Source organism: Roseateles violae (assembly GCF_030410485.1).
Taxonomy (GTDB): Bacteria; Pseudomonadota; Gammaproteobacteria; order Burkholderiales; family Burkholderiaceae_C; genus Roseateles_D; species Roseateles_D violae.
In genome coordinates this window covers 277071-388642 of record NZ_JAUHHC010000003.1, presented here as the reverse complement: position 1 = coordinate 388642, position 111572 = coordinate 277071, and the positions used below count along the sequence as shown (strand labels likewise).

General features: G+C 66.4%; 110 protein-coding genes (2 of these 110 cut by a window edge). 78 read left to right on the top strand and 32 right to left on the bottom strand.

The features are described from left to right. Positions 1-919: the 3' portion of a zinc-dependent metalloprotease gene (locus QWJ38_RS12170; protein WP_290359353.1), read on the top strand. It extends 1808 nt beyond the left edge of the window; 919 of the gene's 2727 nt are visible here — the last part of the coding sequence; its start codon lies off the left edge, out of view; its stop codon occupies positions 917-919. A gap of 305 nt (positions 920-1224) precedes the next feature. Next, positions 1225-2025: a PEP-CTERM sorting domain-containing protein gene (locus QWJ38_RS12165; protein WP_290359352.1), complete on the top strand. Its 801-nt coding sequence runs from the start codon at positions 1225-1227 to the stop codon at positions 2023-2025. Between the two features lie 26 nt (positions 2026-2051). Here the strand turns inward: QWJ38_RS12165 and mpl are convergent, their stop codons facing one another. Genes mpl through thiD form a run of 4 tightly spaced genes read right to left on the bottom strand, consistent with a single transcriptional unit; the run spans position 2052 to position 6359 of the window. After that, entirely contained in the window at positions 2052-3413 is a 1362-nt protein-coding gene (mpl, locus tag QWJ38_RS12160) for a UDP-N-acetylmuramate:L-alanyl-gamma-D-glutamyl-meso-diaminopimelate ligase (RefSeq protein ID WP_290359351.1), read from the bottom strand. A gap of 5 nt (positions 3414-3418) precedes the next feature. Next, on the bottom strand, positions 3419-4066 hold the full coding sequence (locus QWJ38_RS12155; RefSeq protein WP_290359350.1) for an HAD family hydrolase: 648 nt from the start codon (positions 4064-4066) through the stop codon (positions 3419-3421). 4 nt (positions 4067-4070) lie between these two features. Continuing rightward, positions 4071-5357: a glutamate-1-semialdehyde 2,1-aminomutase gene (gene hemL / locus QWJ38_RS12150; RefSeq protein ID WP_290359349.1), complete on the bottom strand. Its 1287-nt coding sequence runs from the start codon at positions 5355-5357 to the stop codon at positions 4071-4073. 36 nt (positions 5358-5393) lie between these two features. Continuing rightward, positions 5394-6359 carry a bifunctional hydroxymethylpyrimidine kinase/phosphomethylpyrimidine kinase gene (thiD, locus tag QWJ38_RS12145; protein WP_290359348.1) on the bottom strand — a complete coding sequence of 322 codons (966 nt, stop codon included), beginning with the start codon at positions 6357-6359 and terminating at the stop codon, positions 5394-5396. Between the two features lie 216 nt (positions 6360-6575). On the opposite strand from thiD, the gene QWJ38_RS12140 reads away from it, so the two are divergent. The 7 genes from QWJ38_RS12140 (at position 6576) to QWJ38_RS12110 (ending at position 17628) form a co-directional block, all read left to right on the top strand. Then, on the top strand, positions 6576-6728 hold the full coding sequence (locus QWJ38_RS12140) for a rubredoxin (protein ID WP_290359792.1): 153 nt from the start codon (positions 6576-6578) through the stop codon (positions 6726-6728). Between the two features lie 70 nt (positions 6729-6798). Further along, positions 6799-7203 carry a response regulator gene (locus tag QWJ38_RS12135; protein WP_290359347.1) on the top strand — a complete coding sequence of 135 codons (405 nt, stop codon included), beginning with the start codon at positions 6799-6801 and terminating at the stop codon, positions 7201-7203. A gap of 15 nt (positions 7204-7218) precedes the next feature. Continuing rightward, complete coding sequence (locus tag QWJ38_RS12130) at positions 7219-7584, top strand: response regulator (protein ID WP_290359346.1); 366 nt, start codon at positions 7219-7221, stop codon at positions 7582-7584. A 6-nt stretch (positions 7585-7590) separates the two neighbouring features. Further along, on the top strand, positions 7591-8124 hold the full coding sequence (locus tag QWJ38_RS12125; RefSeq protein WP_290359345.1) for a chemotaxis protein CheW: 534 nt from the start codon (positions 7591-7593) through the stop codon (positions 8122-8124). A gap of 69 nt (positions 8125-8193) precedes the next feature. Continuing rightward, entirely contained in the window at positions 8194-10500 is a 2307-nt protein-coding gene (locus QWJ38_RS12120; RefSeq protein WP_290359344.1) for a methyl-accepting chemotaxis protein, read from the top strand. A gap of 14 nt (positions 10501-10514) precedes the next feature. Then, positions 10515-16448, top strand: a complete 5934-nt coding sequence (locus QWJ38_RS12115) for a hybrid sensor histidine kinase/response regulator (protein ID WP_290359343.1) — start codon at positions 10515-10517, stop codon at positions 16446-16448. Between the two features lie 133 nt (positions 16449-16581). Then, positions 16582-17628: a GGDEF domain-containing protein gene (locus QWJ38_RS12110; RefSeq protein WP_290359342.1), complete on the top strand. Its 1047-nt coding sequence runs from the start codon at positions 16582-16584 to the stop codon at positions 17626-17628. Here the strand turns inward: QWJ38_RS12110 and QWJ38_RS12105 are convergent. Then, a complete protein-coding gene (locus QWJ38_RS12105) occupies positions 17606-19060 on the bottom strand; it encodes a cryptochrome/photolyase family protein (protein ID WP_290359341.1) in 1455 nt (484 codons plus the stop codon). The genes QWJ38_RS12110 and QWJ38_RS12105 overlap by 23 nt on opposite strands. Before the next feature lie 33 nt (positions 19061-19093). Here QWJ38_RS12105 and QWJ38_RS12100 point away from each other — a divergent pair, with 33 nt between their 5' ends. The 7 genes from QWJ38_RS12100 (at position 19094) to QWJ38_RS12070 (ending at position 24545) form a co-directional block, all read left to right on the top strand. Continuing rightward, entirely contained in the window at positions 19094-19672 is a 579-nt protein-coding gene (locus QWJ38_RS12100; protein ID WP_290359340.1) for a YqgE/AlgH family protein, read from the top strand. Continuing rightward, on the top strand, positions 19669-20046 hold the full coding sequence (gene ruvX / locus QWJ38_RS12095; protein ID WP_290359339.1) for a Holliday junction resolvase RuvX: 378 nt from the start codon (positions 19669-19671) through the stop codon (positions 20044-20046). Before QWJ38_RS12100 ends, ruvX begins: the two co-directional genes overlap by 4 nt. After that, complete coding sequence (gene pyrR / locus QWJ38_RS12090) at positions 20043-20555, top strand: bifunctional pyr operon transcriptional regulator/uracil phosphoribosyltransferase PyrR (RefSeq protein ID WP_290359338.1); 513 nt, start codon at positions 20043-20045, stop codon at positions 20553-20555. The genes ruvX and pyrR overlap by 4 nt, the downstream gene beginning before the upstream one ends. Positions 20556-20633: 78 nt before the next feature. Next, the gene (locus QWJ38_RS12085; RefSeq protein WP_290359337.1) at positions 20634-21596 is read left to right on the top strand and encodes an aspartate carbamoyltransferase catalytic subunit; all 963 of its coding nucleotides are present in this window, start codon (positions 20634-20636) and stop codon (positions 21594-21596) included. After that, positions 21593-22903 carry a dihydroorotase gene (locus QWJ38_RS12080; protein WP_290359336.1) on the top strand — a complete coding sequence of 437 codons (1311 nt, stop codon included), beginning with the start codon at positions 21593-21595 and terminating at the stop codon, positions 22901-22903. Before QWJ38_RS12085 ends, QWJ38_RS12080 begins: the two co-directional genes overlap by 4 nt. 5 nt (positions 22904-22908) lie before the next feature. Next, on the top strand, positions 22909-23649 hold the full coding sequence (locus tag QWJ38_RS12075) for a lysophospholipid acyltransferase family protein (RefSeq protein WP_290359335.1): 741 nt from the start codon (positions 22909-22911) through the stop codon (positions 23647-23649). Then, the gene (locus QWJ38_RS12070; RefSeq protein ID WP_290359334.1) at positions 23649-24545 is read left to right on the top strand and encodes a ribose-phosphate diphosphokinase; all 897 of its coding nucleotides are present in this window, start codon (positions 23649-23651) and stop codon (positions 24543-24545) included. The genes QWJ38_RS12075 and QWJ38_RS12070 overlap by 1 nt, the downstream gene beginning before the upstream one ends. On the opposite strand, the gene otnI is transcribed toward QWJ38_RS12070, so the two are convergent. Further along, positions 24495-25292, bottom strand: coding sequence for a 2-oxo-tetronate isomerase (gene otnI, locus QWJ38_RS12065; protein WP_290359333.1), 798 nt, complete (start codon positions 25290-25292; stop codon positions 24495-24497). The genes QWJ38_RS12070 and otnI overlap by 51 nt on opposite strands. A 13-nt stretch (positions 25293-25305) precedes the next feature. Further along, positions 25306-26052 (bottom strand): 2,3-diphosphoglycerate-dependent phosphoglycerate mutase, encoded by a 747-nt coding sequence (gpmA, locus tag QWJ38_RS12060; protein WP_290359332.1) that lies wholly within the window; start codon positions 26050-26052, stop codon positions 25306-25308. Between the two features lie 98 nt (positions 26053-26150). On the opposite strand from gpmA, the gene QWJ38_RS12055 reads away from it, so the two are divergent. The 5 genes from QWJ38_RS12055 to QWJ38_RS12035 all read left to right on the top strand — a co-directional run bounded on the left by QWJ38_RS12055 (position 26151) and on the right by QWJ38_RS12035 (position 29518). After that, positions 26151-26561 (top strand): rhodanese-like domain-containing protein, encoded by a 411-nt coding sequence (locus tag QWJ38_RS12055; RefSeq protein ID WP_290359331.1) that lies wholly within the window; start codon positions 26151-26153, stop codon positions 26559-26561. A 36-nt stretch (positions 26562-26597) separates the two neighbouring features. Continuing rightward, positions 26598-26858 carry a glutaredoxin 3 gene (grxC, locus tag QWJ38_RS12050; protein WP_290359330.1) on the top strand — a complete coding sequence of 87 codons (261 nt, stop codon included), beginning with the start codon at positions 26598-26600 and terminating at the stop codon, positions 26856-26858. A gap of 119 nt (positions 26859-26977) precedes the next feature. After that, a complete protein-coding gene (gene secB / locus QWJ38_RS12045) occupies positions 26978-27442 on the top strand; it encodes a protein-export chaperone SecB (RefSeq protein ID WP_290359329.1) in 465 nt (154 codons plus the stop codon). A 76-nt stretch (positions 27443-27518) separates the two neighbouring features. Next, complete coding sequence (locus QWJ38_RS12040; protein ID WP_290359328.1) at positions 27519-28553, top strand: NAD(P)H-dependent glycerol-3-phosphate dehydrogenase; 1035 nt, start codon at positions 27519-27521, stop codon at positions 28551-28553. Positions 28554-28555: 2 nt separating this feature from the next. Beyond that, positions 28556-29518 carry a Bug family tripartite tricarboxylate transporter substrate binding protein gene (locus QWJ38_RS12035; RefSeq protein ID WP_290359327.1) on the top strand — a complete coding sequence of 321 codons (963 nt, stop codon included), beginning with the start codon at positions 28556-28558 and terminating at the stop codon, positions 29516-29518. On the opposite strand, the gene QWJ38_RS12030 is transcribed toward QWJ38_RS12035, so the two are convergent. Both QWJ38_RS12030 and QWJ38_RS12025 read right to left on the bottom strand, forming a co-directional pair. Then, a complete protein-coding gene (locus tag QWJ38_RS12030) occupies positions 29519-29989 on the bottom strand; it encodes a tRNA (cytidine(34)-2'-O)-methyltransferase (RefSeq protein ID WP_290359326.1) in 471 nt (156 codons plus the stop codon). A gap of 24 nt (positions 29990-30013) precedes the next feature. Then, entirely contained in the window at positions 30014-30766 is a 753-nt protein-coding gene (locus QWJ38_RS12025; RefSeq protein WP_290359325.1) for a ComF family protein, read from the bottom strand. Between the two features lie 24 nt (positions 30767-30790). Here QWJ38_RS12025 and QWJ38_RS12020 point away from each other — a divergent pair, with 24 nt between their 5' ends. From QWJ38_RS12020 to QWJ38_RS11990, 7 genes are all read left to right on the top strand, one after another. Continuing rightward, the gene (locus QWJ38_RS12020; protein WP_290359324.1) at positions 30791-31735 is read left to right on the top strand and encodes a methyltransferase domain-containing protein; all 945 of its coding nucleotides are present in this window, start codon (positions 30791-30793) and stop codon (positions 31733-31735) included. A gap of 261 nt (positions 31736-31996) precedes the next feature. Next, positions 31997-33178 carry a cytochrome c oxidase subunit II gene (coxB, locus tag QWJ38_RS12015; protein WP_434063981.1) on the top strand — a complete coding sequence of 394 codons (1182 nt, stop codon included), beginning with the start codon at positions 31997-31999 and terminating at the stop codon, positions 33176-33178. 35 nt (positions 33179-33213) lie between these two features. Further along, a complete protein-coding gene (ctaD, locus tag QWJ38_RS12010) occupies positions 33214-34839 on the top strand; it encodes a cytochrome c oxidase subunit I (RefSeq protein ID WP_290359322.1) in 1626 nt (541 codons plus the stop codon). A 39-nt stretch (positions 34840-34878) separates the two neighbouring features. After that, positions 34879-34992, top strand: a complete 114-nt coding sequence (locus QWJ38_RS12005; RefSeq protein WP_290359321.1) for a cytochrome oxidase small assembly protein — start codon at positions 34879-34881, stop codon at positions 34990-34992. 23 nt (positions 34993-35015) lie between these two features. Further along, the gene (locus QWJ38_RS12000; RefSeq protein ID WP_290359320.1) at positions 35016-35627 is read left to right on the top strand and encodes a cytochrome c oxidase assembly protein; all 612 of its coding nucleotides are present in this window, start codon (positions 35016-35018) and stop codon (positions 35625-35627) included. A 47-nt stretch (positions 35628-35674) separates the two neighbouring features. Then, entirely contained in the window at positions 35675-35872 is a 198-nt protein-coding gene (locus tag QWJ38_RS11995; RefSeq protein WP_290359791.1) for a DUF2970 domain-containing protein, read from the top strand. A 40-nt stretch (positions 35873-35912) separates the two neighbouring features. Further along, complete coding sequence (locus QWJ38_RS11990) at positions 35913-36809, top strand: cytochrome c oxidase subunit 3 (protein ID WP_290359319.1); 897 nt, start codon at positions 35913-35915, stop codon at positions 36807-36809. A 177-nt stretch (positions 36810-36986) separates the two neighbouring features. Here QWJ38_RS11990 and QWJ38_RS11985 read toward each other — a convergent pair whose 3' ends face one another. Beyond that, positions 36987-37199, bottom strand: coding sequence for a DUF2909 domain-containing protein (locus QWJ38_RS11985; RefSeq protein ID WP_290359318.1), 213 nt, complete (start codon positions 37197-37199; stop codon positions 36987-36989). A gap of 27 nt (positions 37200-37226) precedes the next feature. Here QWJ38_RS11985 and QWJ38_RS11980 point away from each other — a divergent pair, with 27 nt between their 5' ends. Genes QWJ38_RS11980 through QWJ38_RS11960 form a run of 5 tightly spaced genes read left to right on the top strand, consistent with a single transcriptional unit; the run spans position 37227 to position 41312 of the window. Continuing rightward, a complete protein-coding gene (locus QWJ38_RS11980; RefSeq protein WP_434063974.1) occupies positions 37227-37958 on the top strand; it encodes an SURF1 family protein in 732 nt (243 codons plus the stop codon). Next, on the top strand, positions 37912-38619 hold the full coding sequence (locus tag QWJ38_RS11975; RefSeq protein WP_290359316.1) for an SCO family protein: 708 nt from the start codon (positions 37912-37914) through the stop codon (positions 38617-38619). The genes QWJ38_RS11980 and QWJ38_RS11975 overlap by 47 nt, the downstream gene beginning before the upstream one ends. A gap of 12 nt (positions 38620-38631) precedes the next feature. Next, the gene (locus QWJ38_RS11970) at positions 38632-39762 is read left to right on the top strand and encodes a COX15/CtaA family protein (RefSeq protein WP_290359315.1); all 1131 of its coding nucleotides are present in this window, start codon (positions 38632-38634) and stop codon (positions 39760-39762) included. Positions 39763-39801: 39 nt separating this feature from the next. Then, on the top strand, positions 39802-40710 hold the full coding sequence (gene cyoE / locus QWJ38_RS11965; RefSeq protein ID WP_290359314.1) for a heme o synthase: 909 nt from the start codon (positions 39802-39804) through the stop codon (positions 40708-40710). Next, on the top strand, positions 40710-41312 hold the full coding sequence (locus QWJ38_RS11960; RefSeq protein ID WP_290359313.1) for an SCO family protein: 603 nt from the start codon (positions 40710-40712) through the stop codon (positions 41310-41312). Before cyoE ends, QWJ38_RS11960 begins: the two co-directional genes overlap by 1 nt. Before the next feature lie 74 nt (positions 41313-41386). Here the strand turns inward: QWJ38_RS11960 and rpoH are convergent, their stop codons facing one another. The 3 genes from rpoH to ychF all read right to left on the bottom strand — a co-directional run bounded on the left by rpoH (position 41387) and on the right by ychF (position 46769). Next, positions 41387-42307 carry an RNA polymerase sigma factor RpoH gene (gene rpoH, locus QWJ38_RS11955; protein ID WP_434063973.1) on the bottom strand — a complete coding sequence of 307 codons (921 nt, stop codon included), beginning with the start codon at positions 42305-42307 and terminating at the stop codon, positions 41387-41389. Between the two features lie 163 nt (positions 42308-42470). Continuing rightward, entirely contained in the window at positions 42471-45632 is a 3162-nt protein-coding gene (locus QWJ38_RS11950; RefSeq protein WP_290359311.1) for a CHASE domain-containing protein, read from the bottom strand. A 45-nt stretch (positions 45633-45677) separates the two neighbouring features. Continuing rightward, complete coding sequence (gene ychF / locus QWJ38_RS11945) at positions 45678-46769, bottom strand: redox-regulated ATPase YchF (RefSeq protein ID WP_290359310.1); 1092 nt, start codon at positions 46767-46769, stop codon at positions 45678-45680. Positions 46770-46857: 88 nt separating this feature from the next. On the opposite strand from ychF, the gene QWJ38_RS11940 reads away from it, so the two are divergent. The 7 genes from QWJ38_RS11940 to QWJ38_RS11910 all read left to right on the top strand — a co-directional run bounded on the left by QWJ38_RS11940 (position 46858) and on the right by QWJ38_RS11910 (position 53450). After that, positions 46858-47970 (top strand): FAD-dependent monooxygenase, encoded by a 1113-nt coding sequence (locus QWJ38_RS11940; RefSeq protein ID WP_290359309.1) that lies wholly within the window; start codon positions 46858-46860, stop codon positions 47968-47970. A 28-nt stretch (positions 47971-47998) separates the two neighbouring features. Further along, positions 47999-48715 carry a DsbC family protein gene (locus QWJ38_RS11935; RefSeq protein WP_290359308.1) on the top strand — a complete coding sequence of 239 codons (717 nt, stop codon included), beginning with the start codon at positions 47999-48001 and terminating at the stop codon, positions 48713-48715. A 30-nt stretch (positions 48716-48745) separates the two neighbouring features. After that, positions 48746-49204: a DUF3429 domain-containing protein gene (locus tag QWJ38_RS11930; protein WP_290359307.1), complete on the top strand. Its 459-nt coding sequence runs from the start codon at positions 48746-48748 to the stop codon at positions 49202-49204. A 10-nt stretch (positions 49205-49214) separates the two neighbouring features. After that, positions 49215-50975, top strand: coding sequence for a M61 family metallopeptidase (locus tag QWJ38_RS11925; protein WP_290359306.1), 1761 nt, complete (start codon positions 49215-49217; stop codon positions 50973-50975). Then, entirely contained in the window at positions 50960-52102 is a 1143-nt protein-coding gene (locus QWJ38_RS11920) for a DUF3108 domain-containing protein (protein WP_290359305.1), read from the top strand. The genes QWJ38_RS11925 and QWJ38_RS11920 overlap by 16 nt, the downstream gene beginning before the upstream one ends. Then, positions 52099-52887 (top strand): enoyl-CoA hydratase, encoded by a 789-nt coding sequence (locus QWJ38_RS11915; RefSeq protein ID WP_290359304.1) that lies wholly within the window; start codon positions 52099-52101, stop codon positions 52885-52887. The genes QWJ38_RS11920 and QWJ38_RS11915 overlap by 4 nt, the downstream gene beginning before the upstream one ends. A 164-nt stretch (positions 52888-53051) precedes the next feature. Further along, positions 53052-53450, top strand: coding sequence for a DUF4148 domain-containing protein (locus QWJ38_RS11910; RefSeq protein ID WP_290359303.1), 399 nt, complete (start codon positions 53052-53054; stop codon positions 53448-53450). 65 nt (positions 53451-53515) lie between these two features. On the opposite strand, the gene lysS is transcribed toward QWJ38_RS11910, so the two are convergent. Continuing rightward, positions 53516-55033, bottom strand: coding sequence for a lysine--tRNA ligase (gene lysS / locus QWJ38_RS11905; protein WP_290359302.1), 1518 nt, complete (start codon positions 55031-55033; stop codon positions 53516-53518). A gap of 166 nt (positions 55034-55199) precedes the next feature. On the opposite strand from lysS, the gene QWJ38_RS11900 reads away from it, so the two are divergent. From QWJ38_RS11900 to QWJ38_RS11790, 23 genes are all read left to right on the top strand, one after another. Further along, on the top strand, positions 55200-56258 hold the full coding sequence (locus tag QWJ38_RS11900; protein WP_290359301.1) for a Gfo/Idh/MocA family protein: 1059 nt from the start codon (positions 55200-55202) through the stop codon (positions 56256-56258). A gap of 5 nt (positions 56259-56263) precedes the next feature. Continuing rightward, positions 56264-56848 carry an N-acetyltransferase gene (locus QWJ38_RS11895; RefSeq protein ID WP_290359300.1) on the top strand — a complete coding sequence of 195 codons (585 nt, stop codon included), beginning with the start codon at positions 56264-56266 and terminating at the stop codon, positions 56846-56848. Between the two features lie 11 nt (positions 56849-56859). Then, positions 56860-57948, top strand: coding sequence for a DegT/DnrJ/EryC1/StrS family aminotransferase (locus tag QWJ38_RS11890; protein WP_290359790.1), 1089 nt, complete (start codon positions 56860-56862; stop codon positions 57946-57948). A 4-nt stretch (positions 57949-57952) separates the two neighbouring features. Then, positions 57953-59182 carry a lipopolysaccharide biosynthesis protein gene (locus QWJ38_RS11885; protein ID WP_290359299.1) on the top strand — a complete coding sequence of 410 codons (1230 nt, stop codon included), beginning with the start codon at positions 57953-57955 and terminating at the stop codon, positions 59180-59182. Next, entirely contained in the window at positions 59166-59723 is a 558-nt protein-coding gene (locus QWJ38_RS11880) for an acyltransferase (protein ID WP_290359298.1), read from the top strand. Before QWJ38_RS11885 ends, QWJ38_RS11880 begins: the two co-directional genes overlap by 17 nt. Next, on the top strand, positions 59720-60775 hold the full coding sequence (locus QWJ38_RS11875) for a glycosyltransferase (RefSeq protein ID WP_290359297.1): 1056 nt from the start codon (positions 59720-59722) through the stop codon (positions 60773-60775). Before QWJ38_RS11880 ends, QWJ38_RS11875 begins: the two co-directional genes overlap by 4 nt. Beyond that, positions 60776-61990: a glycosyltransferase family 4 protein gene (locus QWJ38_RS11870; protein WP_290359296.1), complete on the top strand. Its 1215-nt coding sequence runs from the start codon at positions 60776-60778 to the stop codon at positions 61988-61990. 12 nt (positions 61991-62002) lie between these two features. After that, positions 62003-62707: a class I SAM-dependent methyltransferase gene (locus QWJ38_RS11865; RefSeq protein ID WP_290359295.1), complete on the top strand. Its 705-nt coding sequence runs from the start codon at positions 62003-62005 to the stop codon at positions 62705-62707. Further along, positions 62704-63876, top strand: a complete 1173-nt coding sequence (locus QWJ38_RS11860) for a DegT/DnrJ/EryC1/StrS family aminotransferase (protein ID WP_290359294.1) — start codon at positions 62704-62706, stop codon at positions 63874-63876. The genes QWJ38_RS11865 and QWJ38_RS11860 overlap by 4 nt, the downstream gene beginning before the upstream one ends. A gap of 10 nt (positions 63877-63886) precedes the next feature. Beyond that, complete coding sequence (locus tag QWJ38_RS11855) at positions 63887-64492, top strand: sugar transferase (RefSeq protein ID WP_290359293.1); 606 nt, start codon at positions 63887-63889, stop codon at positions 64490-64492. Positions 64493-64506: 14 nt separating this feature from the next. Next, positions 64507-66384, top strand: coding sequence for a polysaccharide biosynthesis protein (locus QWJ38_RS11850; RefSeq protein WP_290359292.1), 1878 nt, complete (start codon positions 64507-64509; stop codon positions 66382-66384). Positions 66385-66756: 372 nt separating this feature from the next. Continuing rightward, positions 66757-68160 (top strand): hypothetical protein, encoded by a 1404-nt coding sequence (locus QWJ38_RS11845; protein WP_290359291.1) that lies wholly within the window; start codon positions 66757-66759, stop codon positions 68158-68160. A 155-nt stretch (positions 68161-68315) separates the two neighbouring features. Then, positions 68316-68786: a type II secretion system major pseudopilin GspG gene (gene gspG, locus QWJ38_RS11840; protein WP_290359290.1), complete on the top strand. Its 471-nt coding sequence runs from the start codon at positions 68316-68318 to the stop codon at positions 68784-68786. A 1-nt stretch (position 68787) separates the two neighbouring features. Next, positions 68788-69192, top strand: coding sequence for a prepilin-type N-terminal cleavage/methylation domain-containing protein (locus tag QWJ38_RS11835; protein WP_290359289.1), 405 nt, complete (start codon positions 68788-68790; stop codon positions 69190-69192). Positions 69193-69223: 31 nt separating this feature from the next. Next, entirely contained in the window at positions 69224-69673 is a 450-nt protein-coding gene (locus QWJ38_RS11830) for a PulJ/GspJ family protein (RefSeq protein ID WP_290359288.1), read from the top strand. Then, the gene (locus QWJ38_RS11825; protein WP_290359287.1) at positions 69663-70310 is read left to right on the top strand and encodes a prepilin-type N-terminal cleavage/methylation domain-containing protein; all 648 of its coding nucleotides are present in this window, start codon (positions 69663-69665) and stop codon (positions 70308-70310) included. The genes QWJ38_RS11830 and QWJ38_RS11825 overlap by 11 nt, the downstream gene beginning before the upstream one ends. Before the next feature lie 56 nt (positions 70311-70366). Beyond that, the gene (locus QWJ38_RS11820; RefSeq protein ID WP_290359286.1) at positions 70367-71353 is read left to right on the top strand and encodes a type II secretion system minor pseudopilin; all 987 of its coding nucleotides are present in this window, start codon (positions 70367-70369) and stop codon (positions 71351-71353) included. Beyond that, entirely contained in the window at positions 71343-72452 is a 1110-nt protein-coding gene (locus tag QWJ38_RS11815; RefSeq protein WP_290359285.1) for a hypothetical protein, read from the top strand. The genes QWJ38_RS11820 and QWJ38_RS11815 overlap by 11 nt, the downstream gene beginning before the upstream one ends. Next, positions 72449-73069, top strand: coding sequence for a hypothetical protein (locus QWJ38_RS11810; RefSeq protein WP_290359284.1), 621 nt, complete (start codon positions 72449-72451; stop codon positions 73067-73069). The genes QWJ38_RS11815 and QWJ38_RS11810 overlap by 4 nt, the downstream gene beginning before the upstream one ends. Continuing rightward, positions 73066-73512 (top strand): hypothetical protein, encoded by a 447-nt coding sequence (locus QWJ38_RS11805; RefSeq protein WP_290359283.1) that lies wholly within the window; start codon positions 73066-73068, stop codon positions 73510-73512. Before QWJ38_RS11810 ends, QWJ38_RS11805 begins: the two co-directional genes overlap by 4 nt. Next, on the top strand, positions 73505-75700 hold the full coding sequence (locus QWJ38_RS11800) for a secretin GspD/PilQ domain-containing protein (protein ID WP_290359282.1): 2196 nt from the start codon (positions 73505-73507) through the stop codon (positions 75698-75700). The genes QWJ38_RS11805 and QWJ38_RS11800 overlap by 8 nt, the downstream gene beginning before the upstream one ends. A 16-nt stretch (positions 75701-75716) precedes the next feature. After that, positions 75717-77408, top strand: coding sequence for a GspE/PulE family protein (locus QWJ38_RS11795; protein WP_290359281.1), 1692 nt, complete (start codon positions 75717-75719; stop codon positions 77406-77408). Beyond that, entirely contained in the window at positions 77405-78622 is a 1218-nt protein-coding gene (locus tag QWJ38_RS11790; RefSeq protein WP_290359280.1) for a type II secretion system F family protein, read from the top strand. Before QWJ38_RS11795 ends, QWJ38_RS11790 begins: the two co-directional genes overlap by 4 nt. A gap of 1 nt (position 78623) precedes the next feature. Here the strand turns inward: QWJ38_RS11790 and QWJ38_RS11785 are convergent, their stop codons facing one another. From QWJ38_RS11785 to QWJ38_RS11775, 3 genes are read right to left on the bottom strand one after another with little or no spacing between them, the layout of a single operon-like run. Continuing rightward, entirely contained in the window at positions 78624-80138 is a 1515-nt protein-coding gene (locus QWJ38_RS11785) for a sulfatase-like hydrolase/transferase (RefSeq protein WP_290359279.1), read from the bottom strand. 4 nt (positions 80139-80142) lie between these two features. Then, positions 80143-81513 carry a class I SAM-dependent methyltransferase gene (locus QWJ38_RS11780; protein ID WP_290359278.1) on the bottom strand — a complete coding sequence of 457 codons (1371 nt, stop codon included), beginning with the start codon at positions 81511-81513 and terminating at the stop codon, positions 80143-80145. Then, on the bottom strand, positions 81513-81716 hold the full coding sequence (locus tag QWJ38_RS11775; protein ID WP_290359277.1) for a hypothetical protein: 204 nt from the start codon (positions 81714-81716) through the stop codon (positions 81513-81515). Before QWJ38_RS11775 ends, QWJ38_RS11780 begins: the two co-directional genes overlap by 1 nt. 78 nt (positions 81717-81794) lie before the next feature. Here QWJ38_RS11775 and QWJ38_RS11770 point away from each other — a divergent pair, with 78 nt between their 5' ends. From QWJ38_RS11770 to wecB, 5 genes are all read left to right on the top strand, one after another. Beyond that, a complete protein-coding gene (locus QWJ38_RS11770; RefSeq protein ID WP_341850497.1) occupies positions 81795-83354 on the top strand; it encodes a flippase in 1560 nt (519 codons plus the stop codon). Beyond that, positions 83351-84274 carry a glycosyltransferase family 2 protein gene (locus QWJ38_RS11765; protein WP_290359275.1) on the top strand — a complete coding sequence of 308 codons (924 nt, stop codon included), beginning with the start codon at positions 83351-83353 and terminating at the stop codon, positions 84272-84274. Before QWJ38_RS11770 ends, QWJ38_RS11765 begins: the two co-directional genes overlap by 4 nt. Before the next feature lie 62 nt (positions 84275-84336). Continuing rightward, the gene (locus QWJ38_RS11760; protein ID WP_290359274.1) at positions 84337-85206 is read left to right on the top strand and encodes a dTDP-4-dehydrorhamnose reductase family protein; all 870 of its coding nucleotides are present in this window, start codon (positions 84337-84339) and stop codon (positions 85204-85206) included. A 30-nt stretch (positions 85207-85236) separates the two neighbouring features. Then, on the top strand, positions 85237-86247 hold the full coding sequence (locus QWJ38_RS11755; RefSeq protein ID WP_290359273.1) for a polysaccharide biosynthesis protein: 1011 nt from the start codon (positions 85237-85239) through the stop codon (positions 86245-86247). Next, complete coding sequence (gene wecB / locus QWJ38_RS11750; protein WP_434063972.1) at positions 86240-87376, top strand: non-hydrolyzing UDP-N-acetylglucosamine 2-epimerase; 1137 nt, start codon at positions 86240-86242, stop codon at positions 87374-87376. Before QWJ38_RS11755 ends, wecB begins: the two co-directional genes overlap by 8 nt. 1 nt (position 87377) lies before the next feature. On the opposite strand, the gene QWJ38_RS11745 is transcribed toward wecB, so the two are convergent. The 13 genes from QWJ38_RS11745 to QWJ38_RS11685 all read right to left on the bottom strand — a co-directional run bounded on the left by QWJ38_RS11745 (position 87378) and on the right by QWJ38_RS11685 (position 101877). Continuing rightward, positions 87378-88370, bottom strand: coding sequence for a WaaS/CpsH family glycosyltransferase (locus QWJ38_RS11745; RefSeq protein WP_290359271.1), 993 nt, complete (start codon positions 88368-88370; stop codon positions 87378-87380). Then, positions 88371-88925: a serine O-acetyltransferase gene (locus QWJ38_RS11740; protein WP_290359270.1), complete on the bottom strand. Its 555-nt coding sequence runs from the start codon at positions 88923-88925 to the stop codon at positions 88371-88373. A 35-nt stretch (positions 88926-88960) separates the two neighbouring features. Further along, a complete protein-coding gene (locus QWJ38_RS11735; RefSeq protein ID WP_290359269.1) occupies positions 88961-89986 on the bottom strand; it encodes a glycosyltransferase family 4 protein in 1026 nt (341 codons plus the stop codon). A gap of 59 nt (positions 89987-90045) precedes the next feature. Beyond that, positions 90046-91317, bottom strand: a complete 1272-nt coding sequence (locus QWJ38_RS11730; protein WP_290359268.1) for a hypothetical protein — start codon at positions 91315-91317, stop codon at positions 90046-90048. Positions 91318-91325: 8 nt separating this feature from the next. After that, positions 91326-92237 (bottom strand): glycosyltransferase family 2 protein, encoded by a 912-nt coding sequence (locus QWJ38_RS11725; protein WP_290359267.1) that lies wholly within the window; start codon positions 92235-92237, stop codon positions 91326-91328. Positions 92238-92256: 19 nt separating this feature from the next. Further along, on the bottom strand, positions 92257-92853 hold the full coding sequence (locus QWJ38_RS11720) for an acyltransferase (RefSeq protein WP_290359266.1): 597 nt from the start codon (positions 92851-92853) through the stop codon (positions 92257-92259). A 45-nt stretch (positions 92854-92898) separates the two neighbouring features. Continuing rightward, positions 92899-94029 carry an NAD-dependent epimerase/dehydratase family protein gene (locus QWJ38_RS11715; RefSeq protein WP_290359265.1) on the bottom strand — a complete coding sequence of 377 codons (1131 nt, stop codon included), beginning with the start codon at positions 94027-94029 and terminating at the stop codon, positions 92899-92901. 149 nt (positions 94030-94178) lie between these two features. After that, positions 94179-95105, bottom strand: a complete 927-nt coding sequence (locus QWJ38_RS11710; protein WP_290359264.1) for a glycosyltransferase family 2 protein — start codon at positions 95103-95105, stop codon at positions 94179-94181. 16 nt (positions 95106-95121) lie between these two features. Continuing rightward, on the bottom strand, positions 95122-96636 hold the full coding sequence (locus tag QWJ38_RS11705; RefSeq protein WP_290359263.1) for an oligosaccharide flippase family protein: 1515 nt from the start codon (positions 96634-96636) through the stop codon (positions 95122-95124). Between the two features lie 3 nt (positions 96637-96639). Beyond that, positions 96640-97314 (bottom strand): acetyltransferase, encoded by a 675-nt coding sequence (locus tag QWJ38_RS11700; RefSeq protein WP_290359262.1) that lies wholly within the window; start codon positions 97312-97314, stop codon positions 96640-96642. A gap of 2 nt (positions 97315-97316) precedes the next feature. Further along, positions 97317-98429: a DegT/DnrJ/EryC1/StrS family aminotransferase gene (locus QWJ38_RS11695; RefSeq protein WP_290359261.1), complete on the bottom strand. Its 1113-nt coding sequence runs from the start codon at positions 98427-98429 to the stop codon at positions 97317-97319. Positions 98430-98624: 195 nt separating this feature from the next. Further along, positions 98625-99812 carry a Wzz/FepE/Etk N-terminal domain-containing protein gene (locus tag QWJ38_RS11690; protein ID WP_290359260.1) on the bottom strand — a complete coding sequence of 396 codons (1188 nt, stop codon included), beginning with the start codon at positions 99810-99812 and terminating at the stop codon, positions 98625-98627. 22 nt (positions 99813-99834) lie between these two features. Continuing rightward, positions 99835-101877 carry an SLBB domain-containing protein gene (locus QWJ38_RS11685; protein ID WP_290359259.1) on the bottom strand — a complete coding sequence of 681 codons (2043 nt, stop codon included), beginning with the start codon at positions 101875-101877 and terminating at the stop codon, positions 99835-99837. 110 nt (positions 101878-101987) lie between these two features. On the opposite strand from QWJ38_RS11685, the gene QWJ38_RS11680 reads away from it, so the two are divergent. Together QWJ38_RS11680 and QWJ38_RS11675 are read left to right on the top strand one after the other, a co-directional pair. Next, a complete protein-coding gene (locus QWJ38_RS11680; RefSeq protein WP_290359258.1) occupies positions 101988-103136 on the top strand; it encodes an MraY family glycosyltransferase in 1149 nt (382 codons plus the stop codon). 27 nt (positions 103137-103163) lie between these two features. Beyond that, the gene (locus tag QWJ38_RS11675) at positions 103164-104642 is read left to right on the top strand and encodes a DEAD/DEAH box helicase (protein WP_290359257.1); all 1479 of its coding nucleotides are present in this window, start codon (positions 103164-103166) and stop codon (positions 104640-104642) included. Between the two features lie 13 nt (positions 104643-104655). Here QWJ38_RS11675 and QWJ38_RS11670 read toward each other — a convergent pair whose 3' ends face one another. Together QWJ38_RS11670 and QWJ38_RS11665 are read right to left on the bottom strand one after the other, a co-directional pair. Then, a complete protein-coding gene (locus QWJ38_RS11670) occupies positions 104656-105426 on the bottom strand; it encodes an SAM-dependent methyltransferase (protein WP_290359256.1) in 771 nt (256 codons plus the stop codon). Further along, positions 105423-106037 carry a Maf family nucleotide pyrophosphatase gene (locus QWJ38_RS11665; RefSeq protein WP_290359255.1) on the bottom strand — a complete coding sequence of 205 codons (615 nt, stop codon included), beginning with the start codon at positions 106035-106037 and terminating at the stop codon, positions 105423-105425. Before QWJ38_RS11665 ends, QWJ38_RS11670 begins: the two co-directional genes overlap by 4 nt. Before the next feature lie 43 nt (positions 106038-106080). Here QWJ38_RS11665 and QWJ38_RS11660 point away from each other — a divergent pair, with 43 nt between their 5' ends. The 8 genes from QWJ38_RS11660 to fabF all read left to right on the top strand — a co-directional run. Further along, positions 106081-106656 carry a YceD family protein gene (locus QWJ38_RS11660; protein ID WP_290359254.1) on the top strand — a complete coding sequence of 192 codons (576 nt, stop codon included), beginning with the start codon at positions 106081-106083 and terminating at the stop codon, positions 106654-106656. Positions 106657-106896: 240 nt separating this feature from the next. Further along, the gene (gene rpmF / locus QWJ38_RS11655) at positions 106897-107079 is read left to right on the top strand and encodes a 50S ribosomal protein L32 (RefSeq protein WP_137943039.1); all 183 of its coding nucleotides are present in this window, start codon (positions 106897-106899) and stop codon (positions 107077-107079) included. 202 nt (positions 107080-107281) lie between these two features. Further along, positions 107282-108406 carry a phosphate acyltransferase PlsX gene (gene plsX, locus QWJ38_RS11650; protein ID WP_290359253.1) on the top strand — a complete coding sequence of 375 codons (1125 nt, stop codon included), beginning with the start codon at positions 107282-107284 and terminating at the stop codon, positions 108404-108406. Continuing rightward, complete coding sequence (locus QWJ38_RS11645) at positions 108403-109392, top strand: beta-ketoacyl-ACP synthase III (protein WP_290359252.1); 990 nt, start codon at positions 108403-108405, stop codon at positions 109390-109392. The genes plsX and QWJ38_RS11645 overlap by 4 nt, the downstream gene beginning before the upstream one ends. A 21-nt stretch (positions 109393-109413) precedes the next feature. Continuing rightward, a complete protein-coding gene (gene fabD / locus QWJ38_RS11640) occupies positions 109414-110355 on the top strand; it encodes an ACP S-malonyltransferase (RefSeq protein WP_290359251.1) in 942 nt (313 codons plus the stop codon). A gap of 7 nt (positions 110356-110362) precedes the next feature. Beyond that, positions 110363-111103 carry a 3-oxoacyl-ACP reductase FabG gene (fabG, locus tag QWJ38_RS11635; RefSeq protein ID WP_290359250.1) on the top strand — a complete coding sequence of 247 codons (741 nt, stop codon included), beginning with the start codon at positions 110363-110365 and terminating at the stop codon, positions 111101-111103. Between the two features lie 147 nt (positions 111104-111250). Further along, positions 111251-111490 carry an acyl carrier protein gene (gene acpP, locus QWJ38_RS11630; protein WP_077036781.1) on the top strand — a complete coding sequence of 80 codons (240 nt, stop codon included), beginning with the start codon at positions 111251-111253 and terminating at the stop codon, positions 111488-111490. 42 nt (positions 111491-111532) lie between these two features. After that, a protein-coding gene (gene fabF / locus QWJ38_RS11625) for a beta-ketoacyl-ACP synthase II (RefSeq protein ID WP_290359249.1) crosses the window boundary here: on the top strand, positions 111533-111572 show its 5' portion. Its footprint extends 1205 nt past the window's final position; 40 of the gene's 1245 nt are visible here — the first part of the coding sequence; it begins with the start codon at positions 111533-111535; the stop codon falls past the right edge of the window.

Genomic DNA, 111572 nt, shown 5'->3' with positions numbered 1-111572 from the left:
CGCCGCGCGCAGCACCGAGCCGGCCCTGGCCTATGCGGACGACCTCGATGCCGGCGGCTTCGGTCCCTATGACGGCATGGACCCGATGGCCAACCGCTTCGACCTGGGCGACGACCCGCTGGCCTATTTCAAGCGCCGGCTGAAGCTGTCGCAGGAGCTGTGGGCACGCGCGCAGGAGCGCAAGCCGCAGGCCGGCGACGACCCGCTGCGCGCGCGCCGCTCCATCGTCTACGGCTTCAACCAGCTCTACCGCTCGGGGTCCGATCTGGTCGGCAAGTACATCGGCGGCATGTACGCAGTGCGCGATCTGCCGGGCACGACCGGCCGCGCCAGCTTCACGCCGGTCGAGCCGGCCAAGCAGCGCGAGGCCCTGCAGTTCCTCGCCACCGGCCTGTTCAGCGTCGACAGCTTCAAGTTCAAGCCGGAGTTCCTGTCCAGCCTGGGCGTGGACTACAACGAGAACGACCGCGGCGTGCCGCTGAGCATCCCGGCCGCCGTCGCGCGCGTGCAGCTGGTCGCGCTCGACCGCTTGCTGAGCCCGGCCACGGCCAGCCGCCTGCTCGATCTGCCGGCCTATGTGCCGGAGAACAAGCGCAAGGGCCTGATCTCGCTCAGCGAGGTCTACGGCACCTTGAACACGGCGATCTGGTCCGAGCTGAAGAGCGGCAGCGAGATCGACCGCCTGCGCCGCAATCTGCAGCGCGAGCATCTGCGCCGCCTGCAGAACGTGCTGACCAAGAGCCCGGCCAATCTGCCGCCCGACGCGCTGAGCCTGGCCCGCTACCACGCGACCCAGCTGCAGGGCGATCTGCGCGCCGCCGTTGCCAAGGGCGGCCAGTCGGTCGAGACCCGCGCGCACCTGGCCGAAAGCCTGGGCCTCCTGAACGAGGCGCTGCGCGCGACCATGCAGCGCAGCTGAGCGCGTGATCCGCGTTCCGCCCGAGAAGGCCGGTGCCGCTGCACCGGCCTTTTTTCCTTTCGGCGGGCCTCGACAAATTGCGCCTCCGTCGATGTTCATCGCAGGGTGGTGGGCCGTTTCAGGCGCCGACGGCGTCCTATCGATTGGGGAGAGCCGCCCTTGCGCGCCGGGGGTGTTCTGTTCTACTGCCAAGTCCGGAAGGCCATGAGCAGCGCAGGCGTTTCATGACTTCTTGAATGAAGCACTGCTGCCGGCTGGCCGCTTCCGACGCACGCCCCGATCGATCAAGGTGACGGAGTAAAGCCATGAATGCAGCTGCGCGGATTCTCTCGGTCTCTTTATGGGCCAGCCTGGCGGCCCTGCCGGCCTCGGCGGCGACGATCTCGCTGACCGGCGGCTTCACCAACTTCTACACCCCCTTTGCCTACGGGACCAACGAGGGCGTGGTGAACTACCTCAACGGCCAGCAGCTATGCCCGGTCCTCGACTGCCGGCTCAACGGCGAGGCCTACAGGGACTTCGCGACGCCGGTGACCAGCATCAGTTACAAGATGGTCGTCGACGGCCAGACCTGGACCGAGAACCTCGTCAGCTTTGCGCCGGCGCAAAACCAGACCGTCAACGGCTTCGGCCCGAGCAACAAATTCCTGTTCGGCCGGCTGACCTATGCGAACGGCATCTGGTCCGATCCGATGGTGAGGCTGAGCTTCAATCTGACGGCGAGTTCGCCGGACGCCATGCTCCTCGGCTATGACTTCGAGGTCTCCGATGTGCTGGTCGTGCAGGCGACGCCGAACCAGGCGAGCAACACGCCCGAGCAGAACGCCGACTTCATCTACATCGACGGCAATCGCGGCCTCGGCAGTCTGCGCGCCTACGAACTCTCGGACAGCCCGACGCACAGCAATGTCGTTTCGGTCGACATCTACGGCTATCTGGATTCGCTGCACTTCGGCGAATTCCGCAATGTCAGCGGCGCCGGTTTCCTCGATCCGGGCATCGGGCTCGACCCGAGCCCGGTGCCCGAGCCGGCCAGTGCGCTGCTGGTGCTCGGCGGCATGGGCGCGCTGACGATCGCCGGGCGCCGACGTGCCCGCTCGCGCTAGGACGGCGGCCGCGCCGGCGCGCCGGGTCAGCCGCGCGCGGCCAGCGCATGCAGCAGCTTGTCGTGGATGCCGCCGAAGCCACCATTGCTCATGCAAAGCAGCTGGTCGCCCGGGCGGGCCTGCTTGACGATGGACTCGACCAGTGCGTCGACATCGGCGCCGACGATGGCCTGGGCGCCCATCGGCGCCAGCGCCTCCTTGGCGTCCCAGGAGAGGCCGTGCTGGTTGCAGAAGGCGAGGTCGGCCTCCTCCAGCGCCCAGGGCAGCTGGGCCTTCATCGTGCCCAGCTTCATCGTGTTCGAGCGCGGCTCGAAGATGGCCAGGATGCGCTCGGACGGGGCGATGCGGCGGCGCAGGCCGTCGACGGTCGTGCGGATCGCCGTCGGGTGGTGGGCGAAGTCGTCGTAGACCTTGATGCCGTTCACCTCGCCGCGCAGCTCCATGCGGCGGCGCACGTTCTTGAACTCGGCCAGGGCGGCCGCCGCCTGCTCGGGCGAGACGCCGACATGCTCGGCCGCGGCGATCGCGGCCAGCGCGTTCAGCTGGTTGTGCTCGCCGATCAGGCCCCATTCGACCCGCGCGACCTTGAGGCTGCCGCGCAGCACGTCGAAGGCCTGCGGCTCGCCGCGCGCGCGCAGCGCGCCCGGCTCTTCCTTGCGCGCGCCGAAGCGCTGCAGCTCGCTCCAGCAGCCGCGCGCCAGCACGCGCTGCAGCGCCTCCTCGCGCGCATTGACGACGACCCGGCCGCTGGCCGGAATCGTGCGCACGAGGTGGTGGAACTGGGTCTCGATCGCGGCCAGGTCGGCAAAGATGTCGGCGTGGTCGAACTCGAGGTTGTTCAGGATCGCCGTGCGCGGCCGGTAGTGGACGAACTTGCTGCGCTTGTCGAAGAAGGCGGTGTCGTACTCGTCGGCTTCGATGACGAAGGTCTTGCCCTGGCCCAAGCGTGCGGACACGCCGAAGTTCTGCGGCACGCCGCCGACCAGGAAGCCCGGCTGCAGGCCCGCGTGCTCGAGGATCCAGGCCAGCATCGAAGTGGTGCCGGTCTTGCCATGCGTGCCGGCGACGGCCAGCACATGGCGGCCCTGCAGCACATGGTCGGACAGCCATTGCGGCCCGCTGGTATAGGGCGCTCCGGCGTCGAGGATGGCCTCCATCAGCGCATTGCCGCGCGAGACGACGTTGCCGACGACGAAGAGCTCGGGCTTCAGCGCCAGCTGCTCGGCGCCATAGCCCTCGATCAAGTCGATGCCCAGCTGCTGCAGCTGGTCGCTCATCGGCGGGTAGACCTTGTCGTCGCAGCCGGTGACCTGGTGGCCGGCCTCGCGGGCCAGGGCCGCCAGGCCGCCCATGAAGGTGCCGCAGATGCCGAGGATGTGGATGTGCATGGAATTCAGAACCAGGAAGGTAGATGGGGCAGCGCATGCTCGAGCGACTCGAGCACGACGCAGCGCGAGGCGATGTCGGCCTCCGGGCGCTTCAGGTCCGGCACCAGCACCACGCCCATGCCCGCCGTCAGCGCGCCCTGGGCGCCGTAGCTGGAATCCTCGAACACCAGGGCCTTAGCAGGATGAATGCCAAGGCTGGCCGCGGCCAGCTCGAACAGGTCCGGATGCGGTTTGCCGCGCGCGACCTGGTCGCCGCCGTGGATGGGGCCGAAGAAATCGTGGATGCCGACCGCGCGCAGCCGCCGCAGCACCTCGGTATGGCGGGTCGAGGAGGCGACGGTGCAGCGCAGGCCGCGCGCCTGCAGCGCCCGCAGCAGGGCGAGCGCGCCGGGCATCAGCGCGAAGGGCGCCAACGAGGCATCGACCGCCTCGTACATCGCCTCGGCGTCCGCACGCGAGCCGAAATGCTCGCTCAGCAGGGCCAGGCAGTCGGCGCGGTTGCGGCCGACGGTCAGCAGGTAGTCGGCCTCTGTCAGCGGCCGGCCGGCCTCGGCCGACAGACGCAGCCAGGCGTCGCGGATCGGCCGCTCGGAATCGAGCAGCAGGCCGTCCATGTCGAACACCACCGCCTCGAAGCGGCGCCCGGCGAACATGGTTTCAGCGCAAGGCGCCGCGGGCGGCGTCCAGCGTGGCCGCGATATCGGCCTCGCTGTGGGCGGCGCTGACGAAGCCGGCCTCGTACAGCGCCGGCGCCAGGTAGACGCCGGCGTCCAGCATGCCGTGGAAGAAACGGTTGAAGCGCTCCTTGTCGGTCGTCATCACCGCGGCGTAGTTCTGCGGCAGCGCGTCCATCAGGAAGAAGCCGAACATGCCGCCTTCGCTGTCGACGGAGAAGGGCACGCCCATTTCCTTGGCCACGCCGGCCAGGCCCTCGACCAGCCGGCGGGTCTTGGCCGTCAGCGCCTCGAAGAAGCCGGGCTTCTGGATCTCGCGCAAGGTCGCCAGGCCGCAGGCGGTGGCGACCGGGTTGCCGGAGAGCGTGCCGGCCTGGTAGACGCCGCCCAGCGGCGCCAGGTGCTTCATGATCTCGCGACTGGCGCCGAAGGCGGCCAGCGGCATGCCGCCGCCGATCACCTTGCCGAAGACCGAGATATCGGGCTTGAAGCCGGGGATCAGCTTCTGGTAGAGGCCCTGGGCAGAAGCCAGGCCGACGCGAAAGCCCGTCATCACCTCGTCCAGCACCAGCAGGGCGCCGTGCGCGGTGCACAGCTCGCGCAGCCGCGTCATGAACGGCACGCTGGCGCGCACGAAGTTCATATTGCCGGCGATCGGCTCGATGATCACGCAGGCCAGTTCCTTGCCGTGCAGCGCGAAGGCCTCTTCCAGCTGGGCGACATTGTTGTACTCCAGCACGATCGTGTGCTGGGCGACCTCGGCCGGCACGCCGGCGCTGGTCGGGTGGCCGAAGGTGGCCAGGCCCGAGCCGGCCTTGACCAGCAGCGCATCGGTATGGCCGTGGTAGCAGCCCTCGAACTTGATGAACTTGCTGCGTGCGGTGGCGCCGCGCGCCAGACGGATCGCGCTCATCGTCGCCTCGGTGCCCGAACTGACCAGGCGCACCTGCTCCATGCTGGGCACCAGCTTCAGGATCTCCTCGGCCAGCTCGATCTCGCGCTCGGTCGGCGCGCCGAAGGACAGGCCCTCGCGCGCGGCGGCGGTCACCGCCTCGATCACGGCTGGGTGGCCATGGCCGAGGATCATCGGGCCCCAGGAGCCGATGTAGTCGATATAGCGCCGGCCCTCGGCGTCATGGATATAGGCGCCTTCGCCCCGCTGGATGAAGCGCGGCGTGCCGCCGACGGCGCGGAAGGCGCGCACCGGCGAGTTGACGCCGCCGGGGATCACCGCTTGGGCGCGTTCGAACAGGGCTTGGTTGTCGGACATGGGACTGCTGCGAAAAAAAGGAACGAAGGGGCGGGCTCAGTGCATGCGCCGCGGCGGGCGCGCGGGCGGGGCCTCGGGGGTCTCGTCGAGGGCCGGGGCCTCCTCGGCCTCGGCGGCGCCGTCCTCGGCCTCGCCTTCCTCGCCGGCCGGCAGCGCCCAGAAGAAGCGGTCCGGCAGCACATTGCCCATGCCAGGGCGGAAACCCGCGTCCAGCGCCTGGTCGAGGAAGGACAGCGCCTCGCCGACGGCCGAGTGGATCTCGGCGCCGACCGACAAGAGCGCGGCCAGCGCCGCCGACAGGGTGTCGCCGGCGCCGATGAAGGAGACGTCGAAGCGCTCGAACTTCTCGCCGGTGATCGGGCCCTGCGAGGTCGCCAGCACATTGTCGACAAACTGGTTGGGCAGGCTGATGCCGGTCACCAGCACATGCTGGGCGCCGGCCTGCGCGGCGGCGACGGCCAACTCGCGCGGCGAGGCCGGGCGGTCGGCGTCCCAGTCGGGCAAGAGGAAGTCGGTCAGGGTCTTGTGGTTGCCGACCAGCACATGGGTCTGCGGCAGCACCAGCTCGCGGAAGGCATCCAGATAGCTCTGCTGCTGCTCCTCGTCGAGCCAGGAGACGCTGGGCATATAGGCGACCAGCGGGATGTCCGGGTAATCGGATAGCACCTCGGCGACGGCGCTGACGCCCTCCGCGCTGCCCAGGAAGCCGACCTTCCAGGCCGTGACCGACACGTCCTCGAGGATGTGGCGCGCCTGCTCGACGATGGTGTCGGCGTCCAGCGCATGCTGCTCGAAGACCTCGGCCGTGTCGCGCAGCACGATGGCGCTGACCACGGGCAGGCAATGCGCGCCCATGGCGGCGATGGTCGCGACGTCGCCGGCCAGGCCGCCGGCGCCGCTGGCTTCGCTGGCATTGAAGCTCATCACGCAGGCCGGTGGTGGCGAGTCCTGTTCGTCCAAGGCCGGATCCGGCTGGGCGGGGATGGGGTCGGTTTTGCTCATATCGGTGCGGCGCTGGGGTCAGGATCTGCTCGGGCTGGCCGCGGGCGGCGGGCCATCACATCGAGTAACAAGGGCCGTGGCGAAAGCGTGAACTAAGGCCCATCTGCCTGTTGTGTTCTTGCGTATTCCCTCGTGCCGGTGCCTCAATAGGGGTGGCTACAATCTTTGCATTGTAGTTATCAATGAACGAACACCGTGACCGACGCTGCTACCTGGATGTGCCTGATCTGTGGCTGGATCTATGACGAAGCCGCCGGAGATCCGGAGCATGGCATTGCCCCAGGAACGCGCTGGGCCGACGTCGACATGAACTGGACCTGTCCGGAATGCGGCGCCCGCAAGGAAGACTTCGAGATGGTTCGCATCTGAGGTCGGCGGCGCCGATTTCCTACCCGTCGCAGGGCGCAGGCCCGCTACCCAGCCCTGAGGAGACAAAGGCTTGGACGTGCAAGTTCCCGAAGGCTTCGCTGCCGGCGCCACCAAGGTGCTGGTCATCGATGACAGCAACACCATACGCCGCAGCGCGGAGATCTTCCTGAAGCAGGGCGGGCACGAGGTCGTGCTCGCCGAGGACGGCTTCGACGCGCTCGCCAAGCTCTCGGACTACCAGCCCGATCTGGTGTTCTGCGACATCCTGATGCCGCGCCTGGACGGCTATCAGACCTGCGCCATCATCAAGCGCAATCCTCAATTCGCCGGCGTGCCGGTGATCATGTTGTCCTCCAAGGATGGCCTGTTCGACAAGGCCCGCGGCCGCATGGTCGGCTCGCAGGACTATCTCACCAAGCCGTTCACCAAGGATCAGTTGCTGCAGGCGGTGCAACAGCACCGTCGCGTGGGCTGATCAGCGCGAGTCCCCATGACCATACAAAAAATCCTGCTGGTAGACGATTCCAAGACCGAGCTGCATCACCTGAGCGAGATGCTGCTCAAGCGCGGCTACCAGGTCCGCACGGCCGAGAACGGCGAGGAGGCGCTGAAGCGCCTGGCCGAGGAGAAGCCCGACCTGATCCTGATGGACGTCGTGATGCCCGGCCAGAACGGCTTCCAGCTGACCCGCGCAATCACCCGCGACGAGCGCTACGCCGGCGTGCCGGTGATCATGTGCACCAGCAAGAATCAGGAGACCGACAAGGTCTGGGCCCAACGCCAGGGGGCGCGCGACTATGTCGTCAAGCCGGTCAAGGCCGAGGAGTTGCTGGCCAAGATCAAAGCGCTTGGCTGACCCTCGATGAGCAACAAGCAAGCGCTGCGCGAACTCCAGCAACGCCTTGCGCAGCGCATGCAGGCTGCGCGCGAGCAGACCCAGGTGGCCAGCTGGCTGGCCGTCGAATGCGCCGGGCTGGGCCTGCTGTTCCCGCTCAAGCAGGCGGCCGAGATCTTCACGCCGGTGCCGCTGCAGCCGGTGCCCTATGGCCAGCCCTGGTTGGCCGGCGTGGCCAATCTGCGCGGCGGCCTGTTCACCGTGGTCGACCTGGCCGTCTTCCTGGGCCTGCGCGAGGCCGGTGGCGGCCGCGCCGACCAGGCCGGCACGCGCCTGGTCTCGCTGGCGCCCGAGCTCAATATCAACTGCGCGCTGCAGGTCGACCGCCTGATCGGCCTGCGCGGCGACGAGCAGCTGACGCTGGAGCCGGCCGAGCCGCCGGCCGGCTCGCGCCCGCGATTCGCAGGCGCACGCATGCGCGACGCCGAGGACCGATCCTGGCAACAGCTGGATTTAGATGCGCTTTCAAAACACGAACAGTTCCTGCGCATCGTGATCTGATGCAGGGTTCCCAGTTTTAGACCGAGCCGATCGCAATCGGTGCACGCACCGCGACTTCACGAGGGTGAGATGAGCTTCCTGGACAAATTCAAGAACCTGGGCAAGACCGAGGCCGACGAACTCGATGCATCCACCCTGCTGACCCCGGGCGGCGCCTTGCTGGCCCAGCCGGGTGCCGATGCGGCGCGGCATGCCGAGGCGTCCAGCGCCTCGATCATCTCTGAGGCGCTGCCCAGCGGCGGCAGCGGCCAGGACTTCGCCGAGACCACGGCGGCCCAGTTCGCGCCGTCGACGGTGGCGGCCGACAGCCAGCTGACTCCGCCGCTCGAGGTCGCTGCCAAGCCGGCCGGCCCGGGCCGCCGCCAGCTGCTGTTCACCCTGCTGGTCGCGGCCGGCCTGATCGGCACCGCCGGCACCGTCAGCCTGAGTCTGATCAGCGGCAACCGCAGCGCCGCCCAGGTGCGCGCCACCGGTCAGGCGCTGATGCAGTCGCAGCGCATGGCCAAGTCGGTCTCGGCCGCCCTGGTCGGCAGCCCGAGCGCCTTCGCCGAACTGCGCGAGTCGGTCGGCACCCTGACCGGCGTGGTCGACAATCTGCGCACCGGCGAGGGCCCGCTGGCCGCCGCGCCGGCCGCGGTGCAGCCCAGCCTCGATGCGGTGCTGCCGCTGGTGCAGCGCGCCGAGAAGAACGGCAAGCTGGTGCAGACGCAGGAGAAGGTGCTGACCCAGGTCGGCCAGGCGCTGCGCGCCATCAACCGCCAGTCCTCCGACCTGTTGGAAAGCGCCGAGGCGGTGGCCGCGCAATCGCTGCAGCTCAATGGCTCGGCCGCCGAGATCTCGGCCGTCGGCCAGCTGGTGATGCTGACCCAGCGTATCGGCAAGAGCGCCAACGAATTCCTGACCCAGGACGGCGTCAGCCCCGAGGCGGTGTTCCTGCTCGGCAAGGACCTGAACTCCTTCAAGCTGATCACCGACGCGCTGCTGAACGGCAGCCCGCAGCTGCGCCTGGCCGGCGCCAAGGACGCGCAGCTGCGCGAGCGCCTGAGCCATCTGCTGACCCAGTACGAGCAGACCCGCACGCAGGCCTCGGCCATCCTGTCGAATCTGCAGGGCCTGGTGTCGGCGCGCGAGGCGCAGACCAGCATCCTGGCCGACAGCGAACCGCTGCGCAAAGGCCTGGAGCAGATCGCGGCCGAGCTGGAAGGCGCCGGCGGCGCCAGCCTGCTGCTGATCCTGCTGATGCTGGCCTCGCTGGCCGCGCTGGTGATCGGCGCGCTGGGCTTCCTGCGCCTGTATGTGTCCGACCAGGCGCATCGTGCCCAGATGGCCGAGGCGCAGAAGCGCGAGGCCGAGGCGCAGGAGCAGGAGGCCAAGCGCGTCAACGACGCCAACCAGGCGGCGATTCTGCGCTTGATGAACGAGCTGCAGTCGGTCGCCGAGGGCGATCTGACGCAGCAGGCGACGGTGACCGAGGACATCACCGGCGCGATCGCCGACTCGGTCAACTACACGGTTGAGGAGCTGCGCAATCTGGTCTCGCAGGTGCAGACCACGGCCTCGCGGGTGACCGAGACGACCGGCCAGGTCGACCAGACCTCCACCGACCTGCTGGCCGCCTCCAAGGAGCAGCTGCACGAGATCCGCGCCACCGGCGAGGCGGTGCTGCAGATGGCCGGCCGCATCAACGAGGTGTCGGGCCAGGCGCAGCAGACGGCCGAGGTCGCGCGCCAGTCGCGTCAGGCCGCCGAGCAGGGCCTGCAGGCGATGCAGAACAATATCGCCGGCATGAACTCGATCCGCGAGCACATCCAGGAAACGTCCAAGCGCATCAAGCGCCTGGGCGAAAGCTCGCAGGAGATCGGCGAGATCACCGAGCTGATCTCGGACATTACCGAACAGACGAACGTGCTGGCGCTGAACGCGGCGATCCAGGCGGCCTCCGCCGGCGAGGCCGGTCGCGGCTTCTCGGTGGTGGCGGAAGAGGTGCAGCGCCTGGCCGAACGCTCGGGCGACGCGACGCGGCGAATCGCCGCCCTGGTCAAGACGATTCAGACCGACACCCATGACGCGGTGGCCGCGATGGAGCGCTCGACCTTGGGCGTGGTGCAGGGCACCAAGCTGTCCGATGCGGCCGGCTCGGCGCTGGAAGAGATCGACAGCGTGTCGCGTCGCCTGGACCAGCTGATCGCGCAGATTTCCAGCCAGGCGCTCAGCGAGGCGGCCTCGGCCAACGAGGTGGCCTCCAACATCCAGCACATCTTCGCCGTGACCGAGCAGACCTCGGAGGGCACGCGTTCGACCGCGCAGATGGTGCACGAGCTCTCGCGCTCGGCCGATGCGCTGAAGGCCTCGGTGGCCCGCTTCAAGGTTTCCTGAGCGAGGACGGCGAAATGGATTTCGCGCGAGATTCCGAGTTCCCGCCCGACCTCAGTCCGCTGGCCTGGGTGCAGGAGGAACTGCGCCGCTCGCTGGAGTCGGTGCACAAGACGCTGCGCCGCCTGCTGCGTGATGGCGACAACCGCATGTCGACGGTGCTGGGCGCCGAGCCGCACGCCAGCCAGCCGCTGCAGGCCGCCGTGGCCCAGCTGCACCAGGTTGCCGGCGTGCTGTCCCTGGTCGGCCTGCCGGCCGGCTCCAAGCTGCTGCGCGCGGCCGAGGCGGCGGTCGAGAACCTGGCCCGTCATCCGGCCAATGTCGACCTGAATGCGGTCGAGACCATCGAGCGCGCCAACTTCGCGCTGCTCTCGCATATCGCGCGCCTGCTGGCCGGCAACAAGGGCTCGACCCTGGCGCTGTTCCCGGCCTATCGCGCGCTGCAGACGCTCAACGGCGCCGAGCGCGTCCATCCGGCCGATCTGTGGCAGTACGACTGGAGCTGGCGCCAGCTGCCCGCCGACGGCGGCGCGCAGGCGCTGGCCGCCGAGGCGGTGCGCGCGCCCTTCGAGGCCGCGCTGCTCAAGCAGATGCGCGAACCGGGCGCCGCGCACGCGCATGCGCTCAGCGATCTGTGTGCCTCGCTGGCCGCGGGCCTGGGCGCGCAGCCGCGCTCGCGCACGCTGTGGCAGCTGGCCGCCGCGCTGTTCGAGGCGCAGGCGCAGGGCCTGCTGGCGGTGGACAGCTATGTCAAGCGCCTGGGCTCGCGCCTGCTGGCGCAGCTGCGCGCGATCGGCCAGGGCGATGCCGGCCTGGCCAGCGGCAGCAATGGCGAGCGCCTGGCGCAGGACCTGCTGTTCTTCTGCGCGCAAAGCCACAGCTCGGCCGCCGCGCCGCGCCTGCGCGCGGTGCGCGCCAGCTATGGCCTGGGCGAGGAGCTGGCCGGCGACTACGAGGACGAGAGCCTCGGTCGCATCGACCCGAACTGGGTCTCGCAGGCGCGCCGCCGCGTCGGCGTGGCCAAGGAATCCTGGTCCAGCGCCGCCGAGGGTGATACGCACCGGCTGGCCGGCCTGGATGAGCAGTTCGCCGCCTTGTCCGAATCGATCGGCCGTCTCTTCCCCAGCGGCGAGGTGCTGGGCCAGACTCTGCAGCGCGCCGTCGTCGCGACCCTGCGCTCCGGCAATCCGCCGCCGCCGCCGCTGGCGATGGAGGTGGCGACCAGCATTCTCTACGTCGAGGCCGCGCTGGATGATGCCGCCTTCGACCAGCCCGAGCAGGCCGAGCGCGTCAAGCGCATGGCGCGCCGCGTCAATGCGGTCGCCCATGGCGAGGCGCCCGAGCCGCTGGAAGCGTGGATGGAGGACCTGTACCGCCGCGTGTCCGACCGCCAGACCCTGGGCAGCGTCGTGCACGAGCTGCGCGCCAGTCTGTCCGAGGTCGAGCGCCAGGCCGACGGCTATTTCCGCGATCCCTCGCAGCGCCAGCTCTTGATCCCGGTGCCGGCGCAGCTGAAGGCGATGCGCGGCGTGCTGACCGTGCTGGGCCTGTCGCAGGCGGCGCAGGCCTGCCTGCGCATGCGCGACGAGGTCGACGAGCTGGCCAATACCGAGGTCGACCCGCAGCGGGCCGGCCCGCGCGAGATCTTCGAGCGCCTGGCCAACAACCTGGGCGCGCTGGGCTTCCTGATCGACATGCTGAGCGTGCAGCCGGCCCTGGCCAAGCGCATGTTCCGCTTCGACGAGGCCACGGGCCGCCTGAGCCCGGTGATGGGCCGGCGCGCCGACGCGACGCCGTCGCCGCTGCCGCCGCTGGCGGTCGAGCCCGAGGCGGCGCCGCTGCCGCAAGCGGTGGTCGAACTGGCACTGCCGCCGCAGCCGGAGCCCCAGTTGCCGGCGGCGCCGACGTTGCCGCTGATGCCGGTGGTCGAGGTGATCGCCGCGCCGGCGCCCGAACCGGCGCCCGAACCGGCGCCAATGGTGCTGACGACGATCCCCAGCGTTTCCGCCGATCCGGAGATGCAGGAGATCTTCCTCGAGGAAGCCACCGAGGTGCTGGGCACCGCGCGCCGCGCGCTGGCCGCGCTGCAGCAGGACGGCAGCGACCGCGAGCAGATCACCGTGCTGCGCCGCGCCTTCCATACCCTGAAGGGCAGCTCGCGCATGGTCGGCTTCGACGCCTTCGGCGAGGGCGCCTGGGCCTGCGAGCAGCTCTTCAATGCGCGTCTGGCCGAGTCGCCGCCGCAGGCCGATGCGGCGCTGCTGCGTTTCACCGGCGAGGCGCTGGACTATCTGGGCCACTGGTGCGAGCAGATCGCCGGCCGCGAGAGCGGTCAGTTCCTGCCCGATCCGCTGCGCCGCAGCGCCGACGCGCTGCGCCTGGCGGGCGAGACCCTGGCGCTGGACTGGCCGACCGCCGCGCCGCCCAGCGAGCCGCCGCAGGAAGCGGTGGCCGCTCCGCTGCTGGAACCGGCGGCCGAGATCGAGATTCCGGTGGCGGAAGCAATGCCCGTCGAGGCCGCGCTCGAGTTGCCTGGCGTCGAGGTGGTCGAGCTTCCCGAAGCGCTCGAACTGGACCTGGCCGAAGCGCCGGCGGTGCTGGAACTGCCGGTGGAGCCGCCGGCGGAGGCGGAGCCGCTGCTGGATCTGTCCGGCTTCGTCGATGCCTCGTCCGCAACGCCCACCACGCCGGCGGCCTTCGAGCTGCCCGAGTTCGAGCTGAGGCTGGACTTCGGCGACGAGCCGGCGCCCGCGCCGGACCCGGTGGCCGAGGCCCCGGTCGTGACCGCGGTCGATCTGCCGCTGGACCTCGACGTCGAACTGCCGCTGGAGCTGCCCGAGGCGGTCGAACCGGTGGAGGCACCGCCGGTCGAGCGCCATGCGCCGGTGCTGGAGCTGGTGCCGCCGCCGGCCGCCGAGCCGGAAGCGATCGACGAAGAGGCGGTCGCCGATGTCGATGCGATCGACGAGGACGGCATCAAGGTCATCGGTCCGCTGCGCATCAGCATCACGCTGTTCAATATCTTCCTCAACGAGGCCGACGAGCATTCGCGCCGGCTGGCCACCTCGCTGGCCGAATGGGCGCTGGAGCTGAACGGCCCGGTGCCGGCCAATTGCGAGGCCCTGGCCCATGCGCTGGCCGGCAGCGCGGCAACGGTCGGCTTCGACGATCTGTCGGCGCTGGCGCGTGCGCTCGAGCATGCGCTGGCCCGCGCCCAGCGCGCCAGCCGCTATGCCGAGGCGGACGCGCAGACCTTTGTCCGCGCCGCCGACGGCATCCGCCATCTGCTGCACCAGTTCGCGGCCGGCTTCCTGAAGTCGCCCGAGCCCGAGCTGCTGGAGCGGCTGCAGGCCTATGAACCCGAGGTCGACAGCAGCGTGCTGGGCGGCTTCAGCGTGCCGGCGGCCCTGCCGCTGGTGGACGAGCTGCCGCTGCCGGACGAGGAGCCGATGCCCTCGGCCGATGCGGACGAGGTCGAGCCGGGCCTGCCCGACCAGATCGACACGATGCTCTACCCGATCTTCGAGGAAGAGGCGCGCGATCTGCTGCAGCAGCTGCATGGCGAATTGCGCGAATGGCTGGCGCAGCCGCAGGCCAGCGGCCATGGCCGCGCGGCGGCCTGCATGCGCGCGCTGCACACCTTCAAGGGCGGCGCGCGCCTGAGCGGCGCGATGCGCCTGGGCGAGCAGGCCCACGATATGGAGTCGGCGATCGAGCATGCGCTCGAAGGCGGTCCGGCGCAGGTCGCCGATCTGCTGCAGCTGCAGGAACTCGGCGACGCGCTGGAGACCAGCTTCGAGCAGCTCAGCGCGCGCTTGCGCGCCGAGCCGCAAGCCGAGCCCGAAGTCCCAGCCGAAGCCGAGCCGCTGATCCAGGTCGAGACCAAGCCGCGGCCGGACGAGATCATCGAAGCGACGCCGCAGGCGCAGCCGCTGGCTGCCCTCGAAACGCCCGCCGAAACGCCTGCCGAGACGCCTGCCGAGCCGGTCGCCGAAGCCGTGGCGCCGGCGGCCCCCGGCGTGCAGATCGACTGGTCGCGCTTCAGCGAGAGCGCCTCGGACGAGGCGGCCGCCGAGGCCGGCGTGGGCGGCCTGCAGGCGCTGGTGCGCGTGCGCGGCAGCCTGCTGGAACGGATGGCGGCCCAGGCCGGCGAGGTCAGCATCCGCCGCGCGCGGCTGGAGTCCGAGCTGGCGCAGATGAAGGGCGCGCTGCTCGACCTCGACGACAACCTGGACCGCCTGCGCGGCCAGCTGCGCGAGCTCGAACTGCAGGCCGAGGCGCAGATGGGCGTGCAGCAGGAGCGCGCGCAGCAGGCGGCCGGCGAATTCGATCCGTTGGAGTTCGACCGCTACACCCGCTTCCAGGAGCTGACCCGCATGCTGGCCGAGTCGGTCAACGACGTGGCCACCGTGCAGCGCAGCCTGCAGCGCAATGTGCAGCTGGGCGAAGACGAACTGGCCGCGCAGTCGCGGCTGACGCGCGAGCTGCAGGACGATCTGCTGCGCACCCGCATGGTCGAGTTCGACAGCCTGGGTGAGCGCATGCACCGCGTCGTGCGCCAGGCGGCGCGCGATGCCGGCCGGCAGGCCCGGCTGGAGATCGTCGGCGGCTCGACCGAGCTGGACCGCAGCGTGCTGGAGCGCATGTCCGGCGCCTTCGAGCACCTGCTGCGCAACAGCGTCAGCCACGGCATCGAGACGCCCGAGCAGCGCCAGGCCGCCGGCAAGGACGCCAGCGGCACCGTGCGCGTGCATGCGCGCCAGGAAGGCAACGAGGTGCTGCTGGACTTCGGCGACGATGGCGCCGGCCTGAACCTGCAGCGCATCCGCGAGCGCGGCGAGCAGCTGGGCCTGATCCGGGCCGGCGAGACGCCCGACGAGGCGGCGCTGGTGCAGCTGATCTTCGCGCCGGGCTTCTCGACGGCCAGCCAGGTCACCGAGCTCTCGGGCCGCGGCGTCGGCATGGACGTCGTGCGCGCCGAGGTCAACACCCTGGGCGGCTCGATCGAGATCGCCTCGACGCCGGGGCAGGGGGCGCGCTTTGCGCTGCGCCTGCCGCTGACCACGGCGCTGACCCAGATCGTGCTGCTGCGCAGCGGCGAGCAGGTCGTCGCCGTGCCGGCCAGCCTGATGGACTCGGTGCAGCGGGTGCCCAACGAGCAGATCGACGCCGCCTATGCGGCCGGCAGCATCGCGCTGCCCACCGTCAACCAGGGGCAGGCGCAGCCCTTCTACTGGCTCGGCGGTCTGCTGGGCCAGCAGGGCCGCGGCCATCTGCATGGCAAGAGCGCCTCGCTGGTGCTGGTGCGCAGCGCGCAGCAGCGCCTGGCCCTGCATGTGGACGAGGTGCTGGGCAACCAGGAAGTGGTGGTCAAGAACCTCGGCCCGCAGCTGAACAAGGTGCCGGGTCTTGCCGGCATCAGCCTGCTGGCCTCGGGCGAGGTCGCGCTGATCTACAACCCGGTGGCGCTGGCCAGCTGGTATGGCGTGGCGGCGCAGCAGCGCGTCGCGCAGCCGCTGGCTGCCGCGCCGGTGCAGACGGCGCAGGCCGAGGAGGCGCTGGCGCCGCTGGTGCTCGTCGTCGACGACTCGCTGACGGTGCGCCGCGTCACCCAGCGCCTGCTGGAGCGCGAGGGCTATCGCGTGCAGTTGGCCAAGGACGGCATGGATGCGATGGAGAAGCTGGCCGGCGAGGAGCTGCCCGCCGTCGTGCTGTCCGACATCGAGATGCCGCGCATGGACGGCTTCGACCTGGTCCGCAATATGCGCGCCGATGCGCGGCTGGCGGCGCTGCCGGTGATCATGATCACCTCGCGCATCGCGCAGAAGCACCGCGACTATGCGGCGCAGCTGGGCGTCGACCATTACCTCGGCAAGCCTTACGACGAGGAACAACTGATCGAGCTGATCGGCCGCTTCACTTCCAGCGGCGCCGAGACGGCGGCGGCTTGAAGCGGGCTCGGGCAAACCCGGGGGTGAAGGCGCCCGGTTTTGCCCGGCGCCGCGGCTACACTGCGGCGCGCGCGATCCGACCTGAGAGCCCGGAGTCCGGCGCGAGCCGCCTCACTTCCGCAATGCCGCCGCCATGTCCGAAGTCGTAGACCATCTCGCCGAATTGACCGGTTTCCGGGACCGGGACGTCATGGACGTCACCCTGGTCTCGGCGCTGCGCGATCTGCTCGAGCCGCTGTCGGTGGCGATCTACCGCTGCATCGAACTGGGCGAGGAGGGCTGCGCGCAATCGCGCTGGTTGACGCGCGCCCGCCTGGTGGCCGGCGAGGCGGTCGCGACCGCCGACCCGCTGTGGGCCGACCCGAGCCGCCTACCCCCTTGTAGCGACAAGCCGCAGCGCCTGGAATGCATGAAGAGCCGCGGCGTGCTGCAGCTGCAGCAGGCCGACGGCAGCTGGCTGACGATCTTCCCGCTGGCCACCGAGCGCGAGGTCGTCGGCGTGCTCGAGATCGTCTCGGAGCAGCGGCTGAAGAGCGGCGCCGAGCGCATGGTCTGCAGCGTGCTGCGCATCTATCACAACTTCCAGGGCCTGCTCGACTACAGCGAGCGCGACACGCTGACCGGCCTGCTGAACCGCAAGACCTTCGACGAGAGCTTTCTGAAGGCGCTCGGCGAACTGCCCGGCTCTGCCGCCTGCATCGAGGCCGGCGACCGCCGCCATGCCGGCGGTGCGCGCTACTTCCTCGGCGTCATCGACATCGACCACTTCAAGTCGGTCAACGACCGCTTCGGCCATCTGATCGGGGACGAGGTGCTGCTGCTGCTCTCCAGGCTGATGCGCAGCAGCTTCCGCTTCCACGATCTGCTCTACCGCTTCGGTGGCGAGGAGTTCGTCGTGCTGATGCGCTGCGCCGACGAGGCCGACGCGGCCCATGCCTTCGAGCGCCTGCGCCACAACACCGAGCATTACGCCTTCCCGCAGGTCGGCCATATCAGCGTCAGCGTCGGCTTCACCGAGGTGCGGCCCGGCGATTCCCCGGCCGCCGCCTTCGAGCGCGCCGACCGCGCCGTCTACCACGCCAAGGATGCGGGCCGCAACCAGGTGCAGAGCCACGCGGCCCTGGTGGCCGCCGGCGCCATGCGCGAGCAGACCCAGCTCAGCGCGGTCGAGCTGTTTTGACCACCGCGTAGCGCTCCAAGGTGCGGCGCCGCGCCGCCTCATGGTCGACGAGGGGCGGCGGATAGTCGCGGCCCAGCACCAGGCCCAGCGCCTGCAGCTCCTCCGGGCGGGCCCGCCAGGGCGCATGGACCAGCTTGGCCGGCAGCTTGCTCAGCTGCGGCAGATAGCGCTTGATGAACAGGCCCTCGGCGTCGAACTTCTCGCTCTGCGTGACCGGGTTGAAGATGCGGAACCAGGGCTGGGCATCGCAGCCGCTCGATGAGGCCCATTGCCAGCCGCCGTTGTTGGCGGCCAGGTCGAAGTCCAGCAGCTGCTCGGCGAAATGACGCTCGCCCCAGCGCCAGTCCAGGCCCAGGTCCTTGCACAGGAAGCTGGCCGTCACCATGCGCAGGCGGTTGTGCATATAGCCGCTGGCCAGCAGCTGGCGCATCGCCGCGTCGACCAGCGGATAGCCGGTGCGGCCCTCGCGCCAGGCAGCGAACAGCGCCTCGGCGCCGGGTCCGCGCTCCCATTCGATCGCGTCGTAGGCGGGCCGGAAGGCCGCGCTCATCGCCTGCGGATGGTGGTGCATCAGCTGCTGGTAGAACTCGCGCCAGATCAGCTCGCCGAGCCAGACCTCGGCGCCGCGCAGGCCGCCCAGCATCCGCTCATGCGCCAGCCGCGCCAGGCGCCGGATCGAGATCGTGCCGAAGCGCAGATGCACGCTCAGATAGCTGGGGCCCTTCAGCGCCGGATAGTCGCGCGCCCGGTCGTAGCGGTCCATGCGCTCGAGGAAGTCGTCCAGCAACTGCTCGGCGCCGCTGCTGCCGACCCCCAGCTGCGCGGGCAGGGCGACCGGCTCGAAGCCGATCTCGGCCGGCGCGGGGATGCGGCCGGCCAGCGGGCTGGCGGCCAGCGCCTGCGGCTGCAGCGGATGCGGGCGCAGGTCGGCCGGCGTCAGCCGGCGCAGCCAGGCGTTCTTGTAGGGCGTGAACACCGTGTAGGGGCTGCCGCTGGCGCTGAGCACCTCGCTGCGCTCGAACACGACATGGTCCTTGAAGCTCAGCAACTGCCGGCCCTGGGCCGCCAGTGCGTCCCTGACGGTGGCGTCGCGGGCCAGCGCCGCCGGTTCGTCATCATGGTTCGTCAGCACCGCCTGCACGTCCAGCTGCGCCGCCAGCGCGGCGATCTCGGCTTGGGCCTGGCCATGGCGCACGATCAGGCCGGCGCCGGGGCGCAGCGCGGCCAGCTGCCGGTGCAGCTCCTCCAGCGAGCGCAGGATGAAGACAACGCGGCGGTCGGCACGCGGCAGCGGATCGAGGATGTCGCGATCAAGCAGAAAGACGCAGAACACCTGTTGGGCCGCGCTCAGCGCGCGGGACAGCGCCGCCTGGTCGTCGACGCGCAGATCGCGCCGGAACCAGACCAGGGCGCGCTCGAAAGGCTTTTCCATCCCCGCAGTGTCTCCCATGAATAAAATGAGCGCATGGCCAAGGACCGCATCGATCTCACCAACCAGTTCCTGATAGCGATGCCCGGCATGGCCGACGAGGCCTTTGCGGGCAGCGTCATCTATATGTGCGAGCACAACGACAAGGGCGCGCTGGGCCTGGTCATCAACAAGCCGATCTCGCTGACCCTGGGCAATCTGTTCGAAAAGGTCGAGCTGAGCCTGCCGCACGACGAACTGGCCGCGACGCCGGTGTTCTATGGCGGGCCGGTGCAGACCGAGCGCGGCTTCGTGCTGCACGAGCCGCTGGACGCCGAGGGCGGCCATTACAGCGCCACCCTGGCCGTGCCCGGCGGCCTGGAGATGACGACCAGCCGCGACGTGCTGGAGGCGCTCTCCAATGGCGCCGGCCCGAAGAAGCTGCTGGTGACCCTGGGCTACAGCGGCTGGGCCGCCGGCCAGCTGGAAGAGGAAATCGGCCGCAACGGCTGGCTGACCGTCGATGCGACGCCGGAGATCATCTTCGACACGCCGATCGAGGACCGCTACGAACGCGCGCTGGCGCTGCTGGGCGTCGATCCGCGCATGCTGAGCATGGATGCCGGGCACGCATGACCCTGCTGGCCTTCGACTACGGAATCAAACGGGTTGGCGTGGCCGCCGGCAGTCGTTTCACCGGCGCGGCGCAGGCGCTCAGAAGCATCACCGTCGACGGCGAGGCGCGCTTTGCCGCGATCGAGAAGCTGATCAGGGAATGGCAGCCGGAGGCGCTGGTGATCGGCGTGCCCTTCCATCCGGACGGCGCCGAGCATGAGATCACCCTGCGCGCGCGCAAGTTCGGCCGGCAGTTGAAGGGGCGTTTTCGCCTGCCCATCCACGAGGTCGACGAGCGCTACACCAGCGTCGCGGCCGAGGCGGCCGGTGCCTGCGATGTCGATTCGGCGGCCGCCGCCCTGATCCTCGAACAATTCTTCAGAGAAACCTCATGAGTACCTTGCTTCTCGATGCGGAGGCGCTGTATGCCGACCTGCGCCGCGGCGTGCAGCGCCTGCTGCAGCCCCATGCCGCCGATGCCTGCGCCCTGGTCGGCGTCTGGTCCGGCGGCGCCTGGCTGGCCGAGCGCCTGGCCGCCGATCTGCAGCTGGCCGCCGGCGTGATCTCCAGCTCGCTGCACCGCGACGATTTCGGCTCCAAGGGCATGAGCGCCAGCGCCGACCATACGAAGCTGCCCTTCGAGGTCAACGGCCGCCACATCCTCTTGATCGACGATGTGCTCTACACCGGCCGCACGACGCGGGCGGTGATCAACGAGCTGTTCGACTTCGGCCGCCCGGCCAGCGTGCAGCTGGCGGTGCTGGTCGACCGCGGCGGTCGCGAGCTGCCGATCGAGCCGGCCTTCTCGGCCGCCCGCGTGACCCTGGCGGCCGAGCAGAAGCTGCGCCTGGCACGCGACGAGGCGGGCCGTTTCAGCTTCGACGTCAAAGGAGACAAGGAGTGATGCCCCCCCGTTCACTTCGTTCACTGCCCCCCGCGGGGGCGCAGGCCTCCCTTGGGGCGGCCCGGCGGGAGTCCTGACATGCTGAGCAAACGCAATCCCCAGCTGAACAAGCATGGCGAGCTGATCCACCTGCTGTCGATCGAGGGCCTGCCGCAGGCGGTGATCCATCAGATCCTGGACACCGCCGGCACCTTTCTGTCGGTCAACGACCGCGAGGTCAAGAAGGTGCCGCTGCTGCGCGGCAAGTCGGTCTTCAATCTGTTCTTCGAGAACAGCACGCGCACCCGCACGACCTTCGAGATCGCCGCCAAGCGCCTGTCGGCCGATGTGATCAACCTCGACATCGCGCGCAGCTCGACGGCCAAGGGCGAGACCCTGCTGGACACGGTGGCCAATCTGTCGGCCATGCATGCGGACATGTTCGTCGTGCGCCACAGCGAATCGGGCGCGCCCTATCTGATCGCCCAGCATTGCGCGCCCCATGTGCATGTGGTCAACGCCGGCGACGGCCGCCATGCGCATCCGACGCAGGGCCTGCTGGACATGTACACGATCCGGCACTTCAAGAAGGATTTCCGCAATCTGACGGTGGCCATCGTCGGCGACATCGTGCACAGCCGCGTCGCCCGCTCGGACATCCATGCGCTGAACATCCTGGGCGTGCCCGAGATCCGCGCGGTCGGTCCCAAGACCCTGGTGCCGGGCGATTTGCGCGAGATGGGCGTGCGGGTCTGCCACGACATGGCCGAGGGCATCCGCGACGCCGACGTGATCATCATGCTGCGCCTGCAGAACGAGCGCATGAGCGGTGCGATGCTGCCCAGCGCCGGCGAGTTCTTCAAGAACTTCGGCCTGACGCCGGAGAAGCTGGCGCTGGCCAAGCCGGATGCGATCGTCATGCACCCGGGCCCGATCAACCGCGGCGTAGAGATCGCCTCCGACGTGGCAGACGGCAAGCAGAGCGTGATCCTGCCCCAGGTCACCTTCGGCATCGCCGTGCGCATGGCGGTGATGAGCATCCTCGCAGGAAACGAAGCATGAAGATCTTGATCAAGGGCGGCCGGCTGATCGACCCGGCCTCGGGCCTGGACAAGCTGGGCGATCTGGCGATCGCCGGCGGCCTCATCGTCGCGCTGGGCCAGGTGCCGGCCGATTTCGAGCCGGCGCGCACCATCGATGCCACGGGCCTGGTCGTCGCGCCGGGCCTCGTGGACCTGGCCGCGCGCCTGCGCGAGCCGGGCCACGAGCACGAAGGCATGCTGGAAAGCGAGCTGAACGCGGCCGCGGCCGGCGGCGTCACCAGCCTCGTCTGCCCGCCCGACACCGACCCGGCGCTGGACGAACCGGGCCTGGTCGAGATGCTGAAGTTCCGCGCCCGCAAGCTGAGCCTGTGCCGGCTCTTTCCGCTGGGCGCGCTGACCAAGAACCTGGGCGGCGAATCGCTGACCGAGATGGCCGAGCTGACCGAGGCCGGCTGTGTCGGCTTCTCGCAGGCCGAGGCGCCGGTGCGCGACACCCTGGTGCTGGCGCGCGCGCTGCAGTACGCGGCGACCTATGACTACACGGTCTGGCTGCGCCCGCAGGACGCTTGGCTGTCCGGCGGCGTCGCCGCCAGCGGCGCGGTCGCCACCCGCCTGGGCCTGTCCGGCGTGCCGGTGATGGCCGAGACGGTGGCCCTGCATACCATCTTCGAGCTGATGCGCTCGACCGGCGCGCGCGTGCACCTGTGCCGCATCTCCAGCGCGGCGGGCGTCGAGCTGATCCGCGCGGCGAAGAAAGAAGGGCTGAAGCTGACGGCCGATGTGTCGATCAACTCGCTGCATCTGACCGATGTCGACATCGGCTACTTCAACCCGGCGATGCGGGTGACGCCGCCGCTGCGCCAGCAGCGCGACAGGGATGCCTTGCGCGCTGCGCTTGCCGACGGCACGATCGACGCCCTGGTCAGCGACCATATGCCGGTCGCCGCCGACGAGAAGAACGTGCCCTTCGCCGAGGCGACGCCCGGCGCCACCGGCCTGGAGCTGCTCCTGAGCCTGGCGCTGCGCTGGGCCGAGGACCAGCAGCTGCCGCTGGCGCGCGCGCTGGCCGTGATCACCGCCGAGCCGGTTAAGGTGCTGGGCCATGCGCTCGGTTCGCTGTCGGCCAGCGCCGGCCGCCTGGTCGAGGGCGGCGTCGCCGATGTCTGCGTGTTCGATCCCAAGTCCAGCTGGGCGGTCGCGCCGGAGCGCCTGTGCAGCCAGGGCAAGCACACGCCCTTCGCCTTCGAGATCAGCGGCTTCGAGCTGCCGGCGCGCGTGCGTCACACGCTGGTGGCCGGACATCTGGCCCATTCCAGCGCGGACTGAAGCGCATGCGCCGCAGCCTGATCGCCATCGGGCGGCTCCTGCGCCTGAGCGTGCATGTGCTGCATGGCCTGGCCCTGGTCAAGCTGCGCTTCGGCGCGCTCGACGGGCCTGGCCGCCAGGGCCATATCCGCTGGTGGTCGGCGCGTACCTTGAGCATCCTGGGCATCGAGCTGCAGAGCGAGGGAAGGGTGGAGGCCGGCCCCAAGCTGCTGGTCGCCAACCATGTGTCCTGGCTGGACATCGCCGTCGTCCACGCGGTGATGCCGGAGGCGCGCTTCGTCTCCAAGGCGGCGATCAAGGACTGGCCCCTGCTCGGCTCCCTGGTCGACGGCGCCGGTACCTTGTACCTGGAGCGCAGCAGCAAGCGCGATGCGCTGAAGGTCGTGCACCAGGCGGCCGAGGCCTTGCGCGCCGGCGACACGGTCGCCTTCTTTCCCGAGGGCACGACCGGGCCGGGCCCGCAGCTGCTGCCTTTCCATGGCAATCTGCTGCAGGCGGCGATCGCTTCCGGCGTGCCGGTGCAGCCGCTGATGCTGCGCTGGCATGAGCCCGGCGCGCGCTTCAGTCCGGCCGCGCGATTCATCGGCGAGACGACCCTGGTGCAAAGCCTGTGGCAGATCGTCTGCGCGCGCGGCCTGGCCGTTCAACTGCAACTGCTGCCGGTGCAGGCCACGCAGGACGCCGAGCGCCGCGCGCTGGCCGAGTCGCTGCGCAGCCGCCTGGCGACCGCCCTGGAGACCGCCTGATGCGCCTGCTGCTGGCCTTCGACGACGAACTGGCGCTGGCGCAGCAGCTGGCCGCCGAACTGGGCTGCCCGCTGCACACGATACAGCGCCATACCTTCCCCGATGGGGAGATGCGTCTGGTGCTGCCCAAGCCGCTGCCCGAGCACGTGGTGCTCTTGCGCGGCCTTCAGCAGCCCAACGACAAGCTGGTCGAACTGATGATCGCCGCACCGACCGCGCGCGAGCTCGGCGCCAAGCGCCTGCTGCTGGTCACGCCCTATCTGGCCTATATGCGCCAGGACATGGAGTTCACGCCGGGCGAGGCGGTCAGCCAGCGCCATATCGCGCGGCTGCTGAGCCAGCACTTCGATGCGCTGATCACCGTCGACCCGCATCTTCACCGCATCGCCAGCCTCGACGAGGTGATGCCGGCGGGGCAGGGCCGGGCCTTGTCGGCGGCGCCGCTGCTGGGGCGCTGGATCGCGCAGCAGCGGCCCGGTGCCTTGCTGATCGGGCCGGACGAAGAGTCGGCCCAGTGGGTGGCCGAGGCGGCCGCGGCGGCGGGCCTCGCGCATGCGGTCGGCCGCAAGCTGCGCCAGGGCGATCACCAGGTGCAGCTGGCCCTGCCCGAGGTGGAGGTGGCCGGCCGTCCGGTCGTGCTGCTTGACGATATGGCCTCGACCGGCCGCACCCTGGTCGGCGCGGCCGAGCAGCTGCTGGTGCGCGGCGCGGCCAGTATCGATGTGGCCGTCACCCATGCGCTGTTCAATGGCGATGCGCTGCTGGCGCTGCGCGCGGCCGGCGTCGGCGCGATCTGGAGCGCCAACACCGTGCCCCATGCCAGCAATGCGGTTTCGATCGCGCCGCTACTGGCGCGCGCCGTCGATGAAGCGCTGCAGCCAGGCCAGGCCGGCTGAGGTGCCGGCCCGCGGCCGGTACTCGCAGCCGACATGGCCGGCATAGCCCAGCCGGTCCAGCAGATCGAGCAGGTAGTCGACGCGCAGCTCGCCCTCGTCGGGCTCCTGCCGATCGGGCACGCCGGCCAGCTGCACATGCTCGAGCACGCCGGCGGCGATCGCGCGGCGCAGCTTGGTGGCCACATCGCCCTCGACGATCTGGCAGTGGTACCAGTCCATCTGCAGGCCGACGTTGGGCGCGGCCAGCGCGGCGAGCAGCTCCAGCGCCTGGTCCTGCCGGTTGAGGAAATAGCCGGGCATGTCGCGCGCGTTGATGGGCTCGATGCACAGCCGCAAGTCCATCCGCGCCGCGGCCTCGGCGGCCCAGCGCAGGTTGTCCAGCCAGAGGGGCTTCAGCACGCTGCGCGAGGACTCGCGCGCGACGATGCCCGACATGATGTGCACGCGCGGGCAGGCGATCGCCCGCGCATAGGCCAGCGCCTGCTCGACGCTGGCGCGGAATTCGGCCTCGCGGCCGGGCAGGCAGGCCAGGCCGCGCTCGCCGGCCGCAAAATCGCCCGGCGGCGCATTGATCAGCACCGCCTGCAGGCCATGGCGCTGCAACAGCGCGGCGACTTCGGCCGCCGGATGCTCGTAGGGAAAGAGGATCTCGACGGCCTCGAAGCCGTCGCGCGCCGCCGCCTCGAAACGGTCCGCGAAGGCATGCTCCATATAGAGCAGGCTGAGGTTCGCGGCGAATCGAGGCATGGCGCGCTCTCGTCTAGGCCTTCTTGCCCTGATTGGCCACCGCGGCAGCGGCCTTCGCGGCCGCCTCGGCGTCGCCGAGGTAGTAGCTCTTGATCGGCTTCAAGTCGGCGTCGAGCTCGTAGACCAGCGGGATGCCGTTCGGGATGTTGAGGCCGACGATCTCGTCGTCGCCGATGCCGTCGAGGTACTTGACCAGGGCGCGGATGCTGTTGCCGTGGGCGGCGATGACGACGCGCTTGCCGAGCTTGATCGCCGGCGCGACCGAGTCGTTCCAGAAGGGCAGCACGCGCGCCACCGTGTCCTTCAGGCATTCGGTCAGCGGGATGTCGGCCGGATTCATCTTGGCGTAGCGGATGTCGCCGCGCTCGCTGCGGGGATCGTTCGATTCCAGCGGCGGCGGCGGCGTGTCGTAGCTGCGGCGCCAGACCAGCACCTGCTCGTCGCCATACTGCTTGGCCGTCTCGGCCTTGTTCAGGCCCTGCAGCGCGCCGTAGTGGCGCTCGTTCAGGCGCCAGCTGTGCACGACCGGCAGCCAGGTGCGGTCCATCTGGTCCAGGCAGTGCCACAGCGTCCAGACGGCGCGCTTGAGCACCGAGGTGTAGGCGACATCGAAGTCCAGGCCGGCTTCCTTGATCAGGCGGCCGGCCTGCTTGGCCTGCTCGACGCCGGTGGCGGTCAGGTCGACATCGGTCCAGCCGGTGAAACGGTTTTCGAGATTCCAGGTCGATTCGCCGTGGCGAATGAGGACGAGCTTGTACATGAAGGAGCTTGTTTGGAGGCCGCACGACGCAGGCCCGACGGATTCTATCGGGCAGGCCTTTCTATAATCCGCCGTTTCATCCCACCGACGGACCCGCCTTGAAATTCCTGCTCGACAACTGGATCCTGATCCTCGCCGCCATCACCTCCGGTGGTTTCCTGCTGTGGCCGAGCCTAGCCCGCGGCGGCCGCGGCGCGGCGCTGACGACGGCCGAGGCGGTGCGCCTGGTCAATCGCGAGAAGGCCCTGTTCATCGATGTCAGCGAGCCGGCCGAGTTCGCCGCCGGCCATGTTGCCGGCGCGCGCAACATCCCGCTAGCATCGCTGGAGGGCCACAAGTCGCTGCCCTCGAACAAGACCCTGCCTCTGGTGCTGGTGTGCGCCAGCGGCGCACGCGCGGCGCGGGCCGCTGGCATATTGCGCAAGCAGGGCTATGAAAAGGCCCAGCCGCTGGCCGGTGGCCTGGCCGCCTGGCGCGAAGCCAATCTGCCGGTCGAGAAGAGCGCCTGAGGCCGGCGCGCCGTTTGAACAAAGAGTGAGTTGTCGATGCGAAGCGTGAAGATGTACACCACCCTGGTCTGCCCCTACTGCATCCGGGCCAAGAGCCTGCTGAAGCAGCGCGGCGTCGAGCAGATCGATGAGGTGCGCGTCGACCTGAACCCCGGGGAACGTGACGCGATGATCGCGCTGACCGGGCGCCGCACGGTGCCGCAGATCTTCATCGGCGACACCCATGTCGGCGGCTGCGACGAGCTGATCGCGCTCGACCAGCGCGGCGGCCTGCAGCCCCTGCTCCAGGGCGCATGATCCGGGCCTTGCGAATTCAAGAGGGGATAGACCCCAGCAGGCCCGCCAAGGCCTGTGCGTCATAATCGGCGCGCCGCCCGCAGCCTGGTCTGACGGGCTTCACTATTTGAAAGCACCCCATGTCCGACGAGACCAACACCCCCGTGTTCCAGATCCAGCGCATGTACCTGAAGGACCTGTCGCTGGAGCAGCCGAACGCGCCGCAGATCCTGCTGGAGCAGACCCAGCCGCAGGTCGACATCAATCTGGCCCTGGCCGCCGAGCCGATCGCCGAGGGCATGTTCGAGGTCAACGTGACCGCCACCGTGACGACCAAGGTCGGCGAGAAGACCCTGTTCCTGATCGAGGCCAAGCAGGCCGGCATCTTCGAGATCCGCAATGTGCCGCAGGAGCAGCTGGAGGGCATCCTCGGCATCGTCTGCCCGCAGATGGTCTACCCCTACCTGCGCGCCGTGGTCTCCGACGTCTGCACCCGCGCCGGCTTCCCGCCGGTGCTGCTGAGCGAAGTCAATTTCCAGGCCATGTTCGAGGCGCGCCAGGCGCAGATCGACGCGGCCGCCGCCGGCAGCGCGACGGTCAACTGATCGCGACCGGCCTTCGAGCCATGACGCGCCCCGAAGCAGCGGATCTGCGGCGGGGCGCGTTCTTCATTGAGCGAGCATGAAGATCAGCATATTGGGCGCCGGCGCCTGGGGCACGGCGCTGGCGGTGCAGGCCGCGCAATCGGCCGCCGGCCATCGCGTGCTGCTGTGGGCGCGCGACGCGCAGGCCGCGGCGACGATGGCCGCGACGCGGCGCAACACCCATTACCTGCCCGAGGCCGAGCTGCCCGCCGCGCTGGCGCTAACCAGTGATCTGGCCGCCGCGGTCGCGCATGGCGACGATGCCGGCCAGGGCCTGATCATCGTCGCCACGCCGATGGCGGCGCTGCGCGCGCTGCTGGCCCAGCTGCCCGACGGCGCGCGTGTGCTGTGGCTTTGCAAGGGCTTCGAGGCCGGCAGCGGTCTCTTGGGCCACGAGATCGCGCGCGAGGTGCAGCCGCGGCTGCGCGTGGGCATTCTGTCGGGCCCCAGCTTCGCGCAGGAGGTCGCGGCCGGCCAGCCGACGGCCCTGGTCGCCGCCAGCGAGGATGAGGCGCTGGCCCAGGCCGCCGTCCAGGCCTTCCACGGCGAGCGGCTGCGCGTCTACACCTCGGCCGATCCGGTCGGCGTCGAGGTCGGCGGCGCGGTCAAGAACGTGCTGGCGATCGCCGTCGGCACGGCCGACGGCCTGCGCCTGCGCGCCGAGGCTGCCGGTGATGTCGCCAATGCGCCGGGCCTGAATGCGCGTGCCGCGCTGATCACCCGCGGCCTGGCCGAGATGCTGCGCCTGGGCCTGAGCCTGGGGGCGCGGGCCGAGACCTTCATGGGCCTGTCGGGCATCGGCGATCTGGTGCTGACCGCCACCGGCGATCTGTCGCGCAACCGCCGTGTCGGCCTGCTGCTGGCCGAAGGCAAGCCGCTGGCGCAGATCCTGGCCGAGCTCGGCCATGTGGCCGAGGGCGTCTACAGCGCGCCGACCGTGCTGGCGCGGGCGCGCGAGCGCGGCGTCGACATGCCGATCACCGAGGCCGTCGTCGCGGTGCTGGACGGCCGCCTGAGCGCGGTCGCGGCGATCGATCGGCTGATGGGGCGCCAGGCGCGGGCGGAGCATTGAGGATGCGGCGCCGCGAACTGCTGCTTGCCGGCGCGGCGCTGCCCTTGCCGGCGCTGGCCCAGGCCTGGCCCTCGCGGCCGATCAAGCTGGTCGTGCCCTTCCCGGGCGGCAGCTCGCCGGACCTGATCGCGCGCGCCGTCGCCGAACCCTTGGCGCAGCGTCTGGGTCAGGCCATCGTCATCGACAACCGGCCCGGCGCCGGCGGCAATATCGGCACCGGCGTCGTCGCCAATTCGGCGCCCGACGGCTACACGCTGCTGTTCACGATCCAGGGCCCGCTGGTGACGGCACCGCTCCTCAACAAGCAGCTGCCCTACGACCCGGCCAAGGAGCTGCAGCCGATCAGCCTGGTCGCCAGTTCGCCGAACGTGCTGGTCGTCGACCCGCGGCTGGGCGTGAAGACGCTGGCCGATTTCGTGCGACTGGCCAAGTCCAGCGGCGGCGCGCTGAACTACGGCAGCGTCGGCAACGGCAGCGCCGCGCATCTGGCGATGGAGCTGTTCAAGACCCGCGCCGGCGTCGCGCTGACCCATGTGCCTTACCAGGGCTTCCCGCAGGTCGTCAACGCGATCCTGGCCGGCCAGGTGCAGGCCGGCTTCATGGTGCCCGGCATCGCGATCGGCCAGATCAAGGCCGGCAAGCTGCTGGCCCTGGGCGTGACCAGTCTGGGCCGTAGCGCCGCCCTGCCCGAACTGCCGACCCTGGCCGAGCAGGGCTTTGCCGGCTTCGAGGCGATCTCCTGGCAGGCGGTGCTGGCGCCGATGGGGACGCCGCCGGCCATCGTCGAGCGACTGTCCGCCGAGCTGGTGCGAATCATCCGCAGCGACGAGGTGCGCAGCAAGATGCTGGCCCAGTACTTCAGCGCCTCGGCGACCTCGCCCGAGGGCCTGGCCCAGCTGATGGGCAGCGAGCGACGCCGCTGGGCGGCCGTGATCAAAGCCGCCGGCGTGAGCGCCGACTATTGATCAGCCGCCGCCGGCGTAGCCGTTCTGCCGCCAGGCATCGAAGACCGCGACGGCGACGCTGTTGCTGAGATTCAGGCTGCGCTGGCCCGGCCGCATCGGCAGGCGCACGCGCTGGCCCTCCGGGAAGCGCTCGCGCAGCTCGGGCGCCAGGCCGGCGGTCTCGGAGCCGAAGACCAGGTAGTCGCCCGGCCGCCAGGCCATCTCGCCCAGCGGCCGGCTGCCGCGCGTGGTGAAGGCGAACAGGCGTGCCGGATCGGGCCGCGCGCTGGCGAGAAAGGCCTCCCAGTTCGCATGCCGCTGCAGCGGCGCGTACTCGTGATAGTCGAGGCCCGCGCGCTGCAGCAGCTTGTCTTCCATCGAGAAGCCCAGCGGTTCGATCAGGTGCAGGGTGCAGCCGGTGTTGGCGGCCAGGCGGATGATGTTGCCGGTGTTGGGCGGGATCTCCGGCTGGACCAGGACGATGTGGAACATGAAGAAGGGGAAAGGGCAGGGGCGCTAGTTTTCGGTTTCCGGCGTGCGCGCGACGACCCAGGCCTGCACGTCGGCGACCCCGGCCTGGCGCAGCACGCGGGCCAGTTCGAACAGGGTCGCGCCGCTGGTCATCACATCGTCGAGCAGCACGACGCGGCGGCCGTGCAGGCGCGCGGCGTGGCTCGGGTCGACCGCGAAGGCACCCTTGACATTGGCCGCGCGCACCGCGTACGGCAGCTGCGCCTGCTGCGAGGTCTCGCGCACGCGCAGCAGCATATCCGCTTCGCAGCGCAGCTTGTGCCGCCGCGCCAGGCTGCGTGCCAGCTCCCAGCTCTGGTTGTAGCCGCGCTCGCGCTGGCGCTTCAGGGCCAGCGGCACCGGCAGCAGCCAGTCCGGCTTGAGCGCCTCGGCGACCAGCAGCGCCTGGCGCAGGCGGTCGAGCAGGGTCTCGCGCAACTCGATCGCCTGGTGGAATTTGTAGTGCTGCAAGAGCCCGTCCCAGGGGAAGGCGTAATCCAGCGCGGCAATCGTGCGCGACAAGGGCGGCGGCTCGCGCAGGCAGCGGCCGCATTTGGGATGGCGGTGGCCGATGCGCTCCAGCGGCAGCCGCGCGGCGCAGGTCCAGCAACGCGGCACCGGCCGCGCATAGCGCATCAGGCAGTCGCTGCACACATGCTGCTCCGACCAGCTGCGGCAGACCGCGCATTGGCCGGGACAGCGCATCAGCACCCGTTCGACGAAGGCGGGTTTGGAACTGCTCAGGGGACGCGCCGACATGCGCGTCAATATACTGCCGCCCTCATGTCCGATCCGGCCGCCATCCCCCCTAAGTCTTCCGACGCCCCGGCCGCTGCGCCGCCGCGTCCGCAGCAGCTCGATCCGCGCGCGCTGCGCCAGCAGGCCAGCCGCCTGGCGCGCAGCGAAACGCCGCCCTGGCTGCATGCCGAGGTCGCGCAGCGCATGGCCGAGCGTCTGGCCATCATCAAGCAGCAGCCGCGCCGGGTGCTGCAATGGTCGGCCTTTCTCGGCGCCGGCGGCGCCGCGCTGGCCAGCGCCTATCCGCAGGCCGAGCAGCTCTGCGTCGAGCCGCTGCCGGCGCTGCTGGCACGCAGCCAGGCGACCCACAAGCGCAGCTGGCTGCGCACCTTGCAGGGGCGCTCGCGCACGCGCGTGCTGGCCGCCGGCGAGGCGCTGGAGGCGCCGGTCGAGCTGGTCTGGGCCAATATGGCGTTGCATGGCTGCGTCGATCCGCCGGCGGTGCTGGCCGAGTGGCAGGCGGCGCTGGCGGTCGATGGTTTCCTGATGTTCTCCTGCCTCGGGCCGGACAGCTTTGTCGAGCTGCGACCGCTGTACGCCCAGCTGGGCTGGGGGCGGCCCGCGCCCGACTGGTGGGATATGCACGATATCGGCGACCTGCTGGTGGCGGCAGGCTTCGCCGATCCGGTGATGGACCAGGAGCGCATCAGCCTGAGCTGGGGCGAGCCCGAGGCGCTGCTGCGCGATCTGCGTGCGCTGGGCGGCAATCTCGCGCCGCAGCGCTTTGCCGGGTTGCGCGGGCGCACCTGGCGGGCGGCGCTCTTGCAGGCGCTGGAGCGGCTGCGCGGTTCCGATGGCCGCCTGCGCCTGAGCCTGGAGATCGTCTACGGCCATGCCTTCAAGCCGGCGCCGAAGCCGCGCCTGCAGGCCGAGACCCAGGTTTCGCTCGATCAGATGCGCGAGATGGTCCGCCGGCCGCACAAGCGCTGAGCGCCGCGCGGCACCCGGCGACGCTCAAAGACGACATTGAACCGGCGAGTCGCCGAGCCTGGGCTAAAATCCGCCGCCGATCAGAATTCCCGCCTCATACGGAGCGGGAAGGGCCTCTCGGACGAGGCGTGCGCCGGCTCGGATGACCGGGTGCGACGGGGGCGATGGGCGAGATGCGATGAATGCTGCGGCAGCGGACCGGGTTCGCTGCCGCATTGTTCGTGGGTTGAATTTGAAACAGAAGTGACGACCATGATGATGATGAACGCACGAGTGCATCAAGCCGGACGCCGGCTGGGGCAGGCGGCGCTGGCAGCCGCTGCCACGCTGTCGGCCCAGGCCGCGCTGGCGGTGAACGACCTGCCCGGAGGACCGGCGGTCAACCAGATCAATCTGCACCCGCCGGTCACGCAGATCGCCGCGAGCCAGATGTGGTTGCACAACTTCATGCTGGTCATCTGCCTGGTCATCTTCTTCGCCGTGTTCGGCGTGATGTTCTATTCGATCTTCAAGCACCGCAAGAGCAAGGGCGCCGTGTCGGCGACCTTCCACGAAAGCGTGGCGGTCGAGATCGCCTGGACCGTCGTGCCCTTCGTGATCGTGATCCTGATGGCCCTGCCGGCCACCAAGGTCGTCGTCGCGATGAAGGACACCACCAACGCCGACCTCACCATCAAGGCCACCGGCTACCAGTGGAAGTGGGGTTACGACTACCTGAAGGGCGAGGGCGAGGGCATCGGCTTCCTGGCCACGCTGGACGCCGCGCAGCGCGAGATGTCCGATTCGGGCAAGCCGGACCTGAACACCGACAACTACCTGCTGAAGGTCGACAACCCGCTGGTCGTGCCGGTCAACAAGAAGGTGCGCATCATCACCACCGCCAACGACGTGATCCACGCCTGGATGGTGCCGGCCTTCGGCGTCAAGCAGGATGCGATCCCCGGCTTCGTGCGCGACACCTGGTTCAAGGCCGAGAAGGTCGGCGACTACTACGGCCAGTGCGCCGAGTTGTGCGGCAAGGAACACGCCTACATGCCCATCCATGTGAAGGTGGTGTCCGCCGAGGACTACAGCAAGTGGGTGGACGGCAAGAAGAAGGAAATGGCCGCCAAGGCCGACGATCCGAGCAAGGTCTGGGAACTCAGCCCGCTGATGGCCCGCGGCGAGAAGGTCTATGCCGCCAACTGCGCGGTCTGCCACAAGCCCGACGGCAAGGGCGCCGGCCCGATCAAGGCGCTGGACGGCTCGCCCATCGTGCAGTCCGACGACAAGAGCAAGCAGATCCACATCGTGCTGAACGGCGCCAACAACGGCGCGATGCCCTCGTGGAAGGCGCTGGGCGATACCGATATCGCCGCCGTCATCACCTACACGAAGAACAGCTGGTCCAACAAGACCGGCCAGCTGGTGCAGCCCGCCGAAATCCAGGCCGAGCGCAAGTAATCGAACGTCAAGAATCGTCGGAATAAGGAATCAACATGAGTGCAGTGCTTGACCATCACGGTCATGACGTTCATGACCACCACGATGACCACCACGCCCCGACCGGCTGGCGGCGCTGGGTGTTCGCCACCAACCACAAGGACATCGGGACGCTGTACCTGCTGTTCTCGTTCACGATGCTGATGATCGGCGGCATCCTCGCGCTGCTGATCCGCGCCGAGCTGTTCCAGCCCGGCCTGCAGTTCGTCAATCCGGAACTGTTCAACCAGTTCACGACGATGCACGGCCTGATCATGGTGTTCGGCGCCATCATGCCGGCCTTCGTCGGCTTCGCGAACTGGATGCTGCCGCTGCAGATCGGCGCCTCCGACATGGCCTTCGCGCGGATGAACAACTTCAGCTTCTGGCTGATGATCCCGGCCGCCATCATGCTGGTCGCCAGCTTCTTCATGCCAGGCGGCGCCCCCGCCGCCGGCTGGACGCTGTACGCGCCGCTGACCCTGCAGATGGGTCCGTCGATGGATGCCGGCATCTTCGCGATGCACATCCTCGGCGCCTCGTCCATCATGGGTTCGATCAACATCATCGTCACCATCCTGAACATGCGCGCGCCGGGCATGACCCTGATGAAGATGCCGATGTTCGCCTGGACCTGGCTGATCACCGCCTACCTGCTGATCGCCGTGATGCCGGTGCTCGCCGGCGCCATCACGATGACGCTGACCGACCGTCACTTCGGCACCAGCTTCTTCAGCCCGGCCGGCGGCGGCGACCCGGTGATGTACCAGCACATCTTCTGGTTCTTCGGCCACCCCGAGGTCTACATCATGATCTTGCCGGCCTTCGGCATCGTCAGCCAGATCGTGCCGGCCTTCGCCCGCAAGCGGCTGTTCGGCTACGCCTCGATGGTCTACGCGACCGCCTCGATCGCGATCCTGTCCTTCATCGTCTGGGCCCACCATATGTTCGCCACCGGCATGCCGGTGACGGGCCAGCTGTTCTTCATGTACGCGACCATGCTGATCGCGGTGCCCACCGGCGTGAAGATCTTCAACTGGCTGGCCACGATGTGGCGCGGTTCGATGACCTTCGAGGTCCCGATGCTGTGGGCCGTCGGCTTCATCTTCGTGTTCACGATGGGCGGCTTCACCGGCCTGATCTGCGCGATGGCCCCGGTCGACATCCAGATCCAGGACACCTACTACGTCGTCGCCCACTTCCACTACGTGCTGGTGGCCGGCTCGCTGTACGCGCTGTTCGCCGGCGTCTACTACTGGGGTCCGAAGTGGAGCGGCGTGATGTTCTCGGAGACGCGTGGCAAGATCCACTTCTGGGGCTCGCTGATTTTCTTCAACGTCACCTTCTTCCCGATGCACTTCCTGGGTCTGGCCGGCATGCCGCGTCGCTATGCCGACTACCCGCTGCAGTTCGCCGACTTCAACATGATCGCGTCGATCGGCGCCTTCGGTTTCGGCCTGATGCAGGTCTACTTCTTCCTCTTCGTCGTCGTCCCGATGATGCGCGGCAAGGGCGAGAAGGCCCCGCAGAAGCCCTGGGAAGCGGCCGAAGGCCTGGAGTGGGAAGTGCCGTCGCCGGCGCCCTTCCACACCTTTGAAAACCCGCCGAAGCTGGATCGCACCGCGACCAAGATCGTCGGCTGATCGAGCGATCGATCGCGAAGCAGTAGCAGGAGAGACGAGATGTTGACGCCCGAACAACGCAAGAGCAACCGGCGCCTGGCGCTGGCCCTGGTCAGCGTCGCCCTCGTCTTTTTCCTGGGCTTCGTCACCAAGATCGCGCTCTACGGTTTCTGAGCGAACGCCGCCGCCCGCCCACCATGAAGATCCGCGCCACGCTGGCCTCCGCTCTGCGCAGGGACAACCTGCTGCTGACGGGCAAGCTGTGCGTCGTCGTCGTGCTGATGGCGGGCTTCGGCTATGCGCTGGTGCCGCTGTACAACGCCGTCTGCACCGCGCTGGGTATCAATGTGCTGTCGCTGTCCGAGCGCCAGCATGCGCTGCGCGCCGACGACGTCAAGAACACCCAGGTCGACACCAGCCGCAGCATCGAGATCGAGTTCGACGCCAATGCGCGCGGCCCCTGGGAGTTCAAGCCGGCGGTCAGCCATATGACGGTGCACCCGGGCCAGCTGGCGACGGTGATGTACGAGTTCCGCAATGTGCAGGACCGTCGGATGTCGGCCCAGGCGATCCCGAGCTACGCGCCGAAGCAGGCCACCGCGCATTTCAACAAGCTGGAATGCTTCTGCTTCAACGAGTACACGCTGGCGCCGGGCGAGGCCAAGCAATGGCCGGTGGTGTTCGTGATCGATCCCAAGCTGCCCAAGGACGTCAAGACGATCACCCTGTCCTATACCTTCTTCGAGGTGGCGGGCAAGGGCGGCAAGCAGGCCGCCGTCGTCGGCGCGAAGCCGGGAGACAAGTCGTGAGCGAGTTCAGGCCCGGCCAGGATCTGAAGGACGCGGCCCAGCGGCCGATGTCCTTCGTGCAGACGGTCAAGGCGATCGCCTGGGCCTTCTTCGGCGTGCGCCGCGGCGCCGGATATGAAGAGGATGTGGCCAAGCTGAACCCGGTGCATGTGATCATCGCCGGGGTGATCGCGGCCGTTTTATTTGTGCTGGTTCTGGTGCTGCTGGTCCAATGGGTGATCGGCAGCGGCGTGGCCGGCAGCTGAGAGTCAGGCAGAACTGTTTTTAGGTTCGAGGAGAAGAGAAATGTCGGCATCGACAGCAACGCAAGCAGCGGGCGGAAAAGCCCCTTACTACTTTGTGCCAGGGCCATCGCGGCATCCGGTGATGGCCGCCATCGGCCTGTTCTTCGTGATCCTCGGCGCCGGCCAGTGGATCAACGGCCATCAGTGGGGCATGTACTCGCTGATCTTCGGCCTGCTGTGGTGGGCCTTCGTGCTGAAGCAGTGGTTCGGCGACGCGATCCGTGAGAGCGAAGGCGGCCAGTACAGCGAGCGCATCGACATCTCCTACCGCTGGAGCATGGGCTGGTTCATCTTCTCCGAGGTGATGTTCTTCGGCGCCTTCTTCGGCGCGCTGTACTGGGCCCGCCTGCACGCGGTGCCGAATCTCGGCAGCCTCGAGAACGCGATCCTGTGGCCGGACTTCAAGGCCCTGTGGCCCAGCGTCGCCGCTGGCATGACCGCCTCGCCGGCCAATATCGTCGAGCCCTTCGCGACCATGGGCCCGTGGCCGCTGCCGACGATCAATACCGCGCTGCTGCTGACCTCGGGCGTGACGCTGACGATCGCCCACCACGCCATCCTCGACGGCAAGCGCGGCAAGACGATCGCCTTCATGTGGATCACCGTGATCCTGGGCATCATCTTCCTGGTCTGCCAGGGCATCGAGTACCACCATGCCTATACCGAGCTGAACCTCAAGCTCAGCTCGGGCATCTTCGGCTCGACCTTCTTCATGCTGACCGGCTTCCACGGCTTCCACGTCTTCGTGGGCATGCTGATGCTGCTGTTCATCACCCTGCGTCTGCACAAGGGCCATTTCACCAAGGACCGCCACTTCGGCTTCGAAGGCGCCGCCTGGTACTGGCACTTCGTCGACGTCGTCTGGCTGGGCCTGTACGTCGTCGTCTACTGGATGTAAGGATGCTGCCCCTCGCCCGCGGGTACGCGGGCGGTCCCCCGAGGGGACGCCGATCATTGCCGGGCTTGCCCGCCAATGACATCGGCTCAAGTCGCCCTTGGGGCGGCCCGGCGGGCGACTTGAGGGACAAAGCAAAAGCGCCGCATCGAGCGGCGCTTTTGCTTTCCTCGAACTCAATTAACGTTGCGGGACGCTGAAGCCGGTCGGCTGGACCCAGCCCATGTAATAGCTCAAGAGGATGAACAGGAACAGCGCCACCGACACGCCGATGCGCACCGTCAGCGCGCGCGCCATATTGCGCGGGCCGCGCTTGTTCCTAAGCATGAAGAAGCCGGCGGCGGCCAGTGCCGCGAGGATGACGAAGATGGCGATCAGGATGACGATTCTCATGGACGGCGATTATCCGCCGCGCCCCGCATGAGCGGCGTGACGTGCAGGCGCGGCCTCATCGTGCTGCTGGCCGCCTTGCTGGCCGTCGCGCTGACGGCGCGGCTCGGTATCTGGCAGCTCGACCGTGCCGCACAGAAACGGGCCTTGCAGGCGGCCATCGACGCGCGCGGCGCGCAGGCACCGCTGGCCGCGACCGAACTCGATGCGGCGGCCGAGGCTTCGCAGCTGCACCGCCGCGTGCGGCTGCGCGGCCATTGGCTGGCCGAGCGGACCGTCTTTCTCGACAACCGGCCGATGGACGGGCGTTTCGGCTTCTACATCGTCACCCCGCTGCGCCTCGAGGGCCGTGCGGAAGCGATCCTGGTGCAGCGCGGCTGGCTGCCGCGCAATGCGCAGGACCGCAGTCGGCTTCCCGCGCTGGCGACGCCGGCCGGCACGGTCGAGATCGAGGGCCGCCTGATCGCCGCGCCCTCCCGGCTTTACGAGTTCGAAGCGTCGGCCTCGGGTCCGATCCGGCAAAATCTCGGCGCCGCCGCCTATGCGCAGGAGACGGGGCAGCCGCTGCTGCCGCTGACGGTGCTGCAGACCGGGCCGGCCGGCGGCGAGGATGGTCAGTTGCTGCGCGACTGGCAGCCGCCCGATCTGGGCCTGCAGAAGCACTACGGCTACGCATTTCAATGGTTCGCGCTGAGCGCGCTATTTCTGGGTCTTTATGTCTGGTTCCAACTCATCCGCCCGCGACGCCGCGCCGCCGCTTGAAAGCCCGGTGGCGCTGACCGTGCACAGCCTGCCCGATCCGGCGCTGTCGGCGCAGAAGCGCCGCGGCCGCTGGGGCATGCTGATGGTCATCATCGTCTGCGCCGCGCCGGTCATTGCCTCCTACTTCAGCTTCTATGTGCTGCGCCTGTCGGGCAATGCCTATGGCGAGCTGATCATGCCCACCGTCGACATGCCGGCGCAGCTGAGCCTGACGGACCTGGCCGGCCAGCCGGTGGCCGCCGAGTCGCTGAAGGGCCAGTGGCTCTTGACCGTCGTGCAGGAGGCCGGCTGCGACGCCGGCTGCGAGAAGCAGCTCTATGCGCAGCGCCAGCTGCGCGAGATGCTGGGCAAGGAACGCGACAAGCTCGACAAGCTGTGGCTGATCCCCAGCGACGGCCCCGATGCGCCGCCGCTGCGGCCCGAGCTGCAGCAGGCGGTCAGCCAGGGCGTGCCGGTGACGGTGCTGCGCGCGCCGCGCGCGCAGATCGAGGCCTGGCTGAAGCCGGGCGCCGGCCACGCGCTGGCCGAGCACTTCTATCTGATCGATCCGATGGGCCGCTGGATGCTGCGCTCGCCGGCCGCTCCGGACCCCAGCAAGGTCAAGAAGGACCTGGATCGCCTGCTGAAGGCCAACGCCGGCTGGGACCGGCCGGGCCGCTGAGGCGCAGAGACGATGACCGTCGCGGCCTACGATCTTTCGCCCGTCTGGCAGTTGCTCGGCTTCGGCGCGCTGCTCGGCGCCGGGCCGTTGCTATGGCTGCGCCTGCGCTCCCGGGCGGCCACAAAGCAGGGCCGGCTGCGCGCCTTGACCCTGCTGACCCTGTTCCTGACCTTCGACCTGATCTTGTTCGGCGCCTTCACGCGCCTGAGCGACTCGGGCCTGGGCTGCCCCGACTGGCCGGGCTGCTATGCGCAGTCCAACCCGCTGGCGGCGCATGCGCATATCGAGGCGGCGCAGCAGGCGATGCCGACCGGCCCGGTCACCCATGGCAAGGCCTGGGTCGAGATGGTGCATCGCTATCTGGCCAGCGGCGTCGGCTTCCTGATCCTGGTGCTATGCGTGATGAGCTGGAGAAATGCGGCCCCTCGCTCGCGAGTACGCGAGCGGCCCCCCGAGGGGGCGGGCGCGGCGCCGGCCGTCTCGCCCTGGTGGGCGACCGTCACCCTGGTCTGGGTCTGCCTGCAGGGCGCCTTCGGCGCCTTGACGGTGACGATGAAGCTGTTCCCGGCCATCGTCACCCTGCATCTGCTCTGCGGCCTGGGCCTCTTGGTGCTGCTCGCCTGGCAGGCGCAGGGCTATGAGCCGCGGCCGCTGGGCCTGAGCGCCGGCCTGCGGGCGGGGGCCTGGGGCCTGTTCGCGCTGACGATCGCGCAGATCGCCCTGGGTGGCTGGGTCAGCACCAATTACGCGGTGCTGGCCTGCGATGCCTTCCCGCAGTGCCACGCGGGCCAATGGTGGCCCGAGATGGACTTCGAGCATGGCTTCACCATCTGGCGCGCGCTGGGTGTCGGCGCCGACGGCGGCTGGCTGCCCTTTGCCGCGCTGACGGCCATCCATATGACGCACCGCGTCGGCGCCGCCATCGTCTTCGGCGCGCTGGCGCTGCTGAGCTGGCGGCTCTGGCGCGCCGGCCCCGAGGCGCGCGTCTGGGCCGTGCGCCTGCTGCTGGTGGCCGGCTGGCAGCTGGCCAGCGGCCTGTCGAACATCGTGCTGGACTGGCCCATCGTTGCCGCGCTGGCCCATACCGGCGGCGCCGCCATGCTGCTGACCGTCCTGAGCTTTCTGCTGGCGCGTGCGCGATAGGCCCGCGCCGGCACCTGAATACCGATACCCTTCGTTCCTATGGCTTCCACCTCCACCGCCACCCATGCGCCCATGTCCTCGCGCTGGCAGCAGTTCTACCAGCTGACCAAGCCGCGGGTCGTGCAGCTGATCGTGTTCTGCGCCGTCATCGGCATGGCGCTGGCGATTCCCGGCCTGCCCAGCGGCGCGCAATGGGGCGTGATCGTCGCCGCCACCGCCGGCATCTGGCTGGTGGCCGGCGCGGCCGCTGCCTTCAACTGCCTGGTCGAGGAAAAGATCGACGCCAAGATGAAGCGCACCGCCTGGCGCGCCACCGCCAAGGGGCAGCTCAGCCATGCGCAGACGCTCTCCTTCTCGGTCGCGCTGTGCGCGGTCGGCTCGGCCATCCTGTGGTTCTACGTGAACCCGCTGACCATGTGGCTGACCTTCGCCACCTTCGTCGGCTATGCGGTGATCTACACGGTGATCCTGAAGCCGCTGACGCCGCAGAACATCGTCATCGGCGGGGCGTCCGGCGCGATGCCGCCGGTGCTGGGCTGGGCAGCCCTGCGTGGCGAGGTCGGCCCCGAGGCGATGCTCTTGTGCCTGATCATCTTCCTGTGGACGCCGCCGCATTTCTGGGCGCTGGCCCTGTACCGCACCGAGGACTACCGCAAGGCCGGCCTGCCCATGCTGCCGGTGACCCATGGCGCCGACTACACCAAACTGCAGATCGTCCTCTACACCTGGATCCTGCTGGCGGCGACGCTGCTGCCCTTCCTGACCGGCATGAGCGGCTGGTTCTACCTGATCGCCGCCGTCGTGCTGGGCCTGGCCTTCTGCGCCCATGCGATCAAGCTCTGGCGCCATTACAGCGACGAGTTCGCGCGCAAGACCTTCTGGTTCTCGATCTGGTATCTGTCGCTCTTGTTCGCCGCTCTGCTGATTGACCATTACCTGCCGGCCTGATGATGAAAAAACGCCTTTTCCTTCTCGCCCTCGCGGCCAGCCTCGGTCTTGGCCTCAGCGCCTGCGACAAGCTCGGCGCCTCGCGACCGGCCTTCAAGGGCGTGGACCTGACCGGCGCCGACTATGCGCGCACGCTGAACCTGACGGACCAGGACGGCCGCGCGCGCAGCCTGGCCGACTTCAAGGGCAAGGTCCTCGTCGTGTTCTTCGGCTACACCCAATGCCCGGACGTCTGCCCGACGACCATGGCCGAGCTGGCCGAGGTCAAGCGCTCGCTGGGCGCCGAGGGCGAGCAGGTGCAGGGCGTCTTCGTCACCATCGATCCCGAGCGCGACACGCCGGCGCTGCTGAAGGCCTATCTGGGCAGCTTCGACAAGAGCTTCGTCGCCCTGCGCGGCAGCGAGGAGCAGACCAAGGCGGCGGCCAAGGAGTTCAAGGTCTTCTACGCCAAGGTGCCCGGCAAGACCGAGGGGACCTACACGATGGACCATACGGCCGCCAGCTTCATCTTCGACAAGCAGGGCCGCGTGCGTGTCTTCAGCCGCTACGGCTCGGGCGCCCAGGCGCTGGCCGACGACGTCAAGCTGCTGCTGGCCGAATAGCGCTCGGGCCTTGGCCTTCCGGCCATGAAAAACGGCCCCGCGGGGCCGTTTGTCTTTTGAGGCGAAGCGATCGATCAGTCCGCCGTCAGGGCCTTCTTCATCTTCTTCATCGCCGCGACCTCGATCTGGCGGATGCGCTCGGCCGACACGCCGTATTCGGCCGCCAGTTCGTGCAAGGTCATGCCGCCCGAGCTGTCGTCGTTGACCTTCAGCCAGCGCTCCTCGACGATGCGGCGGCTGCGCGGGTCCAGCGCTTCCAGCGCGCGCTGGATGCCGTCGCCGGCCAGCGCGTCGCGCGCCTGCGATTCGAGCACGCGGGTCGGCTCCTGGGTCTCGTCGGCCAGATAGGCGATCGGCGTGTAGCTGTCGCCGTCGTCATCGGTCTGCGGCTCCAGCGCGACGTCACCGCCCGAGAGGCGCGTCTCCATCTCGAGCACCTCCTCGCGCTTGACGTTCAAGGTCGTCGCCACATGATCCAGCTGCGCCTCGGTCAGGCTGGCGCGGTGCGTCATGTCGTCGCTTGCCGCCTCCTTCATGCTGTGCTTCATCGAGCGCAGATTGAAGAACAGCTTGCGCTGGGCCTTGGTCGTCGCGACCTTGACCATGCGCCAGTTGCGCAGGATGTACTCGTGGATCTCGGCCTTGATCCAGTGCATCGCATAGCTGACCAGGCGCACGCCCTGGTCTGGGTCGAAGCGCTTGACGGCCTTCATCAGGCCGACATTGCCTTCCTGGATCAGGTCGCCCTGGGGCAGGCCGTAGCCGAGGTACTGGCGCGAGATCGACACGACCAGGCGCAGGTGCGAGAGCACCAGCTTTCCGGCCGATTCCAGATCGCCGCTGTCGCGCAGCTTGCGGGCCGAGGCGTTCTCTTCCTCGGCGCTGAGCAGCGGCAGGCGATTGACGGCCGAGATGTAGGCGTCCAGATTCCCCAAGGACGGCACCAGCGACCAGGGGTCGCGTACCGTCAAAGAAGCAGAGGTCGACATCGTCATCACTTTCTTTCGCAGAACCGAACCCTTGCGGGTTCCATGGAGATGAATATTAGCACTCCCTGGACAAGAGTGCTAAGCGCCGAGGGCTATTTGACGAAGCAAGGCTGTGTAATGCTTTAGAGAGAAGCGCTTGCTAACTTTATTGGGCCGGGCCGGCTGCTGCTCAGGCTCCTTGCGCTTCCAGCAGCCGGTCCAGCAGGCGCAGCAGCTCGCGCATATCGACCGGCTTGGTCAGATAGTGCTGCACGCCGGCGGCCCGGCAGGCCTGCACCTGGTCCGGCAGCGCATTGGCCGAGACCACGACGACCGGCAGCGCCGCCTCGGACAGCACCGCGCGCAGCCGCTTCAGCACCGCCAGCCCGTCCAGATCGGGCAGCTGCATGTCCAGCAGCAGCAGGTCCGGCGGCTCGGCCAGGACCGCCTGCAGGCCGGCCAGGCCGCTGGTGTGAACTTCCAGTTCGATCTGCGGCCGCTGCTCGAGGATGCCACGCATGACCTCGGCATTCATCGCGTTGTCCTCGATGTAGACGACGCGGCGCCGGCCGGCAAAGGCCGGCGCGCTGTCGGCGGCGGCGACCGGCTGCGGTGCGGCGGCGGCCTCGGCCGCCGGCAGGCGCAGGACGAAACTGGAGCCGCGGCCCGCCACGCTGCTGGCGCGCAGCTCGCCGCCCATCAGCTCGGCCAGGCGCTTGCTGATCACCAGGCCGATGCCGGTGCCGGCCGTCTCGCTGTGCTCGCGGCCGAGCCGGTTGAAGGGCTGGAAGAGCGCGCCGAGTTGCTCGGCATCGAGGCCGAGGCCGGTGTCGCTGACGCTGATCTCCACGCAGTTGGGCGCGTCGGCCGGGCGGTGGCTCTCGACCGTGATGCTGCCGCCCTCGACGTTGTACTTGACCGCATTGCTGAGCAGATTGGTCAGCACCTGCTTGACCCGGGTCGCGTCGCCATGGGCAAAGCGGGCCTGCCCGCCCAGCGCGCGGGTCAGCGTCAGCCGGCGCGCGCGCGCATCGCCCTCGATCAGCGCGGCCGCCTCGTCCAGCAGCGCGGCCAGGTTCAGCCGGGTCGGCTCCAGGCGCAGCGCGCCGGATTCGATGCGCGACAGGTCCAGGGTGTCGTTGATCATCTCCAGCAGATGCCAGCCGGCCTGCTGGATCTGCGCGGTGCGGCTGCGCTGACGCGGGCTGAGCCGTTCGCCGGCGTCCATCTCGAGCAGCTGGGTGAAGCCCAGCATCGCGTTCAGCGGCGTGCGCAGCTCATGGCTCATGCGCGACAGGAACTCGTTCTTGGCCCGGTTGGCCGCCTCGGCCTGCTCGGCCGCCTGCGCCAGCTGCTGCATCTTCAGCTGGTCGGCGATGTCCTCGACGACGCCGACCAGCCGGTGCGGCCGGCCGTCGCTGCCGCGCAGCAGCGAGACGACCGCGCGCACCTGCAGCTCACGGCCATCGGGCGTGCGGTAGCGCTTGTGGCGGTGGTAGACGCCGATGCGGCCGCGCATCAGCAGCATCGCCAGCCGCGTGTCCTCGGCTTGGTCGTCCGGATGCGTGATGTCGAAGGTGCGCATCTGCTGCAAGGTCTCGGCCGGCAGGCCGATCAGGCGGCAGAACTGCGGATTGACCTCTTTGATGCCGCCGTAGACGTCGGTGAAGATCACGCCGACCGGTGCGTTGTCGAAGATATTGCGGAAGCGCAGCTCGCTCTCGCGCAGGGCCTGCGCCGCCTGCTCGCGCTCTGCGATCTCGCGCTTGAGCTCGGCGGTGCGGGCGCGCACCTGGTCCTCGATGCGGCGCGCCCGCCCGGTGACGACCAGCAGCAGCACGCCCAGCAGGCCGGTGCAGACCAGGCCCACCAGCGCGAAGGGCCAGCTGCGCGACTGGTCCATGCGCAGGCCGCTGCTCGCGTAGACGCGGATGTCCCAGTCGCGGCCGCCGAACTGCACCGGGCGCCGGCGCTGCGTGTCGCCGGGCTGGGCGGTCGCGAGCTCGCAGCCGGTCGGTCCGGCCAGGCGCGGGCGCTGCGCCAGCGGATCGCGGTCGACCAGGCACAGCCGCAGACCGGCCGGCAGCGCGATCCGGGCCAGCAGCTGATCGGGCCGCAGGGTGGTGAAGACGACGCCGGCCAGCGCGCGTGCGCGCTCGTCGGCATCGCGCGGCTGGCCCTCGTAGAAGGCCTGGTAGACGACGACGCCGGTGGCCTCCTCGCTGTCCTGCGACAGCTGGAAGCCGGCCGTCGCGGCCGGGCGGCCGTTCTGCAGGGCCTGGGCCAGGGCGCTGCGCGCGACCGGCACCGAGCGGATGTTCACGCCCAGCGCGCCGGCATTGCGCGCCAGCGGCTCGATCAGCCGGATCGCCAGCATGTCCTCGCCGGCGGGCGGCTCGACATCGCCGGGCCGGCGGCGGTCGCGGGCTTTGAAGTCGGCCAGGCCCTCGGCGCGCGCGGCCGCATCGAAGGCCGGCAACGCCTGGCGCGCCACCCGGCGCGCGACGCCGATCGCCCGCAGCGCGCTGTCCGGCGCCAGATAGCTGGCCGTGCCGCGCTCGAAATCGCTCCGGCTCAGATGCGGCGCGACCAGCAGCAGGCCGCGGCTGGCCTCCAGCGCCATCAGCGGTTCGCGCAGCAGGCCTTCCATCGCGTTGCCGGCATTGAGCGCCTCGCGCTCGAAATTGGCGCGCGCGCGCTGCGCGTCCCATTCGGCCACCGCCAGCGTGCCCAGCGCCATCAACACGATGGTCAGCAGCATGGGCAGGCCGACGCTCAGCCGCCGCGGCGCCCAGGCCTTGCGCGGCCGGCCGAGCAAGGTCAGCACCATTGGCGCCGCGATCAGCACGCCCATGGCGTCGCCCAGCCACCAGGACAGCCAGTTGCCGAGGAACTGCTCGGCCGTCAGGGCGCCGGTCGCCCGCAGGGTCAGGCAGGCGATGGTCGGGTTGATCAGGCAGGCCAGGCCGGCGCCCAGCGCGAAGAACTTGGCCAGGTCGCGCGGCTCGGTCAGCAGCAGCGGCTGCGACACCCAGCGCCGCACGGCCCAGGCGCCGAACAGCGCCTGCAGCGCGGCACCGACGCCGATCAGCGCCGGCGCGAGCAAGGCCGGCTGGCCGCGCTCGATGCTGAGCAGCATGTTGACGACCAGCGAGCCCAGCAGCACGGCCGGGAAGTAGCGCAGGCCCAGGCTCAGCAGCGCCGCCAGCGCCAGGCCGGCGGCCGGGTAAAGCGGCGAGGCATAGCTGGGCGGCACCGCCAGCCGCAGGCCCAGCACGCCGAAGGCGATATAGGCGAGCGTCAGGCCCAGGCTTTGGGCCAGATACCAGAGCAGCTTTCTTTTCGGGAGCATCTCGCCCCAGCGTACAGCTTTGGTGAGCCGGACCGGTCGGTGCTTTTACACGTTGAAGAGGAAATGCAACACGTCGCCGTCCTTGACGACGTAGTCCTTGCCCTCGGCGCGCATTTTTCCCGCGTCCTTGGCGCCTTGCTCGCCCTTGTAGGCGATGAAGTCCTCGTAGGAAATCGTCTGCGCGCGGATGTAGCCGCGTTCGAAATCGGTGTGGATCACGCCCGCCGCCTGCGGACCGGTGTCGCCGATATGGATGGTCCAGGCGCGCACTTCCTTGACGCCGGCGGTGAAGTAGGTCTGCAGGCCCAGGAGCTTGAAGGCGGCGCGGATCAGGCGGTTCAGGCCCGGCTCGTCCTGGCCCATCTCGGCCAGGAACAGCGCACGGTCCTCGTCGCCCATGTCGGCCAGCTCGGCCTCGGTCTTGGCGCAGATCGCGACCACCGGGCCGTTCTGGGCGGCGGCGTATTCCTTCAGGCGGTCGAGGAAGGGGTTGTTCTCGAAGCCGTCCTCGGCGACGTTGCCGACGAACATGGCCGGCTTGGCCGTGATCAGGCACAGCGGCTTCAGGATCGCCAGTTCTTCCTTGCTGAAATCGATCGAGCGCACCGGCCTGGCCTGGTCCAGCGCCGCCTGGCACTTCTCCAGCACCTTGACCAAGGCGATCGCCTCCTTGTCACCGGCGCGCGCCACCTTGTTGTAGCGGTGCAGGCTCTTCTCGACGGTGCCGAGGTCGGCCAGGCACAGCTCCGTCTGGATCACCTCGATGTCGGCGATCGGGTCGACCTTGCCGTTGACGTGGATCACGTTCGGGTCGTCGAAGCAGCGCACGACGTTGACGATCGCGTCGGTCTCGCGGATGTGCGAGAGGAACTGGTTGCCCAGGCCTTCACCCTTGCTGGCGCCGGCCACCAGGCCGGCGATGTCGACGAACTCGACCACGGCCGGCATCACCCGCTCCGGCTTGACGATGTCCGCCAGCGCCTGCAGCCGCGGATCGGGCAGTTCGACCACGCCGACATTCGGCTCGATCGTGCAGAACGGGTAGTTCTCGGCGGCGATGCCGGCCTTGGTCAGCGCATTGAAGAGGGTGGACTTGCCGACATTGGGCAGGCCCACGATGCCGCATTTGAGGCTCATGGAGGAGGACTTTCTGGGGAGCGGGAAGGGGCTTGCGGCATCGGCCGCCAGCCAAAGCAGCGATTTTAGTCGCCCCTACAATGCCCGCATGAAAAGCTATCAGGTTCTGGTCCGCGGCAGCGGCTGCGTCGGCCGCGCGCTGGCGTTGGCGCTGGGCGCTCAGGGCCTGCGCGTGGCGCTGCTGGGCAGCGAGCAGCCGACCGCGGCCCAGCGCGAGGATGTGCGCACCTATGCCTTGAACGCCGCCTCGGTCGCGCTGCTGCGCGAGCTGAAGGTCTGGGACTCGCTGCCGCCCGATGCGCGCACGCCGGTCCACGATATGGCGGTGGCCGGCGACGAGGCCGGTTCCCTGCTCGAGTTCTCGGCCTGGCAGCAGGGCGTGGCCGAGCTGGCCTTCATCGTCGACGCGGCCGAGCTCGAGCAGCAGCTGGCCGTCGCCCTGCGCTTCGCCCCCCATGTGCACCGCGTCGATGCGCCGGTGCCGGCCGAGCTGGTGGCCCTGTGCGAAGGGCGCGACTCGCAGGCGCGCGCCGAGCTGGGCGTGCGCTTCGAGCCGCTGGCCCGCGGCCAGCGCGCGATTGCCGCGCGCCTGGTCGCCGATCAAGCGCACCGCGGCATCGCCCGCCAATGGTTCCGCGCGCCCGACGTGCTGGCCCTGCTGCCCTTCGACCGACCGCAGCCGCAACATGCCTATGGCCTGGTCTGGTCGCTGCCCGAGCAGCGCGCCAATGATTTGCTGGCGCTCGACGACGCGGCCTTCGAGGCCGAGCTGAACGAGGCCAGCGGCGGCGCGGCCGGCCGGTTGAGCCTGGCCAGCGGCCGCGCCTCCTGGCCGCTGAGCCTCGCGCGCGCCGAGCCGCTGCTGGGCCCGGGCTGGGTGCTGCTGGGCGACGCCGCGCACACCGTCCATCCGCTGGCCGGCCAAGGCCTGAACCTGGGCCTGGCCGATGTGGCGGCGCTGGCCGAGGTGCTCCGCCGGCGCGAGGCCTGGCGGCCGCTTGGCGACGAGCGCCTGCTGCGCCGCTACCAGCGCGAGCGCCAGGCCGCCACCTGGGCCATGGGCGAACTGACCGATGGCCTGCTGCGCCTGTTCGCCAGCGAAGCCGCGCCGCTGCGCAGCCTGCGCAACCAGGGCCTCAGCCTGCTGAACGCCCTCCCTCCGCTGAAGCGCTGGCTGACCGGCCGCGCGCTCGGTGTCTGAACAAGCCTCTGCTGCCCGACCTACCACCATGAACCCGCTTCGCGCTCTTCCCGTCCTGTTGCTGGGCCTCGCCTCCTTGGCCACCCAGGCGAACGAGGCGGTCATCCGCAAGAATCTGGCCGATCGCCTGGCCGGCGCGCCCAAGATCGACGAGGTGCGACCCTCGCCGATCACGGGCCTGTGGGAGATCCGCATCGGCAACGAGATCCGCTACACCGATCCGGCCGGCAACTACCTGATCGAGGGCGATCTGATCGACCTGAAGACGCGCCGCAATCTGACCGAGGAGCGGGTCGAGAAGCTCAACAGCGTCGATTTCGCGACCCTGCCGCTGAAGGACGCGATCGTCTGGAAGAACGGCAAGGGCACGCGCCGCATCGCCGTCTTCGCCGATCCGAACTGCGGCTACTGCAAGCGCTTCGAGAAGGCCCTGCAGGGCGTCAAGGACATCACCGTCTACACCTTCCTGATTCCGATCCTGGGCGGCGATTCGCCGGACAAGGCGCGCGCGATCTGGTGCGCCAAGGAGCCGCAGGCCGCCTGGCAGGCCTGGATGCTGGAAGGCAAGGCGCCGGTGAAGCCGATGGGTGCCTGCGACGACGCGGTGCTCGAACGCAATCTGGCGCTGTCGCGCAAGATCCACGTCACCGGCACGCCGGCCATCCTCTTCGAGGACAGCTCGCGCGCGCCCGGCGCGCTCAGTGCCGAGCAGCTCGAACGCCGGCTGCAAGGCATCAAGTCCTGACCCTTTCCAGCAACCAAGTCCGAATCCCGCATGTCCTCCGTCGTCGGCGCCACCGCGCTGCCCCTGAATCCGCATGCGCTGCGGCTGGCCCATGCCGGCCTGGCGCCTTTCGTCGTCGGCGCGGCCCTGATCTGGCTGATCGGCGACCGCAATCTGGACGCCCATGGCTTTGCGACCTTCGCGCTGTCGGCCTATGCCTCGCTGGTGATCTCCTTCCTGGGCGGCATCCACTGGGGCCTGGCCTTCCGGCAGACCATCCCGTCGCCGCAGCCCTTCGTCTGGGGCATCGCGCCGCTGCTGCTGGCCTGGATCGCCGTGCTGATGCCGGCCTATGCCGGCCTGGCGCTGCAGGGCGCGCTGCTGGTGCTGGGCTATCTGCTCGACCGGCGGCTCTATCCGGTCCTGGGCGCCTCGGCCTGGCTGACCCTGCGCTTTCGGCTCAGCGCGATCGCGGCGCTGAGCTGCTTCCTGGCTGCCGCGGGCAGCTGAAGCAGCCACCATGGCCGAGATCCGCTATCGCGTCGAAATCGAGGATGCGCGCAGCCACTGCTTCGTCGTCACGCTGACGATTCCGGCGCCGGACACCGAGCAGATCGTCAGCCTGCCGGCCTGGATCCCGGGCAGCTATCTGCTGCGCGAATTTGCCCGCCACCTGAACGATCTGCGCGCCAGCCAGGGCGGGCAGCCGCGCGAGCTCGCGCAGCTCGACAAGGCCACATGGCGCATCCGCTGCGCGGGCCGCGCGGCGCTGCGCCTGCGCTACCGCGTCTATGCCTTCGATACCTCGGTGCGCGCCGCCTATCTGGACGCGCAGCGCGGCTTCTTCAATGGCAGCAGCCTCTTGCTGCGCGTGCACGGCCGCGAGACCCAGCCGCAGGCACTGGAGCTGGGTCGCCTGCCGACCGGCTGGCAGCTCGCCACCGCCATGCCGGCGACCGGCGCGCGCCGCTACCGCGCGGCCGACTACGACGAGCTGGTCGACCACCCGTTCGAGCTCGGTCCCTTCTGGCGCGGCCGTTTCGACGCGCACGGCGTCGAGCATGAATTCATCGTCGCCGGCGCGCTGCCGGTCTTCGATGGCGAGCGCCTGCTGGCCGATGCGCGGCGCATCTGCGAGACGCAGATCGAGTTCTGGCATGGCAGGCGGCGCGATCGCGAGGCGCCGCCCTTTCAGCGCTACACCTTTCTGCTGAACGCCGTCGACGAGGGCGGCGGCGGCCTCGAGCACCGCGCCAGCACCGCGCTGATCGCGCCGCGCCGCGACCTGCCGCGGCTGGGCCAGGGCGAGGCCGGCGACGGTTATGTGAGGCTCTTGAGCCTGATCAGCCATGAGTATTTCCACAGCTGGAACGTCAAGCGCCTGCGCCCGGCCGAGTTCGCGCAGATCGACTACACGCGCGAGAACTACACCGAGCTCCTGTGGTTCTTCGAGGGCTTCACCTCCTATTACGACGAACTGCTGCTGCTGCGCGCCGGCCTGATCGACCTGCCGCGCTATCTGAAGCTGCTGGCCGCCAATGTCAGCAGCGTGCTGGCCGCGCCGGGCCGCAAGCAGCAAAGCCTGGCGCAGAGCAGCTTCGATGCCTGGGTGCGCTACTACCGCCAGGACGAGAACACGCCCAACAGCACGGTCAGCTACTACGCCAAGGGCGCCTTGCTGGCGCTCGCGCTGGACCTCAGCCTGCGCAGCGGCTCAGACGCCAGAGCCGCCAGCAGCGTCGACGCGCTGATGCGCCGGCTGTGGCAGCGCAGCGGCGGCGGCCCGGTCTCGGAGGCCGACATTCTGGCCGGCGTCGAGGCGCTCGGCGGCGCGGCGCTGGCGGGCCAGCTGCGCGACTGGGTGCATGGCACCGAGGACCTGCCGCTGCCGGCGCTGCTGGAGCGCTTCGGCGTGCAGTGGCGCGACGAAAAACCGAATCTGGCCCAGCGCCTGGGCCTGCGCGTCGCCGAAGGCGGCAACGGCGTGGCGATCAAGCAGGTGCTGGCCGACTCGGCCGCGCAGGCGGCCGGCTTCTGCGCCGGCGACGAGATCATCGGCTGCAATAGCTGGCGGCTGCGCCGGCTCGACGAGGCGCTGCTGGGCCTGAACCCGGCCGCGCCGGGGCGGCTGCGCTTTCTGCTCGCGCGCGATCAGCGCCTGCTGGAGCTGGATGCCGAGCTGCCGTCCGTGCGGCCGGGCATGGCGCCGGTCGCGCTGGGCCCGGCCGACAGGCCGCCCGCCCGGGCGCTGGGCCTGCGCCGCGCATGGCTGGGCGGCTGAGCCCGGTCCGGAGGCCCGCCGGCGCGCTGGCGCTGCTGGCGCTGCCGGTGCTGCTCGTCCATGGCTGGCTGGCCGAGACGGTGCAGCGGCAAATGCAGCTGGCCGAGGATGCTAGCAGCACGACACCGCCCCCGCCGCGGCTGCAGGTCGCCTATCTGCGCGAGATGAGGCCGAGCGCGCCGTCGGCGCCGGCCAAGCCGAGGCCGCAGCCCCGGTCGCGTCCCGAGCCGGCCGCGCCGCCGGCCCGGCCGGCCTCGGCGCCCGAGAGCGTTCAGGCTCAAGCCGAAGCCGAACCCGCGGCCGCCAGCGAGCCCGAGCTCACCGCGGCGGTGGCCGCTTCCGCGCCGGCCGCCGAGCCGCCGCTGGCCGCCGCCGAAGCGGCCGCCGGTGCGGCGGCTGCCGCCAGCGAGGAGGCCGGCGAGCCGGGCCCGGAATGGCCGCTGTCCACCAAGCTGAACTACCGGCTGACCGGCAATTACCGCGGGCCGGTGCATGGCGATGCGCAGGTCGAATGGGCGCGCCAGGGCCGGCACTACCAGGTCCATCTCGAGGTGGCCATCGGCCCCAGCCTGGCCCCGCTGATCACGCGGCGCATGAGCAGCGACGGCCTGCTGGGTCCGCAGGGCATCGCGCCGCGCCGCTACGACGAGGACACCCGCGTGCTGTTTGCCGCGCGCCGCCAGGCCAGCGTGCTGTTCCAGGGCGAGCAGCTGACCCTGGCCAATGGCCGGGTCGAGCCGGCGCCGGCCGGCGCGCAGGACGCGGCCAGCCAGTTCGTGCAGCTGACCTGGCTGTTCCTGACCGGGCGCGAGCCGCTGCGCGCCGGCCATGTGGTCGAGCTGCCGCTGGTGCTGCCCAAGCGCCAGTACCGCTGGCGCTACGAAGTGCTCGGCGAGCAGCAGCTCGATACGCCGCTGGGCCCGCTGGCCACCTGGCATCTGAAGCCGACGCGCGCCGCCTATGGCGGCGACCTGAGCGCCGAGGTCTGGCTGGCGCCCAGCCTGCAATACCTGCCGGTGCGGCTGCTGATCCGCCAGGGCGAGGAGAGCCATGTGGACCTGGTGCTGAGCCGGCCGCCGCTGCAGGAATCTATAGTTCCGCCATCTGCTAAGGAGACGTCCCCATGACTTACGAATGCATCCTCACCGAGCTGCGCGGCGAGGGCCCGCGCAAGACCGGCCTGATCACGCTGAACCGGCCCAAGCAGCTGAACGCGCTGAACGACCAGCTGATGGACGAGCTGGGCCAGGCGCTCCTGGCCTTCGATGCCGACGACGGCATCGGCTGCATCGTCCTGACCGGCTCCGAGCGCGCCTTCGCCGCCGGCGCCGACATCCCGACCATGCTGCCGCACACCTTCATGAGTGCCTTCAAGAGCGGCCTGATCTCGAAGAACTGGGAGACCATCCTGCAGGTGCGCAAGCCGGTGATCGCCGCGGTGGCGGGTTTTGCGCTGGGCGGTGGCTGCGAGCTGGCGATGATGTGCGACTTCATCATCGCCGCCGACACGGCCAAGTTCGGCCAGCCCGAGATCAAGCTGGGCATCATCCCCGGCGCCGGCGGCACCCAGCGCCTGCCGCGCGCGGTGGGCAAGAGCAAGGCGATGGACATGCTCTTGACCGCGCGCATGATGGACGCGGCCGAGGCCGAGCGCGCCGGCCAGGTCTCGCGTGTCGTGCCGGCCGATCAGCTGATGACGGAAGCGCTGGCCGCGGCCGAGACGATCAACGGCTTCAGCGGTCCCTCGGTGATGCTGATCAAGGAGCTGGTGAACCTGGCCTTCCAGGGGCCGCTGAGCGACGGCGTCAAGGTCGAGCGCCGCTACTTCCATGCGCTCTTCGGCAGCGACGACCAGCGCGAGGGCATGGAGGCCTTCCTGGCCAAGCGCAAGGCGGAATTCAAGAACAGCTGAGGACGGCCTCGCGCGATTGTTCGCGTTTTCCAAACGGTCACTTCAATTTTTCCTGGTGTTTCTACCTAGTTTCGCTGCCTACAGTTGAGCCCATGGACAAGGTCAAGCAGTCGACCGAATCCAGCAACCCAACCCCAGGCAAGGCCTGAAGCAAAGGATCCACCATGAAGAAGTCGCTGACCGCTGTTTCCCTGATCTCCGCCGCCCTGCTGTTCGGCGGCGCCGCAATGGCCCAGGACAATGGCTCCGCCAAGACCCGCGCCCAGGTCATCGCCGAACTGCAGCAGGCACGTGAAAGCGGTGAGGCGACCGCCATCACCGAGCAGGGCTTCGGCTTCCCGAGCGCCGCCGCCAAGCCGGCCGCCGCCGCCACGGCCAAGGCACCGGCCGCCAAGACGGCGCCCGCCGCTGCCGGCAAGAGCCGCAGCGAGGTCGTCGGTGAGCTGCAGCGCGCCCGTGCCAGCGGCGAGCTGTTGGCGCTGCAGCAGCAGGGCGGCCCGAGCAGCGGCGCGGTGCTGACGAACGCGCGCCTGAGCGGCGACCCCATCGTGGCCGGCAAGTAAGCGAGCGAACGAGCCCCAAAGAGAAAGCGGCCCGATGGGGCCGCTTTTCTTTTGCTTGCCGGCGATCAGCCTTCGCGCCGCAGCGCCGGGAACAGCACCACGTCGCGGATCGAGGGCGAATCGGTGATCAGCATCATCAGCCGGTCGATGCCGATGCCGCAGCCGCCGGTCGGGGGCATGCCGTACTCGAGCGCGCGGATGAAGTCGGCGTCGTAGAACATCGCCTCCTCGTCGCCGGCGTCCTTGTTCTCGACCTGGGCCAGGAAGCGGGCGGCCTGGTCCTCGGCGTCGTTCAGCTCGGAGAAGCCGTTCGCGTATTCGCGGCCGGTCATGAAGAGCTCGAAGCGCTCGGTGATCTTCGGGTTCGCGTCCGAGGCGCGGGCCAGCGGCGAGACCTCGACCGGGTAGTCGATGATGAAGGTCGGGTGCCAGAGCTTTTCCTCGACCTCGGCCTCGAACAGGCCGAATTGCAGCTCGGCCAGGCCCCAGTGGGCATGCACCTCTTCGCCCTTGGCCTTGATGCGCGCGCGCAGCACATCGGCGTCATCGGCCTCGGCCTCGCTGAGGCCGGCATGGACGATCAGCGACTGGCGCACCGACAGGCGGGCGAAGGGCTTGTCCAGGTCCACCGGCTTGCCCGCGTAGCTGATGGCGGCACTGCCGGTGGCGGCGCGGGCGGCGTGGCGCAGCACCTCCTCGGTGAAGTCCATCACGTCGTGGTGGTTCCAGTAGGCCGCATAGAACTCCATCATCGTGAATTCGGGGTTGTGCCGAACCGAGATGCCTTCGTTGCGGAAGTTGCGGTTGATCTCGAACACGCGCTCGAAGCCGCCCACGACCAGTCGCTTCAGGTAGAGCTCGGGCGCGATGCGCAGGAACATCTCCTGATCGAGCGCGTTGTGGTGGGTGACGAAGGGCTTGGCATTGGCGCCGCCGGGAATCGGGTGCAGCATCGGCGTCTCGACCTCGAGGAAGCCATGCTCGACCATATGGCTGCGGATCGAGGCGACGGCCTTCGAGCGGGCGACGAAGCGGGCGCGCGCGGCCTCGTCGGTGATCAAGTCCACATAGCGCTGGCGGTACTTCTGCTCCTGGTCGGCCATGCCGTGGAACTTGTCGGGCAGCGGGCGCAGGCTCTTGGTCAAGAGGCGCAAGGTCGTCACGCGCACCGACAGCTCGCCGGTCTTGGTGCGGAACAGCGTGCCCTCGGCGCCGACGATATCGCCCATGTCCAGGTGCTTGAAGTCGGCATAGGCCTCTTCGCCGATGCCGTCCTTGGTGACGAAGAGCTGGATGCGGCCGGTGGCGTCCTGCAGGGTGCCGAAGGAGGCCTTGCCCATGATGCGCTTGAGCATCAGCCGGCCGGCCACGCTGACGGCCACCGCCTGCGGCTCCAGTTCCTCATTGGGCAGATCGCCATAGCGCTGCGCCAGGGGCAGCGCGCGATGCTGCGGCTTGAAGTCGTTGGGGAAGGGGACCGAAGTCTTGGCGCGGATGGCGGCGAGCTTCTCGCGGCGCTCGGTGATCAGCTGGTTTTCGTCTTGGGCTGCGGGAGCCTGGGGCTGGTGGGCTTGGGTCATCATCAACTCATTGAATTTGCAGCGATTTTAGTTGGCTCCTTGCGCTTTCCACTCGCTCCGCCTGGAAGATCCGTACTTTTCCCCCTGCGTGGACATCCGGATGGAACGCCCAAGCAGCCTGCTACGGGCGGCTCGTAGAATCTCACGCTTCCCTCTGATCTCGGCCTCCATGACCCCGCTTCTGCCCATCGTCGACCGCCCGATACGATTCGCCCTGGTCGGCTGCGGCCGCATCGCCAAGAACCATATCGAGGCGCTGGCCAAGCATGGCGGGCGGGCCGAACTGGTGGCCGTCTGCGACAACAAGCCCGACGCGCTGGCCGCCGCGGTCGCGGCCACCGGCGCGGCCGGTTTCGCCTCGCTGGACGCGCTGCTGGCCGGCTCGGATGCCGACATCGTCGTGCTGGCCACGCCCAGCGGCCTGCATTCGCAGCAGGCTTGCCGGATCGCGGCGGCCGGACGCCATGTGCTGAGCGAAAAGCCGATGGCGACCAAGTTCGAGGAGGGCATGGCCATGGTCAAGGCCTGCCGCGAGGCGCAAGTCAAGCTCTTCGTCGTCAAGCAGAACCGCCTGAATTCGACGGTGCAACTGGTCAAGCGCGCGATCGAACAGGGCCGCTTCGGCCGCATCTATATGAGCACCGTCAATGTGTTCTGGACCCGGCCGCAGAGCTATTACGACGCGGCGCCCTGGCGCGGCCGCTGGGATCTGGACGGCGGCGCCTTCATGAACCAGGCCAGCCATTACGTCGATCTGCTGGACTGGCTGGTCGGCCCGGTCGACAGCGTCCATGCCTACACGGCGACCCTGGCCCGCGATATCGAGGCCGAGGACACCGGCGTGATGAGCGTGCGCCTGCGCCATGGTGGCCTGGCCTCGATCAATGTGACGATGCTGACCTGGCCGCAGAACCTGGAAGGTTCGATCACCATCATCGGGGAGAAGGGCACGGTCAAGATCGGCGGCACGGCCGTCAACAAGATCGAGCACTGGCAATTCGCCGAGCCGCATGCGGACGACGAAGCGGTCAAGGCAGCCAGCTACGACACCGGCAGCGTCTACGGCTTCGGCCACCCGCTGTACTACGACAACGTCATCAAGACCCTGCGCGGCGAGGCCGACGCGGCCGTCGACGGCTACGAGGGCCTGCGCTCGCTGGAGATCCTGATCGCGGCCTACCGCAGCGCACGCGACGGCCAGCGCGTCGGCCTGCCCTTGGTGTTCTGAAAACAATGAGCTACTGGAAACACGAGAGCGCCATCGTCGACGAGGGCGCGCAGCTGGGCGAGGGGACCAAGGTCTGGCATTTCGCCCATGTGAGCCCCGGCGCCCGCATCGGCGCGCGCTGCTCGCTGGGGCAGGGCGTCTATGTCGGCAACGAGGTCGTGATCGGCGACGGCTGCAAGGTGCAGAACAACGTCTCGGTCTACGACGCGGTGACCCTGGAGGACGAGGTCTTCTGCGGCCCGTCGATGGTGTTCACCAATGTCTACAACCCGCGCGCGGCGGTCGTGCGCAAGAACGAGTACCGCCGCACCCTGGTGAAGAAGGGCGCGACCCTGGGCGCCAACTGCACCATCGTCTGCGGCACGACCATCGGCGAATACGCCTTTGTCGGCGCGGGCGCCGTGGTGCAGAAGGACGTCGCGTCTCACGCGCTGATGGTCGGCGTGCCGGCGCGGCGCATCGGCTGGATGAGCCGGCATGGCGAGAAGCTGCAATTCGATGCCGCCGGCCTGGCGCTTTGCCCGCACAGCGGCGATCAATACCGTCTCGATGGCGAGCAATGCCTGCTCGTGAAGGAAGCAAACCGGTGAGTTCTTCTTCTCTGCCTTTCATCGACCTGAAGGCCCAGTACGCGGCGCTGAAGACCAGCATCGACGCGCGCATCCAGCGAGTGCTCGACCATGGCCAGTACATCATGGGGCCCGAGGTCAAGGAGCTCGAGGAGAACCTCGCCGCCTACGTCGGGGTCAGGCATTGCGTGACGGTGGCCAGCGGCACCGAGGCGCTGCTGATCGCGCTGATGACGCTGGGCCTGAAGCCCGGCGACGAGGTGATCACGACGCCCTTCACCTTTGCCGCCACGGTCGAGGTGATCGCCCTGCTGGGCGGCGTGCCGGTCTATGCGGACATCGAGCCCAATACCTGCAATATCGACGCCTCGAAGATCGAGGCGCTGATCACGCCGAAAACCCGGGCCATCATGCCGGTGAGCCTCTACGGCCAGGTCTGCGATATGGCCGAGATCAATGCGGTCGCGGCGCGGCACGGCCATATCCCGGTGATCGAGGACGCGGCGCAGAGCTTCGGCGCCAGCTATCAAGGCAGGAAGAGCTGCGGCCTCTCGACCTGGGGCGCGACCAGCTTCTTTCCCAGCAAGCCGCTGGGCTGCTATGGCGATGGCGGCGCGCTGTTCACCGACGATGACGCCTTGGCCCAGGCCGCGCGCGAGATCCGCGTGCATGGCCAGAGCCAGCGCTACACGCACACGCGGGTCGGCGTCGGCGGCCGCATGGACACCTTGCAATGCGCGGTCGTGCTCGGCAAGTTGGAGCGCTTCGACTGGGAGATCGAGCGCCGGCTGGCGATCGGGGCGCGCTACCAGCGCCTGCTGGCCGAGCTGCCGCTGCAGCTTCTCACCGTGCGCCAGGACCGCGACTGCGTCTGGGCGCAGTTCACCGTGATGGTCGAGAACCGCGCCGCCGTGCAGCAGGCGCTGACCGCGGCCGGCGTGCCGACGGCGATCCATTACCCGAAGCCGCTGCACCGCCAGCCGGCCTACGCCAGGCCCGAGCTGAGCCTGCCGCATGCGGAGGCCGCGGCCGAGCGGGTGATCAGCCTGCCGATGAGCGCGGACCTGAGCGAAGCGCAGCAGGACGCCGTCGTGGCCGCGCTGCGCAGCGCGCTCGCCTAAGGATATGCACAGTGGCCTGCTGCGCTCGACGCTGACCCTGCTGGCCGGCGGCGCGCTGGCCCAGGCGCTGCCGCTGCTGCTGGGGCCCTGGCTGACCCGGCTTTATTCGCCGACCGAGTTCGGTCAGTTCTCCTTTATCTGGACCGTCGCGGCCAATCTTGCCGTGGTCGGCTGCGCCCGCTACGAGTTCGCGCTGCCGCTGGAGGGCGACGAGGAGCAGGCCGGCCTCTTGATGGCCTTGTGCGCCCGCGTGCTGCTGCTGGTGCTGGCGCTGGCAGGCCTGGTCGGCCTCGTGCTGGCCTGGGCGCAGGAGCTGAAGCTGGCCTGGCTGTTGCCGCTGGCCGTGCTGGCCGGTGGCACGACGCAGTGGCTGAATCTCTGGGCCAGTCGCGCGCAGCGCTTCCAGCTGCTGGCGACCGCGCGGGTGTTGCAATACGGCGGCGGTGCGCTGCTGCAGCTGCTGTTCGGCCTGGCGGCGCTGGGCACGCTGGGGCTGCTGCTGGGCCCCATCGTCGCCGGCCTGGCGACGGCCCTGCTGCTGGCGCGGCCGGCGCCCCAGGGGGGCTGGGCGCTGCTGTGGCGGGCGCCGCTGGGCCGGCTGCGCGAGATTGCGGCGCGCCATCGCGACTTCCCGCTCTTGAACACGCCGCATGCCTTTGCCGGCGCGCTGCAGGACAGCCTGGCCATCCTGCTGATCGCCGCCTGGAGCGGCGATGCGGCGGCCGGCTACTGGGCGCTGGCGCTGCGCTATCTGAAGGCGCCGGCCGGGCTGATCGGCGGTGCGCTGTCGCAGACCCTGTATCCGCGCCTGGTCCAGGCCGGCGACGCCGGCGAGGCGCTGCGCCTGGTGCGTCAGGCGATCGCCGTGCTGATGGCGCTGGCGCTGCCGCTGATGCTGGTGCTGCTGCTGTGGGGCCCCGAGCTGTTCGCCACGGTGTTCGGCGAGCGCTGGCACGATGCCGGCGAGCTGGCACGCGCGCTGGCGCCCTATATCGCACTGCACTTCATCGCCTCGCCGCTGTCGGTCGTCACCCTGGCCTGGCGCGCGCAGGGCTGGGCACTGCGGCTGGCCCTGGTCGGGCAAGTGATGTTCATCGCCGGTCTGGCCGCCGGCCTGTATTTCGGCGGCCTGATCGGCGCGGCTTGGGGCGTTTCGCTGATGATGGCGGCGTATTTCGGTTTCTTTTTCTGGTCTCTGGCCAACTGGACTCACTCCGATGCGAAGCTGGCTTAACCGTTTGCGCCGGCGCTGCTGGCACGCGCTGTTCTTCCGCATCGTCTTTGGCGAGCGCGGTCTGCCGCATACACGCATCGCACCGAGCACCTGCATCGAGGGCGAGGCGGGTCTGCAACTGGCCGACCATGTCTTCATCGGCCAGTTCAATTTCATCGACGCGACGGCCGGGCTGACCATCGGCGAGGGCGTGCAGATCACCAACTTCGTCAGCATCGTCACGCACAGCTCGCATCGCTCGATTCGCCTGCTCGGCCGTGCCTATGCCTCGCACCGTGGGCCGGTGCCGGGCTATGTGAAGGCGCCGATCGCGATCGGCGCCTACAGCTTCATCGGTCCGCACAGCCTGATCGAGGCCGGCGCGGTGATCGGCAGGGCCGCCGTGATCTGCGCCTATGCGCAGGTGCGCGGCGCGGTGCCCGATTTCGCCATCATGGCCGGCCAGCCGGCCGTGCAGATCGGCGATTTGCGCGAGCGCGATGCCCAACTGCTGAAGCAGTACCCGGAGCTGGCCGCGCACTACAGGGAATTGTTCGAATGAGGCTGGTGCTGATCGGCGATGGCGAGAGCCCGCATCTCTTGAAATGGGCGCGCGCGCTGGCGCCCCAGGTCGATCTGTGGGCGGCGTCGACACGCGGCTTCGCGCCGGAGTTCAACTTTCTGGTGCCCGAGCAGCAGCGCCTGGCCTTGAACACGGCGCCCTCGCATGGGGGCGGCAATCTGGCCGTGCTGGGTCAGCTGCCCAAGCTCGGCCGCTGGCTGGCCGAGGTCCAGGCCGACTGGCTGCACGCCCATTACCTGACCTCGCATGGCACGCTGGCCTGGGCGGCCAAGAAGGGCTGGCGACTGAAGGCCAAGATCGCCGGCTCGGCCTGGGGCAGCGACATCCTCGTCACGCCCGAGCAGGGCTGGGCCTACCGCTGGCTGACCCGCCAGGTGCTGGCCGCCTGCGCGATCACGAGCTCCGATTCGCGCCATATGAGCGAGCGCATGGTCGAGCTCGGCGCGCGCGAGGTGATGACCTTTCCCTTCGGTCTCGAGGCGCTGCCCAAGCAGGGCGCGAAGAAGCAGCCCTGGCTGTTCTTCGCCAACCGCGGGCTGGAGCCCATCTACCGGCCGGAGCGCGTCATCGAGGCCTTTGCCGCGGTGGCGGCGCAGCGGCCCGAGGCGCGCCTGGTCGTCGCCAACGAGGGCTCCTTGCGTGGCGCGCTGCACAATCAGGTGAAGTCGCTGGGCCTGGACGCCCGGGTCGAGTTCGTCGGCCGCCTGCCGGCCGCGACGCAGGCCGGCCACTATGCCAGGGCGCGCTGGTATCTGAGCCTGCCCGAGAGCGATTCGGTGGCGGTCTCGGTGCTGGAGGCCATGGCGCACGAATGCGTGCCCATCTTGTCCGAGCTGCCGGCCAATCGCGAGCTGATCGGCCCGCAGGCGGGGCAGGGCCTGATTCTTGCCGAGCCGCAGCAACTGCCGCGCCTGCTGAACGAGATCAATGCCGAGCGCGCCGGCGCCGTCAACCGCGCCTGGGTCGCCGAACACGGCCTGTTCGCGCCGGCGGTCGCGCGTTTCCTGAAGCGCTTGCAAGAACTGTCCTGAATGAAGATCCTGTTGATCAACCACTATGCCGGCTCGCCGCAGCATGGCATGGAATACCGGCCCTACTACCTGGCGCGCGAATGGCTGCGCCTGGGCCACCAGGTGCTGGTGCTGGCCGCCTCCCATTCGCATGTGCGCACGACGCAGCCGGACAAGCTGGGCGAGACCATAGACGGCATCAGCTACTACTGGTATCCGACGCCGGCCTATGAGGGCAACGGCCTGGGCCGCGTGCGCAATATCTGGTCCTTCTGCCGCCAGGTCTGGAACGATGCCGATGCGCTGGCCAGCGCCTTCCAGCCCGACGTGGTGATCGCGTCCAGCACCTATCCGATGGACATCTGGGTGGCGCGCCGCGTCGCGCGCAAGGCGAAGGCCAAGCTCGTCTACGAGGTGCACGACCTCTGGCCCTTGTCGCCGATCGAGCTGTCCGGCATGTCGCCGCGGCATCCGTTCGCGCTGCTGTGCCAGAAGGCCGAGAACGATGCCTATCGCGATGCCGATGTCGTCGTCTCGATGCTGCCCAAGGTGCAGGGCCATATGGCCGCCCATGGCCTGGATCTTTCCAAGCTGCACATCGTGCCGAACGGCATCGCGCTGGACGAGTGGGACGGCCATGGCCAGGCCCTGGATCCGCAGATCGCCGCCCATATCGCGGCGCAGCGCGCGGCCGGCCGGGTGGTGATCGGCTATGCGGGCTCGCATGGGCTGCCGAATGCGCTGGACGTGCTGCTCGATGCGGCCAAGCGCTTGAAGGACGCGCCGGTGGCCATCGTGATGGTGGGCGGCGGGCACGAGAAGCAGCGGCTGGCCGAGCGCGTGCGGGCCGAGGGCATCGACAACGTCACCATGTTCGCAGCGATCCCCAAGCTGGAGATCCCGGCCCTGCTGGAACGCTTCGACATCGCCTATATCGGCTGGCAGCGCACGCCCATCTACCGCTTCGGCATCGCGCCGAACAAGCTGATGGACTACATGATGGCCGGCCGCGCGGTGCTGCATTCGGTGGAGGCCGGCAACGACCCGGTCGCCGAGGCCGGCGCCGGCCTGACCGTGGCGCCGGAGGATGCGGCGGCCGTGGCCGAGGGCGTGCGGCGCCTGGCCGCGCTGAGCGCCGAGGAGCGCGCCGCGATGGGCGAGCGCGGCCGCCGCTTCGTGCTGGCGAACCATACCTATCCGGTGCTGGCCCAGCGCTTCATCGACGCGCTGCGCTGAAGCCAGACGAGCATGAGCGAACATCAGCAACAGGAACTGCGGGCGATCGCCGAGCGCTATGCGCGCCGGGCGGAGACGGTGGAGGCCGAGCGCTACAGCCTGCTGCGGCCCGAGGTCTGGCAGATGCTGCAGGAGCGCCAGCGCGCCTTGCTGCGGCTGCTGGCCCAGCGCCCGGGCCGGCCGGCGGACTGGCGGCTGACCGAGGTCGGCTGCGGCGCCGGTGGCAATCTGCTGGAGATGCTGCGCCTGGGCCTGGCGCCCGAGCATCTGCGCGGCATCGAACTGCTGCCCGAGCGCCTTTGCGCAGCACGCGCGCTGCTGCCCGAGAGCCTGGCCCTGACCCTGGGCGACGCGACCCAGGCCGAGGTGGAGCCGGCCAGCCAGGACCTGGTGCTGCAGTCGACCGTGTTCTCCTCCATTCTCGACGACGCGGTGCAGCAGCACCTGGCCGCGGCCATGTGGCGCTGGCTGAAGCCGGGCGGGGCGGTGCTCTGGTACGACTTCATCGTCGACAATCCACGCAACCGCGATGTGCGCGGCGTGCCGCTGGCGCGGCTGCGCCAGCTCTTTCCTGAGGGACGGCTGCGCTGGCAACGTGTGACCCTGGCGCCGCCGCTGGCGCGCTGGGTCTGCCGCGCGCATCCGGCCGCCTATACCTTGTTCAACACCATTCCCTGGCTGCGCACCCATGTGCTGGCCTGCATCGAGAAAGCATGAGCGCCGAACTGCCCTTTTTGCCCTTCGCCCTGCCCGAAATCGGCGAGGAGGAGATTGCCGAGGTCGTCGACACCTTGCGCAGCGGCTGGGTCACGACCGGGCCCAAGGCCAAGCGCTTCGAGCAGGCCTTTGCGGAGTTCCTCAACCAATATGGTGACGGGCAGATCGAATGCATCGCCGTCAACTCGGCGACGGCCGGCCTGCATCTGGCGCTGGAGGCACTGGGTATCGGCCCGGGCGACGAGGTGATCACGACGACGCACACCTTCACGGCGACGGCCGAGGTGGCGCGCTATCTGGGCGCCGATGTCGTGCTGGTCGACGTCGACCCGAACACGCTCAATATCAAGATCGACGAGATCGAGGCGGCGATCACGCCGCGCACCAAGGCCATCATCCCGGTCCACTACGCCGGCCTGGCGGCCGACATGCTGGCCATCCTCGACATTGCGCGCAAGCATGGGCTCAAGGTGGTCGAGGACGCGGCCCATGCGCTGCCGACGACGCTGGAGAAGGAGCTGATCGGCACGCTGGGCAGCAATGCCACCGTGTTCAGCTTCTATGCCAACAAGACGATGACCACCGGCGAGGGTGGCATGCTGGTGACGCGCGATGCCGAGCTGGCCCAGCGCGCGCGCGTGATGCGGCTGCACGGCATCAACCGCGACGCCTTCGACCGCTTCACCGCCAAGAAGCCCAGCTGGTACTACGAGATCGTCGCGCCGGGCTTCAAGTACAACCTGACCGACATCGCCGCCGCCCTGGGCCTGCACCAGCTGAAGCGCCTGCCGGCCTTCCAGGCCCGGCGCGAGCAGATAGCCCGGGCCTATCACGAGGCCTTCGCCGGGCTGCCGCTGATCCTGCCGCCCTGCGCGCCGGACGGCGATGTGCATTCCTGGCATCTTTATGTGCTGCGGCTGGCCGATGACGCCGGCATCACCCGCGACGAGTTCATCGAGCGCATGTATGCCCAGGGCATAGGCTGCAGCGTCCACTATGTGCCGCTGCACCAGCATCCGTACTGGCGCGAGCGCTACGGGCTGAAGGCCGAGCGCTTTCCGCATTCGCAAAAGGTCTACGAGACCACGGTGAGCATTCCGCTCTACACGGCGATGAGCGATGCCGATGTCGCGCGCGTGATCGCGGCCGTGCGCCAGGCGCTGGGCTGAAGGGGACTCGATGGCCAAGCGCCTGTTCGACATCGTCTGCGCCGGCCTGGGCCTGCTGCTCTTGAGCCCGCTGCTGCTGGCCGTGGCGCTGTGGGTCAATCTCGACTCGCCGGGCCCGGTGCTGTTCCGTCAGCAGCGCGTCGGCCGTTTCGGCCGGCCGTTTCTGATCCACAAGTTCCGCACGATGCGCATGGACGCGCCGGCGCTGGGGCCGCAGATCACCGTCGGCGCCGATGCGCGCATCACGCGCGCCGGTGCCTTCCTGCGCTCAGCCAAGCTCGACGAGCTGCCGCAGCTGTGGGATGTGCTGCGCGGCGCGATGAGCCTGGTCGGGCCGCGGCCCGAGGTGCCGCGCTATGTGGCGATGTATCCAGCGGAGCTGCGCGAGCTGGTGCTCTCCGTGCGGCCCGGCATCACCGATCCGGCCTCGCTGCAGTTCCGCAACGAGAGCGAGCTGCTGGCCGCGGCCGCCGATCCCGAGCGCGAATACGTGGAAGTCGTGATGCCGGCCAAGCTGCGGCTGGCGGCCGGCTATGTGCGCGAGGCCGGGCTGTGGACCGATCTGCGGCTGATCGTCGCGACGCTGGGCGTCTTGGGCCAGCGCAGCAGCGAATGAAGATTGAAGAGAACATGAACTGGCTGTCCCTCGATGCCTTCCTGACCCGCATCCGCCCGCAGCGCGAGCGCCTGGCCCTGGCGCTGGACGCGCTGATGGTGGTGCTGACCTGGCAGGCCACCTATCTGTTCCGCCTCGGCTTCGAGCGCTGGTTCTCGGCCCGGCCCGATTACGACCACTGGGTGATGCTGGGCTTCGTCGCGCTCTATGCGCTGGTGCTGCAGCTGCTGCACGTGCCCAAGGGCATGTGGCGCTTCTCCGGCTTCGGCGAGGTGAAGCGCCTGGCCGCCGCCTGCGCGATCGCCGGCCTGGTCGGCGCGACCCTCGTGCTGATGGCGCAGTTGACCGCCGTGCCGCGCGCGGTGCTGGCCCTGCACCCGATCTTCACGCTGATGGGCCTGGCGATGATGCGCATGGGCTACCGCATGCTTTACGAGCACATGCGCAGCCGCATCAGCGGCAGCGCGCATGAGCAGCGGCGGGCGTTGGTGATGGGGGCGGGGGATGCGGGGCGCTTGCTGGTGGCGGGCATTCAGCACAGCCAGGGCTGGGTGGTCGTCGGTTTCCTGGACGATGCGAATGAGAAACGGGGTGCTCGCGTCGCCGGCGTGCCTGTGCTGGGCGCACTGGCCGAGGCCCAACGCTTTGCCGAACTGCACGGCATCACTCATCTCGTTGTCGCGATGCCGTCGGCGACGACGGCCCAGCGCCGCCGTGCACTCGATCTGGCCGGCCAGGCCGGCCTGCCGGTGCTGACCGTGCCGAGCAGCCAGGAATTGCTGGCCGGCCGCCATGTCGAGCAGGTGCGTGATATCGAGCCCGAGGATCTGCTCGGCCGCGAGCCGGTCGAGCTCGACGAAGGCGGCATCGGCGAATGCCTGTGCGGCAAGACGGTGCTGGTCACCGGTGCCGGCGGCTCGATCGGCAGCGAATTGTGCCGCCAGGTGGCTCGCTACGGCCCGGCCGGGATCGTGCTCTACGAGCTGAGCGAGTTCGCGCTCTACACGATCGAGCAGGAGCTGAACGAGAAGTTTCCTTGCATCCCGCTGGTGCGTCTGATCGGCGACGTCAAGGATCTCGAACACATGCGGCACGTTTTCGCCAAACACAAACCGCAGATCGTCTTCCACGCCGCGGCGTACAAGCATGTGCCCTTGATGGAGGAGGAGAATGCCTGGGCCGCGCTGCGCAACAACACGCTGGGCACCTATCATGCGGCGCAAGCTGCCGCCGAGCATGGCGCCGAGCGCTTCGTGCTGATCAGCACCGACAAGGCGGTCAACCCGACCAATGTGATGGGCGCCACCAAGCGCGCGGCCGAACTGGTGATCAGCCATATGGCAGCGCAGGGCCACGCGACCAGGTTCATGGCGGTGCGCTTCGGTAATGTGCTGGGTTCCAGTGGAAGCGTGATCCCGAAGTTCAAGGAGCAGATCGCCAGGGGCGGGCCTGTCACGGTGACCCATCCGGAGATCACGCGCTATTTCATGACCATTCCCGAGGCCGCGCGGCTGGTGGTTCAGGCGGCCGCCATCGGCGAGACCGGGCAGGTCTATGTGCTGGATATGGGGGAGCCGGTGCGCATCGTCGATCTGGCGCGCGACATGATCCGGCTCTCGGGGCATGGCCTCGATGAGATAGCGATCGAGTTCAGCGGCTTGCGGCCAGGGGAGAAGCTGTATGAAGAGTTGCTGGCCGACAGCGACACCAGCCTGCCCACCGCCTTCAGCGTATTGAGAATAGCGAGGCTCGACGACAGGGTCGCGGCGCATCAAGTGATGCCCTGGTTGATGTCGGCGGCATGCGATCCTCAAAGTCGGGGCGATGAGTCCGTGCGGCGCTCGCTGCAGGCACTGCTTGCGGAGTTTCGGGCGGCGTCGGCACGGCCCTAGGGCTCCGGCAGGACGGGGTTCGTGGTGTGTCTGGCATCTGGGACGAGCTCACGCTGTGCTGTTGCTTCGGGTCTTTGTTGGGGGGGGCTGGGTTCTGCGCTGGCAAAAAGTCACTTCTTGTCGAAGAAGGTTGTTGCAAGGCGACCACATGTGGGCTTTCCCCTTCGGTTCGGGTGTTGTGCTGCGATTAATATCCGGTCGCCAGTGTTGCGGGAGGCGCATAAAAAAGTTAAGCGTTTACCAGCAAATAGCACCGATCCGTTGACGCCGTCGCCATTTGTTGCCCTAGAATCCTCGGGCGTGCAAATCGGCGCGTGTGATTCGCGAATCATTGATTGAGTTTTTTTCCATAACCCTAGTGGAGTTCACCGAATGAAAAAATTTGTGTTTAAGGCGACCGCTCTGGCGATCGGTGCGCTGGTTGGAAGCGCTGCATTCGCTTCGGTTAATCTGGACACGTCCACGACGACCGGTACGTTTGCCAAGGAGTTGAACTTCAGCTCGACGGCGCCGGGTGTTGCGATTGCTGCTGGTCAAACCATCGCGACCAAGCTGGGCTTCGGCGTCAGCGGCGGTCAAGACCGCTATGTGCGCGTTGACTTGAACGGTGCAAAGCTGGCCACTGTTGCTGCTGGCACGAATATTGTGAACAGCACGCTGGCTTTTGCTAACTCCACCGTTGTGCAGGGTGGCGCTGTTGGTGATACGTACGTTATTTATCAAGTCACCGCTGCCGGTGCCGGTCACGCTGCTTCTGACGCGCTCGTGATCACGCTGCCTTCGCTGCATGTGACGAACGGCAATGCCGCCAATGTGGGCACCACCTACGCTCTGTACGAAACCGCTGTTGCTGCAGTGAACAACGCTGCTGGCACGTCGCTGTACAAGAACAGCGGCGATCTGCTGAAGTTTGCTTCTGGCCTGGCTTGGAGCCTGACGACGAATACGACCACGGCTTCGGTGGAGTCTTCCTTCAAGAAGTTCACGACCGCAACCACCACCGGCGCTGCTGTGCCGACGGCCAGCGTGCTGACCTCCAAGGTCGGCTCTTTGTCGTTCACGGTGGCGCCGGGCGTGCTGAACACCGCTGGCACGCAAGTCCAACTGGAAGACCTGGTTCAGGCCACGACGCAAGCCGTGTTCACCGGTGACTTCTCGGCTGCCGGCACGCTGAACACCAGCACCGACGGTTGCGCGACCGTTGGCGCCGCGCTGACGCTGAATGCTGCGAAGACCAGCGCAAACTTCGCACTGCCGGTGACGGGCGCGGCGGCTTACAGCCGCGACCTGTGCTATGTGGTTAACGGCACCACCGCCGTGGCCGCTCAGACCATCAACGCAGCCCTGGACCTGACGCCGGCGACCGCTGCGAACTCGCTTGACGTGCCTGCTGCGCCGATCGGTTCCATCACGCGTGATGGCACCGAGCTGCAAGCTCCGTTCGCGACCATCCACCCCGACTATCTGGCGCGCGTCGTGCTGACCAGCCAGCACTCGGCGGATGCAACGGTCGAGGCTTCGGTGATCACGGAGGACGGCGTGAGCTGCCCGGCCGTGAATGGCGCTTACGTGATCAAGGCTGGCAAGCAGCTGTTCATCGACGTGAACAAGATCTGCCCCGCCCTGAGCACGGGTACCCGTCTGGCTGTCAAGCTGGTCATCGCGGCTCCGAACAACACCATCTCCGGTGTGTTCAACAACATGAACTACAACCGCACGACCGGCGCGACCGACTCGCTGACCTCCTACCCGCTGCTCCGTCCGGGTACGAACTAATCGATCACTGAAAAGTGTGAGGTTTGAAAGGGCGCCGCAAGGCGCCCTTTTTTCTTGCCTGTCTGTTTGGTGTCGTCCGGCGCCATCGGCATGTCTGTCTACAATGCCGGCTGCGGCATGTGCCGTTTGTTGATTGACTCCACGAAAACACAGCAATGCATTCCTTCCGAGATTCGTACCGGGCGCGCCAGCGCGCCGGCCGCAGCCTGGGTTTCACGCTGCTGGAAATGCTGGTGGTGCTGGTCATCATCGGTCTGCTGGCCGGCCTCGTCGGTCCGCGCCTGTTCTCCAAGGTCGATCAGTCCAAGATCACGGCGGCGACCACCCAGGTCAAGATGCTGCGGGGTGCGGTGGAGAGCCTGCGGCTGGATATCGGACGCTACCCCACGCCGGAGGAAGGGCTTGCCCTGCTGAGCAAGGCCCCGGCCGATGCAGCGGTGGCCGCGCGTTGGCGCGGTCCCTATCTGGATGGGGCGCTGCCGGAAGATCCCTGGGCACATCCCTATCAATATGCCGTGCCGGGCGCCGATGGCCAGCCTTTTGCGCTTTACTCGATGGGTGCGGACGGCAAGCGCGGCGGGACCGGTGATGCTGCGGACCTGGGTGTGCTGCCGGCGGCGCAGTGAGATGAGATTGCGGCGGCAGGCGTTGCCGCGTTCGCGCGGCTTCACGCTGCTTGAGCTGCTGGTTGTGCTGACCATCGCGGCCTTGAGCATCGGTTTCGTTCTGCCAGCCGCCTCGCGCTGGATCGCTGCCGTGCAGGAGCGCGGCTGGCGCGACGATTTACGCGCCGCCCTGCAGGGCTTGCCGGTGGCCGCCTTCCGCCAGGGGGCGGTATTGGAACTGGATGCGCCGGCCTTGCGTGCACTGCTACCTGATTTGCCCGCGGAACTGGAATTCAGTCTCGAGCAACCGCTGCGCTACAGCGCCATGGGCGTGGCCTCGGGTGGGCGGCTGAGCGTGCGCAGCAAGCCAGGGGGGCGGGCCGAGGTTTGGCAGATAGAGGCGGTGACGGGGCGGGTTCTCCCCTGATTGCCGGCTTGGCTCCCGCCTGCTTGACCCTATGAAGAAGTCTGATCGAGATATTGCCGGCTTCGGCCTGCTCGAAGCCCTGGTGGCCCTGACCATCCTGGCCGCCAGCGGAGCCGCATTGTTTGCCTGGCTGGGCCAGAACATGCAGATGGCGTCCCGCCTCAAGGCCCGTCAGGCCGAGGTCGAGCAGCAATTGCTCGCCGAGGGGCTGCTGGCGGACCTCAATCCCTTTGTCGAGCCCGCTGGCGAGCGCAGCCAGGGCGGGCTGAAGCTGGTCTGGCGGGCGGATCTCGTGAGCCCGATGCGCCCGAGCCAGCCAACACGGGCGACCTTGCCGCCGCGCTGGAATGTCGGCCTGTATCGGGTTCAGGTCACGGCGAGCAATGCAGATGGTTCGACGCGCACCCGGTTCGAATTCCTGCAGCCGGGCCTGGAACTGCTGGGACAGGCGGCTCCGACGAGGCGGCCCGATGAGCCCTGAGTCGCGCGTGCGCGCTGTGTCGACGATGCGGAAGGCGCCGCGCTGGATGGCGGGCTTTACCTTGCTGGAGACGCTCGTCACCCTTGTCCTGGTTTCCATGGTCGCGGGACTGATGTCGCAGGCGCTGTTCCAGGTGGCGCGCATCGAGCAGTTGCTGCAGGGGCAGCAACTGGCCGGTCAGGTGGAGACCTTGCGTCGCATCTGGGTCCAGCAATGCCTCGAGGGTTTGATGCCGGGGTTTGCCGAGACGGCGGACCGCTTTCGCGGTGATGAGCGGCAGCTGTCGGGCGTCAGCACCTTGCTGCCTCTGGTCGCCAGCAGGGGCCCGAACCGGATGCGCTTGCAGATCCGCTTTGATGAGCAGCGCGGGCGCAGTGAGCTGCAGTTGAGCGTAGGGGAAGTCGGCTCGCCGCCGGCGGTCCTGATGGATTGGTCGGGGCAGCGTGGCGCATGGCGCTATCTGGATGATGCCGGGGACTGGCAATCGCAGTGGCCGCCGGCCTTCGGCAGGCCCCAGGCTTTGCCGCGCCTGATTGCCCTGGACCCTGGTGCGAACGAGCCCTGGCTGGTCGTCGCGCGGCCGCAGGCCTCTGCCCAGCCCTTGGGGCAGCGTATTGACCCGGAGACGCTCCCTTGAGCAGGTATCGGCGCCGGCGAGGGGCGGGTCTTGTCAAATCCGGCGAGCGCGGTTACGTGCTGCTGTTCGTGACCGTGGCCTTGACGGTGGTGGCCATTGTCGCGGCACGTTTTGCGCTGCGCATAGACGCTCTGCGGGACCAGGCTCGGACCTTGCAATCGTATGCGGATGCGCGACTGGCGGCGAACAGTGCGAGGGCGCAGGTGCTGTATTGGCTCAGCACACGACCGATCGGCCTGGCCTCGGCTGGATTTGTCGATGAGCAACCCTTGCCCCTGGATGGTCGTCGTCTTCAGACTGCGGAGGGGGCGATCGTGCAGTTGCAGGACGAGCGCGGATTGTTGTCCCTCAACGTCCTGGATCGCGAAGGGCTGGCTAACGTCCTGCTCGGTTTGGGGGCGCGTGCCGATCAACTGGCTTCGCTGATGGACGTGGTGGAAGACTATGCCGACATCGACAATCTGCGACGCCTCAACGGCGCCGAAGCACAGGACTACTCGGCGCTGGGCTTGCCGCCGCCGCGCAACGGCTGGTTGCTGTCGGTGGACGAGCTGGCCGCGATGCCCGGCTGGCAGTCCGAGCCGGCTCTGCGGGCCAAGTTGTCGCCCTGGGTGGGGATAAGGCGGGACAAATTGTTCAATCCGAATACCGCCCCGCTGAATTTGCTGAAGAGTATCTGGCCCAAGGTATCAAATGAGCAGTGGGATTTGTTTGAAACTCTGCGGAAAAATGCACCATTCTTCGATGCTGCCGCCGCTACCGCGGCAACCGGTATTCCTTTCGGCGGTGAGCATCTTCTCTTCCATGCCAGCAATGTCCAGCGTCTTCAGGTCTGGGCGCCCGGTCTGCCACAGGCGCTTGAGTACAATCTTTTGATTCTGCCGACGGGTAACGCAGCGCCTTGGCTGATCCACGAGGTTCGCCAGACTGACCGTCCTGACTCCAACAATGCCACTTCTGCCGTTGCCAACCCCGTTGCGAAATTTCCTGTCCCGAGCCAGGCCATCGCTCGCTCCGGATCGTCTCGCCCGCTTGACCCGTGAGGGGTTGTTTCGGCCCGCTGGCGCGGCGGCGCGCGGGCCCTGGCTGCTGGCGCGCGGGCTGTTGCGCTATCGCTGTGTGAACCTGGCCGGGGTTCCGCCGGCCGATCGAGCAGGGGCTTTGCAGGCGCAGTTGGCCGCTTGGCAGCCGTTTCCCGATAGTGTTTTTCTTGTCGATCTGCTCGGTGATCAGGCTCAGGTTTTTGCGCTTGAGCGGGGGGCTCTTGAGCTTGACGAGCGCATAGCCTCGGAGCTTTGGCCAGAAAGTCTTCTTCACGAGCCCGCATCCGACGGCTTGCATCTGGTTGAATGCTTGGAGGGATGCGAAGGTCAGGCTTGGCTTAATGGCGTCTTGCTGGCGAGCCGCTGGTGGGCGCAAAAGCCGGCGCTGGACGAATGGGTTGCCTTTGGCCGCCAAAGCCGCATGGGAGTTTCTCGCCGGGATGCCGAGGTGCTGCCCGAACTCGAGCGCCTGGCCTGGTTCAAACCGCTGCGGCCGGTATTGCGTGCCGATCAGCTGGGGTATGCAGCGCTTGGCAATGAGCGTTTGCTGATGGGTGTGACCGTGCTTTCCCTGCTGGCCTTCACGACCTGGGCGGCGCGCGATGCCTGGGATTCAAGGCAGGAGAGCATCGCCGCGCGGCAAGCGCTGGAGGCTGTCAAGCAAGATGCCGCACCCTTGCTGGCAGCGCGAGACAAAGCGCTGGCGGCGGCCGATCAGAGCGCGGTCTTGATCAAGCAGCTGACCGCCCCCTTTCCGCTTGAGGTGATCGATCATTTGGCCAAATTGCTGCCCAAGGGCATCACGGTCAAGGAACTGGACTTGGGGCCGCAGTCCTTGCGTGTCGGGCTTGAGTTGCCGACCGACTTGTCGCGGGCCAAGGTCGTCAATGATCTGGAGTCCGGAGGCTGGTTCACCCAGGTCAGTGAGGTCAAAGATGCCGGGGTCCGCAGCTGGGCGACTTTCGAGATGAAGTTATCGGCGGCTCGGCCACCTGGCAGGAGCAGCAATGACTCGGGTCTGAAGCGTGGTGCGGCCGAACTGCCCGTCAACCCTGAGTTGCCCAAGCCGGTAGCTCCTCAACAGGCGGGAAAGTCATGACAGTGGGTGTCGAAGCATCCGGCGATTCAACAGCGATCGGTCAAGGCCTGAGCCAGATCCGGGCCGAGTTACGTGGCAATGTGCGACTGCGTTTGGGGCTGTTCCTGATCGCCGCTACGCTATGGATCTGGCTGGTGATGTTGCTCCAGGATCAGGCCCAGGTTTGGCGGGGGGAGGCCGATGAGGCGCGTGTCGAGATGGAGCGGCTCAAGCCCTTGCAGTCGGCCGGCCAGTGGGTGCAGCGTGCCGAGGAGGCGCATAAGCATCTGGAGACGGCGAAGTCCATGATGTGGTCCGCTGCGAGCCAAGGACTGGCCGAAGCAGCGTTGCAAGATACCTTGCGCTCCTGGTCCGAGAAGGCTGGGTTGCCAGTCCGTGAGTTGACGGTTAGCGCGTCGCCGGGTGCGAATGGACTCGTGGGTGCTAACGTCTATCCTTTGCGGGCACGGCTGGTGGTCGATATGAACCGCTTTGGCCTGATGGCTTTGTTGGCCGAGCTCGGACGTTCGCCCCAGGTCATGGTTGTCGAGAGTCTGCGCTTGCGCCCCGTTGCGCAGCCGGCCCGCGCGGAGCTGGAAGTCAGGGTGCTGTTCCGCAACGAGGAACGCAGGACATGATGCAGGATCTGCGACCCAAGCATGTCCTGCTGCTGCTGTCTGCCGCTGGCTTGGCGGGATGGTTCGGCAGGCTGCCGCCAGAGCCGGTGCCGGCCATGGTCCAGCCCCGCAGCGACCGTTGGGAGTTGGCCGCGCTGCCCAGTCAGAATGATGCTACTTCAATGGTGGTGCAGGTGGCGTCGTCCAGCGTCTGGGGGCCGGAGATAAAGGCGGCCAGCGAGGCGCCTATCGAGAACAATCGTTGGCGCTTGGCCGGCGTCTATGGTTCCGGCAAGCACGGTGGAGCCCTGGTGCTGTTCGAGGACGTGCAGAAGGCGCCGCAGCGGCTCAAGGTGGGTGAGAAGCTGCCCAGCGGCCATGTGATCGAGGCTGTCGATGGCAATCAAGTGTGCATAAGAGTTGGTAGAAAGCTTTATCGCTTTGGAGTTGAACTTCGTGATTGAAACCCTGCGCCGGCGTTCGCCATTGCTGATTCCGTTGGCTTGTGCAAGCTTGCTTGTCGCTTGCGCGCCGGTGGCTCCCGGGCTGCCGCCGAGTTTGCCGTTGCCGGTCTCGGCACAAAGCAATACGGCCAGCGGCAACGAGATGTCCCGCCGCAATGATCTGACGGTCAATGCATTACCGCAGCCGCCGGTGGCCCAGCCCTCCAACTTTGCGCGTGGTCGCGAAGCGGCGGATCAGCAGCGCGCTGCTGCGCAGGCGACGGCGGGGGAAGTAGCGACGATCAATCTGCAGCAAGTGCCATTGCCGGTTTTCATCCAGATCGTCTATGCAGAAATACTGAAGCGCAATGTCAATATCGATCCGGCGGTGCAGGCTCGAAAGGAACTGGTGACATTTCGCACCGGGGCGCCACAGCCACCTGAGCAACTGGACAACGCCGTCAAATTGCTCTTGAAGAGTTATGGTGTCGCCGCCATCGACGCGGGCGGCCTGCTGCGTGTGGTGCCCGACAATGCTCAGCTGGGCAATCTGCCCGAGTTGCGACGGGGCGCCGCCTCGCCCGACACCCCGCTGCCGCTGCGGCCGGTGTTTCAGCTGGTGGAGCTGCAAGTGGTGCGGCAGACCGATGTCGCGAACTGGCTGAAGACGCTGTTTGGCACGCGCGTCAATGTGCAGGAGGACGTCGGGCGCAATGCCCTGTTGCTCAGCGGTACGCCGGATAATTTGCAGTCTGCATTGGAGGCCTTGCGCGTTCTTGATCAGCCATTGATGAGCGGCCGCAAGAGCATTGCGCTCGCTCCGGCTTACTGGTCGGCTGATGATCTTGCGCGCAGGCTCGCTGAGGTCATGACCGCGCAGGGCTATGCCGTGGCCCCGGTGGGACAGCTGAACCAGGGGGGTATTCGTTATCCGATCGTGTTGATGCCGGTATCGGCCGTCAACCAGGTGTTCGTATTCGCGGCCAGCGACGAGGTTCTCCAGCATGTGACCAATTGGGCGCGGACATTGGACAAACCCAATGAGCGTGGGATCGGCAAGAACTACTTCACCTACCAGGTCAAGCACAAGGATGCTGCGGATCTGGCCAAGACCCTGGATCAGTTGCTGAGCGGCGGTAGAGTCCGCACCGCGACGACGACACCGCCGGCAGCGGCAAATGCTGCACCGACTGGCGGTAGCGCGACGTCGGTGGTCGTGGATCAGTCGTCCAATATGCTGATCTTCCAGGCCGACGCCGATCAGTACACGCAAATCGGCTCCTTGCTGCAAACGCTGGATCGCCCGGCGAAGGCGGCGTTGATCGAGGTGACGGTGGCCGAACTGGCCCTGGGAGACAACGCCCAGCTGGGGGTCGAATGGCTGGCCACGCATGCGATGAGCAATGGCGCTCAGATCGTAGGCGGCACATTGGGCGGCTTGTCGATCGGATCCGGCGGTATGACCTTCCGTGTGTTTGACACGGTCGGGCAAATTCGAGCAGTCATCAATGCGCTGGCCTCGACCAATCAGGCCACGATTCTCTCCAGCCCTCGCGTGCAAGCGCGCAATGGCGAGACGGCAACGATTCAGGTGGGGCAGGAAGTGCCCATCATCACGAGCCAGCAGACCACCACGGGCTCGGTGACCTTGCCGACGCAGTCGGCGGTGCTGCAGACCATTCAGTATCGCAACACGGGTGTGATCCTCAAGGTCAAGCCAGTGATCCATTCGGGCGATCAAGTCGATCTCGAGGTGCAGCAGGAGGTGAGTGCGGCTGCCTCAACCAATACCGGCGTGAACAATTCGCCGACGTTCAGCACGCGCAAGCTGGAGACCAAGCTGACGCTCAAGAATGGTTCGACCGTGCTGATGGGGGGCTTGATATCGAATGACAGCACACAGGGCAACGCGGGAATACCGTTGTTGAAGGACATACCTGGCATTGGCGCCTTGTTCAGCAACAAGACCAAGGCCGAAAATCGCCGTGAACTGGTGGTCCTGATCACGCCCTACATCCTCAACGACAGTCACGATGCCGAGTCGCTGACCGACGCGTTCCGCAAGATGCTGGGGCCTTGGGCGCAAACGGCTCGACCTGCTGCGCTGGATGTCCAAAAGCCGCAGGATGCGACGGGGCTGTATCCTCCGCTGGGGATGGAGCCCGCTGCGCCGGTGCCGGCGGGTGCAGCTTCGCAGCCGGGCAAGTGATCTTGACTCGCTGCCCATGAAAGCTCATTTGATTGGCGAGTTGTTGCTGGCCAAGGGTCTGGTCAAACCTGCCGAGATCAAGAATGCCCTGCTGGTGCAGGAGCGTCAGGGTGGGCGTATCGGCGAGGTGCTGGTACGCCTTGGTGCGATTTCCACCCAGACGCTGTATGCGGCGCTTGCCGAACAACTGGCCTGCCCCCTGCTGAGCGCCGAGCAGTTCGACGAGGCCGGGCTGCGCGCCACGATGTCGGCCTTGCGCCTGCCGATGTCCTGGTGGCTGGATCGGCAGGTGTTGCTGTGGCAGGAGGCTGGCGATCTGCTGGTTGCCAGTGCTGATCCGCTGGACATCGATGTGCGCGAGGCGCTGGCGGATGAACCCTTGGCGGGCAACCTGCGTTGGCATCTGCTCTTGCCCAATGATGCCGAAACCTGGGCGCGGCGTCTGCGGGTTGAGGTCAATGCCTTGGGCGGCGCCTTGGACGCGCGCGCGCTGCGCGAACTGGCCGAGGATGCGCCCGTGGTGGCCTTTGTCAACAACACCATGGCCCAGGCACTGGAAGCGCGGGCATCCGATATCCACGTCGAGCCTGGCGAGCGCGAGTGCATGCTGCGTTTCCGGATCGACGGCGTACTGCATACCCGCAGCAGCATGCCCATGGATCGCTATCCGGCCATAGCCTCGCGCATCAAGCTGGTCGGCGGGCTGGACATCGCCGAGCGGCGGCTGCCACAAGACGGCCGGATCTCGACGCGCGTGGCCGGACGCGAAGTGGACATCCGCATCTCGTCGATTCCAGCCGTCTACGGTGAATCGCTGGTGTTGCGTCTGCTGCCCAAGGAACGTGGTGATGTGGGTCTGCACCGTATTGGCATGGAGCCGGACCATATGGCCCAGTTCCGGGAGTGGCTGCAATGGCCCAATGGCCTGGTGCTGGTGACCGGCCCCACCGGCTCGGGCAAGAGCACGACGCTCTACAGTGCGCTCTCGCACATCAATGACGGCAATCGCAAGCTGATCACGGTGGAAGATCCGGTCGAGCTGCGCTTGCCGGGCGTGGTGCAGATCCAGACCCAGTCGGACATTGGCTACACCTTCGCGCGCGCGTTGCGCGCCATCCTGCGCCATGATCCCGACGTCATCATGGTCGGCGAAATCCGCGATCGTGAAACTGCCGAGATCGCGATGCAGGCTGCGCTGACCGGCCATCTGGTGCTGGCTACCTTGCATACCAACGATGCCTTGTCGGCAATTAACCGCTTGGTCGATATGGGGATCGAACCGTATTTGGTCGCCGCGGCGCTGCGGGCGGTGATGGCTCAGCGCCTGGTCCGTCGACTATGTCCCGAGTGCGCAGTGGCATCTGCCGACCGAGGACCGCTGGACGAGCGCTGGGCGCGTCTGAGGCCGCGTCTGCCGGCACTGGCCGAGGCGCCTGCACAAGCGGGCTGGCTGCAGGCCCAGGGTTGCGCTGCTTGTTCCGGCACGGGGTTCCGCGGCCGGGTGGGCGTCTACGAGCTGGTGACGGTGACACCGGCCCTCCAGCACGAGATTGCCCAGAGCGCGAGCATTGATCGCATCACGCAGCTGGCCAATGCCGATGGGCGGCGTTCGATGGTGGAAGACGGGCTGATCAAGGCTGCGCGCGGTCTCAGCACCTTGGACGAAGTGTTGCGCGCCGCCAGTGCCCAGGACGATCCGGTGGCATGAGCGGCGGCTACAAATATCGAGCTCAGGATGTCGCGGGCCGCGAGGTCAGCGGGCAGGTGGAGGCGCGCGATCAGGCGCAAGCGGCGCGTGAGTTGATGCGCCAAGGCTTGCGCCCGCTGGAGCTGCAGTCACTGGACGGGGATGCGGCTGCGCAGGCGCCCGGGCTGCGTGGCCGACGCAACATCACGGCGACCGACAAGGTGGTGGCCTTGCGTGAGCTCGGAACCCTGCTGAAGGCCGGCGTTACGCTGGAGGAGGCGCTGTCCTCGCTGGCTGCCGGCCATGCGGAGTCGGCGCTCGGCGGTGCGCTGTCACTTACCTTGAAGGCGGTGCGAGCCGGTCAAAGCCTGCATGCCGCGGTGCTGGATAGCGGCCTGGTGCTGCCGGACCACCTGCTGACGCTGGTGCGGGTTGGTGAAGCCAGCGGTCAGATTGCCAGTGCGCTGAACGATGCGGCCGAGCAGCTGGAGCAAAGCTTGCGCATCACCCAGGAACTGCGCAACGCCCTGATCTATCCAGCCGTGCTGGTGACGGCCGGCATGGCGGCCGTGCTGATCATCTTCATCGGCGTCATCCCACGCTTTGCGCCGCTATTGAAAGGCTCGCGGGCCAATGTGCCGGAGTTCTCGATGTGGGTGATAGAGACCGCGGTGGCGATGAAGGCCAATCTGCTGCTGCTCGGGCTGTTGGCTGCCGCGGTGGTGATGGGTGCGGTGGTGGCCTTGTCGCGCCCGGGTTTGCGCCAGACGTTGATGGACCGCCTGGCGCAAGCGCCTGTGCTTGGGCCATGGCTGCGCGACGCCGAGGTCGGGCGCTGGGCTACCTTGATGGGCACTATGCTGCGCAACCGCGTGCCCCTGCTGGAGGCGTTGCGCCTGTCGCATGGTGCGGTCGGTCTGCGCGATTTCGCGCGCTTGATCAACTCGTCGACTCGCGAGCTCGAGCATGGCCGCAGCCTCTATGAGTGCTTCCAGCATTCCCGCTGGATACCGGCTGCCCGGCTCAATCTGATCAAGGTGGGCGAACGCTCCGGCACTTTGGATGCGATGCTGATATCGCTGGGCAGCATGCAGACCGAGGCCGCTCGCCAGCGTCAGAAGCAGGCGATGGCGCTGATCGAACCGGTGGCGATCCTGCTGATCGGCGCGGTCATCGGCGTGCTGATGGTGTCGGTCATGATGGCCATCACCTCAATGAACACTGGCGCCGTTTGAGCTATTTGATCGGCTCGACCGGATCCTTGCGCTCGGCAAAGAATGCTGCGACCTCGGAAGGGTTGTTGATGCGGCCCTCGATCAGGGCCGGCACCAGCGCGCGCAGCGCCGTCGTACTCACTGGAACGGCGCTGCTGATACCCTGATTTGTGGCGCCGCTGAACCAGACGATGAAGGGAACGCGCTGGTCGTCGCTCTTGCCGGCGCTGCCACTGCCCGGGCCGCGCTGGCGCTCGTAGACGCTTGCCCAGAGCTCTTTCTCCCGCAACCAATGATCCGATGTCAGCACCAGGGCGCTGTCGTTGCCGGCGCGCTGCAGGGTGGTCTGCAGCTCGCTAATCAGGGTCAGCATCTGCTGCAGATTCGCGCGGTAGTCTTCGATCAGCGAGCGCGGCGTTGCGCCGGCTGCGGCTACCGGGGGGTGTGGGACGTTCAAATGCAGCCAGACCATGGTGTTGCGTGGATCCGCAGCTTCCACGATGGCTCGATTGCTCAGCTTCTGGAAAGTGCCGCTCCATTGCCGCAGGAAGTCCGAATAGGGATAGTCGAATTCCTGCTGGCGCTTGAAGGCACGCGACAGCGATGACCACCAGCCAGGAAAGAACTGCGCGGGCTCGGCATAGCAGGCCCGGGCCGTACGCACCACGGCACAGTAGTCATGGTAGAAGCCGACCACTGCATGCGGCCTCCCCGCGGATGCCAAATCGTTGAAGAGCATCGGCGTGCTGGCATCGAAACGCTCACCCTGCGTGTTGAGCAAGAAGCCGGCGCCACCGCTATCGATTTTGCCGAAGCGTCTGCCGGTGAGCATGCCCGGAATTGAACTGAGAGTACTTGGGCCGGCAGGCATGGCATGCTCAGCAAAGAAGCTCTGAGCCAGCATTCTGCGCATCGGCTCCGACGTGAATAGCTGTTCACGCTGTGAGATCTCAAAATCCCATTCGTCAAGGATGAGCACAATGGTGCGGCGTGGATTCTCCCCTTGCGGCGTATCGCTGATGACTGGGCTCGCCTGCGGCGGATACAGCATATTGAGCAAGTAGCCAGGCATGCCAGGCTGCAGTGCGAACATGACGAGTACGGTGATGCCGCAGGCAGAGGCGAGCCGCCACTGAGCCGCCGGCTTAAGCCGCCAAGCGGCAGAGATGGTGGCAACAACGCACAATCCCAGCAAGCCGGCCTTGAGAGCAGCGCTCAAAACCAGCGGCGAGGCCAACGTGCGTCTGAATATCTGAAACAGGCCAACGAAGAGCAGCAACAACAATAGTCCGCGGATTGCCGCAGACAGCCAGCGCTGCCGTCCTGGGTGGTCCAGCCACGCGCCTGCCAGCGCCATGCTGGAAACCAGCGCCAGCAGCGCCCAGCTTTCATTGGCGAAGGTCGCGGGCTGGAAGGCGACGTACAGCGAACTCGGGCTCTGGAGGATGGACTCGCTCAGTGCGATGGCGGCCAGGGATGCGAGGCTCAGCAGGGCGTAGCGAAGCGCCTGGGCTCCGGGGGAAGGCCAGTGATTCATCGTGTCAACGCCGCCGTAGGCGCAGCAAGCGGCGTTGGCTGGAGATGGGGATCTCCTGCCGCAGATCGAACCAGGGTTGGGCGGCGGCCAGAAAGTAGCTCAGATCCCAATGGTCGAACAGGGCAATATTGGGTCCGGCGATCTCGATGAAGCGTGGATCATCGCGCGGCACGAATTCGATCAGCAATGTATCGCGGCAGTAGTTTGATAAGGTCTCGAACAACTGCGGCAGCGGCAAACGCTCGGTCACGACCAGATGATGGACGACGGCCAGCATCAATACCAGATCGAAACGCTGCGCGAAGCGCTCCGGCAGGGGTAGCGTCTCGTTCAGTTGCCAGCCGGTTGCTGGCGTGGGGCGCGCCATGTCGGCGTGCAGGCATTGAATGGGAAGTCCGGCCGTGCGGCTATCGCGATGCAGCACATCCAATGCATTGAGATCATTGTCGAGCGCGACAACCTGGCGAGCACCATGCTGTGCCGCAAGCCGAGAAAATTCGCCGTTGTTGGCTCCCACGTCCAGCACGCATGCGTAGCGACCCTCGGCCACAATGCTGGCGATGGCCCTGCGTTTGGCCTCGAGCTCTGCGTCCGCATAGTGGTCGCGATTGCCGGTATAGGCGCTCCATGTGCTCAGTTGATGGCCGCTGCTCAGCCGATCGATAAAGCCCTGCAGATTGTTTAACAGCCAGGGCGTGCCGTCGCCGGCGTTGCTTGTCGGCCTATTGGCCGCGGTGCGCTGGGCTTGGCTGATCCGGCGTCGCTCCAGTCGAGCGGGCAGCCTGACATGCAGCCACATGGCCAGACTCATCTGCGAATACCAGGGGATGAAGGGGGAGATCTCTGCGGCCCGCAGCCCGTCGCGGTGCGCGAGGAACACGTCCCGAGGCATGCGACCCAGCTCGGCGACCGCGAGCAAGGGCAGGACGAAATGCCTGACGAACTGGCCATAGGCCTGCCAGCCGGGAGCATCGTCCCCTTGCCTGCGACGCAATGACAGCAGGTCACAGAACACCGGATGCTGACCGTCGAACAGCACATTGTTGGCGGCAGCGTCCTTCAGGGTCCAACCCTGCGCCCAAGCTCGTCTTTGAATGTCCAGGGTCAGCCGCGCCGCGTCCGCCAGCATGCCGGGTGTCCATTCGAAGGGATAGCTCGGCAACGCAATCCGGGGATGCTCAAGCAGCAGACCGCCGTCCGATTGGACCGCGACGCTGCTGGCGCCGATCAGCAGGCGCTCCTGTGTCAGCTGTCGGTACAGATCGCTGTCGAGCAAGGCCTCGGTTTCGGCCCGTGCGCTGACCTGAACGTGACGAAGAATCCGTTGGCCATTGTCTTCCAGGTGCCCGGCGGGGTCGCGAAAGCTCACCCGCATCAGGAACGATCGCGCTTCCAGCGCTTTTTAAGGGAGCGCCAGATTTCCTTCGGATGACGCAGGTAGTACAGCGCGCCTACTGCCGCAGCAATCAAGCCCTGGATCAGCAGGTGTGCGGAACCGCCATCGATGTATGCATATGCCGGACTTGTGGTCGCCCAAAGCACAAGGAGAACCAGGAATATGTGTCGAACGATGGACATGGCAAAAAATCTTGACGGCAAAGATGATCGTTCGGCCTGCCGGCGAGCAAGCAGTGCACAAATCGGGAAGAAGCCACGATGTTACCAGCAGCCTCCGACGGCCCGGAGACTGCCGGCCGAGTCGGGTATTGGACTTGTACAATGCGATGCGCCAACGTTTTTGCTGCGCCAAGCACGCCTTTGAAGCTCGCCCGACACACAATATTCAATCTAATTGGGCTAGGCGCACCTTTATTGCTCGCTCTGGGAGCCATCCCGGCGCTGCTGGAGGGGCTTGGGGCCGAGCGCTTTGGGCTGTTGATGCTGATCTGGGCGATTACCAGCTACTTCGGCTTGTTTGACTTGGGCCTGGGTCGGTCTCTGACGCAGCAGCTGTCTATCTTGTTCGACCAAGATCGTGATGACGAGGTCGGCCCCGCCAGTGCCACGGCACTGGCTTTGATGGCAGTTCTGGGCAGCGTTGGTGGTGTTCTGATGCTGGTGCTGGCGCCTTGGGGGGGCGGCATGCTGAAGATCAGCGCACATCCAGAGGCTGCCGTTCGCGCGGCGATGGTCATGGGGGTGGCAATGCCATTCATTGTGCTGACGGCGGGTCTGCGCGGCATGCTGGAGGCGCGTCACGCATTCTTTGCCTTGAATTGCGTTCGTCTCCCGATCGGTCTGTGGACTTTTGCAGGGCCATGGCTGGTGCTGATATTCGCCGGGCCGGATCTGGTCTGGATGGCATGGGCGCTCGCGGGGGGGCGCATCATTGGCTGTGCTGTACACGGGGGGCTTGCGTGGCATGCCGTGCCGCAGCTGCGTGGTCGCATGCTGCCTCAGCGTACCTGGTTCCGCCCCCTGTTGGTGTCCGGAGGGTGGCTGACGCTGAGCAATCTGATCAGCCCATTCATGGGCTATGTCGACCGCTTTCTGATAGGAACGACGATATCCGCGGCGGCGGTGGCGCTCTATGCCACGCCGCAAGAACTGGTCACCAAGGTATGGATTATTCCAGCGGCCATGACCTCCGTTCTCCTGCCGGCTTTCGCCGCCAAAACTGCTCGACGGGACGCGGACGGCTGGCGGATTTTCGATCGTGCGCTCGGAGTGCTTTTTCTTTGCGTGTTGCCGATCGCGGCCGGGCTCAATCTGTTTGCCATCGAATTGATGCAGGCATGGGTCGGGGAAAGTTTTGCACAAGAAATTGCACCCTTGCTGCAGATCTTCGCCATCGGTATCCTGATCAATTGCTTGGCCCACGTTCCCCTGACCTGGTTGCACGGCGCGGGGCAGTACCGCGCCCCGGCCTTGCTCTATTGCATCGAGTTGCCCATCTTTCTGGTGGTGCTATGGGGGCTGTGTACCAGCATGGGCTTGAAGGGGGCAGCACTGGCCTGGTTGATACGGATCTGTGCTGATTCTGCGGCACTGTTCTATCTGGTGTATCGCCAGCGGGGCGCTGCAATTGGCCGTGCTTTCAAGGAGGGCGGTACTGCGATACCGCTGGCGGCTGCGTTCGCGGCACTCTCGTTCGCAGGAGCTGCCATTTCTTCGACATTGATCCGTGCCGTCTGGCTGATGCTGGTATTCGCGATGGCATTTTTTATTGGGTGGCGCCTGAGCCGCTCGTCTTCTATGTCAGTGCTTCAGCCATGAAAGATCCTGTACTCGTCAGCATCGTTACTCCCGTGTACAACCAGGCCGAGTTTCTGGGAGCGACGATCGAGAGCGTGCTGGCCCAGGATTACCCTGCGCTGGAATACATCGTTATCGACGATGGATCGAGCGACGACTCGTTAGCGGTCGCTCAGCGATATGCCGACGAATACCCCGGGCGGGTGAGCGTTCATACGCAGGCCAATGCCGGGCAAGCCGCGACATTGAATCGGGGCTGGACGATGTCCCGTGGGCTGATCCTGGCGTATCTGAGTTCGGATGACTGCCTGTGCCCGAACGCAGTGAGTACCTTGGTCAAGGCGCTCGAAGACAATCCGTCGGCCGCGGTGGCCTACTGCGACTTCTGGCTGATCGATGCCAAGGGCGCGCGTTTGCGCGAAGTCCGTACCGAGAACTTCGATGAACAGCGGCTGTGCGTCGATTTGATCTGTCAACCTGGTGCAGGGGCCTTGTTCCGCCGAACGGTGTTTGAGCAGGTCGGCGGCTGGCAGGCTGGCCTGCGCCAAGTGCCCGATTTCGAGTTTTGGCTGCGTGCAGTGCGCGTGGGGCGGTTTGTGCGGGTGCCCGAATGTTTGTCGGAGTACCGCATTCATGAAGGGCAGGCATCGTTCTCCGTCATCACCTTTAAGCGGGCCGAGGAGATTGTCGGCGTGATGGAAGCGTTCTGGTCTGTGCAGTCCGGAGCGACGCATGGCGAGAGAGCGATCGCCCGGGCCTTGGCCATTGCATCGAAGCATCATGCGCAGTCAGGCCGGGTGTCTTTGGCTCTGCGTAGGTTCCTGCAGGCATTGATACGTCATCCAGCGTTGGCGCTGGATGGGGGCATCTGGCGCCAGCTGATCGTGGGCTTCGTGCGCCGCAGCTTCTATCGCATTAAGGGTTCTACACGTTTGGCCTGAGCAATGATGGCCATCCTTGTGACCGCGCGGCAGCCTGCCATCAATCGTTCGGGAGATACTTTGTGACGAAGCCGTATCGCATGCTTGTGCTCGGTGCCAGTGGAATGCTGGGCCATGCCGTGCTGCGCTGGTTTGCGCGGGATCCGCGATACAGCGTTTGCGGTGTGATGCGAGATGCCGGCGCGAAGCAGAAGCTTCAATCGGCAGCGCCGCGGGCTGAACTCATCACAGGGATCGATGTCGGGTGCGCGGACCAGTTGGCCGGTGTGATTGCGCAGGGCAAGCCGGATGTCGTCATCAATTGCGTTGGGCTTGTTAAACAATTGGCGGCAGCCGACGACCCCTTGCTTGCCTTGCCGATCAATGCGCTGTTACCTCATCGCTTGGCTGGGCTATGCCGTCTGGCGGGCGCGCGAATGATTCATGTCAGTACCGATTGCGTTTTCTCCGGCGCGGTCGGTGGCTATCGCGAGCACGATCCACCCGATGCGCGGGATCTCTATGGCCTAAGCAAGCTCATGGGCGAAGTTGATGCCGAGCATGCGGTCACGCTGCGCACATCTATCATCGGGCACGAACTGAGCAGCCAACGGGGCCTGGTAGCTTGGTTTCTTGGCCAGCAAGGCTCTGTTCAAGGCTATACCCGCGCTATCTTTTCCGGCTTGCCAACGGTCGAGCTTGCGCGTGTGATTGAGGAGCATGTATTGCCTCATTCCGGGCTGAGGGGGATTTATCATGTATCGGCGAGCCCCATCAGCAAGTTCGATCTGCTTCAATTGGTCGCCCAGGAATATGGACACTCGGTGGTCATTGAGCCCAGTGCCCGGATGGTGATTGACCGTTCGCTCAACTCGGAGAGATTCCAAGCAGCCACGGGATATTTGGCACCAGACTGGGCCGAGCTTGTGCGGCGTATGTGCGCTTTTGGCTGAAGATGGCCGATAAGAATTGAGAAAAGTCAGATGTTTGATGAAAAGGTACTGCTGATCACGGGTGGGACAGGCAGCTTCGGTAATGCTGTGCTCGATCGTTTCCTGCAATCCAATCTGGCTGAGATACGGATATTCAGCCGAGACGAGAAGAAGCAGGCGGATATGCGGGCCGCACTCAATTGCGACAAGGTTAAGTTCTACATCGGCGATGTACGGGACTATGACAGCGTGCATGACGCCTTGAGCGGCGTGGACTTCGTATTCCATGCCGCTGCCTTGAAACAGGTGCCGTCCTGCGAGTTTTACCCGATGGAGGCGGTCAAGACGAATGTCATGGGTGCCGAAAATGTCATGCGGGCCGCCATGAATCAAGGTGTCAGCCGCGTGGTGGTTCTGTCGACAGACAAGGCGGTATACCCCATCAATGCGATGGGCATGTCCAAGGCCATGATGGAAAAGGTGATGGTGGCCAAGGCCAGACTTTGCGACCCTCGCAAAACCGTTCTGTGCGCGACCCGCTATGGCAATGTGATGGCGTCCAGCGGCTCGGTGATTCCTCTGTTTCTCCAGCAATTGCGAGATGGGCAGGCCTTGACAGTGACCGACCCTCAGATGACCAGATTCCTGATGTCGCTTGAAGAGTCGGTGGATCTGGTTCTATATGCCTTTGAACATGCCAAGCCGGGCGATATTTTTGTGCAAAAGTCCAAGGCCTCAACCGTTGGAGACCTAGCCGAAGCTCTGCGGCAATTGGTCAGCGCCGAACATGAGATAAAGGTCATCGGAACTCGGCATGGCGAGAAGCTATATGAGTCCCTGGTTTCGCGCGAGGAGATGGCGCGCGCGGAAGATCTTGGCAACTACTTCCGGATACCGGCAGACTCGCGTGATTTGAATTACAACAAGTACTTCGTCGAAGGGCAGACGGGCATGTCTGCTTTCGATGACTACACCTCGCATAATACCCAGCGTCTATCCATCGAGGAAGTTAAGCAATTGGTGCTGCGGCTAGGTTTGATTGCCGAGGGTGTGCATGCTTAAGGTCCTAACCATCGTCGGTACGCGCCCAGAAATCATTCGTCTGTCGCGCATTATTGCCAAGCTTGATCAGTACTGTGAACATGTGCTGGTGCACACCGGGCAGAACTACGACTATGAGCTGAATGAAGTTTTCTTTCAGGATCTCGGTATTCGGAGGCCCGATCATTTCCTGGAGTCTGCGGGAGCGACGGCGGCGGAAACCATCTCCCTAGTCATCGCCAATGTGGACAAGGTGCTGCAAGCGGTCATGCCAGATGCGCTGCTTGTCTTGGGCGATACCAATAGCTGCTTAGCGGTGATTGCCGCCAAGCGGCGCAAGATCCCGATTTTCCATATGGAAGCGGGTAATCGTTGCTTTGACTTCCGTGTGCCGGAGGAGATCAACCGTCGCATCGTTGACCATACGGCGGATATCCACCTGACCTACAGCCAGATTGCCAAGAACTACCTGCTGCGCGAGAACCTGCCGCCAGACCAGATCATCTGCACCGGTAGCCCCATGAGGGAGGTGCTGGAATACAACCGGCCCGCGATTGAGGCTTCGCCGGTACTTGAGCGCCTCGGGCTGACCGAGGGGCAGTATTTTCTGGTGAGCGCGCACCGTGAGGAGAATGTTGACGCGCCGGAGAATCTAACCCGGCTGCTGGCGATCATCAACGAATTGGCCGAACGGTTCTCGCTGCCCGTGGTGGTGTCCACCCACCCAAGGACACGTTCGCGCTTGGATGAACTGCCCCGGGCGCGGGACGGACATCCGCTGGTGAGTTTCATGAAGCCTTTCGGCTTTCTCGACTACGTCCGCTTGCAGACCTGCGCGCGTGCGGTGCTGTCCGACAGCGGCACGATCACCGAAGAGGCATCCATCCTCAACTTCCCAGCGCTCAATTTGCGTGAGACCCATGAGCGCCCCGAAGGCTTCGAGGAAGCTGCCGTGATGATGGTGGGAATGGACAAGGAGCGGGTGCTGGATGCATTGCGCATTCTTGAACAGCAGCCGCGTGGAGCGGATCGCCTGCTGCAGCTTGTATCTGACTACGCTCCCGACAATGTTTCAGACAAAGTCTTGCGCATCATTGTCAGCTATACAGACTTCGTGAATCGCAAGGTCTGGCACAAACTCGCGACCTGAATCAGTTCAACACATCGTTGAGCCAGCCATCCAGCGAATATTTGTCCATCAGCGCTGGGGACACGGGACGGTACGGGGTTTGGCTGAAGGATGCAGGGATATCTGGCGTTTGGCTTCTGTCAATATAGAGAATATTCTGCGGGTCGAAGAAATCGTACTCGAGAATATTCCGATTTGTGGTAATCAGCTTCTTTCCCGCAGCAAGGGCTTCAAAAGTGCGCATCGTCAAGCCAGTCTGAGCCGGATGCTCAATATCCAGCACCGATCGTGAGGCCTTGAAGACTCGCTGTACCTCCGCCTTGGCCAAGGGGACATAGGCGAAATCCGTAGCGGTCGAGCCAGCGAACGACGGATTTCCCAACTTCTGGATATGGAACATCCAGGTGGATTGCAGGAATAAATACCAATAGGTGCTACTGCCCTTCGGAAGCGCCGCTGAGAGTTGACGGACTAGGCTGTACCGATCAGAGTGAGCGGTGCCTATGAAGCTGACGTCGTACTCGTATTCTCCCGTGAAGGCGGTGGCATCGACGAAATCCGGGCAGTAGAACAGGGGCCGGAACGTCATGCCGTATTGCTTGGCGTCGAGCGGGTCGAAGCTCAGGGAATGATCGAAACGCTCAAGATTGCCAAGTAGCTGGCGTTTGTTCCTGAATGAATCCCACATGTAGAGAACGAAGCGTGCGCTGGGATAGCTGCTGCGCAATGATCGGAGGAAACGAGGGGAGAGCGCTTCTCCTTGAACGACGAGGATCAGGTCGTAGTGCTGCCGGCCGAAACCCGAGAGTGCCTTTTCGTACTGACGGTCCGCATAGCCGAGTATCCAGTTCCGTCGATACCGGGTGACGGCCTTCAAGAAGGGGGATGTGAACGGCCGATCAGGGATGCAGTCGACCTCCGCACCGCGAGCTTGCAAGGCTTTACGGATCTCCAGCTCATAGCCGAAAAAATTAGGGGCGCACAGCAGTACGCGCTTGTTTTCGAGAGACTTCATCTAGGCCTGATCTGCGGTGGTTTTGACCACTCTGGCTGGGACTCCCACGGCAACCGATCCTGCGTCAATTGATTGCAGGAGCACCGCGTTGGCACCAATCAGGGAGTCGGAACCAACGACGACGCCACCCAATACCTTGGCGCCGGCGCCTATGGACACGCGATCGCCGATTCTCGGGCGCGAACTGGTATCAAAGCTCATATCCGGCGCTGCGGCACCCAATGTGACCCCTTGGAAAACGGTGACACCTTCGCCAATCTCGACTGCGCCAATGACCGTGCCTACCGTGTGCGGGAGAAACAGGCCCGGGCCAATGCTGCACCTCGCCGTGCATTCAATGCCAAACAAGATGACATTCATCCAGGTGAGAAGTCCCCCGAGCGGTCGTAACCAAGGACGCAGGTGGCAAAACCGCGACAAGCGAATGATCAGTACCGGAAAGAACCTGGGATTGAAAATGGTCAGGTGAGCGCGCCAGCCCATGGCGGACCGGCTTGATGCGGGTGAACGAAGCCGGTCGAGATCCGCGGATAGCAGTTGAGACAAGGAGGGCATGCTTCTATTTCTGGGGGAGTCGCTCGGGGATGGGCTTAGTTCCGACCGGCGTTGTGTGCCAGTGCGACTTGCTGATAGATGTCGGCATGCTGGGCTGCGCAGCGGTCCCAGGAGAACTGCGCCGCACGGGTAAGCCCGCGCTCGATGTGCATTCCTCTGATCTGCGGATCCATCAGGGACAGCAGCGCTTGAGCGATGTCGTCGGGAGTTTGAGGGCGAACGAGGATGGCTGCATCTCCGACGATCTCGGGCATGCAGGAGATGTCTGCGCAGACGACCGGGCAGCGACATTGCATGGCCTCGATCAGAGGCAGACCAAAGCCTTCGTGAATCGAAGGATAGAGCAGGCAATGCGCCGAAGCATACAGGGCAGCGAGGAGGGGGGAGTCCACGTTGCCCACGCAGTCGACAACGCCACTCAGCCCCAGTCTCTCGATATCAATCCGTTCCTGAGCGGTGAACGCCTGTCCCGTGCAGAGAAGCTTGTAATCCTGTTTCCAGAGGCCCGAGATGTGGAAGCCGGCGAGGGCATCGTCGAACCGCTTGTAACCGCTCCTGCCGCCGACATAGAGGACGAACTTGCCATGGGTATCGACGATCCGTTGCGCTTCTGGCGAACTCTTCAGTTCGCTCATTCCATGATGAATCACATGGATCGGACACCGGGCTTGCAGCTGTGGATAGACCTCCAGCAACTCTCGCTTCGTGCTTTCGGAGATGCAAATCAGCGCGTCTGCTGTGAAGTAAGAGATGCGTCGTTCAAGAATATTCACCTTGGCGCCGAAGGAGGCTTGGACGTAGCCGAGCTCATAGTTCAGATCGTGAACGGTTGATATGGCGTTGGTTTTTCGGCTGCCAAACGGCACGCGGAAATGGGACGAATGGAAGACTTGCGCCCGGCTGCCAGCCGGAATGCCGCGCCAGCGCTTGGTAGGCCTCAGGTGATGCGTACAAAAGCGAGGATCCTTGGCGATACGGGCCGTCATTTCTCGCCAATATGTGCTTGCGCCTCCAAAACTCTGGATGCTGAAAATAAGATCGTCGAAGTCAACAGAAATCATCGAGCGTTAGAGCGTGAGCAATGGGCTTGTGCGAAGCCCGATCAGTCTTGTGGCCGCAGTCAGTGGGGCACCGCTGGGCCGGATCCCTTGGCTGGACCGGTGAGCGGAATCGCCCTGACCCTGCGGTGATGGCGATGCCAGATGATCAGAGACGCTGCCAAAAGTAGCGTGGTCGGCGTGAAGTACCCTGAGCCCCGTAGCAGAAGCTCGAAGGCGTACCCGACGATGCTGCTTGCCGCCAGTGCCAGAACGATCGGCGGCCTGGCGAGGCCAAACGCTACGCGACGCAGCAAGGCCGCGGCCTGCAACGCATACCTGACATAAAAGCCCAGCAGAGCCATGCCAAAGATGCCGAACTCGCTGACCAGCTTGGACAAAGTGAAGCCGCCGTCGAGCAGGTTGAGGTAGTCCTGCATCAGGAAAAAGAGCAACTCTGCGGCTGGCGCGTTGGTGCCGAATACGCCCAGTTGCTGAAAGCCACGGCCGAAACCACGAGTTGCTTCAAGAGACTCGACCAGCAGCTGCCAGCCCTGAAAATAAACCAGGTTGGACAAGTTCTGCGAGTCGCCACTGAAATCCAGTCTGTCCAGGTAATAGGTCAGATCGGCGCCTAGCACGGCGGGAACCACGATACAGGCCACCAGGGCCAAGTGCCAAATGCGCAGACACAGCACGGCCGTGACAATACAGATGGCCACCAGCGTGACGTTCTGAAGCAGCGCCGTGATCAGCAAGGCGGCCCCCAAGCAGCAGATGCGGGTGCTTGGCTTGGAGATGACGCAGGTGAAAATAAGAATTGGCGCTGCAAACAAAGCCAGATGCGAGGGTTCCGTGAACGGGAAGGCAGACTTTCCCCAGGTTTGGGTATCGGGCTGCAGCCACTTGAGGATTCCCAATGTGGCGACAACGCCCAATGCGAAAAGACTCTTGCGCGTGCCGGCGCGAATCTGCGTATCGCTGGTGCCGGTGAGCAGTATCGCAACCGAAACGGCACCCGCCGAACCAATTGCCAGCATGATCATGGAGCCGAAGGCGCGCGCAAAGTCCACAGCGCCGAGGGCCCGCGCTAGGAGCAGGTGTACCGACAATGCAGCACACGAAATCAGAAGATAGCGGGTAAAGGAGCGCAAAGGGAAGCGCTCCAGCCGCCGATGGCTTTGCTGCATCGCGAACGCAATGCAAGCCGCCAGCAGCGTTCCAATCGATAGAGATGTCGTGGCGCCGACATACATCAGAAGCGAGGGCAGCATGGCAATGCACATCAGCAATGGCGTGATGGCATAGCCCGGGCGCCGAGCCGGTACATTGCGGGAGGGCAGTCCGACGGGCACGCTTGAACTCATGTCTTCGGCACGCGCATCCGAAATCCGTCGGCCACGCCGGACCAGCCCTTGCGCGCCAATGCATGCTGCAAAAAGCAGAGTTGTGGCAAGCGGGTGATCAGGAAATAACTGATCGCCACGAGCTTCTGCAAGCCCCGGAGGTTCTTGCGTATCAAGTAGATCCGGTTTCGATTGGTGTAGTAAACGCTGAACGGCGAGCGGTCGCCGCCGGTCGATGAGCTGACCTTGTGTAAAACAACAGCGCCCGGTGCGAAGCGAATTCGCCCGCCCAGCGTCTTCATGCGCAAGACAAAATCTGTATCGTCGTAGTAGACGAAGTACTGTTCGTCCATGCGTCCGACGTCGTCGAATATCCGGGCGTCCAGCAGCATGAAGCAGGTCGGTGCATAGCCGACATGCGCCAGGTGATCAAATTGCCCCCGGTCTGTCTGCTTTATCCCGTAATGCGGCGTGCGCATCGTCCAGGCGTTGATCGTGCCGCCGCCATACCAAAGCTTGTGAGGCTCGTCGTGGTACATGATCTTGGGCGTGACTGCACGTTCCTGGCCATCGGCCAACGCATCCAGCAGGCGCTGCAAGGTATCGGCGCCAAAGGCGGTGTCGTTGTTGGCCAGCAGCACATGGCTGCAGCCATCGGCCAGGGCCATCTCGATGCCTTGGTTATTACCCTTGGCGACCCCTGCGTTGGAGTTGTTGAAAAGCAGGCGCACATCGATGCCGTGCCGCTCGGCCAGTAGGCGAGCCAGTTTTGTGCCCGAGTCGGTGGCGCTGTTGTCGATCACATACAGGCGAAAGCTTGGTCCCTGCTGTGCCGCAAGGCTGGCAAAAAAGTCGGGCAGCACGTCGTCGCTGTTGTACAGGACCGTGACGATGCCGATCAGGGGCTCGGAGGCGTTTGGGAGGCTCATTGAGTGGATTTTCGTCTGATCAGCCCGTGATTTCCGCTTGTGTCAGCCATTGACGACTGCCCAGGTCAAATCTCTTGACTACGCGCGCCGGTGCGCCGGTGGCGATGCAGTAGTCCGGAATGTCTTTGCTGACGACAGAGCCGGCACCGATGATGCAGCCGCGACCTATGGTCACGTCGGGCAGGATGACGCTGTGTGTACCGATGAAAGTGCCGGCGCCGATGTGCACATGCGTCGGGCGCTCGGGCAGGCGGGCGCCGATCTTGGGGCCGCAGTCTGGTGGGTCATGAGGATGATAGGTGTCGACGATTGCGCAGTACGGCGTGATCGATACACCCTCCTCGATCACGACGCTGGATTGGCAGACGATGTGCACGCCTTGCTCGATATTGACGCGATCACCTATGCGGAGCTCCGGTGTCCACGTCGCGCCAGGAGGGCGCACGACTTCGAGCCGTGCGCCATCGCGAATGAGAACGTCGGCACCGATGAATATGCGCTCCGGCTCGGTCACCAATATCGGCGGGAACAACACCGAGTTGCGACCGAACGCGCCGAAGCGCCAGCGCCACCAAGTCATTGACAGCAGGCGTCGGTAGATGTTTCTGGGACTCATCGAGCCACTTCCTGAGTGCTGGACCGTGAACTAATCAGCCCCCAATCACGAGGACTTGCCCAAGCCCGCTCGGGCCAACTCCTGCTGGGCCTGAGCCGAGCGATCCTCGAGGACTGGTTGAGTGACGACCCAGTCGCAGAAGGCGCGCAAGCCGTTCTGCAGCGAAACTTGCGGCTCGAAATCGAGCAACGCTTTAACTCGGGCCAGGTCCGCGTAGCAATGCCGGATGTCACCGGCTCGAAAGTCTCCGCTGACTTTCAACTCGGATGTGCTTCCCAGCAGTTGGCGAAGCAGGCTGGCCACATCAAGGACGGACGTCGCGACGCCGGAACCAACGTTGGCGATCGTGAATGGGGGAAGGTCGGCACTTAAGCCTTTGCTGATGGCCCGCACCACATCGCTAACGTGGACGAAGTCCCGGCTTTCATGTCCGTCTTCAAATATGTTGATTGGTAGACCCTGTCGCATCCTGTTTGAGAAGATTGACAGAATACCTGTGTAGGGGTTTCGCAGTGACTGGCGCTCACCGTAGACGTTCTGGAAGCGCAATGCGACGACGGTGAGGTTGTAGGCTTCCGCCATGAGGCGGCCCAGGGTTTCGTTTGCAAGTTTGGTTGCTGCGTAGACCGAGGCGGGCGAGGGGGTGGCAGTCTCCGGGGTTGCGATCAACTCCAGCGCTTGGCCTTCGGGACCTAGTGGCTCGAAAAGCCCCGCCTCAAGACGCTTCAGATCTCGTGAACCCGGCACCACGACTTGCCCCGCAAGACGATAAGCCCCCTCACCGTAGACCGAGCGACTCGACGCCAAGACTACGCGCCGAATGTGGCGGTGCTTGGTAACGATGGCCTCAAACAAGTTGGCAGTGGCTTGCTGGTTGACGTCGTAGTAATGGGTGACCTGATACATCGACTGACCCGTGCCGGTTTCGGCTGCGAGATGCACGACAGCTTCGGCAGAGGCGAGTGCACCATCCATCGCATTGGCGTCACGAATGTCCGCACGGATGAACTTGACACCACAGTCCGAATTCAGCCAAGGCACATCGGGACGTGGAAGTTCACCATGAATCTGCGGGCTCAAATTGTCCACAACGGTAATCTGATGCCCAGCCTGCATGAGCGATTCGACCAGCCAAGAGCCGATAAAGCCGGCGCCGCCGGTAACTAATATATTCATGGTGAGATTTGAAATCTAAATAATAAAATTGATACCCATTGAGTGGGGTTCGATGAACTCCAGCTCCAGTGAGCAAACTGACTCAATTGCCCGAACGGATTGACTGGTTGTCATGCTTGATTTTGCATGCTTGCAAGTTCAGACGGGGCCTATGACGCTTGGAACGCTTGCTGTAGTACTTTGCCATGGAGGCGTTTGGCACGCCGGATCGCCAAAACCCGAAAAGGATTTGGAAGCCGCTTGGCTGCGAAGACCATCCTTAGGAATCTAGCTCTTAGTTCACGGTCGGAAAAAAGCAGTTTGCTGCAGTCGGCCATCGCCGTGGCCAATATCAGGTCCTTCGGGCCGATCTTCCGTGTTAGCAGATCTTCATAGGCATCCATGAAGAGAGCAACGCGTTTCCGTTGCCCCAGTGCCAAAGTTAGCCCGCCGGCCGTGATTCTGTATGCTCCTAAAGGCTGGCTTAAGTTGATGGCGTGCCCGTGTATCAAGAATCCGATCAGGAAAAAATAATCTATTACTTCGGGCGAGGAGCCGAATAAGTGGCTGGCAAATTGGCGCCTGTACATGAATGACGAATGAACGAACAATGACCCTTTGGTAAGCGCGTCGTCCAAAAATAATCGTTGCTGTGGCTCCGCTTGTGTCGGGAATTGCGCCGAAAGGGATGAATTGTCAAGTGCGATCAGGTCCACCACATGACCACACAGGGAGGCGGCTTTGTCATTAAGGAGGGCGGTGACTTGCTGCTGTAATTTTTCTGGGTACGCTATATCGTCGCCATCCATATGGGCTACAAACTCACCGCGTGCGGCATGATGCGTGTGGCGAAAATTTCCAAACGCACCAAGACGCTCTGAATGATGCATGACCCTAAATCGCCCCGGGTGACGTGCAGCGACAGCGTCAACGATGTCCGCCGTACCGTCGGTGGAGGGGTCCACGCCGACGATCACTTCGTACGGGAATGTGGTGATCTGCCGAGCTAGCCTTTCCAGGCAGTCCTCAATGAAGCCTGCATGGTTGTAGGTAACCACGCAGATGCTAACGAGTGGTGGTGTAGTACCAAGGCTCATGGGTGAATACTTGTGGTCATCTTGAATGATGCCGGGTCAATGCAAGGGCTTTCAATATCAGCCGACGAGCTGTTGGGTCGTTTGCTGATAAAGCTCCCGTTATAGTTGCAGCTAGCCATATGGCGAGCACCGTGGCGACGCTCGACAGGCGTCCTTGGGGCCATGTAACTAGGGAATGTAACAGCGCCGTCGTGAGCAGGCTGGCACCAGCGATGCGCGCAATATCGTATACCCACGGCCCATGCAGACCCGGCTCTAGCTTGGCGTGAGATAGCGTTACCCATACAAGAAAGTAGAGCGTGATCGCTGCGAGCCAAACTCCTGCTGCGCCCACTGCGCCGTACTCCGGGCTAATCCAGATGATGGCAGGTACCAAAATCATCACTAGCAGAAGATTGCCCAGCAGATGCAAGCGCAATGATCCTCTTGCATACTGCAAAAGGTATGGAAACGCTGAGATTGCTAGAATCGCATTTCCTATTGCATAGCCCGCAATGATGGGGGCTGCCTTGTGTGCGGCATTGATGTCGTTGATCCATGCAAAAAGTATTTGCTCAGGAAAGAACGATAGCATCAACGCACAGGGGATCGTAATGAGGCAGGTAAGCTGGCTGGATTTCCGATAGGTCGCGATCAATGCTGCATGATCCTCCTTCGCGTGTAATCTGGCCAGTGTGGGAAGAAGTGCTTGCGAAATGGGGGCGGCAAGCAGATTGACTCCGCCAGCCACGACGATGGCGAGAGAGAAATACCCGTAGTCGCTAAGAGTAAGAAGATGCGACAGAAGCAGTTTGTCAACCTGGGTTACTGTGATCCAGATGACCGCGGTCGCCGCAATCATCAGCGAGAAACTACCCAATCGGCGAACCTGCATCAGTTGTTCGCGCCAAGAGGCTCGTGAGTGACGGGGTAGCAGTCTGTGTGATATGGCGGCGAGAATGACGAATTCCAATACTGCCACAAACAGTTGGAACGCAAAAAAAGTGGTTGGCAGTTTGCTCCAAAGCTCCAATACTAGTAATGCACCTGGAAATCTAGCGGTCGCTCCGGCTGCATTGAAGCCTGCCAGCCAGGCCATGCGTTCGTGGCCTGCAATGACGCTTCGATACAGCCCGGCGATCCAGCGCAGGGGTATTGTTAGCCCCATCATTAGCACGGACGCGGCCACCGACTCGGTGGACAGCACATGCGTCTTGATCCAATGGCTGGCCACATAAGGGGCTGTCAATGTCAATGCAACCGCGCCAAGAACTGCGATCAGTATAAAAATATTCTCAAGGGCGCTGAACAAAACGCGCAGTTCCTGAATTGGAATTGCGCCGGCACGCTGACGTGCGATATCGCGCGACAATGCCGGTCCCAAACCCATATCCAAGATCTGGAACCAGGCTTGGAGCATGGTGAAAAATCCGACCAGGCCATAAGCTTCGCTGCCCATGTAACGCAAGTAGATTGGCATTACAGCCAACGAGAGTAGCGTTACATAAATCTGGCTAGCATAAGTTGTCGCAACATTATGGCGCAAGCTCATCGATCAGCCTTCGTGCCAATTGGCTGGGTGAGTTTTAATTGCTCGTGCAGGGGCGCCAACGGCAGTGGTATTTTCCGGGAGCGGTTTTGTGACTACTGAGCCGGCGCCAACAACAGCCCAGCGACCGACATGCGTCTTGGGGATAAATACGCTGCCCGCTCCGATCTCGCAACCCTCGCCCAGGTGGACGTTCCCAGAGATTTTCACGCTTGGATAGAGCGTCGCGAAGTCGTCTAATGTCGCATCATGTCCAATGGTGCCCCCAATGTGAATTTGCACATGGGCTCCAATGCTGATGTCCGTTGTCAGTAAACTGCCCGCGCATATAACTGAACCAGGCCCAATTTCCACATGTCGGCCGATCCATGCCCTTGGGTGAACCAAGGTGGCGAAGGCGTTCTGGCAGACTTCTGCAAGGCGTAATGCGACTTGCCGGCGCGCAGACGGCGCGCCAATAGCAATTATGGTTTGAACTTCTGGATGGCTGCTAAGCCATGTCAGCCCTGTATGGACAGGTAGTCCATGTATTGTGCCGGGATTTGAGTAGCCGTGCTCAATGATGAAGCCTACGGGCTGCCATATGGGAGCCTGCGGTGATTGGTCATTGATGTCGAGGATAATCTGAAGTACTTCGCGTGCGAATCCGCCTGCGCCGACGATTGCGATGGGCGTGCTCATGATCACCCGCCTCTGATCACGGCAATAATTCTAGATTGATCGGCTTCGGTCAGATTTGGATAAATGGGCAGGCATATCACCTGCTCGGCGATTTTCTTGGCAACGGGCAAATTGGATGGGGATGCGGAGGCCAGCCCGCGATACATCGGAAAGTCAGTGATCAACGGATAGAAATATCGCCTTGCGTAGATGTCATGCTGGCGGAGTCGAAAATAAAGATTGTCCCTGGTCTCGGGGTATTTTGAGTCAATGAGGATCGGAAAATAGGAGTAGTTGGTGCGTGACGCTGCAGTGTTGCTAACGCATTGCACGCCCGGGACGCCATTGAGGGCTGTCCGGTACCTGGCGTCTATTGCTTGGCGTGCATCTATTGCGGCGTCTATGTCTCGGAGTTGAAGCAGCCCGAATGCGGCTTGCATTTCGTTCATCTTGCCGTTGATGCCGGGCGCTACGACTGTGGTTTCGTCGACAAACCCAAAGTTCTTCAGGTGGTCGATGCGTTGCTTCATCTTTGCATCGGGACAGATGATGGCGCCGCCCTCGAAGGTATTGAACACCTTGGTGGCATGGAAACTGAGTACGGATAGGTCGCCGTGATTGAGGATGCTCCCCGAATCGATATTCACGGCAAAAGCGTGTGCTGCGTCGTATATGACCTTGAGTCCGTAAATATCGGCGATCCTCTGGATTTCCGCGACATTGCAAGGGTTCCCATAGCAGTGCACCGGCATGATTGCGGTGGTCTGAGGTGTGATGGCCGCCTCAATTTTTGCTGGGTCGAGATTTAGAGTGTCGGGATCTATGTCGACGAAAACCGGCTTTATGCCATTCCAGAGCAAGGAATGTGCAGTCGCGACGAATGAGTACGGCGTGGTGATTACTTCGCCTGTGACTCGCAGCGCCTGAAGTGCGGTGACGAGTGCAATGGTTGCATTGGTGAACAGGGCCAGATGCTTGACCCCCAGGTAATCGCACAGGGCACCTTCGAGTTGCTGATGGAAGGGGCCGCCGTTGGTGAGTACCTTGCTGTCCCAGATTTGACCCAGCAATTGTGTGAAATCCTGCAGCGCAGGCAGTTGAGGCTGCGTGACGTATATCGGTTTCTGGTTGCTCATATCTTCCTCGCTATGTGCTTAATTTCGGCGAGTCATGCAAGTAACTGCGTCTGGGTGGTAGTGCACCGCGGATCGAGTAGGCCGTCCCCAAGTGGCTCGCAATTGAGGCGTTTCGGGTTTGCATAGGCCAAGCAGGAGAAGACGGTTACTCTCCTAACCCATGTGCCCAAGCCCGGTTGCAATGTGAATGCGGCGTCAGGTGCCGCTCGATCGGCCTGTTTTCAATGCTGCTCGCAAGCGGGCAAATTTTTCCGCGGCGTGGGGGTGTTTGGAAGTCGTGCGTATGGAATGACGAACAAGCACCCAAACGACAAGGAGCAGGAAAGCGGCGGCGGCGGTGGCGATCGCGATTATCGCCCGTGCCGGCTTGCTCTTGCGTTCGGGTGGCGTTGCGGCATCGACGACCTGGATCAGCGCGCCCTCGCGACTCTCGTCCAGCCGCGCCATTTCGAATTGCTTGGAGAACAGATCGAAGAGTGTTTCTTGATACTTGAACTCACGGTAATGGCTAACGTAATCGGCATCACTGGGCGCGGTGGCCGAGCCTTCCAGTTTGAGCAGCTGTGACCTCAGCGCACTCAATTGCACCAACTGCTGCTGGACTTCCGGCGCCGTGTCCGAGAGCGCGCGCCGAACGACTTGTAGCTGCACCTCGGCGGCGGCGATCTGGGCCTGGAGCCTGGCGTAGCTCTCCGCCGCAGCCTTGGGTTCGGCCTTCAGTGCGCCAGCATTGAAGCCGCTGCTTTGCAGCGCTTGCTGGGCGTCCGTCAGCTTGGCTCGCGTTCGCTTCAACTCATTTTCGAAGAAGACGCGGCGTTGCTGCGCTTCGGTCAGCGCTAGCTCTGCCGAAAGGCGGCGCAACTCCGCGACATATTGATTCGCGATGTCGGCGGCCATGGTCGGGTCATGGGCATCAACCTCAGCGGTAATTAATCCGTCCTTTTTGCCCAGGGTGATGCGAACGTTCTGCTTGAGTGTCTGGCGCGCGAGGAAGCGATATTTGACATCGTAGACCTCGAGGAGCTTGAAGCGATCCACGATGCGATCCTCGACATTGGCGCTTTGCATCAGGGCCACATATTGATCGCCTGGTGTCTTGATTCCGCTGCTGCCGGCCAGGCCGGACAAGGCGCCCAGCGAGGCCAGCGCCGTGGCGGCCGCGCTCTGTTGCTGTTGCGGCGGCAGAAAGGTTGTTCTGGCGGTGAACGTTGGTGCAATCAGGTAGCTGGCGCCGATGGCGAGCGCGCCGGCGACCACTGGGGCGATGATCAACAGGCGCCAGTGCGAGGCGAGCACGGTGGCGATTTCCAGCAGATCGATGCCATCGTCGACGGCATCCTCGGCCGGTCGTACGTTGGGGGCGTGAGGAGGCATGGATGTCATGAATGGGTTCCGGTCGTGCCGCTCAGTTGTTCTTCAGGGTCACCAGCGCAGCAGCACCCAGGCCGAACTGATAGAGGATCTGCGTCCAGTCCTTCACGTCCTGCATGAAGGTGGTCTTGTTCAACTCCTCGGGCACGAAGACGGTGTCGCCGGGCTCTGCGTCGATCTTCTCGAGGCCGCCGCTCATCAGCCAGCCGTTGGTCTTCTGGCGTGCGCTGACGACGCTACCATTGGCGCGGAGCACGAAGGCGTTGTCGGAATCGGCACCGCGCGAGGGGCCACCGGCCAGCGCCATGAAGTCGCCCACCGAGCGCCCGTCGGCATACAGATAGCTGCCCGCATTGAACACGCTGCCGAACACGCCGACGCTGCTCGGGCGGGCCGGGATCAGCAGCCGATCGCCGTCCTCGAGCGTCAGGTTGGGCAGGCTGGGCTCGCGCGGGTTCATCTGCAAGACGATGCGGCCGGTCGGTCGCAGCGCGCGCAGCCGTTCGAGCAGGCGGGCGGTGTTCTGCGCCTTGCCGGTCTGCGCGGCGGCGTCGTCGGCCGAAATCGTCCGCTGCGTCGTGGCGGCGCGGGTGAATTCGGTTTCCAGGTCGCGCAACGCCCGTTCGTAATTCTCCTGCTGTGACAGGCGCACGCTTTCGCGGCTGAAGTCGGTGCCATACAGATAGGCATCGCGGGTCAGGCCGCCGGCGGCCTTGATCGCGTCGCTGATGCTGCTGCTGGCCGGCAGGATGAATTCGCCCGGATGCTGAACCTCGCCCTCGATGCGCACGCGCTTGTTCTGCTTGTTCTGGGGCAGCGAGGCCGTGACGGCACTGTAGGCGCGCAGCAGATCGCCGCTGCGCGGCTGCTGACGGCCTTCCTTGGGCAGGCTGAGCTCGCTGATGCGCGTGTCGTTGCGCGCGTCTACATGCTCGACGCTCAGGCGGCTGCGGTCGGCCACGGCGGTGAAGCCGCCGGCCATGGCCAGCACATCGTCCAGCGTCTCGCCCGGCTTCAGCTCGAAGATGGCCGGCTTGTTGACGCTGCCGACCAGGGCCACCTGCGGGCCGGTCGGGCCGATATGGATCACATCCTCGGCCTGCAGCGAGCGGTCGGCCGTCTTGTCGCCCCTGATCAGCAGATCGTAGAAGTCGAAGCTGCTGACCATCTTGCCGGCGCGTCGCAGCTCGATATTGCGATAGCTGCCGACGCCGGACGGGCCACCCGCCTGCATCAGCGCATTGACCAGCGTCGCCAGGCTGCTGACCGTGTAGGCGCCGGGGCGGCGGGTGAAGCCGGTGACGTAGACGCGGATGCTGCGCAGCCGGCCCATCGAGGCGCTGAGCTTGAAGTTGCGGAACACCTGGCCGACGCGCTGCTCGATCGCCGGTGCGAGATCGGCGTAGCGCAGGCCGGCCACCATGACGGGGCCGACACGCGGGATGACGATGCGGCCGCCGCGATCGACGATCAGGCGCAGATCGGCATCGACCGAGCCCCACAGCGTCAGCAGCACCTCGTCGCCGACACCGATCGTGTAGTCCAGCGGGATCTGGTTGCCGGATTCCGGCGCCATGCCGCCGCGCACGCTCGGCGTCATCAGCTCGGAGCCGAAGCGCCGGATCTCGGCCGCCTGCTCGAGCAGCTCCTTGTCGGCCTCGGAATAGGTGCGGCTGCCCGGTTGCCGGCTGTCGGTCAGGCTGGCACCGATGGCGCGCTGCACATAGCGCTCGAACTCGCTCGGGATATAGACCGGCGGCGGTGGTTCGCGGCGCGGCACTGCGGCATCGAGCACGTCGGCATTGCTGCCGTTCTCGCCGCCTTGCCGGGGCGCCTGCTGCGGCAGACGGAAGGGGCCGGTGTCGCCGTTCCCGCCGCTATAGCCGCCGCGGCTGTCGACGCCATTGCTCTGCGCCAACGCCGGACCGTTCAGCGTCAGCAACTGGGCGCCGATGGTCAGCAGCAGCAGGCCCTGGCGGGCGGCTCGCCCGAGCGACGCGCGCCCGCCGACCGGATCGATGCTTCCACTCCCATGGCGCGTCGTCGACGCGGAGCCCAAGAACTTGCAGAACGTCATGAAATCTAGCTCGCTATGGTTTTGCAGCGCTCTGAGGAGAGTTGGCTGTGACGGGCGGCATTCTAGCGGCGCCGGGCGATGGCCGAGGCGGGCGCCGCTACACTGGCCGGATGCTGTATTTGCTGATCCCTTTTGCGGTGGCGACGATCGTTACGCTGTTTGTCGTCCGCTCGTCTACGACGCACGGCTATTTGTCGGCCGACCATGATTTGTCGGGGCCGCAGAAATTCCACGCCCGCCCAGTGCCGCGCATCGGCGGTGTCGGCATCTTCGCCGGCCTGGCGGCCTGCGCGGCCGTGATGCTGGTGCTCGGCCATCTGGAGGCCCGGCTCGGCCTGCTGCTGCTGCTTTGCGGCCTGCCGGCCTTTGCCGCCGGCCTGATCGAGGACTTCACGAAGAAGGTTTCGCCCGGTAAGCGCCTGCTGGCGACGGCCGTTTCCGCCGCGCTGGGGGCCTGGCTGATGGGCGCGCTGATCACCCGCACCGACATTCCCGGCGTCGACTGGCTGGTTGCCACCACCGTCGGCGCGACCATCGCCACCGTGTTCGCCGTCGCCGGCGTCGCCAACTCCGTCAACATCATCGACGGCTTCAACGGCCTGTCCTCGATGTGCGTCAGCCTGATGCTGCTGGCCTTCGCCTATGTGGCCCAGCAGGTCGGCGACGTCGAGCTGGCGCTATGGGCGCTGGCCGGCGTCGGCGCCATCCTCGGCTTCTTCGTCTGGAACTTCCCGGCCGGCCTGATCTTCCTCGGCGATGGCGGCGCCTACTTCATGGGCTTCTTCCTGGCTGAGATCGGCGTGCTGCTGATCGCACGGCATCCGCAGGTGTCGCCGCTGTTCGCGCTGATGGTCTGCATCTACCCGGTCTTCGAGACGCTGTTCTCGATCTATCGCCGCCGCATCCTGCGCGATGCGCCGCCGGGCGAGCCCGATGGCATCCACCTGCACTCGCTGATCTACCGCCGCCTGATGCGCTGGGCAATCGGCGCCCACGACGCCCGGGTGATGACGCGCCGCAACTCGATGACGGCCCCCTATCTGTGGACGCTGTGCGTGTCCTCGCTGGCGCCGGCCCTGCTGTTCTGGGATTCGACGCCGATGATCGTCGCCTGCATGCTGCTGTTCGCCGTCACCTATGTGGGCCTGTACTGGCGCATCGTCCGCTTCAAGACGCCCAAATGGCTGGTCTTCCGCAATGCGCCGAAGAGCGAGGCGCGCGCGGTCGCCGAGCTGCATTCCCAGGGCAAACCCGAGTGATTGCCGCGGATCGCGGATAATCATGGGATGACCGACATCCAAACGACCGAAGCAGCCGAGCTTCCGCAACAAGCGCCCGCGCGCTTCGACACGCTGCCGCTGGACGCCAAACTGCTGCGCGCGGTGGCCGATTCCGGCTACGCGACCATGACGCCGATCCAGGCCAAGGCGATCCCCATCGTGCTGGACGGTCGTGACGTGATGGGCGCCGCCCAGACCGGCACCGGCAAGACCGCCGCCTTTTCGATCCCGCTGCTGCAGCGCATGCTCAAGCACGAGAACGCCAGCGTCTCACCGGCCCGCCACCCGGTGCGCGCGCTGGTGATCGCGCCGACGCGCGAGCTGGCCGACCAGGTCGCCAACAACGTCAAGGCCTACGCCAAGCACACCAATCTGCGCTCCGCCTGCGTCTTCGGCGGCATCGACATGAAGCCGCAGACCCTGCAGCTGAAGGCCGGCGTCGAGGTGCTGATCGCCACGCCCGGCCGCCTCTTGGACCACATCGAGGCCAAGAATTGCGTGCTGAACCAGGTCGAGTACGTCGTGCTCGACGAGGCCGACCGCATGCTGGACATCGGCTTCCTGCCCGATCTGCAGCGCATCCTCAGCTACCTGCCCAAGACCCGCCAGACCCTGCTGTTCTCGGCCACCTTCTCGCCCGAGATCAAGCGCCTGGCCCAGAGCTATCTGCAGGACCCCATCCTCGTCGAGGTGGCGCGGCCGAACGCGACCGCCTCGACGGTCGAGCAGCTGTTCTACAGCGTCGATGACGAGGACAAGCGCGCGGTGGTCAAGCAGATCCTGCGCCAGCGCGAGATCAAGCAGGCGATTGTCTTCGTCAATTCCAAGCTCGGCGCGGCCCGCCTGGCCCGCTCCTTCGAGCGCGATGGCCTGCGCACTGCGGCCCTCCACGGCGACAAGTCGCAGGACGAGCGCCTGAAGTCGCTCGACGCCTTCAAGCGCCAGGAGGTTGATCTGCTGGTCGCCACCGACGTCGCCGCGCGCGGCCTGGACATTGCCGACCTGCCGGCCGTCTTCAACTTCGACGTGCCCTTCAATGCCGAGGACTATGTGCACCGGATCGGCCGTACCGGCCGCGCCGGTGCCTCGGGCATCGCGGTGACCCTGGTGGCGCGCAGCGATGCCCGTCTGATCGGCGATATCGAGAAGCTGATCAAGCGCAAGATCGATCTGGAAGCGATCGAGCTCGAGGACGACCGCCCGGCCCGTTCGGAGCGCTTCGAGCGCCCGGCGCGCCCGCGCCGCGAGCGCGATGGCGAGCAGCCATCTGCCGCCGCGCCGCGCCCGGTCTACCGCGCGCCGGCACCAGCGCCGCGTGACCCCTTCTTCGACAAACCCTACGAAGCCAGCGCCAGCGGCGAGGCGCCGCCGGCCTGGGAGAAGGGCGCCGCCGCGGCACCCAAGGGCCTGTCCAGCTATATCAAGCCGAAGAAGAAGGTCGCCGCACTATTCGGCGCCAAGCGCCCGGCGGCACTGGAATCCTGAGGCGGGAAGGGTCTCAGCCCAGCAGCGCGAACACCGCCGGCACCTTGTCCGGCAGCGTCGTGCTCGCGCTGCGCCATTGCGCCACCGTCATGCTGCGCGTCCAGCCTTGTGCCAGGCTGAGTCCGCAACTGATCGACAGCCGCGTCGTCGGCTTCAGCGTCGCCAGCAGCGCCTGCAGCAGCGCGCCGTTGCGGTAGGGTGTCTCTATCATCAGCTGCGTCTGCTGCTGGCGGCCTGACAGCGCCTCCAGTTCGCGGATCCGCGCCGTCCGCGCGACCGCGTCCACCGGCAGATAGCCGACGAAGGCGAAGCTCTGCCCGTTCAGGCCGCTGGCCGCCAGCGCCATCAGCAAGGAGCTGGGGCCGCTGAGCGGCAGCACCTCGATGCCGGCCTCGTGCGCCGCCGCGACCAGCAGGGCGCCGGGGTCGGCAATCGCGGGCAACCCGGCCTCCGAGATCAGGCCCAGATCCTGGCCGGCCAGGGCCGGCGCCAGCAGCGCCCGCCAGGCCGCGTCCTGCGTCGCGTCGGCGTTCCCTCGGCCCTTGGGCGGGCGTGGCAGTTCGGCGATCTGCACATTCTGCAGCGGCTGGGCCAGCGGCTGCAGCGCATCCACGCGTTTCAGGAAGGCGCGCGTCGTCTTCGCATTCTCGGCCGCCCAGTGGGAGAGCCGCGCGGCGATCTCGATCACCCGCTGCGGCAGCACCTGCTGCAGGCCCACCTCGGCGCCGTCGACGCCGAAATCCAGCGTGTTGGGCACCAGATAAAGCCGCCCCTTCGTCGTCATGCGCTCGCTCCGTGCAGCAGCGGGTCGAGCCCGGCCTGGCGCAGCAGCGCGCCGGTGCGGATCAGCGGCAGGCCGATCAGCGCGGTCGGATCGTCCGATTCGATCGCGGCCAGCAGCGCGATGCCCAGGCCCTCGGACTTGGCGCTGCCGGCGCAGTCATAGGGCTGCTCGGCCCGCAGATAGTTTTCGATCTCGAGATCGCTCAGCTCGCGAAAGACCACGCGCACCGGCGCCAGCGCCTGGGCGGCGAAGCCGCTGTCCGCGCAGACGACGGCGACCGCCGTCTGGAACACGACCGCCTTGCCGCTCATCGCACGCAACTGCTCGCGTGCGCGCTCGTGCGTGCCCGGCTTGCCGATCGGCCTGCCGTCGAGGTCGGCAACCTGGTCCGAGCCGATCACGATCGCCTGCGGGTGCTGGCGGGCCACCGCCTGCGCCTTGGCCAGCGCCAGGCGCTGCGCCAGCGCGGCCGGGCTTTCGCCGGGCTGCGGGGTTTCATCGGTCTCGGGCGAGCGGACCTCGAAGGGCAGGCGCAGGCGTTCGAGCAGTTCGCGGCGATAGCGCGAGGTGGAGCCCAGGATCAAGGGGCGGGGAGGGGGGCTTGAGGACATGGTTCGATTTTCCCATCGCCGCCGGGCTCTTACACTTGAGGCCATGAAAGCACGCGTATTTACTCCCCACAAGCTGGATGTCGAGGCCTTTGCCCGCGATGGCGCGAGCCTGCAGGGCGAATGGCCGGCGCAGGCGCTGAGCCGCCTGGCGGACAGCGCCGCGCCCGAGGCGCCGGCCAGCGCTTGGCCGGCCGTGCGCTGGAGCCTGGAGGGCGAGGCGCGCGCCGAGCCGCGCAGCAGCGACAAGCAGATCTGGCTGCATCTGGAGGCCAGCGCCCGCGTCAGCCTGACCTGTCAGCGCTGCCTGCAGCCGGTCAGTGAGGACTTGAACCTGTCGCGCTGGTTCCGCTTCGTGCGCGGCGAGGAGGAGGCCGCCAGCCTCGATGCCGACAGCGAGGACGATGTGCTGGCGCTGACGCGCAGCCTTGACGCGCAGGAACTGGTCGAGGACGAATTGCTGCTGGCGCTGCCGCTGGTGCCGCGCCACGAGACCTGCCCCGAACCGCTGCCGCATTCGAACGCGGAGCCGGACGAGGAGGCGGGCGAGGCGCAGGAGGACGAGCGTCCGAATCCCTTCGCCGCGCTGGCCGCGTTGAAGGGGCGAGGCCCGGCGCAATAAGCAGGGGCGATCCGGCGCTTGGGTTTATGCCGAGCCGCGTGCTACAATCATCGGCTTTCCCCGGTTCGAGGTTCAAGGCCGCGTGCCGCAACGCTGCGAGGAGTGTCGCGCAGCAGCTTGCAGGCGGCTGGCGCATGGTGCGCAGGAGCTCGTGCAAGCAAATTGCGGTATCCGGGGTGTGAGGGCTGGCCGTGTCGTCGTCTCAGGCCGCCTCAATCACCGGATCCTTAGGAGAATTTCATGGCCGTTCAGCAAAACAAGAAGTCGCCTTCCAAGCGTGGCATGCACCGTTCGCACAATGCCCTGGTCAACCCGGGTACCGCGATCGAGCCGACCACCGGTGAAGTGCATCTGCGTCACCACATCAGCCCGACCGGCTTCTACCGTGGCCGCAAGGTCCTGAAGACCAAGGCCGACGCCTGATCGATCCGGTTCTCGCGCCGCGGTCTGCGGCGCGCCCTGATCTTCCTGTCTGACAAATTCCCGGCCTGTGCCTTGATGCAGTGCCGGGTTTTTGCGTTTGTCGCGCCAATCGGCGACCGGGCTCGCCCGCTTGCCCGGGCTGCCGCCCTCGCGTAAGGTCGCTAGTCTCACGGGCCTCGCGTCCGTCCAGCCCCATTCCTAGATGCCTTCTGTTGTTGCTGCTGCTTCCTCCGATGTGATCCGCCTGGCCGTGGATTGCATGGGGGGCGATCATGGCCCCGCGGTCACCCTGCCGGCCTGCCAGGCCTTCCTGGCCGCGCATCCGCGCGCCGAGCTGCTGCTGGTGGGTCTGCCGGAGGCGCTCGCGCAGGCGGCGCCGAATGTGATGAACTGGCCGCGCTGCCAGATCGTTGCGGCCAGCGAGGTGGTGACGATGGACGACACCGTCGAGGTTGCCTTGCGCCGCAAGCGCCAGTCCTCGATGCGCATCGCGATCAGCCAGCTGAAGGGTGCCGACGGCGCCGCGCCGCTGGCCCATGCCTGCGTGTCGGCCGGCAACACCGGCGCGCTGATGGCGGTGGCCCGCTATCTGCTGAAGACGCTGGACGGCATCGACCGCCCGGCGATCGCCACCGTGATGCCCAATCAGACCGGCGGCTTCACGACCGTGCTGGACCTCGGCGCCAATGTCGACTGTACGGCCGAGCATCTGCTGCAGTTCGCCGTCATGGGCAGCGCGCTGGTCTCGGCCGTCGACGGCAAGGAAGAGCCCAGCGTCGGCCTCTTGAACATCGGCGAGGAAGTGATCAAGGGCAACGAGACGATCAAGCGCGCCGGCGAGTTGCTGCGCGAGGCCGCCGCGGCCGGCCACATGAATTTCTACGGCAATGTCGAGGGCAACGACATCTTCAAGGGCACGACCGACCTGGTGGTCTGCGACGGTTTCGTCGGCAATGTCGCCCTGAAGGCATCCGAGGGCCTGGCGACGATGATTGCCACCTTCATCAAGCAGGAGTTCGGCCGCAACTGGCTGACCATGCTGGCCGCCCTCGTCGCGCTGCCGGTGCTCAAGCGCTTTAAGCGCCGCGTCGACCATCGCCGCTTCAATGGCGCGGCGCTGCTGGGCCTGCGCGGCCTGGTGTTCAAAAGCCACGGCTCGGCCGATGCCTTCGCCTTCGAGCAGGCGCTGAACAGGGCTTATGATGCCGCCCGCAACCGGCTGCTCGACCGGGTTCACGACCGCATCGTCGACACGCTGCAGGCCATGCCGGCCGGCCCCGCCGACGATGCAGGAGACAAGGCAACCCCGGTTGCCCACGCTGCATGACCGCATCCCCTCCGCGCTATTCCCGCATCCTGGGCACCGGCAGCTACCTGCCGCCCAAGCGTCTGACGAACGCCGATCTGGCCGCCCAGCTGGCGGCCGACGGCATCGAGACCTCGGACGAATGGATCATCGAGCGCACCGGTATCCGGGCGCGCCACTTCGCCGACGAGGGCGTCACCGCCAGTGACCTGGCCCTGCCGGCGGCGCGCGCTGCGCTCGAGGCGGCCGGCATGACGGCCGAACAGATCGACCTGATCATTGTCGCGACCTCGACGCCGGACATGATCTTCCCGTCCACCGCGACCCTGCTGCAGCATAAGCTCGGTGTGCATGGTTGCGCGGCCTTCGACGTGCAGGCCGTCTGCTCGGGCTTCGTCTATGCGCTGACGGTGGCCGACTCCATGATCAAGAGCGGCGCGGCCAGCAAGGCCCTGGTCATCGGCAGCGAGGTCTTCTCGCGCATCCTCGATTTCAAGGACCGCACGACTTGCGTGCTGTTCGGCGATGGCGCCGGCGCCGTTGTGCTTGGCGCCAGCAAGGAGCCGGGCATTTTGGCCGCCGATCTGCATGCCGACGGGCGCCACGCCAACATCCTTTGCACGCCCGGCACCGTCGCCGGCGGCAAGGTGATCGGCGATCCGCTGCTGAAGATGGACGGCCAGGCCGTGTTCAAGCTGGCCGTCGGCGTGCTCGAGAAGGTCGCGCGCGCGGTGCTGGACAAGGCCGGCCGCAGCGAGGCCGATATCGACTGGCTGATCCCGCATCAGGCCAATATCCGCATCATGCAGGGCACGGCCAAGAAGCTGAAGATGCCGCTGGACAAGCTGATCGTCACCGTCGACGAGCATGGCAATACCTCGGCCGCCTCGATCCCGCTGGCGCTGGACGTCGCCGTCCGCTCGGGCAAGGTTCGGCGCGGCGACACGGTGATGTTGGAAGGCGTCGGCGGCGGCTTCACCTGGGGCGCCGTGCTGCTCGATTTCTAATCAGAAGAGACAAGAACAGAAATGACTGCGAAGTTTGCATTCGTCTTCCCGGGCCAGGGCTCGCAGGCCGTCGGCATGCTGGACGCCTGGGGCGATCACCCGGAGGTCGCCCGCACCTTGGCCGAGGCCTCGGCCGCGCTCGGCGAGGACATCGGCGCCCTGATCAAGAACGGCCCGAAGGAACAGCTGGACCTGACCACCAACACCCAGCCGGTGATGCTGACCGCCGGCATCGCCTGCTACCGCGCCTGGATCGCCGAGACCGGCCTGGTGCCGGTCGCCGCGGCCGGTCATTCGCTGGGCGAGTACACGGCCCTGGTCGCCTCGGGCGCGCTGAGCCTGGCCGATGCGCTGCCGCTGGTGCGTTTCCGCGCCCGGGCCATGCAGGAGGCGGTGCCGGTCGGCACCGGCGCGATGTACGCGATCCTGGGCCTGGACGGCGAGGCCGTCCGCGAGGGCTGCGCCAAGGCCGCGGCCGAGAGCGGCGAGGTGATCGAAGCGGTCAATTTCAATGATCCCAAGCAGACGGTGATCGCCGGCAGCAAGGCCGGCGCCGAGAAGGCCGCCGAAGTGCTGAAGGCGATGGGTGCCAAGCGCGCGCTGCCGCTGCCGGTGTCGGCACCCTTCCATTCGAGCCTGATGAAGCCGGCCGCCGAGCGGCTGCGCGAGAAGCTGGCGACGGTCAGCTTCGGTGTGCAGGCCTTCCCCATCGTCAACAATATCGACGTGGCCGTCACCGAGGGCGCCGACGCTCTGCGCGACGCGCTCTACCGCCAGGCCTTCGGCCCGGTGCGCTGGGTCGAGGTGATCCAGGCCTTGAAGGCGCGCGGCCTCAGCCACATCATCGAGTGCGGCCCCGGCAAGGTGCTGGCCGGCATGGTCAAGCGCATCGACGCCGAGCTGCAGAGCACGACGGTGCTGGATCCGGCCTCGCTGGCCGAAGCGAAAACCCTGTTGGGCTGATCAATCCATGAGCGAGAACCAAAAACAAGTTGCGCTAGTCACCGGCGCCAGCCGCGGCATCGGCCGCGCGATCGCGCTGACCCTGGCCCAGCAGGGCTTCACCGTTATCGGCACGGCGACGACCGAGTCGGGCGCCGCCGGCATCGGCGAGGCGCTGGCCGCCTTCGGCGGCCGCGGCATCGCACTGAACGTCAATGACGCCGCCGCCGTCGAGGCGGCGATCGACGCCATCGTCAAGGTCGACGGCGGCCTGCAGGTGCTGGTCAACAATGCCGGCATCACCCGTGACACCCTGGCCATGCGGATGAAGGACGAGGACTGGGACGCCGTCGTCGACACCAATCTGAAGGCCGTGTTCCGCATGAGCCGCGCGGTGATGCGCACGATGATGAAGCAGCGCTACGGCCGCATCATCAACATCACCTCGGTCGTCGGCGCCTCCGGCAATCCGGGCCAGGCGAACTACGCGGCCGCCAAGGCCGGCGTGGCCGGCATGACGCGCTCGCTGGCGCGTGAGCTGGGCAGCCGCGGCATCACCGTCAACTGCATCGCGCCGGGTTTCATCGCCACCGACATGACCGAGGTGCTGCCCGAGGCCCAGAAGGCCGCGCTGCTGGCGCAGATTCCGGCCGGGCGCCTGGGAGAGCCGGCCGAGATCGCCGATGCGGTGGCCTTCCTGGCCTCCAGCAAGGCGGGCTACATCACCGGCAGCGAGCTGCACGTCAATGGCGGCATGTTTATGAACTGATTGGCGGCGGGCCCATCCGCGCCCGCCCACCGGATTTGCCCGGCCGGTGAAGGCCCCGAGAGTGACCCCTTGATGCTGACTTAGGCGCGTCACTCTAGAGGCCTTAGAATCCCGGGCTGTTCCTAGCAAACCCCTCCTGGAGGAGTCATGAGCGATATCGAAACCCGTGTCAAAAAAATCATTGCCGAACAACTCGGCGTGCCCGAAGCCGATGTGTCCAATGAGAAGGCCTTCGTCGCCGATCTGGGCGCCGATTCCCTCGACACGGTCGAACTGGTGATGGCCCTGGAAGACGAGTTCGGCATCGAGATCCCGGACGAAGAGGCCGAGAAGATCACCACCGTGCAACTGGCGATCGACTACGCCGTCAAGCACCAGAAGGCCTGAGCGTACCCACGCTCCGGCAGTCCCAACCGATACCCGTACCGCATGAGTCGTCGTCGCGTCGTCGTCACCGGACTCGGTCTGA

Bases quoted from the DNA above. Each gene is read 5' to 3' on its own strand.
- QWJ38_RS11835 (WP_290359289.1), top strand. From the start codon at position 68,788: ATGAGATTGCGGCGGCAGGCGTTGCCGCGTTCGCGCGGCTTCACGCTG.
- QWJ38_RS11790 (WP_290359280.1), top strand. From the start codon at position 77,405: ATGAGCGGCGGCTACAAATATCGAGCTCAGGATGTCGCGGGCCGCGAG.
- lysS (WP_290359302.1), bottom strand. From the start codon at position 55,033: ATGATGACCCAAGCCCACCAGCCCCAGGCTCCCGCAGCCCAAGACGAA.
- QWJ38_RS11755 (WP_290359273.1), top strand. From the start codon at position 85,237: ATGTTTGATGAAAAGGTACTGCTGATCACGGGTGGGACAGGCAGCTTC.
- QWJ38_RS12040 (WP_290359328.1), top strand. From the start codon at position 27,519: ATGAAGATCAGCATATTGGGCGCCGGCGCCTGGGGCACGGCGCTGGCG.
- QWJ38_RS12000 (WP_290359320.1), top strand. From the start codon at position 35,016: ATGAAGATCCGCGCCACGCTGGCCTCCGCTCTGCGCAGGGACAACCTG.
- QWJ38_RS11925 (WP_290359306.1), top strand. From the start codon at position 49,215: ATGGCCGAGATCCGCTATCGCGTCGAAATCGAGGATGCGCGCAGCCAC.
- hemL (WP_290359349.1), bottom strand. From the start codon at position 5,357: ATGTCCGACAACCAAGCCCTGTTCGAACGCGCCCAAGCGGTGATCCCC.
- QWJ38_RS11735 (WP_290359269.1), bottom strand. From the start codon at position 89,986: ATGATTTCTGTTGACTTCGACGATCTTATTTTCAGCATCCAGAGTTTT.
- QWJ38_RS11830 (WP_290359288.1), top strand. From the start codon at position 69,224: ATGAAGAAGTCTGATCGAGATATTGCCGGCTTCGGCCTGCTCGAAGCC.
- QWJ38_RS11785 (WP_290359279.1), bottom strand. From the start codon at position 80,138: ATGAATCACTGGCCTTCCCCCGGAGCCCAGGCGCTTCGCTACGCCCTG.
- QWJ38_RS12115 (WP_290359343.1), top strand. From the start codon at position 10,515: ATGGATTTCGCGCGAGATTCCGAGTTCCCGCCCGACCTCAGTCCGCTG.
- QWJ38_RS11875 (WP_290359297.1), top strand. From the start codon at position 59,720: ATGAGGCTGGTGCTGATCGGCGATGGCGAGAGCCCGCATCTCTTGAAA.
- otnI (WP_290359333.1), bottom strand. From the start codon at position 25,292: ATGCCTCGATTCGCCGCGAACCTCAGCCTGCTCTATATGGAGCATGCC.
- QWJ38_RS11720 (WP_290359266.1), bottom strand. From the start codon at position 92,853: ATGAGTCCCAGAAACATCTACCGACGCCTGCTGTCAATGACTTGGTGG.
- ruvX (WP_290359339.1), top strand. From the start codon at position 19,669: ATGACCCTGCTGGCCTTCGACTACGGAATCAAACGGGTTGGCGTGGCC.
- QWJ38_RS12025 (WP_290359325.1), bottom strand. From the start codon at position 30,766: ATGTCGGCGCGTCCCCTGAGCAGTTCCAAACCCGCCTTCGTCGAACGG.
- QWJ38_RS12130 (WP_290359346.1), top strand. From the start codon at position 7,219: ATGACCATACAAAAAATCCTGCTGGTAGACGATTCCAAGACCGAGCTG.
- QWJ38_RS11880 (WP_290359298.1), top strand. From the start codon at position 59,166: ATGCGAAGCTGGCTTAACCGTTTGCGCCGGCGCTGCTGGCACGCGCTG.
- QWJ38_RS12085 (WP_290359337.1), top strand. From the start codon at position 20,634: ATGCTGAGCAAACGCAATCCCCAGCTGAACAAGCATGGCGAGCTGATC.
- QWJ38_RS11885 (WP_290359299.1), top strand. From the start codon at position 57,953: ATGCACAGTGGCCTGCTGCGCTCGACGCTGACCCTGCTGGCCGGCGGC.
- QWJ38_RS12125 (WP_290359345.1), top strand. From the start codon at position 7,591: ATGAGCAACAAGCAAGCGCTGCGCGAACTCCAGCAACGCCTTGCGCAG.
- QWJ38_RS12165 (WP_290359352.1), top strand. From the start codon at position 1,225: ATGAATGCAGCTGCGCGGATTCTCTCGGTCTCTTTATGGGCCAGCCTG.
- QWJ38_RS11845 (WP_290359291.1), top strand. From the start codon at position 66,757: ATGAAAAAATTTGTGTTTAAGGCGACCGCTCTGGCGATCGGTGCGCTG.
- QWJ38_RS11910 (WP_290359303.1), top strand. From the start codon at position 53,052: ATGAAGAAGTCGCTGACCGCTGTTTCCCTGATCTCCGCCGCCCTGCTG.
- QWJ38_RS12110 (WP_290359342.1), top strand. From the start codon at position 16,582: ATGTCCGAAGTCGTAGACCATCTCGCCGAATTGACCGGTTTCCGGGAC.
- mpl (WP_290359351.1), bottom strand. From the start codon at position 3,413: ATGCACATCCACATCCTCGGCATCTGCGGCACCTTCATGGGCGGCCTG.
- QWJ38_RS12105 (WP_290359341.1), bottom strand. From the start codon at position 19,060: ATGGAAAAGCCTTTCGAGCGCGCCCTGGTCTGGTTCCGGCGCGATCTG.
- QWJ38_RS12020 (WP_290359324.1), top strand. From the start codon at position 30,791: ATGTCCGATCCGGCCGCCATCCCCCCTAAGTCTTCCGACGCCCCGGCC.
- QWJ38_RS11985 (WP_290359318.1), bottom strand. From the start codon at position 37,199: ATGAGAATCGTCATCCTGATCGCCATCTTCGTCATCCTCGCGGCACTG.
- acpP (WP_077036781.1), top strand. From the start codon at position 111,251: ATGAGCGATATCGAAACCCGTGTCAAAAAAATCATTGCCGAACAACTC.
- QWJ38_RS11660 (WP_290359254.1), top strand. From the start codon at position 106,081: ATGAAAGCACGCGTATTTACTCCCCACAAGCTGGATGTCGAGGCCTTT.
- QWJ38_RS11990 (WP_290359319.1), top strand. From the start codon at position 35,913: ATGTCGGCATCGACAGCAACGCAAGCAGCGGGCGGAAAAGCCCCTTAC.
- QWJ38_RS11805 (WP_290359283.1), top strand. From the start codon at position 73,066: ATGATGCAGGATCTGCGACCCAAGCATGTCCTGCTGCTGCTGTCTGCC.
- wecB (WP_434063972.1), top strand. From the start codon at position 86,240: ATGCTTAAGGTCCTAACCATCGTCGGTACGCGCCCAGAAATCATTCGT.
- QWJ38_RS11710 (WP_290359264.1), bottom strand. From the start codon at position 95,105: ATGAGCCTTGGTACTACACCACCACTCGTTAGCATCTGCGTGGTTACC.
- QWJ38_RS11865 (WP_290359295.1), top strand. From the start codon at position 62,003: ATGAGCGAACATCAGCAACAGGAACTGCGGGCGATCGCCGAGCGCTAT.
- QWJ38_RS11810 (WP_290359284.1), top strand. From the start codon at position 72,449: ATGACAGTGGGTGTCGAAGCATCCGGCGATTCAACAGCGATCGGTCAA.
- QWJ38_RS11935 (WP_290359308.1), top strand. From the start codon at position 47,999: ATGAACCCGCTTCGCGCTCTTCCCGTCCTGTTGCTGGGCCTCGCCTCC.
- QWJ38_RS11700 (WP_290359262.1), bottom strand. From the start codon at position 97,314: ATGAGCACGCCCATCGCAATCGTCGGCGCAGGCGGATTCGCACGCGAA.
- QWJ38_RS11950 (WP_290359311.1), bottom strand. From the start codon at position 45,632: ATGCTCCCGAAAAGAAAGCTGCTCTGGTATCTGGCCCAAAGCCTGGGC.
- QWJ38_RS11850 (WP_290359292.1), top strand. From the start codon at position 64,507: ATGAACTGGCTGTCCCTCGATGCCTTCCTGACCCGCATCCGCCCGCAG.
- QWJ38_RS11685 (WP_290359259.1), bottom strand. From the start codon at position 101,877: ATGACGTTCTGCAAGTTCTTGGGCTCCGCGTCGACGACGCGCCATGGG.
- QWJ38_RS12100 (WP_290359340.1), top strand. From the start codon at position 19,094: ATGGCCAAGGACCGCATCGATCTCACCAACCAGTTCCTGATAGCGATG.
- cyoE (WP_290359314.1), top strand. From the start codon at position 39,802: ATGGCTTCCACCTCCACCGCCACCCATGCGCCCATGTCCTCGCGCTGG.
- QWJ38_RS11675 (WP_290359257.1), top strand. From the start codon at position 103,164: ATGACCGACATCCAAACGACCGAAGCAGCCGAGCTTCCGCAACAAGCG.
- QWJ38_RS12005 (WP_290359321.1), top strand. From the start codon at position 34,879: ATGTTGACGCCCGAACAACGCAAGAGCAACCGGCGCCTGGCGCTGGCC.
- QWJ38_RS11930 (WP_290359307.1), top strand. From the start codon at position 48,746: ATGTCCTCCGTCGTCGGCGCCACCGCGCTGCCCCTGAATCCGCATGCG.
- QWJ38_RS11900 (WP_290359301.1), top strand. From the start codon at position 55,200: ATGACCCCGCTTCTGCCCATCGTCGACCGCCCGATACGATTCGCCCTG.
- rpmF (WP_137943039.1), top strand. From the start codon at position 106,897: ATGGCCGTTCAGCAAAACAAGAAGTCGCCTTCCAAGCGTGGCATGCAC.
- QWJ38_RS11870 (WP_290359296.1), top strand. From the start codon at position 60,776: ATGAAGATCCTGTTGATCAACCACTATGCCGGCTCGCCGCAGCATGGC.
- QWJ38_RS11725 (WP_290359267.1), bottom strand. From the start codon at position 92,237: ATGAGCCTCCCAAACGCCTCCGAGCCCCTGATCGGCATCGTCACGGTC.
- QWJ38_RS12140 (WP_290359792.1), top strand. From the start codon at position 6,576: ATGTGCCTGATCTGTGGCTGGATCTATGACGAAGCCGCCGGAGATCCG.
- QWJ38_RS11765 (WP_290359275.1), top strand. From the start codon at position 83,351: ATGAAAGATCCTGTACTCGTCAGCATCGTTACTCCCGTGTACAACCAG.
- QWJ38_RS11680 (WP_290359258.1), top strand. From the start codon at position 101,988: ATGCTGTATTTGCTGATCCCTTTTGCGGTGGCGACGATCGTTACGCTG.
- QWJ38_RS11780 (WP_290359278.1), bottom strand. From the start codon at position 81,513: ATGCGGGTGAGCTTTCGCGACCCCGCCGGGCACCTGGAAGACAATGGC.
- QWJ38_RS12035 (WP_290359327.1), top strand. From the start codon at position 28,556: ATGCGGCGCCGCGAACTGCTGCTTGCCGGCGCGGCGCTGCCCTTGCCG.
- QWJ38_RS12075 (WP_290359335.1), top strand. From the start codon at position 22,909: ATGCGCCGCAGCCTGATCGCCATCGGGCGGCTCCTGCGCCTGAGCGTG.
- grxC (WP_290359330.1), top strand. From the start codon at position 26,598: ATGCGAAGCGTGAAGATGTACACCACCCTGGTCTGCCCCTACTGCATC.
- secB (WP_290359329.1), top strand. From the start codon at position 26,978: ATGTCCGACGAGACCAACACCCCCGTGTTCCAGATCCAGCGCATGTAC.
- QWJ38_RS11995 (WP_290359791.1), top strand. From the start codon at position 35,675: ATGTCCTTCGTGCAGACGGTCAAGGCGATCGCCTGGGCCTTCTTCGGC.
- QWJ38_RS11645 (WP_290359252.1), top strand. From the start codon at position 108,403: ATGACCGCATCCCCTCCGCGCTATTCCCGCATCCTGGGCACCGGCAGC.
- fabG (WP_290359250.1), top strand. From the start codon at position 110,363: ATGAGCGAGAACCAAAAACAAGTTGCGCTAGTCACCGGCGCCAGCCGC.
- ctaD (WP_290359322.1), top strand. From the start codon at position 33,214: ATGAGTGCAGTGCTTGACCATCACGGTCATGACGTTCATGACCACCAC.
- QWJ38_RS11980 (WP_434063974.1), top strand. From the start codon at position 37,227: ATGAGCGGCGTGACGTGCAGGCGCGGCCTCATCGTGCTGCTGGCCGCC.
- gpmA (WP_290359332.1), bottom strand. From the start codon at position 26,052: ATGTACAAGCTCGTCCTCATTCGCCACGGCGAATCGACCTGGAATCTC.
- QWJ38_RS11795 (WP_290359281.1), top strand. From the start codon at position 75,717: ATGAAAGCTCATTTGATTGGCGAGTTGTTGCTGGCCAAGGGTCTGGTC.
- QWJ38_RS11940 (WP_290359309.1), top strand. From the start codon at position 46,858: ATGAAAAGCTATCAGGTTCTGGTCCGCGGCAGCGGCTGCGTCGGCCGC.
- QWJ38_RS11770 (WP_341850497.1), top strand. From the start codon at position 81,795: ATGTTACCAGCAGCCTCCGACGGCCCGGAGACTGCCGGCCGAGTCGGG.
- thiD (WP_290359348.1), bottom strand. From the start codon at position 6,359: ATGAGCAAAACCGACCCCATCCCCGCCCAGCCGGATCCGGCCTTGGAC.
- QWJ38_RS12080 (WP_290359336.1), top strand. From the start codon at position 21,593: ATGAAGATCTTGATCAAGGGCGGCCGGCTGATCGACCCGGCCTCGGGC.
- QWJ38_RS11705 (WP_290359263.1), bottom strand. From the start codon at position 96,636: ATGAGCTTGCGCCATAATGTTGCGACAACTTATGCTAGCCAGATTTAT.
- coxB (WP_434063981.1), top strand. From the start codon at position 31,997: ATGAACGCACGAGTGCATCAAGCCGGACGCCGGCTGGGGCAGGCGGCG.
- QWJ38_RS11970 (WP_290359315.1), top strand. From the start codon at position 38,632: ATGACCGTCGCGGCCTACGATCTTTCGCCCGTCTGGCAGTTGCTCGGC.
- QWJ38_RS11695 (WP_290359261.1), bottom strand. From the start codon at position 98,429: ATGAGCAACCAGAAACCGATATACGTCACGCAGCCTCAACTGCCTGCG.
- QWJ38_RS12120 (WP_290359344.1), top strand. From the start codon at position 8,194: ATGAGCTTCCTGGACAAATTCAAGAACCTGGGCAAGACCGAGGCCGAC.
- QWJ38_RS12155 (WP_290359350.1), bottom strand. From the start codon at position 4,066: ATGTTCGCCGGGCGCCGCTTCGAGGCGGTGGTGTTCGACATGGACGGC.
- QWJ38_RS11895 (WP_290359300.1), top strand. From the start codon at position 56,264: ATGAGCTACTGGAAACACGAGAGCGCCATCGTCGACGAGGGCGCGCAG.
- pyrR (WP_290359338.1), top strand. From the start codon at position 20,043: ATGAGTACCTTGCTTCTCGATGCGGAGGCGCTGTATGCCGACCTGCGC.
- QWJ38_RS11745 (WP_290359271.1), bottom strand. From the start codon at position 88,370: ATGAAGTCTCTCGAAAACAAGCGCGTACTGCTGTGCGCCCCTAATTTT.
- QWJ38_RS11740 (WP_290359270.1), bottom strand. From the start codon at position 88,925: ATGCCCTCCTTGTCTCAACTGCTATCCGCGGATCTCGACCGGCTTCGT.
- QWJ38_RS11860 (WP_290359294.1), top strand. From the start codon at position 62,704: ATGAGCGCCGAACTGCCCTTTTTGCCCTTCGCCCTGCCCGAAATCGGC.
- fabD (WP_290359251.1), top strand. From the start codon at position 109,414: ATGACTGCGAAGTTTGCATTCGTCTTCCCGGGCCAGGGCTCGCAGGCC.
- QWJ38_RS12070 (WP_290359334.1), top strand. From the start codon at position 23,649: ATGCGCCTGCTGCTGGCCTTCGACGACGAACTGGCGCTGGCGCAGCAG.
- QWJ38_RS11920 (WP_290359305.1), top strand. From the start codon at position 50,960: ATGGCTGGGCGGCTGAGCCCGGTCCGGAGGCCCGCCGGCGCGCTGGCG.
- QWJ38_RS12030 (WP_290359326.1), bottom strand. From the start codon at position 29,989: ATGTTCCACATCGTCCTGGTCCAGCCGGAGATCCCGCCCAACACCGGC.
- QWJ38_RS11825 (WP_290359287.1), top strand. From the start codon at position 69,663: ATGAGCCCTGAGTCGCGCGTGCGCGCTGTGTCGACGATGCGGAAGGCG.
- ychF (WP_290359310.1), bottom strand. From the start codon at position 46,769: ATGAGCCTCAAATGCGGCATCGTGGGCCTGCCCAATGTCGGCAAGTCC.
- QWJ38_RS11670 (WP_290359256.1), bottom strand. From the start codon at position 105,426: ATGACGACGAAGGGGCGGCTTTATCTGGTGCCCAACACGCTGGATTTC.
- gspG (WP_290359290.1), top strand. From the start codon at position 68,316: ATGCATTCCTTCCGAGATTCGTACCGGGCGCGCCAGCGCGCCGGCCGC.
- QWJ38_RS11975 (WP_290359316.1), top strand. From the start codon at position 37,912: ATGTCTGGTTCCAACTCATCCGCCCGCGACGCCGCGCCGCCGCTTGAA.
- rpoH (WP_434063973.1), bottom strand. From the start codon at position 42,307: ATGACGATGTCGACCTCTGCTTCTTTGACGGTACGCGACCCCTGGTCG.
- QWJ38_RS11855 (WP_290359293.1), top strand. From the start codon at position 63,887: ATGGCCAAGCGCCTGTTCGACATCGTCTGCGCCGGCCTGGGCCTGCTG.
- QWJ38_RS11715 (WP_290359265.1), bottom strand. From the start codon at position 94,029: ATGAATATATTAGTTACCGGCGGCGCCGGCTTTATCGGCTCTTGGCTG.
- QWJ38_RS11690 (WP_290359260.1), bottom strand. From the start codon at position 99,812: ATGACATCCATGCCTCCTCACGCCCCCAACGTACGACCGGCCGAGGAT.
- plsX (WP_290359253.1), top strand. From the start codon at position 107,282: ATGCCTTCTGTTGTTGCTGCTGCTTCCTCCGATGTGATCCGCCTGGCC.
- QWJ38_RS11915 (WP_290359304.1), top strand. From the start codon at position 52,099: ATGACTTACGAATGCATCCTCACCGAGCTGCGCGGCGAGGGCCCGCGC.
- QWJ38_RS11960 (WP_290359313.1), top strand. From the start codon at position 40,710: ATGATGAAAAAACGCCTTTTCCTTCTCGCCCTCGCGGCCAGCCTCGGT.
- QWJ38_RS11775 (WP_290359277.1), bottom strand. From the start codon at position 81,716: ATGTCCATCGTTCGACACATATTCCTGGTTCTCCTTGTGCTTTGGGCG.
- QWJ38_RS11665 (WP_290359255.1), bottom strand. From the start codon at position 106,037: ATGTCCTCAAGCCCCCCTCCCCGCCCCTTGATCCTGGGCTCCACCTCG.